Source organism: Falsihalocynthiibacter sp. BN13B15 (assembly GCF_041205415.1).
Classification (GTDB): domain Bacteria; phylum Pseudomonadota; class Alphaproteobacteria; order Rhodobacterales; family Rhodobacteraceae; genus Falsihalocynthiibacter; species Falsihalocynthiibacter arcticus.
The window spans coordinates 339,944-436,563 of sequence record NZ_JBGFCE010000004.1 but is presented as its reverse complement, the minus strand read 5'-3'; the positions used below and the strand labels follow the sequence as shown (position 1 = coordinate 436,563).

Sequence of the window (96,620 nt, the reverse complement as noted above, 5' to 3'; positions counted from 1 at the left end):
GCCAAACTCAGCGCTATTGCCAGACAGTTGAACGAACGACCCCGCAAGACCTTGCAATATCAAACCCCAGCTGAGAAGTTCGCCCAGTGTGTTGCGTCGATCAGTTGATCCCGCCGCGCATAGTGACCAATGCTGCACCTGAACATGCAATCTGCTTCCGTCCCATATACGCTTGATTGGATTGAAACTCGGGATGATCAGTTGAGGCATTGGAAGCTGCATATGTCATCCTCAGCCATGGTCATCCAGAAAACATGGATCAAGTGCAACGTTTCATCCACGATTATCTCGTGTATCTTCGCACCAAAATCGGAGAGCATATAGACGAAAGCGGCGATTTGACCTACGCTTTTTATATTGACCAATCGCCCTACACGCGCCTTGATACATTTGAAGAACCCGCGACCAAGAACGCGGGTTGAGTTTATGAGAAGATGGAGTTTGAGTAATCGAGCAACAAGTTTAGCAAAGGAAAAATACTATGGAACTTACAAAAAACGTTGGATCAACAGATCGCATGATAAGACTAGCCGTCGGCGCAATTCTCGTAGTCCTCACGCTCATGGGGACGATTGGTGTCTGGGGCTGGTTGGGTCTAATTTTAATTGGAACGGCATTTCTTAACTTCTGCCCACTTTACAGAATTCTTGGCAAGAGTACCTGTAAGATGAAATAAGCTTATCAAGCTGAGATCGTGGGACTGTCGGCGAATTTAGAAAAAAGAAGATTTGCCGACATCGGCCCAGCCACATACAAAGCACTGCGCTCCTGACAGCAGCCGAACTGAGGCTAAGAGACCCCCCTTACGACAATCTGGTGATCTGTCGGGATTTTTTCGGAGATATTCATCTTGATTCATACTTTCTATATAGGGAGAAAGCCGATAAGATTGATCTGTCAGGATCATCGTCTCTTTGCTTTCTCGTATGAGTTCGCTTTGATGCGATATTTTTGAAGCCATCATGCTATCTTTTAACGAAATTAGCGCTTGAGCATTGTCTGGGTTCAGGATGTAATTTCTGTTGTAATACGACTTACCCACAACTTCTGATATCACGCAAGCCATTATTATTATTGAATAAAAGTAAAACATGTGTGGTTTACTTTATCAAAATATCTACTTGTAGAAAAAGCGTTTACTTACAAATAGTAAAATAGTCATTTCTGAGAAGTGACCTACGAGAGTTTTACTTTTAGCCGGTTCAGAAAACTAATTATTCGAAAGCCGCTAGCACCAAGCCAAAAAAAGAAAAGTATGTATTTCCAAAGTTTGAGGCAAATTGAAGCGAATCACTGACAGCGGTGTCGCCGAACTGGGGAAGAGAAAATCCTCAACGGAATTCAAACGAAAGTTGTACCGCCCACAAAGGCGTTTCAGTATCGTCGACTCAATTGTTACGAAGTAACGACAACAGAAACGGAAGCAGGACGGATGGCTTTTCTGATTAAAAGACTAAGAAAGTCCGGAAAATGCTGGAAGATGCACTGGGGCGTCAAAGACCAAAAGACAGGCAAGACGAAGATAAAAACCAAGATGTTCGACGGCACTGATAAGAAAGCCGCACTCCTAGAGGCTCGGCGCATCGAAGCCGAAATGTCCCAAGCTGGGGATTATGGTGACGGGGCACAACCGCTGGCGGCATTCCTCAAGGTTTGGATGCCTTACGCCTCCGAAGGCCTGAGCAATTCCACTCTTATGCAATACGCTTGGCAGGAACGCGTCTTAATCGAATGGTTTGGGGACTTACCCCTCAATAAAATAAACGCCCTGACCTTCGTATCCTTGGGCCGTAAGGCGAAGGAAAGAGGCTTTCAGCCCTACACCATTCAACTCTTCACGAAAATTCTAAAGCGAATCGTGCGGGATGCCATGGCATGGGATATTTTACCTCCGACGCTAGGGCCGATGTTGTCGACCGTAAAAATGGTGAAGAACCCACGAAAGCAACCGCCCATCCGTTCGATAGAGGAAACAGAACTTCTAGCAAGCAGGGTACGGGCCGCTAACCCAACCGCAGCGGACATGCTGTTGGTCGCGGCCTTTACAGGCGTTCGTTGGGGCGAAATAGCGGCTCTAACGCCAGCCGATATCGACCTCGATACAAAGCGCCTCCATATTGCTAAAACGGTTGCTTACGAGAAAGGGGGCGTGACAGTTCAAAACGCCCCCAAATCGAAAGCGGGCAACCGATACCTGCCCTTAAGCGAAGAACTGATCCGCGTTTTTACACCACGTGTTAATACCACAGCAGAACACAATCTTCTCTTTCCTGCATTTAGAGGCGGCCCATTATCGCACAGCGTTTGTAGTAAGGTGATTAGCGGTCCAGCCGAGGAGTTGGGAGTGGCGACGGGTTGGCATGCGTCGCGTCACTATTTCGCGTCGCATCTTTTGCGAAATGGCGTTCCCCTTCCGGCGGTATCAAAGATGATGGGGCATTCCTCCCCCCAAATTACAGCGTCGCTCTATAGCTGGGTTCTCGATAATTTCGAAGCGGAGGCACAGGTGTTGGACGCCTTGCGGTATAGGGTGGCGAAGCCGAAGCTGCGGGTGGCTAAGTAGTTTTTAATTAAACAAAAATGGCAGAGATGAGACCAGAGGCGACATCGGTCAGGAGTGCAGTGTTTGGTGCTATGGGCGGGAAGGCGACAATCGCTACAGGTGAGAACTCTGATAGACTTTGCGCCAAAGAGGACCTTCGATGCGTGATCACTCCAAAAGGGCCGTCGTTGACATTTAGGGCGGAAACCTACTATTCGTTGTGATGGCTAATTCCATACGACGACGGTAAATTTATTCTTAGACAAGTTGACAATCTTGCCCAAAATAGTTTTTGAAACGACCTTGGAGCGATTGGCGAGTATTTGACAGCGAAGCGGCAGTATTTTCGGAGAAATCTCGATAAATTATAATTGCGGCAAATAAATTTTGACGCGTTGCTGCAATAATTCGACCGCTACCAGAAGGTGAGATTTGCTCGATTCTTTGTCACTCTCGGAAATCATCGCCGACATATAGGGGATCGTAATTGCTGCGATTACAACGTCTCCTTGCCCACCCATGACGGGGGCGGAAAGCTCTGTAATTCCTGGAAATTCTGGGTTAGGGGCCTCAGTTAATTTCGACAAAGAATGTGTCGCATCCGTGTTTTGGGATGCCGTTAAGATGCAGACTCTTGCCGAACTATCGGCCACCTTGCTGCGGTGCCCGACTTGGACAGAAATGGAGTAGCCTTTGGTCGCCTCGGCCTGCGCGACAACAAGGACCGCATCGTCGTCCAGAACGGACAAATGACAGGAAAGCGAGACTTGTTCGGACAGTTCCGCCAACACTGGCATGGCAACTTCAGCGATCCGATTATTTATGGAACGATTGGAACCAAGTACAGAAAGGCGATCAGTAAGAACATAGTGATCATCAGCAGCACGGGAGATGAATTGCCGCTCTTCGAGAACAATCATCATGCGGAAAATCTCGTTTTTGGAACGCCCGACACCTGCTGCAATTTGCGACAACGACAGTTCCTTGTCTGACAGTGAGAGCAACTCAAGAATATCGAGGCCTTTTTCCAGCGCTGGCGCTGAATACTTCTGAAGCTTCGTGAGATTGCTGGACGCCATGACTCGTTTTCTGCATTTCCGGTTAGCGCGGGATGATTATTTCACTATTGCGAACTAGCACCAGAGAAAATTTGGCGCAAGGGAGCCATTTACCCCTTGCGCCTTGGATCATAGTTGACGGGAGTTTGTCAATTTTGATCCGTTTTTATACGCCTTATTTCAACCCGTTGCGCACAAGGATCTCATCGGCATTCGCACTTGTGATTGCCTCGGTTCCCATCACAACTGATTTTTCAACTTGCTCGCCGTCAAGGTAACGAAGGGCTTGGCGCAATCCTTCAGCACCTGGAGTTGGGTAAAGGAAAGTTGCGGCAAGTTCGCCATTGGCAACCCAAGTCACACCTTCACCCGGTAAGCCATCGACGCCAACAAAGATGATGTCTTTGTCACGTCCCGCGTCTTTTGCAGCGAGGTATGCTCCATAGGCCATTGGGTCGTTGTGGCCGTAGACAAGGGTGATATCTTCGTAGTTGCGCAGGGCAGTTGCCATGATGTCATAGGCTTGGTCTTGCTTCCAGTCGCCCGATTGGCGATCAAGAAGGAAGGTTACACCTGCCTCATCGGCAACGGCTGCGTGAACAGGGTCCGAACGATCAAAAGTAGCCTGAATTCCGAGGCCACCATAGATTTCAACAATGGTGCCTTGTGCATTGCCAGCACCACCGAGAGCCTCGAGGATGAACTCGCCAGCCGCTTCGCCGATAAGGACGTTGTCGCCGCCGACCCACTGTACGAATTTGTCGGTATCAACATTGCGATCTAGAACAAAAACAGGAATGCCTGCATCGGTTGCTTTTTCAACAACACCAGTAAGACCCGCCGCTTCTTTGGGAGAAATCAAGATGGCGTCAACACCCTGCTGAATGAAGTTTTCAACTTGGGCAACCTGCTCTTCAGTGCGGTCATTTGCGTCGGCCCAAAGGAGGTTCACGTTCTCATGCAATTCCGCTTCGGCCCGCAGGTCCTTATTAAACTGCACGCGCCAAGGCTCGACAGTCGTGACCTGCGAAAAACCAATTGTATAATCTTTGTCCTGCGCCATCGCACTCATGGGCAAACCGACCACAAATGCGGCCGACAGGAGGGATAACCCCTTGCTAAACTCACGTCTTTTCATAACAGTCTCCTTGTTCAATGGACGGCACTCTTGTGCCCTTTTTTGTTCGCTCTAGCTTCGCGTATTTTCCACAATCCGAAGCTAGAGCATTTACTTTTCGGGCTCAGTTTCGCTTGAGTTTCGAAAAGATCTGGGTCAACTGACCTTCCTGAATGAGCACGGCGGCCACAATAATGACGCCCTTCAGGACCAGTTGAGTATTGCTGTCGATGTTGTTGAGTTGCAGAATATTGCCGAGAAAACCAAAGATCAGCACGCCGACCATAGTGCCTGCGACGGTGCCTCTGCCGCCCATCAGGCTAGTGCCGCCGATGACAACGGCCGCAATGGCATCCAACTCTAAGCCCATTCCTGCGTCGGGTTTTCCCTGCCGAAATTGTGCAACATAAAGGATGCCCGCGAGTCCAGCCAGCGCGCTTGATATGGCATAGGTCACGATTTTGGTGCGATTGACGTTTAGCCCCGCGAGGCGGGAGGCCTGCTCGTTACCGCCAATGGCCAAAAGATAGGCACCATAGGTCGTGAACCGTGTCAGGATGAAAAATACGACTAGGACGAACAGGAAAATCAGCCCCGGTGCGGGAACGACTCCCCAAAGCAAAGTGCGAAGAATCTCAAAGTTTTCGGTCGCGTTGGTGCCAGTGTAAACGGGATAGACGGCTGTATCTTGACCCGCAATCAACCGCGCCATTCCCAGAGCGCCCACCATCATCGCGAGGGTGACAATAAAGGGTTGCAGGCGGCCATAGACAATCAAGGCCCCATTCATGGCCCCAAACACCGCACAGACACTCGGAACCGCAATCAAAACAGCCAGTACACCAAATTTTGTTGGGACTTGCCCGATCAGCCAGATCATTAAGCCCAGCGAAACAGCGCCGCTGATCAAAGCAGTCATAGTGAGGGTCTTGGGGCTTGTTTGCGCTTCGCGTGCTGTGCCGCCACTATTGGTGATGCCGCGCAAAACACTGATGGCGGCCCAGCAAAGGATGAAAACCACGGCCCCGACCGCAGGTACACCAATGTAACTCGCGGTCGTCCAGCCTTCTTGGGTGAGCAGCATAGCGCAAATGACGGTGCCCAAAGCGAGGATGGAACCAACAGAGAGATCAATCCCCGCAATGAGAATAACGAGCGTCATACCAACGGCAACAATCCCCGTCACGGAAACTTGGCGAAGAACATCGGTCATATTGCCAAGAGATGTGAAAATGTTTACGCCCTTAGAGGTTACAGGGGAGGATAAGGCCCCGAAAACCAACAGAAAACCTAAACCCCAGTACAGTTTTGTTTGCATGATCATTTGAAGCCCTTTGGCCCGCAACGATCTGGTTTTGTCAATTTCTGCGACCGATTTTTGCTTCGCTGTCATGTCATTTCCCAAGCTCATGTTTTCACGCTTCCCCGTCACTCGAACTGCATGGCGAGTTGTTTGATCGTATCAAGGTTCATTTCGTCTGGACCTAAAATGCCCGAAATCCGCCCTTCGCATAGCACCATCACCCGGTCACAAATGGCCAGAAGTTCGGGTATTTCGGAGCTGGCGAGCAGGACGGAAATTCCTGAATCGGCCAACTCGCCAATCAGGTCATAGATTTCGTCTTTTGCGCCGATATCGATGCCACGGGTTGGTTCATCGAGCAGCAGGATCTGCGGCTCCATCCCCAACCATTTTCCGAGGACTACTTTCTGCTGGTTGCCCCCACTCAGATTGCCAACCACGTGATCAACGCCCCTTGCGGCAATGCGCAACCGTTTGATCGCAGTGAGCGCCTGTTGGGTTTGGAATGGCCCCATGCCAATGCCAAACTGATCAAGCCCATGCAATTGCGGCAAGATAATATTGTCAGAAATAGAGTGGTTGAGGATGAGTCCCGTTGATTTGCGGTCTTCGGTAATCAGGGCCAAGCCGTGTTCGATACCGCCCGCCGGATTATGTAAATTGACGGGATGCCCGTCGATCTGAACTTCGCCTTCCATCACGGGACCACGCGCCCCAAATATGGTTTCAAGGAGTTCGGTCCGCCCCGCCCCAAGTAAGCCCCCAACCCCCAGAATTTCGCCACGCCGCAGCCCAAAGCTTACATTGCTCAGAACACGACGGCCTTGCGCCTCGGCATTTAAGCCGGACACTTGGAGCGCCAATTCGTCCGATGGTTTGGTTTTGCGTCTGATTTTCTCGACCTCAATCCGACGACCCACCATCATCTCCACCAGATCTGCGGGCGTAGCATCTCTGGCCATCGTCGTGCCGATCATCAAACCATCACGCAAAACGGTAATGCGGTCGGAAATCTCGAAAACTTCGTCCATGCGGTGGGAAATATATAGAATGGCCACACCCTGCGCCGCGAGGTCGCGAATGACTTCCATTAGGATATCCGCTTCGATCTGCGATAGGGCGGAGGTCGGCTCATCCATGATAAGAAGGCGCGCATCCATCAAAAGTGCGCGGGTAATTTCAACTAGTTGTTGCTCGCCCACCCTAAGATCTTTGACCTTAGTGTCGACATCCAAGGTGAAACCAAACCGCGACAGGGCGTCTTGGGCGATCGTGCGTGCTTTCTTTTGGTCAAGGAACAACCCGCCCTTCATCGGCTCGCGCCCCAAGACGACGTTCTGTGCAACTGACATCTCTGGGATCAGGCTAAGTTCCTGATGCATGATGATAACGCCTTGCTCCTCCGCCTCGCGCGGATTGCGAAAAGAAACGGGTTTGCCATCGATTGTCATCGTGCCAAAACTGGGCTCAATTACACCACTGATGATCTTGACCAGAGTTGATTTCCCTGCGCCATTCTCGCCCATAAGGGTATGAATCTCACCGCCGTGAATCGCCAGTTTTACATCTGAGAGAACAGGAATTCCTGAATAGGTTTTTCCGATGCTGTCGAGTTCAAACACGAAGTCCGACTCAGACCGTGTTGACGCACTTGGGGTTCCCAATACCTGCACTTGCGTTTCCCCTCCCAAAGATCTGCAATTATGTTCTTCAGGTTTCATATATGAAGAGCACTTCACTTGTCAACGCTGCTCTCAGATTGGGATCGACGGATCTTCTCCAAGTAGTCTCATCGAAGTAAGCAATGCACTAGAGCTATTGAGAAAAGCTCGATTGGATGGTTGTCGGACACTAGCGCCACGAAACCTCGATCCTGCCATTAGCCTCCTTCAGAAGATGCAAATGCGAACGTTCGCTTGCCGCCTTTTGTTCATAACCGAACAAGAATGGGTAGCGTAATAGGTAGCCATTTATAGCGAAAAACTGCGAAATAGCCCAAAATAGCGAATATACCCCTGAACAGCCCAATATCCACAAAAAGACAGAAGCCGTTGTCATATGTCCGTAACACCCTGAATATACATATTTTACAAACGCAGCCTTTGACTCTGAAGCTGCATTTGGTCAATCTATCGCTCTAGAACAATAATAGGGAGTATTAATATGTTCGCCCGTCTTTTCACATCCGCGGCCGTTTTGGCCCTCACGGCAGGTGCTGCTGCCGCTGACTATTCACTCACAGTTTTGCACACGAACGATTTCCATGCACGGTTTGAGCCCATCAGCAAATATGACGCTGGCTGTAGCGCCGAAGACAACGCCGCTGGCGAATGCTTTGGTGGCTCTGCACGTTTGGTGACGGCCGTTGCCGACGCCCGTGCGCGTTCAAATAACTCAATTTTGGTGGATGGCGGAGACCAGTTCCAAGGCACGCTGTTTTATACTTACTACAAGGGTAAACTCGCCGCCGAAATGATGAACAAGCTCGGCTACGACGGCATGACCGTTGGCAATCACGAGTTTGACGACGGCCCAGAAGTTCTCGCAGGCTTCATGGATACGATCAACTTTCCTATTCTGATGTCCAACGCGGACGTGTCCCAAGAGCCTGCTTTGGCTGGTAAACTTGCTAAATCCGCGATCATCGAACGGGGTGGCGAGAAAATCGGCCTAATCGGATTGACGCCACAAGATACCGATGAATTGGCCAGCCCCGGTGACTTGGTGATTTTTACCGATCCTGTTGGTGCCGTGCAAGGTGAGGTCGACAAACTGACCGCCGAGGGCGTGAATAAAATTATCGTTTTGTCGCACTCGGGCTATAGCGTTGACCAAAAAGTTGCCGCCGAAACCACGGGTGTAGACGTGATCGTTGGTGGCCATACCAACACATTGTTGTCCAACACCAACGAGCGTGCCGAAGGCCCATACCCAACAATGGTTGGCTCAACGGCCATCGTTTCGGCCTATGCTTATGGTAAATTCCTTGGCGAATTGAACGTCACGTTTAACGACGCTGGCGAAGTCATCTCTGCCACTGGCGAGCCTATCATCACGGACGCCTCGGTTGCTGAGGATGCCGCGACGGTTGCACGTATTGCAGAAGCCGCAGCCCCCCTCGAAGAAATTCGCAGCAAAATTGTGGCGACCACTGGGGCAGCGATTGATGGATCGCGTGACAATTGCCGCGCCAAAGAATGCGAAATGGGGAACCTTGTTGCCGATGCGATGCTTGCGCGCGTCAAAGATCAAGGCATCCAAGTCGCGTTGGCAAATGGCGGCGGACTTCGTGCAGGTTTAGAAGCTGGCGAAGTTACGATGGGTGATGTTTACACGGTTCTTCCGTTCCAAAACACGCTGGCAACGTTCCAAGTGAATGGGGCAACGCTTAAGGACGCGCTCGAAAACGCGGTGCTGCAATATGACGATGAGACCAAAAACGGTCGCTTCGCGCAGGTTGCGGGGATGACGTTCACCATCACGGGTTCCGAGGCCTTTGGCAATCGTATTTCCGAGGTTATGATTGATACGGGCGCGGGCTATGAAGCGCTTGATCCAGCCAAAGTTTACGGCGTTGTTTCGAACAACTACGTGCGTGGCGGCGGCGATGGCTACAGCATGTTCCGCGACGCGATGAATGCCTATGATTTCGGCCCTGATCTTGCGGATGTTGTCTCTGAATACCTTGCGGCAGCAGGCAGCTACGAGCCCTACCTTGATGGCCGCATCACCGTGAAATAAGTTTGGTTTACGCTGACTGAACCTAAGGCGCGCCAGCCACGGCGCGCCTTTTTTGTAACAAGGTGTTGGCGAGGAGCGAGAGAATGTGCGGACGATTTGCGATCACTTTGCCCGTGGAGGCCATGGCCCAGCTTTTTGCGGCGGCCCCCGCCAATGATTTACCGAACGTTCCGAATTATAACGTTTGTCCGACGACCCAAATCCACGCAATTATGGCCACAGATCATGGCCGCCAATTACGGGCCATGCGGTGGGGTTTTATTCCCAATTGGTACAAAAAGCCCAATGACGGCCCGCTTTTGATCAACGCGCGGGCGGAAACGATTGCGCAGAAACCCGCGTTTGCTAAAGCGTGTCGGGAACGGCGGTGCCTCATCCCTGTGTGTGGCTTCTATGAATGGACCAAAACGCCTGAGGGCGTGCGCCTACCGTGGTATATCACGCCGCGCCATGAAGAGGTCGGGGTGCTCGCAGGTATTTGGCAGGATTGGGAGTACGACGGGGTGCGCACGAGAACAGCCGCTATTGTGACAGTTGCGGCAAACAAAACGATGTCGAAAATCCACAAACGGATGCCCGTTTCCCTTGCGCCGGATCAATGGGCTAGTTGGCTTGGGGAGCAGGGGAAGGGGGCTGCACGATTGATGCAACCCGCGCCCGAAGATCGCTTTGCCGCGTGGCGTGTTTCCCCCGAGGTCAATTCCAATCGGGCCTCAGGGGCGCAGCTAATCCGTTCCTTGGATGCTGATAATTCTGGGTACTAACCGCCTAAGAAGGCTGTTCTGGAAGCCATTCCCATGGGATTGTGAAGGCCCCAAGAACTTGGGTGATTTCAATCGTGCTCACGACTTCGGACATCTCAATTTGCGCAACGAGTCCGCGCCGTCTGCTTTCGATCACCGAACACACGCTCACCTGCAAGCCCGCTTTTTCCAAGGCCGCATTGTACACCCGCGTAATGGCGCGTTTGCGCAAGTCGGGTTTGAAGACTTTGCCCACTGCTGTTTTCGGCAACTCGTCCAAAATTTCGATGTATTTGGGATGGGCCGCGCGCTCTGGGATTCCCTTTTTACAAAACTCCATAAGCTCTTGGACCGTCACTTCGGCATCTTGTACTAGCTCGACATAGGCGCAGGGAATTTCGCCTGAGTGTGCATCCGGTTGGCCAATCGCACCCGCAAATCCAACTGCGGGATGCCCCGCCAAAACTTCTTCGATTTCCGCGGGGTCGATGTTGTGACCGCCACGGATAATCAAGTCCTTGGCGCGCCCTGTAATCCAAAGATATCCGTCCGTGTCGACGCGCCCTAAGTCGCCCGTGCGAAGGTAGATGTAGTGGTGGAAAAGATCGTGGTTTTTGTCGACCTCGGTATAGGTTGATCCGGGAATGACTCCCGGATTATCGATACAGATTTCTCCGACTTCATCGACGGGGGCCTCGACAGGGCCATCAGGTGTTTGGCGCAGGATTTTTACGTCGGTATGGGGAAAGGGCACACCAACGGAGCCCTTTTTTTTCTTGCCGCTCGTGGGATTGCACGACACGAGGCACGTCGCCTCGGTTAGGCCGTAGCCCTCGGTAATCGTGACGCCCGTGGCTTCTTCGAAGCGACGGAAAAGCTCAATCGGAAGGGGGGCGGATCCAGACATCGCCGTGCGAAGCGACGATACATCTGCGTCAACTGGCCGCTGCATCAGCGCAGAAATGGCGGTCGGAACGGTGATCATAAACGTCACGTTCCAACGCTCGATAAGTTTCCAGAAGTTATCCAGCACACCTTCGCCACGGTAACCCGCAGGCGTCGGAAAGACGACATGCGCACCCGAAGCAATCATCGACATCATTATCGGGTGACAGGCGAACACGTGGAACAGGGGCAGGGGGCAAATCACCACGTCATCGTGGCTAAAAAGCAAGCGATGCCCAAGCCAGCCGTTGTAAATCATGCCGGAGTATTTGTGCTGGGCCACCTTGGGCATACCCGTTGTTCCGCCGGTGTGAAAATATGCCCCAACTCGGTCGCCAGCAGAATCTGAAAAGTCGAGTTTTTCGCTCGAATGCTTGGCAATTTCGGCGTTGAAATTCAGCACGCGCGCCTTGTGGGTGACGGGGTTTTTCGGACGGATAAGCGGAACAATCCAACTCTTTGGCGGGGAAAGATACCGCAGCAAATCAACCTCAACAACCGTCTCGATACTCGGCACCATCGCAACCGCTTCGGCAGCTTTTTGTGCGACATCCGACTTGGGGAAGGCGCGCAAAGTCACGAGTACTTTGGCGCCTGTTTCGCGCAGGATTGATGCGATTTGGCTCGCTTCAAGGAGGGGGTTTATCGGGCTGACGATCCCTGCAATTGACCCACCAAGAAGTGTTAGGACGGTTTCGTTTGCATTGGGCAAAAGGTAGGCAACAACGTCTGTTTCCCCAATGCCCAGAGAGCGGAAGAAATTGGCGGTTTGCGTTGTTTTTCCGAACAACTCATTCCAAGTGAGAGTTTCGGCACGATCTTTGGGGCCGGACGTGATCTGAAACGAAATGGCGGGGCGTTCCCCGTATTTTTCCGCAGTGGCGGCGACAAATTCATACATAGTTTTGGGAAGATCACGATCCTCCCATCGCGCTTCTGCTTCAATAGCATTGCGGTCGTCAATTGATGAAAATTTGTTCATCACACTCTCTCCCATTGGGCACGTCCCCACGTGCTCTTCTCCCCAAGGAGGATGATTGCAAACGACTATTTTCGCAAGGGAAAGTCCAAACGACGGAACGTAAGGAGAAAGTTACGCTACGCCATTTCCGTCCGTAAACTGCAACCGCGCCAGACGCGCATAGAGGCCGTCCTCGGCGACAAGGGATTCATGTGTGCCGTCGGCAATGATTTTTCCGCCATCAAACACAAGGATGCGATCGGCTTTTTTCACGGTTGCCAAACGGTGGGCCACAATCAGGGTCGTGCGCCCTTGGGCCATTTCATCGACCGCGTTTTGAACCGCACGTTCGCTTTCGGCGTCTAAAGCACTTGTCGCTTCATCGAGCAAAAGGATAGGCGCGTCGCGCAAAATGGCACGGGCAATGGCGATACGTTGCTTTTGCCCGCCTGAGAGCATAACACCGCGCTCGCCAACTTGGCTTTCGTATTTCTCGGGTAACGCCATGAGGAAATCATGTGCGGCAGCAGCTTTTGCGGCCTCAAAGACCTCGGCATCCGTGGCGTCGGGGCGGCCGAAACGAATGTTCTCAAGAGCGGTGGTCGCAAAAATAATCGGGTCTTGGGGCACAAGCGCGATCTGTTCTCGAAAATCGGTTCGGGTCAAGTCGCGCAGGTTGAGCCCATCAATGGAAACGACGCCGCTGGTGGGATCGTAAAAACGCTGGAGTAACTGAATGACGGTCGATTTTCCTGCGCCAGATGGCCCCACAAGCGCAACCGTTTCGCCCGGTTTGATCGAAAGATTGGTGCCAGAAAGCGCAGCAATTTCAGGCCGCGCAGGATAGTGGAAGGTGACGTTGTCAAAGACGATTTCGCCGCGCACGGGTTTCGCGAGCGTTTTCGGATTAGCAGGATTTTTGATCGCATCTTCGGTGTTGAGCAGTTCGACAAGGCGCTCGGTTGCGCCAGCTGCGCGTTGAAGTTCACCCCAAATCTCGGAGAGGGCGGCAACCGACCCCGCGACCATAACCGCATAAATCACGAATTGAACGAGGGCACCGATGCTCAGACTGCCTTGGTTGACGTCATGTGCGCCCATCCAAAGAACACCCACAACACCCGAGAAAATAAGGAAAATAACAACCACAGTCATCAGGGCGCGTGTGGTTATCCGTTTCATTGCGACGACATAGGATTGCTCCGTTACATCGGCGAAATTCTTGGAGGAAAGGGCTTCGTGTGTGAAGGCTTGAACGGTTTGCACCGAGGAAAGGTCTTCGCTTGCGCTGCCGGAGGATTTTGCGATCCAGTCTTGGTTTTCGCGACTCAAAATCCGCAAACGGCGACCAAGAACAATAATGGGAACGATAACGGCAGGAACGATAAACAACACCATCGCGGCCAGTTTTGCGCTGGTCAAAAGCATGAGAGCCATGCCGCCAACGAAAATCAGCGCATTGCGCAAAGCGATTGAAACGGAGGAGCCGATGACCGACAGGATAAGCGTCGTATCGGTGGTGATCCGACTTAGAACTTCTCCGGTCATGATTTTCTCATAAAACGCGGGGCTCATGCGAATGACGCGATCAAAAACAGCTTTGCGAATGTCTGTGACAATACGCTCGCCAAGGCGGGTCACGAGATAGTAGCGCAAGCCCGTTCCAAGTGCGAGAATCGCTGCAATCGCGAGGGCCGCACCAAAGTAGCTGTCGATGAGCGCTCCGTTGGAGGCCGTAAAGCCGTCCACAACACGGCGCACCGCAATAGGCAGAATGAGCGAGGTTGCCGCCGTTAGAACCAGCGCGAGACAGGCGGCGAGGACAAGCCCGCCATAGGGACGCACAAAAGGAACAAGTCCGCGCAAAGCGCCCATTTGTTTGGATTTTTCGCGGTCTTCATCTAATTGGGCCATGGAGCCCCCCGTTTGTTTGCGTCCCAACCCACATAATGGCCTGTATCAGAAGCAACAAGCGCTCAAACGCCGCAGAATGGCTTTTGGAAGCTATTTCGGCAAATTGGGGGAATGTGGAGCGGGTAGAGGGAATCGAACCCTCGCCTTAAGTTTGGAAAACTCGTATGATACCATTTCACCATACCCGCGTCGTTTGAGAGTAGTATTTCAGCTGTATTGGAGCGTCAAGACGTGAAATCCGCAAAGCGCGGAATTTGACAGGAAAATTTGCCTGCGTGAAGGTACGCCTGTTTGCGCTAATCCCCGAGTTTTCGTGTGCAAGCCCAGCTCAGAAGGATCATTCCCGCGGCCGTTCCAAGGCAGAGAGCGAGCCCTCCGATTTGGTAGGATACCCCCGAGAGGAGTGTCCCTGTTAGGCGGCCAACTGCGTTCGCCATATAGTAAAACCCCACGTCCATGGTGACCCGTTTTTCATCCGTCAACGCTAAGATGAGGTAGGAGTGAAGCGAAGAGTTTACCGCAAAAATGGCCCCGAAGATCAGCAGGCCCGCGACAATTGTTCCAGTGAGCATCGGAGATGTGCTGGGTGCTAGAAGGAGGATTGCGGTTAGGGCAACAGGAACCACTGCGAGGCCGAGTGCCCATTTCTGTGCCAAAACAGCGTATTCATGTTCGCCGCGTTGGTGCGCGCGCAAGAGCTTTGGTGCGCTGGCTTGCATCATCCCATAGAGAATCGTCCAAACCGCCATAAAACTCCCGATCAAAAAGAACGCGGCGCGATTGGATTCCTCCGAGCCATCCGAGAGGACGGCGTAAAAATAAATGGGAATCCCCACCACAAACCAAACATCACGCCCCCCGAATAGAAAAACACGCGCAGCGCTGAGCCAGTTGATATTACGGTTTTTAGAGAAAACTTCTTTGAACTTGGCGTCTTTTCGCCCTGTGGGAAGGCCCGTCGGCATGCCCACAAGCACAGCAATCAACACAAGCCCCAATACGCCCGCCATCGCCAAGACTGCAGGCACAAAACCAAGGGTCGCCAAAAGCACGGCACCAAGCAAAAAGCCCAATCCTTTGACCGCATTCTTGGAGCCAGTCAAAATCGCGACCCATTTAAATAGGCCGCCTTTGGCCTTGGGGGCTAGGATTTTAACCGCACTTTTTGAACTCATTTTTGCGAGGTCTTTGGCGATGCCAGATGCGCCTTGCACAAGCATGACGAACACGACCGAGGCCCCGATGCTCCAGTTTGGGTCCAGTAATGAGAGCGCCAGCAAAGCCGCGACTTGAAGCGCCAGCCCAGCATACAGCGTGGACGTCAGTCCAAAGCGCGCGGCAATCCAGCCCGCCGAAAGATTGGTCACAATCCCCGCCACCTCATAGAGCACGAAGAGATAGGCGAGTTGAACCGGTGAAAATCCGAGCGTATGAAAATGCAAAAGCACCAACATGCGCAGCGCGCCGTCCGTCAGCATGAAGGCCCAATAGGCGGCCGTTACAGCGATATAGGCCGAGAATCCCCGCGTTTGTGTCACAGGGAATCGCCAACCATAAAGGCCACGTCGACCAGTCGGTTTGTATAGCCCCATTCGTTGTCGTACCACGCGTAAACCTTGAGTTGGGTTCCGTTCACGACCATGGTTGAAAGCGCGTCTATGATGCAACTGCGAGGGTCATTTGTGTAATCCGAGGACACAAGCGGCCGTGTTTCATAACCCAAGATGCCCTTGAGGGAACCAACGGAGGCCACGCGGAAAAGCTCGTTCACTTCTTCAACACTCGTCTCGCGTTCCATTTCAAAAACGCAATCCGTGAGCGAGCCGTTGAGCAAGGGAACGCGCACGGCGTGGCCGTTAAGTTTGCCTTTTAACTCTGGATAGATGAGCGTGATTGCCGTGGCCGACCCCGTTGTCGTGGGGATCAAATTGGTCAGGGCCGAGCGTGCGCGCCGCAAATCAGAGGCGGGGCGGTCGACGATTGTTTGGGTGTTAGTGACGTCGTGGATAGTGGTGATTGAGCCATGGCGAATGCCGATCCCTTCGAGCAGAACTTTGACCACCGGCGCGAGGCAATTGGTCGTGCAACTTGCGGCGGTGATGATTTTGTGGGTTTCGGGATCATAAATATAGTCGTTGACGCCATAGACAATATTGGCGGTTGGGCCGCCCTTTACGGGGGCCGATACGACGATTTTTTTGACGCCTGCTGCAAAATAGGGGGCCAGTTTAGTTTCGGTTTTGAACGCTCCTGTACAGTCGATCACAACGTCGACTCCTTCGAGCGGCAACTCATCGAGATTGCGCGTGGAGGTCACAGGAATATGCGTTCCGTCGATTGTGATGCTGTTGTTGTCGGCCTCGAAGTTCGCGGGCCAACGCCCGTGAATCGAGTCAAACTCCAGCAAATGCGCGTGCATTTTGGGGTCTCCCACAGCATCATTAATAAAGGCGATTTTTGCGCCGCGCTCTAGGAGGGGACGCAGGGCGAGTTTTCCGATGCGGCCAAGGCCATTGATGGCAAATGTTGTCATGTCAAAAGGCTTTCTGATTAATTACGCGCGATATCGTCGACCGATTTTTGGAGGTCGGCACGGCTGGCTGTTTCAAAAGGGAGGGTGGCAAAACGCGAGATGCGTGTGTTTAGCATTTCATAGGTGTTTTCAAAGCGGTCTCGGGATGCTTTGTCCAAGGAGTTGGCTGCTGGGACGGGGTCTTCGATGCCCCAATGGCTGGCGATGGGGGTGCCATGAAGCGCGCCGCTGTCTTGGTTTGCTGCGTTGTCACAAACGGTGAATACGAAATCGAAGTCGGATGTCGTTTCGCCCAAAACGGTGGTGATGTTTTTGGAGTGCAGGTTTTGAATGTTGTGGCCTTTGGATAGCAAAACATCGCGGGCTATGGCGTGGACGCCTGCGCGCGGTTTTGTCCCTGCGGACGCCACAGTGAAAGTGCGACCTTGCCAATCGCGCAGGATCGTTTCGGCCATAATTGAGCGCGCCGAGTTTCCAGTACATAGGAACAAGACGCTGGGTTGTGTCGCTGGTTTTGAAAGGTCGGTTGGAAGGCATAAATCAGCGCGTCCGCCACAACAATTGCTAAACAATCCCGAAACGATTTCCTGTGAGGCCGCAATATTCGCACTATAAAGGAGGCTTGTGCCAAGGCGGCGTTGGTGTACAAGTCCAGCCGATTTTAACGTCGAGAGATAGACCGACGCCGTGCTTGGTTTGAGATCTAGAACGGTAAGGATTTCAGCAACAGGCAGCGCGTCCGGATACCGCCGGATCAGCAGTCGGAAAATAGCCATCCGCTGTGGGTGACTGAGAGTGGCGAGGCGGTCTAGAAGTTTAAATTCCATAATTCGTGAATTAAGGAATTGTGAGGCAAGGCGCAACTGTTTTCTACCAGAAACAAAAGTAATCGCATTTGCACCTTTCGTATTTTTTTGCAAAATGTACAATAACGCCTAACCCCCCTCGTTTTCGCAATGGAAATCCTATGTCAAAAACCGTCCGCCTTGCCCCGAATGATAATGTCGTTAGCGCGATTGAAACCCTCAATCCCGATGAGGACGTCAATGGAATATCGCCAAAACAGCAAATTCCGCGCGGGCATAAAATGGCTACGCAAGCGATTGAGAAGGGGGCGGCGGTATTGAAATACGCGCAGGTCATCGGCTATGCGAAGGAAGATATTGCCGCGGGGGATCATGTGCACACGCACAATCTTGAGTTTCGGGCTGTCGATCAAACCTATGAATTCTCAACCGATATTCGGCCCGTTGCCCCCGCCACGACTGTGGATACCTTTATGGGGTACCGGCGTGAAAACGGCAAAGTCGGCACACGCAATTATGTTGCGGTTTTGACGTCAGTGAATTGCTCGGCAACGGCGGCGCGGATGATTGCAAACCACTTTACGCCAGAGGTTATGGCGAAATATGAAAACGTCGATGGAGTTGTTGCTTTCGTGCATGGCACGGGCTGTGGCATGGCGGGGGATGGCGACGGTTTTGAGGCGCTTCAACGGGTAATGTGGGGCTATGCGGCGCACCCAAATGTTGCAGCTGTTTTGATGGTGGGCTTGGGCTGCGAGATCAATCAGATTGATTGGTTGGTCGAGGCATGGGGTCTTAAGCCGGGGCCAAAGTTTCAGGCGATGAATATTCAAGACGTGGCTGGCCTGCGGAAAACGATCGAGATTGGCATTCAAAAGGTCGAAGCCATGCTGCCATTGGCCAATGAAGCACGCCGCGAAGCTTGTCCCGCCTCGGAGTTGATGGTCGGTTTGCAATGTGGTGGATCGGATGCGTGGTCTGGTGTGACGGCCAATCCCGCGTTGGGTTTCGCCTGTGATTTGTTGGTCGCGCAAGGAGGCACGGGCGTATTGGCCGAGACGCCAGAAATTTATGGTGCGGAGCATTTGTTGACGCGCCGCGCAGCAACGCCAGAGGTGGGTGAAAAACTCATCGGCCTCATCAAATGGTGGGAAGAATACGCCGCCCGCAACAAGGGGTCGATGGACAATAACCCGTCTCCGGGGAACAAAAAAGGCGGGCTTACAACCATCCTTGAAAAATCACTCGGGGCTGCGGCCAAAGGGGGAACTTCGCCCCTAACGGGCGTTTTCAAATACGGTGAAACAATCCGCAGCAAAGGGTTCGTCTTCATGGACAGCCCCGGATATGACCCCGCGTCTGTGACAGGGCAAATCGCCAGTGGATGCAATTTGATCGCCTTTACCACGGGGCGCGGGTCCGCCTTTGGGGCCAAGCCAACGCCGTCGATAAAAATTGCGACGAACACCCAGATGTTCACGCGGATGGAAGAAGATATGGATTTGAACGCGGGGTCGATTCTCACAGATGGCGAAACGATTGAGGCGGCGGGGCAGCGGATTTACCAGATGTTCTTGGACGTGGCCTCTGGAACCCCTTCGAAATCCGAAGCGCAAGGGCTTGGCGATTATGAATTCGTTCCATGGCAAATCGGCGCGGTAATGTAACTCTTGGGTCGTTGAATGTTAGAAAATCCAGTGCTGGGGGATTAGCCCACCGGGGAAACCAAAGGGCGGCCCTCTTTGGCGCGAAGCAAGTTTTGCACCACTAGGTCGCCCATCGCGATGCGTGTTTTCTCGGTGGCGCTACCTTGGTGTGGCGACAGCACAACGTTCGGCAGCTTCCAAAGATCCGGTGACATTTTCGGCTCTTGATCAAACACATCGAGCGCCGCGCCGCCCAAGGCTCCAGACTGCAACATTTCGACCATAACAGGTTCATCAATGAGTGTTCCTCGCCCCAAATTCACGATCGCTCCCTTTGGGCCCAATGCCGTAAGAACTTTGCAATCCACCAACTTTCGCGTGGCTACATTGTCGGGAACAACGGCCACAATCCAATCGGATGCCGCCGCCATTTCCTCAAGCGAGGCATAGTACGGAAAGGGTTCATAGGCCTGTGGGTTGCGGCCATGATAAACCACCTGCATTTTGAAGGCTTGTGCGCGGCGGGCAATTTCTTTGCCGATCCGTCCTAGCCCCAATATTCCAACCGTTGCCCCCGTAAGTTCGCCCGTCAGCGGATACCCGCCTTCGAGCCATTTGCCCTGCCGCGTGAAGGAATCCGCATCGACGATTCTGCGGCAAAGAGACAGCATCAATCCAAGCGCAAGTTCCGCGACGGCATCGCTTAAAACGTCGGGTGTGTTGGTGACGGAAATACCCCGTTTGCGCGCGGCAGTGACGTCGATACCATCATAGCCAACGCCAAAACTTGAGATGACTTTGAGGTTGGGAAAGGCGTCCATCATTGCGTCGTCACAGCCAACATGACCGTTCGTCGCCATGAATTTCACATGCGCGCAGTTGCTCAGAAACGTTTTTTTATCAACGACTTCCCAGTATTTCAGGATGGTGAAGGACTCCGAGAGGTCCGCCATGACTTTAGGGGGCATGGGGGCGATCATGATTAGGTCATTCACTTGGAGTCTCCTTGGGCGTTTTGTTTTTTTGCGAGTGTACCCTATTTCACGGCGCGGCCAAGAGGCCACAAATTGGCCGGTGGTTACCCATGCTCTTGGGGGAAGACTTTAGGGCACTTTCTTTCCAGAAAGAGGGAGCCGGTGAAGTGCGTGAAAACGTCCGTCCCCCGCTTCGCCAGCCAGAATTAACGAACAGAATGGCATGGGGCGCCCCAAGTTATGGGCGAAGTGTGTACGGGCCAAAGCTTCTAAATGTTCCAAGTCTTTGGGCGGCAAATGACCACTCAAAGTGATGTGAAATTTGAACGCGTCCAAAACATACGGATACCCCCAATTTTTCAAGTTGGTTTCCTGCAGGGGCGTTAGGTTGGCCTTGCGGCGTCCGGCCAATTCCGTCTCGCTGAGAGGGGCGCGAAAACGGTCCAGTTTTTGCAGAACGGCGGCGGCGAGACTGGCAAGATGGTCGATGTTCCCTTCCGGAGTAAGCGCCAAAGTCGACTTATCTATTGTGAGGCTTAGGGCTTCAATTTCAACAGGAGCATGGACAGCACAAAGCGCCTTGGTTTGAGACAAAAGACTCTCATATGTTGTGCCTTTTGCAAGGTGAAAGGGAGGTTTGATTGTTCCATGAAAGCCGTATTTCCTTGGAGCTTGGGTTGCAATACGCAGGGCGGTTTCGGAGGCTTTTGGGTGTGGCACGGCGCAACCCTTTTCCAAATCCCACCCAAGCCAAGCAGCGCCAGAATCGGCAAACATACCCGCCTCAGGTGTCATGAAAATGCTGTATCGATTAAACAACAATGGGGAGGCTCCTTTGGGATTTTTCAAATATGACACCTCCATTGATACGCGAACTTGTGCAGATTATCCTGCCTAAATGAGCGGATTTGCGGCCTTTTTGCAAAAAAATATGCGATTATATTGCCCACAATGTCGCCCGTTGCGCGCTGCGGTCGGGTATTCCCATTGTGCGTGGGGTGTGGTTTGAGGGGCGCAAAGGTTTCAAGCGGGCGGGCAGGTCTAGGTCGGTCATAAAATGGGATATAACATGAGTTTACGCGGCGCGATTTTCGATATGGACGGCCTCCTTTTGGACACGGAGCGCCTCACCATCCTGTGCTATCAACGCGCTGCCGATGACGTTGGCTTGATTGATTTCGAGCCGGTTCTGTTGGGTCTCATCGGGGTTCGGCGCAAGGAATCAGAAGACATTTTGCGCGCAAGAATCGACGATTTGGCGATCTTTGAGGCGTTTCTAGAGAAAAGTACCGCCAATTCCGCGGCGATTAAAATTGAGGACATTCCCATTAAGGCGGGAGTCGTCGAATTGCTCAAGGCCCTGAAAGAAAAGGGACTTCCTTGTGCTGTCGCCACCTCAACCCAAACGGAAAAAGCGCGTCACCATCTTGAAGTCTCTGGCCTTCTTGGTTTTTTTGAAACAGTGACGGGCGGAGATCAGGTGGTTTCCCCTAAACCTGCACCCGACATCTATCTGCGTGCTGCAAAATCGCTTGGTCTGAAGGCGACGGATTGCGCTGCCTTTGAGGATTCCGATCCCGGAACCCGCGCGGCAGTTGCCTCTGGAGCACGGGTGGTGCAGGTTCCAGATATTTTGCAACCATCCCCAGAAGTTCGCGCTCTTGGTCACGTAATCGCGCCGACTCTCCTACTTGGGGCAACGCAAATCGGGTTGATTTAGGAGGCGGACAACCAAAGCTTTTCGCGGATATAAAACTACGGGAGAAGTGAAGCGCCTAACGAGAGAGAACTCGAACTCTCTTTTCAAAGCGCTAGAGCAATGGGAGCGATCATGGCGAAACTAATTAATAATTTCAATATGTTAGCAAAAGGCGCGCTCTGAGAAGCTGAAGCCTTTCTCGCGGCGGCGCAGCTTTGATGAGCGGGGAAGTCTCGTACACGGTGCTTATACCCGTGATCGCCGGTTCGGTGATGACGGCACACTCCGCGCGAAAAATTTCCAGTTAAGACTAGTCTGATCGTTCGGAAACTGATGAGCGGTAAGTTCTGCAATACGACATTCGAGAACAGTGGCGGCGGTAACAAGCCTAAAATAGAGGGAAGTGTCCCAAAAATTGGTACGCATAGCCGATAATTTGACAATTGCGCGTCCCAAGAATTGGTACTTATATACATCTAGACATAGGCTGTAGGTTTTAGAGTGCAAGAGAAACACTCCAAGCCTAGGCAGTTGCTAGAAACATTCACCAACTAAACCCGAAGTCTACCCTATGCAAAGTTGGTCCAGCAACTTTAGCTGTGGCGCTTTATGGGTAATTCCTATGCTTGGTGGAGGTGGTTCTTGGAAAAGACATAGCCCGCCCAAAAAAGGACGGGCCATATTTTATTTCAAGAAAAGGATTTGAGTTACCTTAGTTTCAGTCGTTGCCGCTGCCATTATCATTGTCAGGGTTCGGTGCGCCGCCGAAAGCTTCCTTAAGGGACTGTACCTGTTCTCCAACTTTGTAATCCGGATCAACGTTTTCTCTGTACTCCTTGATCACTTGTCCGAGGTTAGTTCCGTTAGCCTTGTGGGTCTTGGGTGCTTCGGAGACAATTCCGCCGTGCGCACCAGGATCGTCAGGCTGCCCAGCAAGTGCTGCTGACCCAACTAAAAGTGCGGATACCGCGGAAAGTGAAATTATACGGTTCATCATTTTTAACTCCCTACTCCAAAAAACGCAAAAGAGCCTGACTAGAGGTTGAAGCTTCAAGAAGACAGGCATTCAAAGCATAACTTGAGGAAGCTATCCAAAATTGATCTATGTCATTTGATGCGGGATACACGGAGTTGCAATTTACCGACGTGCGTTTCGATCGATGAGCACACACGCTCTTTTCCGCAATTTGCATCGCCACAATTGTCATCATCTGGTTTAATCAATGTGTCCTGCCCCTAGCACACCTAGTTTGGGACCGGAGTGGGTAAACATTTTGTTAAGCGGTCCAAACGAAAAAAATGCATCCAGCGCACTCACTCGCTTCGTCAAAAATGTTTTAACCACAGGGAGCAAATTCGGACCATAAGCAACGTACAACCAACCGCTATACAGTGCATTTTCCAGCGGGCCAGCTTCCTCCGGTTAACTCATTTTGGTCACTGACCATGTATGACCTACCCGCAAGCTTGCTCGTCGAAAATCCAATCAATCGCTACCTTCTGAAACCACCGATGCTACCGCAGTCAGTTAAGGAAGCCGATAGTGGAATAATTTTCTACATTCAGAACGAGTCGCCAGAGAAGGACAAGGAAGCTAACTGGCGGCTTGCGCCAAGGGTCTTTTCTGGTCAATCTTACGTGTTTATTGCCCCATTTGTTATCTATAAAAAGAATGACTTAAGCCCCGAATGAGGCTTCATTTCGGGTTACTCAATGCGATCCCATCAAACGTCGTCACGATTGAAGTGGCGTTTCCAGATTTCAGTTCGGATTCTATCTCGCGCTTCATAGTCGTCAATTGCTTTTTCAAGGTCGCCGACTTCGTCTGTCTCTTTGTCGGTAGCGATTTCGGTTAGGCGCATGGTGTACCAGGCCGTTATCCCGCCTTCCGGTGCATCTGTGAACCTTGGGAAAATTGGTTCAGGCATTTGGCCTGCCGACCAAAGATTGGGGAGGGTTGGTTCAAGGACCAACGCACGGGCTAGGCCAATTACATCGACTGCACCGCTCAAAACGGCTTCTTCCGCTTGCGCTCGCGTTTTGAAGCCGCCTGTTAACATCAAGGGCTTGGATGTCACCGTTCGGGCGCGTTTGGCAAATGCAATGAAGTAGGGCCCACGTCCCGCGCCGTCAGAAGCGGACTTAGCGCCTGGGAAATACGTCCCTCCGCTAATGTCGATAATGTCCACGGATGACTTGTCCAAAGCAGCCACAACCTGAAGTGCGTCGTCTTCGTTAAATCCACCTTCTAGCTGATCTGAGGAATTGAGTTTCACAGCAATAGGGAAGTTGGAACCGACGGTCGCGCGTGTAGCCTTAATGGATTCAAGTAATAATTTCATACGGTTGGCGATAGGCCCACCATACGCATCGCTGCGCTTGTTGAACAACGGTGACAGAAACTGACTCAGCAAAAATCCGTGTGCTGCATGTATCTGTACCCCGCCAAAACCAGCCTGCTGTGCCAACTTAGCCGTCTTTGCGAACTCCAAGGGGACCTGCTGGATTTCATCGAGGGTCATTCCCTCACAACGAAGGCCGGGAAAATCAAGCGCGCTTGGCCCCTTGGGTGTGCTAATGGGCGCATAGGCAAGCGCACCCGCGTTACCGAGTTGCAACCAGAGCTGGGTCCCGTTTTCCCCACCATGTGCGGCAAGATCACGAAACTTATCCACGTCAGAACTTCTATTGAGCACCAGATTGCCCGGCTTTTCAGCATAATTAGGCATGGATTGCACTTCGCCGATAATCGATACGGCCAACCCACCTTCTGCCCAGCGCTGATACAGCCTGTTTTGCGCGGGCGTTGGATGGCCCGCGCCATCACCCAATGAGTCCGACATTGCCGATTTTGCGATGCGGTTTTTCAAGACCGCGCCACAGGGCAATTCAAGCGGTTGAAACAGAACCTCATGGTGTTGCATATGAAAATCTCCTGTTAAATTCCCGCGTTAGATAACTTGTTTGTAAAAAAAATCGACGCAACAACCCTAATATAGTTGAAGGCCCGTTTCAGACTTTACGAAATGGGTGAGCTTGGTGACGGTCGAAGTCAAGGTAGGTAGCCGAGGGAGAAAAGACAAACGTAAGAGTGTTACGTTCATTTCTTCGGCTTAGCTCAAAGCAATTAACCGCTGCCATAGGTTCTCTAGAATTAAGCTAGGCTGGCTGTCTGTTTTTGCCGAGATAGCGCACATGTATAAAACATGGTGCTGCTGGGGGGCATTGAACGGTCATTCCGAGATATTCCCATGCGCCCCAGCATCATATAAATATCAAACGTTTTCAAAGAATTAGTAATAAGCTGCTATTCCCTCTTGTTCCTCTATGGTCCCGTATATACCATATGTTGTAATGGGGCTGAGAGTGGGGCTAGAAAATGAGAGAGTTGAACAAGCTAAGCGCGGCATTGGTCAGAACAGCCCCTTTGGGCAAGTATGGCGACGGCGGTGGCCTGTGGCTTCATAAGGCGGGGCAGGAAGGTGGCAAATGGATTCTACTTGTCACAATCCACGGTAAGCGCCGCGAGATGGGTCTAGGCGCGTTTCCTGAAACGTCCCTCAAAGAAGCACGCTCAGAGGCCGAAAAATGGCGGGCGGTAGTGAGAGGGGGCAAAGACCCTATCAAGGAGCGAGAGCGCCTAGCCCGCGCCGCCCAGCGCAATTTGAATATTCTCTCCGATGTAGCGCTAGACGCATTTGAAAGCCGAAAGGCTGAACTCAAAGGCGATGGAAAAGCGGGCCGATGGTTTAGCCCCTTAGAAATTCACGTTTTGCCGCGCCTTGGAAAAGTGCCCGTTTCCGAGATTGACCAAATCGACATTCGCGACACCCTTGCTCCCATCTGGCACACAAAAGCCATGACCGCTCGCAAGGCGATGAACCGTCTAAGCATCTGCATGAAGCATGCCGCCGCGCTGGGCTATGATGTGGACATACAAGCCACTGAGAAGGCCCGCGCTCTTTTGGGTACTCAACGCCATGAAATAAAGCACATCCCCGCCGTGCATTGGCAGGACGTGCCTGCGTTCTATTCCAGTTTAGAAGAAAACACGACAACGCACCTTGCCTTGCGCCTTCTTATCCTTACCGCCGTTCGCTCGAAATCCATTCGCTTCATGCATGTTGACCAAATCGAAGGCGACGTTTGGACCATTGAAGGCGAGGCATTGAAAGGCCGCAAAGGAAAAACCACTGATTTTCGAGTGCCCCTGTCGCTGCCAGCACTGGCAATTATCGAACAGGCCCGCGCTGGTGCCCGTGACGGGTTCCTATTCCCTAGCGCTCGCAAGGGTGTGATTAGCGATGCGACTATGTCCCGCCTCATGGAGCGTAGAAGCATGGTAGAGCGCCCACACGGGTTTAGGTCTAGCTTTCGGGATTGGGTGGCCGAAAAAACAAACACGCCACACGATGTGGCGGAAACAGCCTTAGGGCATATTGTCGGCGGTGCGGTAGAGCGGGCCTACAAGCGCACAGACCACTTTGAGCAACGCCAAGTGCTCATGCAGCGCTGGGCTGATTACGTGACTGCAAAGCAAGCCACAATCGTGAGGATTTGCTGAAAACTTTTCCCAGCTTTAATCGAGAATGCTTTAGGGGCGCTACAGTTGCGCTCGCTACCGCTGTAGAAGCTGCCTACCTCCGTCGCAAAAAAGATTGCAGGTGTTCAAGTGACTCGATGCCGACGCATAGCTTTACTAGATGTAGGGTCATGTTTGCAACGAACCCCAATACGTGGACGAATTATGATGGCCAATGCCAACTCGACTTCGTATGTTGCCTCTACGTTCTTAAACATCAGGAGAGTGCCTAGTGATACAAAGACATTACCGAAGAACTGAAGTCGAAAAGATAACAGGCCTAAGTAGGTCGCTGATTTATTCGATGATGGACGAAGGCGAGTTTCCCCGTCCAATGCGCATGGGAAAGAAAGCCGTAGCGTGGCAAGAAAGCGCAATTGTGGATTGGTTGAACAGTCGCCTATCCACTTAGTACAACGCCTACGCAGTAACGAAACTGGCGCAGGCGTTGAGATAGTCCATACAACTAACTCCTACCGCACCGCGCCTCTAATCGCAAAGAGGTTTTTCTCTATGAGAATCAAAGTAACGCTCAATTTGAGCGAACAATCCCGCACGTTTGAACTCAAGGGCAGATTGGGTTGGACAATGGTCCATCTGGTTAGGGCTGGTGCCAAGGGTTTAACGACCCTTGAGCATCCCGCCCTCCGTATGTCGGCTTATATTTTTAGCCTGAGAGAAATGGGCATTCCTATTGAAACGCAAATGGTGCCGCATAAGGGCAGTTATCCTGGCATGCATGCGCTCTACGTCCTGTCCTGTGACGCTCATATGCAACTGCTGGAAGCTGAGGTGCAGGCATGAAAGTTGACCGCGCCACAGCACCGCGATTTGCAACCACTCCGTTTGAAAGGCACCTAATGCACAAACATAGTTTGCCTAGCCACCTAGCCCGAACCTTGGCGGAAATTCGGGGGATGCATCGCTAATGGGTAAAAGCAATCGCAAAGACAGTGAAGGGCAATACGTTGCTCTGTCCTATGCGCACCTCAAGTCAGAAGCATGGCGGTCCCTTTCGGGGGCCGCTGTCAAAGTCTGGTTTGAACTGCACACGCGATTTAACGGCGGCAACAACGGCAACGTGCGACTGTCGCTAAATGAAGCGGTGAAAGCGCTGGGCATTTCAAAAGGCACCGCCCAACGCGCATTTTTGGATCTTGAGGAAAAGGGTTTCATAGCGCTGCACAATCAAGGCAACTGGTATCACCGCCGCGCCCATGAATGGCGATTAACCACCAAACGCATGCAATCTCCAAAAGGGGTTCAGGTGGCAACAAATGATTGGGTACACTGGCGGGCAAAAACAAAAGGCGGACCACCAGAGTACCCGTCGCCTTCGCCAATGGGACCACCTCGAAACCCAAAGCCTCTTTCTGGGTCCACCAGAGAACCCGTCAGGGCAGATTCCAAGCCGCGCTTGGGTACTCATGTGGGACACTAATACTAACCACTCTCAGGGAAGGAACGCCCCATGACAGGGACCACCCCAAAGACAACGGCAAAACCAAATCAAAAACGCACCTACCCTAAGATTGAGGATGGGAAGAAAGGAAGTGTGAATATCACCTGTGATGACGGGTTTTCGTTTTCTCAGCTTATGGGGATGAAAACAGAAGATGCTGCCAAGGGTGTATTGCTGTCAGCGATAAACGCGCTGGGCGCAAACGGTGCCGCCTATCGAACTTTCGCCAGCGCTCTTTTTGCGGAACTCGAACCACGCGACGCCGCCGAAGCCATGCTCATAGCACAGATGACTGCCACTCACACACTTATGACCGTATTGGCTGGGCGCGTTATCGACCAAAACAATGTTCAAACTAGGGAATCGCAAGAACGATCTATGACGCGCCTCAGTCGCACCTACCTTGCCCAGATGGACGCCTTAAAGAAGTATCGCGCCAAGGCCCAACAGACAGTCAGGGTCGAGCGTGTGACGGTTCACGATGGTGGACAAGCCATTGTAGGGGATGTGACCCACGGGGGGAGGTGTGAGTATGAAAAGTGACGTTAACCCCATGAACCCTATTGAACGCCTGAGAAACGCGCCCCGATGTACAGCAACCGCTAAAGGCACAGGCAAGCGCTGCAAATGCCCTTCTAAGCAAAATTGGAACGTTTGCCGCTTGCATGGCGCTGGCGGTGGAGCGCCGCGCGGTGCTGCCCATCCGAACTTCAAGCATGGATTGCGAACCGTAGAGATGGAGAAAATACGGTGTCTAGTAGCGCTACTGAGTGCAAGCTAGTAAGCATAACATAAAACCTCGCTTAGCCACCGGACGCTTACCCCGCAACTCCGTGCATCCTACATCAATTGACATAGATCAATTTTGGAGAGCTTCCTCAAGTTATGCTTTAAATGCCTGTCTTCTTGTAGCTCCATCTTCGAGTCAGGCTTTATTGCGTTTTTTGGAGTAGGGAGTTTAAAATGATGCACCGTTTAATTTCACTTTCCGCGATATCCGCCCTTTTGATTGGGTCCGCAGCTCTTGCTGGGCAGCCTGACGATCCTGGTGCGCACGGAGGAATTGTCTCCGAAGCACCCAAGACCCACAAGGATAACGGAACTAACCTCGGACAGGCGATCAAGGATTACAGAGAAAACGTTGATCCGGATTACAAAGTTGGAGAACAGGTACAGTCCCTTAAGGAAACTTACGGCGGCGCACCGAACCCTGACAATGATAATGGCAGCGGCAACGACTGAAACTAAGGTAACTCAAATCCTTTTCTTGAAATAAAATATGGCCCGTCCTTTTTTGGGCGGGCTACGTCTTTTCCAAGAACGACCTCCACCAAGCATAGCAATTACCCATAAAGCACCGCAGCTAAAGTTGCTGGACCAACTTTGCATAGGGTAGACTTTGGGTTTAGTTGGTGAATGTTTCTAGCAACTGCCTAGGCTTGCGATTTTTTACCAGTTTCCTCAAGTGCATTTTTCTGGCAGCGGCTGTCCCAAATGCGCGCAAATGAGCCAGATGTTCACCCAATCCGAATTCGTTGAGAAGTCAATAGCGGTTCACGGCGACCGTTACGATTACTGCGCAGCCGTTAACCCTACGGGGGGGAGTGTGATTCCTTGAAGATATTATCTGGGGACCGAAGGCGGGAAGCCCTTTTCACGCATCCACAAAATGGAGTTTTCGGACGCCGTAAAGGATTCGGACGCCGTAAAGGATATTGCCTCGTGCGCGTGCGCGTATTGGTGACGAAACTACACTTCTGGATGTGACGGGCGCATTTATTACCCGTACCTATCAAAAGCGTTTAGTGGGTCTAAAGGTGGGGCTGAAAATAGTTCGGCCAATTTAAGTAGCTGAATATTAACAGTTTTATCGCCTTTTATGGTGCTGCTGGGGAGAATTGAACTCCCGACCTCGTCATTACCAATGACGCGCTCTACCACTGAGCTACAGCAGCCCGTTTGCACGAGGCTTGGCGGCTGATTAGACGCAATTCGGACGCGAGGCAAGGGTCTTTTCGCCCAATTACGGGTGACCATATCCGGTGTGCGGAAAATCCGGCTGTTTTTTACCATGTAGGCTCAAATCTCGCGGAATAGATTTGGATGGGGTCTCGGTTACTGGACGGCCTCCCTTTGCTAGGGTAGACAGTCAAATATGAGCAAAGAACCAGTGAATAAAAGTGCAAAGGCTGCAGGAACCCAAGAGGGGGCAAAGCCGGCACAAAAAACGGGAAAAACCCGTGACGACCGACTCAAGTCGGCGTTGAAGGCAAATATGGCCAAACGTAAATCCCAAGCACGCGCACGCAGTGTCGTGAATGATCAAGAAAATTAGGCAGAGTAGGGCAGAGAATGGATTCAATTGTTGTTAAGGGAAATGGCCCGCTCAAAGGGCAAATTCCGATTGCTGGGGCGAAAAACGCCTGCCTGACACTGATGCCTGCGACGTTATTGTCAGAAGAGCCGCTGACGCTAACCAATGCGCCGCGCTTGTCTGACATCCAAACGATGACAGCTCTTTTGGAGTCGTTGGGGGCGGAAGTTTCGAGCCTTCAGGACGGAAAAGTCTTGGCGCTGTCTTCACATAATATCGACAACCATGTGGCCGATTACGAAATCGTGCGTAAAATGCGGGCATCGAACTTGGTGCTTGGTCCGATGTTGGCCCGTTTGGGGCATGCGATTGTTTCGCTTCCTGGAGGATGCGCAATTGGCGCCCGTCCGATGGACCTCCATATTGCGGCGCTTGAGGCAATGGGGGCGGAGATCGAACTCAAAGAGGGCTATTTGCACGCGATAGCACGCGGCGGATTAAAAGGCGCGGTGCATGAGTTGCGGTTTGCATCCGTTGGGGCCACGGAAAACACCGTGATGGCCGCGACTTTGGCCAAGGGAACGACCGTGCTCAAGAACGCGGCGCGCGAGCCCGAGATCGTCGATTTGGTGCATTGTCTGCGCAAAATGGGCGCACAAATCGAAGGTGAAGGCACCTCGACGATTACCATTCAGGGCGTTGACCGATTGAACGGCGCGACCCATCCCGTTGTGACTGATCGCATTGAATTGGGCAGCTATATGCTCGCCCCTGCGATCGCTGGCGGCGAAGTTGAATTGCTTGGTGGGCGGATCAATTTGCTAGCCGCTTTCTGTGAGAAACTGGATGCCGCTGGCGTAAGTGTCACTGAGACCGAAAAAGGCCTGATGGTTGCACGCAAAGGCGACTTAATTCATTCGGTGGATGTGGTTACCGAAGTTTATCCTGGGTTCCCGACAGACCTCCAAGCCCAAATGATGGCGCTTATGTGTACGGCTGATGGCACCAGCGTTTTGGAAGAGAAAATCTTTGAAAACAGGTTTATGCACGCGCCGGAGCTTATCCGTATGGGGGCGAATATTGACGTTCAGGGCGGTGTTGCAACCGTTAAAGGCGTGAAGCGTCTCAAGGGTGCGCGCGTTATGGCGACCGATTTGAGGGCCTCTGTGTCGCTCATTTTGGCTGGCCTTGCCGCTGAGGGTGAAACCGTCGTTTCGCGGGTATACCATGTGGATCGCGGTTATGAACATGTGGTCGCCAAATTTGCCGGAATCGGCGCACAAATTGAACGGGTGAAAGAATGACACAGGACGCCAGCTTTGAAGACGGAGCAGAGAAGCCAATCCAATTGGTGGCCGTTGATGCGACCGATCTAGGGGTCATCTCGGGCCTTGTGCAGGACGCTGTTTTCCTTGGCTCGGAAATGACATGGCTTCCCGCGCAACGCCGTTTTGCGATTTTGTGCAATCGGTTCCGTTGGGAAGATGTTGCGCAAGCCAAGGCACGCAACCGCCCTGTCGAGCGCGTGCGGTCAATCCTTGCCTTTGAGGACGTAACCAAGGTCTTGAGCCAAGGTATCGATCCGCAGCAAAAAGACACGGTTCTGTCTGTCCTGACGGTGCATTTTGAGCCGACTGAGGATGGCGCGGGACGCCTTGTTTTGACCCTTGCGGGGGACGGGGCCATTGGGCTTGATGTGGAATGTATTAATGTCTCATTGCAGGATGTGACGCGACCTTATATTGCTCCATCAAAACACATTCCTCACCATCCGGAGTAAATAGATGCCTCTTTTCCTGAACGCCCAAGACGCCAATTTCGAGGCGGATTTCGCAGCGTTCCTTGGGACAAAGCGCGAAGACAGCCCTGATGTAGATGCGGTCGTGGCTGAAATTATTGCCGACGTGCGGGCGCGGGGCGACGAGGCTGTGATTGAGTTGACGCGCAAGTTTGATCGGTTTGAGGTTACGGCAGAAACGATCGCCTTTTCGAAAAGCGAAATCGATGCGGAGTGTGCGAAAGTAAGCGTCGAGGACGCCGCAGCACTTGAGATGGCGGCGGAGCGTATTCGGGCCTATCACCTGCGCCAAATGCCCGAAGATGCCAGCTTTACAGATGATGTTGGTGCCACACTTGGTTGGCGTTGGAGTGCGGTCTCTGCGGCGGGACTTTATGTTCCCGGAGGCCTTGCCAGCTACCCAAGTTCAGTACTGATGAACGCGGTTCCAGCCAAGGTGGCAGGGGTTGAGCGCTTGGCAATTTGCGTGCCGACACCTGATGGCGTTTGCAACCCACTCGTGCTTTTTGCGGCGCGGCTTGCGGGCGTTGATACAGTTTATCGGATTGGCGGGGCGCAAGCGATTGCAGCCCTTGCATATGGGACGGCGAGTATCGCCCCCGTTGATAAAATTACCGGACCGGGCAACGCGTTTGTGGCGGCGGCGAAGCGGCGTGTTTTTGGCAAAGTCGGTATTGATATGATCGCGGGACCCAGTGAAATTCTGGTGATCGCGGATAAGCACAACAATCCAGATTGGATTGCCGTGGATTTATTGAGCCAAGCCGAGCATGACGAAAGTGCCCAAAGCATCCTCATCACCGATGATGCTGATTTTGGCCTTCAAGTTGTTCAAGCCGTTGAAAAGCGCTTAGAAACGCTTGAGCGGGCGAAGATCGCGGGGCCAAGTTGGCGCGATTTCGGAGCGGTCATTACGGTCGCGACCCTCGATGATGCCGTAACGCTGTCTGATCGAATTGCCCCCGAGCACCTCGAAATTTGCGTTCAGGATGCCGATGCAATGGCCGCAAAAATCAAACACGCAGGTGCGATCTTCATTGGCGCATTTACGCCCGAAGCCATTGGCGATTATATCGGCGGCCCAAATCACGTATTGCCGACCGCACGTTCAGCGCGTTTTTCTTCTGGCCTCTCAGTCATGGATTTTCTCAAGCGCACCACCCTCTCAAAAATGACGCCAGAGGCCCTGCGCGCAATCGGCCCGTCAGCAGAGCGATTGGCCAAATCCGAGAGCCTTGAGGCCCACGGCCTGTCTATCCGCTTGCGGCTCGACAGCTTAAACGAGTAGCATTTTATATGACCACCGATCGAATTGCAGAAATTGATATTGATGATGGTGGGCTTGCACCTCCGACTCCGCAAATTGAACAAGAACGCCGCGTGGCGATTTTTGATCTGTTGGAGGAGAACAGTTTCGCCCTTCCTCCGCGCGATGATCGAGTACCCCCCGTTGGCCCATATCACCTGAAGCTTGCCATTCGTGAGCGGCGTTTGGTGTTTGAAATATCTGACCTTAAAGAGGGGCTTGCGGCAGAATTTCATCTGGCGCTGGGCCCGTTCCGTCAGGTTGTGCGCGATTATTTCCAAATTTGTGAAAGCTACTTCGCAGCGGTTAAAAACCTGCCACCCGGACAAATCGAAGCGATTGATATGGCGCGGCGCGGTATTCACGACGAAGGCGCACGCGTCCTTCAGGAACGTCTTGAGGGCAAAGCCACGTTGGATCACGCAACATCCCGTCGGCTTTTTACCCTTATTTGCGTTCTGCATTTCGGAGGGTAGATGGCGAAGTCGCGTCCGACGTCAGTTCTGTTTTGTTGCGATCATAACGCCGTGCGTTCGCCAATGGCGGAGGGCATTATGAAGGCGCTCTACGGAACATCCATTTATATCCAGTCGGCGGGTGTTAAAAACGATCTGGAGATTGATGGGTTCGCAATTGCGGTTTGCAAGGAAATCGGGGTCGAACTTTCACGGCACCGAAGTCGTTCGTTTGACGAAATGCAAGAGTGGGGCGACGACCTTTCGAGCTATGATTTGGTCGTCGCATTGTCACCCGCAAGCCAACGTCGGGTACTGGATTTGACCCGCATATATCATATCGAGATTGAATATTGGCCGATTCTAGATCCGACTGGCCTTGGCGAAGGGCGCGAGGATCGCCTGCTAAGTTATCGCCAAACACGGGATCAAATCCGCGATCAGTTGCTAGAACGTTTCGGAATACCCGAAAATTCTCTCTAAATCGGAAATTACCCCGCAATTTGGTGAAGTAGTTCTTGAAAGTCCGCCCAAGGACGCGCATTTAGTACACGCTCGCGGAGATACCGCGGCAAGCAACCAATTGGAGAAAACATGGCCAAAGAAGAAGAGCTCGAATTTCCGGGCGTCGTTAGAGAGCTTTTGCCAAATGCGACGTTTCGAGTCGAGCTGGAAAACGGCCATGAGATCATCGCACATATGGCAGGAAAAATGCGCAAGAACCGCATTCGTGTCCTTGCTGGAGACAAAGTTCAAGTCGCGATGACCCCGTACGACCTTACCAAAGGTCGCATTAACTATCGCTTTAAGTAAGCTATGCTGCTCGTTTTAGGCTCCGCAAGCCCACGTCGCGCTGAACTTTTGGCGCAGATTGGCGTGGAGCCTTTTGCCGTGCGCCCTGCCGATATTGACGAGACGCCAAAAAGCGGCGAATACCCTCGCCCCTATTGCCAACGTCTTGCCCGTGAAAAAGCGCTAGCCGTTGAAGCCGCTGACGATGAGATCGTTCTGGCGGCGGATACGATTGTGGCGATTGGTCGCCGCATTCTTGGAAAGCCCGCGCATGCGGATGAAGCCCGCGAATTCTTGCGGCGTCTATCTGGCCGGCGGCACCGTGTGGTCACGGCGGTCGCTCTGCGCCAAGGCGATAAAATTACGGAAAAAGAAACCGTTACCATTCTGCGGATGAAGCTCCTCACTGACAAAGATATCGAAGCCTATATTGCGACGAATGAATGGCAGGGCAAGGCGGGGGGCTATGGCATCCAAGGCTATGCCGCACGATTTATTCCTTGGATTAATGGTTCATATACGGGCGTCGTTGGCCTTCCGTTGACGGAAACGGCACAATTGCTTGAAAGCGCGGGTTACCCGCTGGAGGTCTCATGAAGGGTCGCACTGTAGTCTTGGATACCTATAAAGGACGTGCTGCCGCAGCACTCCTTGATAATGGGAAACTCTCCGATTTTTTGATCGACCCCGCCGATAAGAATGTTCCCATTCCTGGGGCTATTTACCGTGCATTTTGTGACCGGCCTATGAAGGGGCAGGGCGGAATGATGGTACGTCTTCCTGGCGTGACTGGATTTTTGCGTGAGGGACGGGGACTTGCTCCCGGTCAACCCATTCTGGTGCAAGTGACCGGCTTTGCGGAAGAGGGAAAGGCCGTGCCTGTTACGGCAAAAATCCTGTTCAAAAGTCGCTACGCAATTGTCACCCCCAATGCGCCAGGTTTCAACATCAGTCGCGGTATTCGGGATGACGATAAACGCGACGAATTGTTGGGAATTGCTCATTCTGTAATGGGGGAAAGCAAATTTGGCCTCATTTTCCGTTCGATTTGTGAAACATCAGATCCAGAAGAAATTGCTGAGGATGTCGCCCATATGCTGGGTGAGGCCGAGGGCGTTTTGGGGGCCGAAGGGAATGCGCCCGAGTTGCTGCTTGATGGCCCTAACGCTCACCTTCTTGCGTGGCGAGATTGGCCAACACCAGACACAATGTCGGACGAAGCAGGGGCCTTTGTGACCTTCGAAGTCGATGAGTTGATTGATCAGGCCTTGTCGTCTTTTGTGCCTCTCTCGGGAGGGGCGAGTATGTATGTTGAACCAACGCGTGCACTCGTTGCGGTCGATGTGAACACAGGCGGCGATACCTCTCCTGCGGCTGGCCTCAAAGCCAATATTGCTGCGGTACGAGACCTGCCGCGACAATTACGCGTGCGAGGCCTTGGCGGGCAAATCACATTGGATCTGGCGCCCATGCCCAAGAAAGACCGTCAAACCCTCGAAAGCATTATTCGTATTGCCTTCAAAAGTGACTCTATAGACACCTCTATGGCTGGGTGGACGCCGCTTGGCCATTTTGAATTGCAGCGCAAACGCGAGCGTCTGCCCTTAAAGGATGGTCTCTAAATGTCGTGCCCGATCTGTAATGGTAAAAGCGATCCTAAGTACCGCCCCTTTTGCTGCAAAAAATGCGCGGATATTGATTTAGGGCGTTGGTTTAACGGCACATATACCACTCCAGCCGAGGAAATTGAGGACCTTGCGGATGCTCAGTCGGAGTTGGAAAAGCCTAATTCGCACCTGCATTAGTTTTTTCGCACTTTGCCCCTAGACACCATGCCTCACCGCGTCTAGAACACCGCAACCCGAACGTTTATTCGTTCCCCGTGCCCGGGTAGCTCAGGGGTAGAGCAGTGGATTGAAAATCCTCGTGTCGGTGGTTCGATTCCGCCCCTGGGCACCATTTTTACAAACAAATACAATGCCATAACTATAGCACAGTTTTTACTTCCTGCGTTGCACACTCATCGCACAGTTTTTCGTGTGTTGGTGCGTGATTTGATGGGCTGATTTACTGTGTTGAACACAGTGTTTTGAATCGCTGTGTTAACAGAGTCTTTGCAACACAGTGTTTGCCCAGAGTAACTGAACTTACTCTTGGAACACACTAACTCATCACAGTCTTCCAACACACTAACGCGACACAGTCTTCGACCAAAGTGTTTCAAGTTGTTGCCAAGGACACTGCTTTCCACATCAATAGCGTTGCGAACTTGATCGCAGCTTCAGGACTGACTGTATTCGTTGTTTGCTACCGAACTTTGAACTGGATCAAGCGACGAGCCCCAATGCCTTGTCGCTTGTAGTCCCCGCATACTTGTCTCGTGGAGGCCAGGGTCGGTCTTCCCAAGGTGGTGTGAACGCAAAACTCGAAACAGAGCGCCCTTCGACGAGAGCACCGTTTCCGGCACCAAACGCATAATCATAGTAAAGCTTCACGATCTCTTCCTCGGTTACCTGATCCGTCGCCGGATGGGTCATGCAGGCATCGCGCCAGCCACGCACACGGTCGTATTTTTCCCCGTCCGGCAACTGAAACTCTTCATAGTAGTCCAAAAACCAGAACCGTTTGAACATTGGTGCGAAAACGGCTTCGGCAAGGCCAAAATCACCAAAGAGCCACGGACCCTCACTGTTCTGATCCACCAGGAAACTGTTGATATCACGATACAGGGATAGCAGTTTTTCGTTGAATTCACTTCTGCGGTCGTGATCCTGGTTCATGACGAAGAGATAACCTGCCATGGTGAACGGGCCCTCTTTCGCGATCAGCATCGACTCGATCGCGTGTTCAACCGGATCGCTGCGTCGAAGCATCGGACCTTCCAACGCTTCGTCAAGGTAGCGCAGTATCACTAGGCTCTCTTTCAATATCGTGCCGTCGGGGATTTCGAGGACTGGAAGTGCAGTTGTGCCCTGGGTCTTGGCAAGCAGTTCCGGGTCCCGCGACTTAGTAATGTCGACGACCCGGAATTCGACTGCGTCCTGTTGTCCCCGCAATGCCAGCAATATCTCGAGGCGTTGGGAAAATGGACAGACAGGAATGTGATAGACGATGTGCTTTGCAGTCATGGGCTCAATCCAGAGGTTGTCCAGTGAAAGTAAGGTTGTGACGTCGGTCAGAGTAACTTCAACACAGTGTTTGCATCATAGCTTTCAAACACAGCGTTTCAGGTTGCTATCAAAACACTGCATTCTAGGTCAGTGGCGTTGCGAACTTGATCGCAGCTTCAGGACTGACTGCAACGACCTCAAGTACCCGCGCAGAGATTCAGTGCGCGTTTTGTAGCACGTTCCAACCGAATGCGAGAACGCCCAGAAGAACCAAGAACTCAGAAATTGGTGCAATCGGCACCATCGCGGCTTCGGTGATAATTTGAGCGAGCATTAAGAAGACCAGCAAGTTAACCATCACTGCACCGACGAGGTGTAGCCAAAAATGAACACTTGCGAGACGCCCTTCAGCCATCGCTGGATAAGCCTTGTAGGTCAGCGCGAAGATCACGGAGAGCACAAAGCCAAGCAGGTTAATATGTGCATGACTTAACGCCAGCGAGTGATCTCCAGACCCACCCATGTACATTCCCATCACGATGCCCACGATCAGAAATGCTGAACCCAGCAACAGAAAATTTCTAGATACATTCATTTAACTGTCCCCTTTTATTTTCCTCGCATCTCGGCTCCTATCACAAAAGCGTGATTCGGAAAACGGCGACGTATGCGACTTGGAAAGTACAATGTCAGTTACGCCTTTCAGTAAACTGGGTTGTCGCGACCATTGACGGATAAGGTCGGCCCTTCAAAACAACTTGGTCTCAATCGGCAAGCTGCGCGCCTGAGCCGCCAAGTTCCGCCGGCAGGTCGGCGAATTTAGGCAGGCCATCGGGAATGGACAACGACTTTTCGCCATAGTGGACATGTAGCCCAGGCTTGAAATCGAGTTCAGGAAGCATAGCCGAAAAGACATCCACCAAACCCATATTGGGGTGAACAGTCATGAGGTGCCCTCCGCAATTCGTGCAGAATTTACGATAGCTGTTCTCGGTCTTGTGATACGTCCCGACGTGGTCCTCGCCATCAGTGATCTCAAGATGTTTTGGGTCCCAAAGTGTAAAGCCGTTCACCGGAGATGCTGACCAAGAGCGGCAGCTTTCACAGTGGCAATACCCCATTCCTTCGGGTGTTCCCGAAACCTTGAATTTAACAGTCCCGCAGAAACATTGGCCGTTGTAGGTTGAATTGGTCATGGTCTTTCTCCTTGCTCTTTTGTTTCTAGTCTACAAACACGACGGGTTGCATCGGTGCACGGTTAACCGAAAGTTTGAAAACATCCGGGCGGGCGTAGTGGCCGCTCGCGTCGAATTTCCGTCGTGAAGCACGCGCTGCATCGACGTCGATCTCCGCCATTAGCAAGCCTTTTTCACAATGCATCGGCCCGGCAGAGATGCCGCCAAAGGGTTTGTAGATCACTGCATCACCCGGATTGACCCATTCGTCCTTATTCGGGAACAGTTCGTCATAGTACGGAATGTCGTTGGGGATGTCGGACACCTCCAGTGAAGTTGCACATCCTAATACCCAGCAGCCGCCTTCACGTGCTATATGCTGCATGGTGGCCAACCATGTTTCACCGCTGTCCCAAGTAGGAGCGACATAGATATCAATGTTTTGGGCATACAGCGCTGCTCGCGCCATCGGCATGTAGTTCTCCCAGCAGATCAGTGCGCCAACGCGACCAACTGCTGTGTCAACTACGTTCAACCCTGAACCATCGCCAAAACCCCAGACCATACGTTCTGGATTGGTCGGCATAAGCTTGCGGTGATTATTTTGAATGCTTCCGTCAGCGTCGATAATGATGCAAGAATTGTAAAGCGTTGAACCGGATACTTTACCGTCGAGTTCCTGATAGCCTGCAACAATAACCATGTCGTTTTCACGGGCGGCCTCCTGCAAAGGAGCGAACCCGTTCTTACTCAGATCAACTGAGTTGGCCTGCAATTTGGCAAACAGTTCGTCAGTCTTACCCATGCCTGCGCCCGGAGACAGACGCCAGACAAAGGTAGGGTAACCAGGAAACCACGCCTCTGGAAAAACCAATAGACTGGCACCGTCACGCGCCGCTTTTTCGACAAGCTCTACGGCGCGGTCCATGGTGGCAGCGATGTTCAGGTAGACTGGTGGTTCTTGGACGATTGCAACTTTTGTCATGGGGAAGTTCCTTTGTTTTATGCTACGCGAAGACACGCTAATTGGTGTTTGGAGTGCTCACGGCTGTTTGATCGCCGTGACCACTTGATTCTTGAGGTCACTTTTGACCAGCAACGACAATCAACTCACAGGGGCCAGAAAAGCCTGTCTCGCTCTCGAATGCTTGCAGCGCGGTCTCGATTTCAGCCCAGACCCTAGATTGCTCGTCAACGCCGAGCCCTTTGAGCATTTCGTGAAGTGCGCCAAAACTTTCACGCTCGAAGCGAACGCAGTCTGTAGCACTTGGCAGTACCAAAGGGGCTGATAGGGTTTTTTCACATACATTCCGAAAGCCTGCGTCGTGAAGTAGATCGACCAGAACACCGGGTTGGCTCAGACTGAACGGTCCAGGTTGGCCTTTGGCCGGGGGTGGCAGCTGTGCCGCCTTGCGGATGATGCCAACTGGAATAGAGAAAAAACCGTTATTTTCTGGTGTGGAATAGACAATCGCGGAAAACCAACCGTCGGGCTTCAAAGTCTTTAGGATGCCTTTCAGGGCCTTCATCTGGTCAGGGAAGTAAATAAGACCTACACGGGAAACAACGGCATCAAACTGTTCTGGTGCGGCGGTTAAATCTTCACCATCCATCACTTTAAAATCGATTTGGCTGTAGCCTTTGGACTGGGCATTTGCAGCGGCATAGTCCAGAATATTTGACGAAATGTCTGTGGCTAGAACGAAGCCTTCAGGACCTACTCGGTCAGCAATCTGCATGGATTGATCACCAGCACCAGCCGCGACGTCCAATACTTTGGCGCTCTTGGTTATGCACGCGAGGTCGATCATTGTATCGGTAGCGGGCCCTAGCCATTCCCGCAGCACATTGCCCCATTCGCTCCAGGATTTTGCGGCACTTTGCCATTGCTGCGTCGTTGCTGTCTTATAGGCATTAGGATCAAATTTCGCTGGGGTCATGTTCGTGCTCCTATATGCGGGTTTAAAACCGGCTTGATTGCTTGTTGATGAGAACACCATGGCAGCCGATCGTGTGAACCAGCGTTTGAAGAAAGTGGAAACTTGTCGCTAAGAGAAGAAAGTTCTTCTTCATCGCCTTTGAGTGCCGAACTTTTTGGGCATATGCGCGTCGCGTTTAACGGCCAGCCAGTCGAACTTCCCGCATCGAAGAAGACCCGGGGCTTGTTGGGGTATTTGCTTTCCAGCACACATCCACGTTCGCGCAACGAGCTGTGCGATTTGCTTTGGGCAGAGGCTGAGGACCCACGCGGAGCATTGCGATGGTCTCTCAGCAAATTGCGCACGAGCCTTGGGCCAGACAAAATTCTGGCAAACAGAAACACAGTGGAATTAAACAAGGCCGCGATCGACGTGGACGCTGCAATCATCAACGCTGCATCCGGAAACGTTGAAAGCAATACAACCGAGGCTCTGCTTGCCATCGAGAAATTGTTTCGGGGTGAATTTCTGAATGGGCTGGAGCTATCCTCTTGCTACGGCTTCTATGAATGGTGTCAGTCGGAAAGGTCGAGATATGGCAGGCTCCATGCACAAGTTTTGGAAACGCTCATTTCCCGCCATGGCGACCAGCCCGGCGCGGCACTGGAATTTGCGCACAAGCTAGTCGGTATGGATCCTTTCCAAGAGAGTTCTCACATCAGGGTCATCGAGTTACTTTTGGCGCTTGGCCGGCCAGAGGATGCGGCCGTTCAGGCAGCACATTGCCGCAAGATTTTTGAACTTGAGCTTGGTGTTGAACCTTCTCAGGCACTCGATTTGGCCTGTCGAACGGTCCCGATTCCAGCGACCAGCCTCCAAATGCCCCTCGAACGGCGCCCGGCGAACAGCGGCTCTTCCAGTTCCAGCGTACGATCTCGAGCACCCTTCGTCGGACGTGACGCTGAGTATCAACTTGTCCGGAGTGCCTTCGACGGTTCAGGCCCTGCCGTCGCTTTAATCGTTGGCCCTCCCGGTATCGGAAAATCCACCCTTCTAGATAAAATAGGCAACGACTACGGACCACGTCGCCTATCGGCGCGCGCGGTCGAAGTTGAACGCTCGCGCCCTTTTGGTATTTGGCTGGATGCACTGGAAGGCATGGTCGAAACAGAGGTCGTTTCAGATATTAGGCACAAGTTGCGGGAAGGGCTTATTGTCAGGTCAACTGGCTCAGAAACCCTAACGGTAGAGCAATTATTCGAGGATTTTCGGCTCCTCCTTTTGAAGCTGTCTCAGGTTCACCCTGTCCTGATTGCGCTGGATGACGCGCAATGGATGGAACGATCTTCCTGCGCATTGTTGAGCTACCTTATTCGCCACCTCGATTCTAGGCAGGTCCATTTCTGTATTGCTGCGCGCGCTGGTGAGATCGACGACAACGAGGGCGTTCAGTCCCTGCTTTCGGGGCTTGGAAATGATGTCCAAAGGATTGCTCTGACCGGATTGTCAGAAACTGATGCCAGCTCGTTGGTAAAAGAGCTTCGTCCTACTGCAAATGTCCAGGAGGTAGTCAGGAAAGCGCAGGGAAACCCGCTATATCTTATGGAATTGTCCCGCACAGGTGGCCAAGGCTCGATGTCCACCACACTACTGGATGTCCTGGCTAACAGACTTGAACGACTTTCTCAGCCTGCCATCGCCTTTGCGTCTTGGGCCTCCATTTTCGGACGGACCACGCCAATGAACACGGCAATCAAAGCATCCGGATTAGATCTTTCGTTCGTCTTGAGCGCGATTGAGGAACTTGAAAACTACGAGATCATCAGGCCGAACAATGCAGGTAATATAGAATTCACCCATGATCTCGTCCGAGATAGCGCCTACGAACGCATGTCCAACATAAGGCGTCGGCTCATGCATGGCAGGGTCGCGGAAATGCTGGCGCTTGAAATGACTCAAAACCCCAGTATCGCAGTGAGTGTCCTGCACCACTGCGTAATGGCCGATAATCATAGCGTTGCCGCAGAGGCTTCCGCCATAGCCGGTCAACACGCATTGAAAGCCTATGCGAATTCTGATGCCGCAGAATTGGCACGAAGAGGCTTGTTCCATGTTGAAAAATTGAATGTGGACAGCGAGCAGATTAGACTAACTATGGCATTACTTGGGATACAAGTGTTGGCAGTGTCAGGTATTTCCAGCAGCCGAACGCCTGAATTTATCGCGGCCCTTCAAGCTCAGATCACAAAAGCCAACCAGCACATGATGGCGGACGAAGTCGCGCAAGGTGAATACCTTTTATCTGTACTCTTTCAGGAGCTCGGAGACTTGCAAGAAGCAAGCTTCGCCACGGCGCGTGCAGCAGATGCGTCAAGGCAAATGGATGCGCAGAAAAAAGTCCGGCAGCTTGCCAATTCTGCTCGCTGTCTGCTGGAGTTGGGCAGAGATATCCCCAAGGCAACTATTCTTAGCCGAGATGCCGATCAGTTGGCTGAGGAAGAAGGCGTTGCCGATAGCGAAGTCTTCTGGAGCAGAGGGCTGTTGGCCTATTGGAACGGGGACTCGGATCGTGCTGCAGACGAAATCGCGAAGGCGCTGGAGCTTGCTGAAGAAAACGAAGATCGTTGGCGGCAATGTAAATGCCTGACTTGGGCAACGATGATTGCACTCGAACAAAACCACTCCGAAACTGCGATCAGCCACGCCACATGCCTAGGAGAGCTTGCCGCAAAGATCGGTGAAGGAGCGATGGCCCCTTTGGCCCGGACTTTCATTGCCATGGCTCAGCGTGATGACGACGAACTTGATGATGCGTTGGAAGCTCTAGAAATCGCCGATGACAAAGCTCACCTAGCTTATGTTCTGAACCTGGCCGCCGATCATCACCGGACGACAGGCGACACTGGCCGCGCACTGACCTTCGCACGGAAAGCATTTGGGACTGCAAGTGAGATTGGAAACGAAAACGAAAAGGTTTTTGCACGATCACTTGCTATGATGTTGGGTGACGACATGGGAGCCCCCATCTCAGAGACGGAACTAGATAAATGGTCGAAATCATATACACTCAACGCTCGGGTCCGACAGTTCGCTCGGTCTGCACAGCAAGAAAGAAAGACATTCTAGGAAAGGACCTTACATGCCCAAATTTATCGTTGAACGCAGTTTTAATCCGCCGCTTACTAAAGAGGACCTCGCCGCCACGGAAGAGCGAATGGCCCCATGCCTTGATCTATATGATGTGACGTGGCTCAGAAGTTATTGGAGCACGGATCGCAAAAGAATGGTCTGTGAGTATGAAGCCCCAGATTCGGAATCTGTTCGTAACGTCCAGCGCGAAGCTGGTGCTAAATTTGAGCGCGTGTGGACTGCCGACCTTCTGGAGTGAATGCTGGCCAGCTACTAATGTACGAATGAATCTGCCGGACGGATCCAAGCTAAAAAATCGCATGGATTGAAAATCCTCGTGTCGGTGGTTCGATTCCGCCCCTGGGCACCATTTTAGCCAAGTAAGTCAATAACTTAGCCATCACACACTTTTTAGTTCCTGCGTTGCACACTCATCGCACAGTTTTTCGTGTGTTGGTGTGGGATTTGTTGATGGATTTACTGTGTTGAACACAGTGTTTTAAATCGCTCTTGCAACACAGCAAATGCAACACAGTGTTTGCCCCAGAGTAAACCCAACACAGTGTTTGCCCCACACTAACTCAACACAGTAAATGAACATACTCTTGGAACACACCAACTCGACACATTCTTCCAACACAGTGTTTCACGTTGCGTGCGCAAACAGGGCTTGCTTGATTTGAGTGCGATCGAAATGCGCATTCCGAATGGCCTTGATAATGAGCACAACCGAGTCCTAGTGTTGCAGGACTAGTATTTTGAGGAAAGATCAATGCTCGCCAACCTGCTCGATTTCTATAATCGATACCCCGACATTTTGCTTAATTTGAAGAGTATTGATCGGGCTTCACTAGCCCCTGATCTTCTTGAGTCTCTTGATTTTCACGGGCAGCGACAACGTGAAATTTTCGATATTGCGCAGGTATTCCAGATTGACGAGCACGCGGAGATGATGCTGCGCAACCTCTCTGCCCAAATGCAAAGGGACGGATTAGATAGCATGTTCAGCAACGTTCGCTTGCCGTTCCCGGCCATGTTGTTGACGTTACCGGAACCAAATGTTGGCGAATGGCCTGCCGCGCTGATTACCCAGGATGACGATGCGCTCTACACCCAGATTTATCTTGCGAACAAGCATGGCCTATTCCCAAACCTACTCATCTTCAAATCACAAGGAGCTTCGGTAGATATTTTGCATTCACCGACGTTCGATTTGTCACAGGCTATCGGAGAAAATGTCACCGAAGATGCAGCCCTCAAGCAGGAAAAGTCTCTTTGTTTTGGCTTCTTGGCAATGGCCGTTGGCATGTCGATTTTGTTCGAACACAAGGCCATGCTGGAAAAAGAGGAAGTGTCTGCCTACCCGCGAGCCGAAAGACGAAGAGCTCAAAAATCCGGACGAGCACTGCCTAATAAATCCATAATTAAGGTCAAACTGGGCGAATTAGGCAGGCATCAGGTTGAAGCAACTAGCGTTAAGAGCAAGGCAATCGAAGAAATCGCATCCAAGCGCAGAGCTCATTGGGTACAGGGCCATTTTATGCGCAATCGGGCCGGTGGCATTAGCTGGAGGAATCCGCATATTCGAGGTGCTGGCTCCCTTCTTGAGCAAGAGCGACATATCTCTTCTTATGAGGAATGATGGGAACAAATCATCCGAAAATAATATGATGTTCGATGCCTGCGACCAACACTGGTAATTGGCCACCAATTCGTCTTGCAGCACTGTGGCTATTAATTCAGAACATTCTTGTATCGTGCAGCATTTACTCGTGCCGATGACTGCTCTGCGGGACAAAAGTAATCATTGTAGGAAGCTACGTTCTAATTGACGAAAGAAGTTCTGAGTGGCCTCGTTAAACAACTAAGTCGGCGATTTACTGGGGGAGCCAACGCCCACAAGTCAAGTGTTTCTCGTTTCTAGAGTGATAGTGACACTTCCCATGATCACGACAGCCATTTTGTTGATCACTTAAGAAATCGGGGTTCGCAATAAGATCGCGACAAATGCCAATGTCGACATTTTCTGGAAGGTAGATCCCTTTTCGCATAACCTTGCCAGAGACAATAAACTTTCGTGTGGGATAGCGCGAAGCAATGGCACGACTTTCCTTGTGTCGTGACGAAACTATCTCGGGGCGCGACGGGTAGATTAGTCTTTTATCTATGTTGTAGTATCCAGACGATAGATCGACGAAATCATATGGAAGTTCAACGATTCCTCTAATATTTTCGTCATTTCCGGCCTTATCGAATTCATCATCGCCGGTTCGAATTGAGCACCGGATGGATGTTTCAATGTCTTGTGAACCAAGAAACTGTGCCAAGTCCGCCAACTTGTCTCTTGTACGGTAGGCATTGCTGTTAATTCGACTATCAACCAACAGACTTAGCAAATAACCATGTGCTGCGTGTATCTGTACGTGTCGAAATCCGTGGTCAACAGCGAGGGAAGCACCTTCATGAAATGCGTTAAGAATACTGTCAACAACCTCAAGCTCTAAAGAGAGCACCAATTGTCGCGCATGTTCAATAAACTCACTTGGTTTCCGAGCCACAAACTTTCTTTGGCCGAGGTAGCCTGACCAAGCAGATGCAAGTTGGATACCTGGTTTTGAACCCTTGCTATCTATCGCGTTAGCAACGCGTTTCCAACTTGGGTCACTGTCAAGCATCGGAGTACTGTCGTTGCTGCCAAAACCACCAGGCACAACGACATTGCCAACGATGGCGCAATGTAATTTTGGCGAACTTCTTTGCTGATAGAAATCGATAAACCGCGAGTCTGGCAAGCCGTTTGTTGTAAAGCCTGTATTAACACCGAGAAAGAATACGAGACTATCCCTCAAGGTATCCGTATCTCTTATCATTTTTTTCCATCTTTTCCAGAATATCATTTTCCAAGACGCCACCCAGAATTGTTGACAACCTAATGATGTAAATTACCGCATCCGCAAGTTCTTCGCGAAGTTCACTCGATGCCTCAGACAAGCTCGGTCCTTCGTACCCCTCTGTTGTGAGCGTTAAGCTTACCTTCTTTAAAAGGTTAGCAAATTCGCCAACTTCTCCAATCAGTCCGACGGTTTCCCTGTTCAATTGTTCTTCTCGTTCATGGTCGGACGCGAACTCAACTTTAAACCCACGTTTCTTGTCACTTTCGATCTGCATTCTTATAAGTTCAGAAATTTCCACTATTTTATCCTCCTGAAGTAGTTGATCAAAAGAGCCCCAACAGCGGCAATCCCGGTTGCCACAAGACTTCCTACTACAGCATACAGGTGATCTAGAAGTGAGCTCCCATTCTTGATTAGAACGAGAGTAACAGCGTTGCTTCCGATAGCGATGACCAGAGCAAAAACAGTCCAAAGCAATGTGCTTTCTAGACGTCGAATAATTATCCTAGTAGCGTTTGGCAGCAGAGCAAGCGCTTCTTCCGACTCCGAAAAAACACGAACGTCGTTTTTCACGTCTTTGTGAGTTCTTTGGAGATGCGTTTTGATTGGCCACATACCTGTTTGGAAGCCATGTTGTCCGATGTAGGGCTTCGTCGTGGTGCTGTTAAGGAGATTGAATTCTACTTTTGCAATCGGCTCTCCTTGGGGAAGTTCTACGTATTTGTCACTCAGGTTTTGAGTAACAATACCCAGGTTGCCGTTGAAACCTGGATCCGCGTAAGTAGCGACCGGGCTTAGGCCTATGCTAAACAGAGATCCTTTGCTGACAACGCGAGCAACCAGGTTCTGAGGAATAATGAGCTCCTCAGCTGTAATCAGCACAACTCTGTGACCCGGTTTAATGAGTATCTTTTCGCCTGCTGATAGCTCAAATCGCTTACCACCTTCGGATAGGTCGTAGTACACATGCCCCATCCTCAACTGATAGCTGGCTCCCTCAACCATTGCGCCGTCTGTTCCTGAGAGCAATTGGTCCGATGCAATCGCTGACTCAATTTCGATATTACTATAAGTGGACATTTGGCCTCTTTGAACTTTGGCAGTCTTGCGATCCTGCCTCCTGAATTTCAGCCTGCACCGCTATCAAGTGGGCAGCGCACGGACATCTCCTTGATATAACAGGAAAACATTTGCAATTCCACCAATGGTTGCAGTATGTGCATTTTCACTTAGAGTATATAGTAGGTTATTCACTGTCGCTCTCGAATGCCTGATGTCAAAATTCAAGCGCAAGTTGGTCCACCCGCAGCGACTGCAAGCTCCCCGCTTTCGGTGCCGACCGCCTACCACCCTCAGCATCACCCTTACCCTTACCCTAAAACTAGCACCGCCCTGCGCTTTCCGAATGACATCTCCAACACACAAACTTAGTGTGTGATGAACGCAGTCGAGGAGCGCGGATGGCCAAGCTGAACGACGATACGCATGTGCTGCTGGATGGCGCTGCCAAAGTGTACAAGCGCGGCAACAGCAAGCGGTGGCAAGCCACGTTTCAGATTGACGGGCACTGGGTGCGTATCAGCACCGGCAAGCGCGATCTGGAAGAGGCCAAGACCGTCGCGCGTGAGCAGTATCTCGACTATAAATTCCGCTCCAAGCACGATCTCCCCGTTGTCACCAAGAGGTTTGAAGACGTGGCACAGCTGGCCGTAGCTGATATGCAGCGGCAGCTGGATGCAGGGGCAGGGCGCAAGGTCTTCAAAGACTACATCAAGGCCATCGACAACTACTTCATCCCATTCTTCGGCAAGACCTTCATCACCAGCATCGACCACGACAAAATCTTGGCTTTTAACGCATGGCGGGTCGAGCAGATCGGTCGTGAGCCAAAAGCGTCCACGCTGAACACGCATAACTCAGCCATGAACAAGGTCTACGCGGAGGCAGTTGCTCGCGGTTTCATCTCACAAGGCAAAGTGCCCATTCTCGCCAACAAGGGCGAAGGGGCAAAGCGGCGTCCCGACTTCAGCTTGGAAGACTACCGCACGATGATCCGTAAGCTGCCCAGCTGGATCACCAAGGGCAAGCAGGGTAAGTCGCAGAACATGCGGGCTTTGCTGCGCGACTATGTGTTGATTATGGCGAACACCGGCATGCGGCACGGCACAGAGGCGCAGAACCTGCGTTGGAAGCATGTGACCGTGTTTACAGAGAACAGCTTGGACTACGTCGAGTTCTACTTGCACGGCAAGACCGCGCCGCACGAAGCAATCGGTCGATCTGGCACCATCGATTACCTCAAACGCATCCATTCAGGCACGGACGCAATCAAGAACATGCCGTTCGATGTAATGCTTAAGAAGAAGTTAGACCTGCCCGTGTTTTGCTTGCCGGATGGATCGGTGACAGAACACCTACGCCAGACCTTCAAGGCGTTCCTCACAGAAGCTGGTCTGCTCAAGTGTCCAAAGACCGGGCAGGACCGCACGCTGTACAGCTTGCGACATACATACGCGACGTTCGCTCTGGTCAATGACGGTATGGATATCCACGCACTGGCCAAGCAGATGGGCACGTCCATCGGTATGATCGAGCGGCACTACAGTCACCTAACGCCGCGCATGAAGAAGGATATGTTCACCGGCAAGCGGTACGAGCTGTCAGCAGAAGAATATGCGGAAAAACCGGGTGGTGGTGATCGCGCCTAAACCTCCTTTCGTAGAAGGCGGTCAAAATGCGGCGCTAGAGTAATCGCTTCAGTTGCCTCGGCCCCTCCTTCGAACGGCTAGCCAAAGCTTGCTATCGCATTCAACGCTTGCGACAATCAGGTCAGCTCAGAAAAAGGCATATGTCTATGAAAGATAGCTTTAGTTATATCTCTTTTGGAAACTGGGATCACGTCCAGGGGGATATAGACAGCATTTCAATGATCCGCGGGCGAATGTTTGAGTATACGCCTACTGATCTAGAAAAAAGGCTTGAGAATCTGGGGGCCGAGGCAACCGCTTTCCTTGAAAAGTTGCCGACCTTTCTTTGCAGCGAAATTGAAAGCTCTCGAACAGACAATTGGCGGATGTTGGTAAAGTTTGGCAGAATAAATGGAACTACTGTCACGCAGAGTAAAGTTGCTAGTAGATTTGAAACACTTGTTGATTTTGGTGAGGTCGAATTTGAAGACCACGACGCTGCCAAGGAAGTCTTTGGCGCTGATGAATTTCAACTGTATCGCACACATTGGGCTGTCCGGGCAGGAAGCGCGATTGAAATACTAAGAAAACTTCAGGAATTGAAGCCTGAAGTTTCAGGTGCCATAGACAGCATACCCGGAGAATTTCAACTGGCTCTTGAAGTTGAACCGCCAGCTCGCAAGAAGAACATTATTGGTGAAGCGGATAGCGTCGAAACATTTCTCGAAGCTCTCTATAAACATCCTTCAGATGGGCCAACTGAGAGTTTCTTCCGTGGGCACGGAGATGAAAAATACGAGCTTATTCCATCTCTACTTCGAAGGTGGAAGGATGGATCGTGGAAGCACCTGCCCGATGAAGATCGCCTTTGTAAGGAACTATTGATTGCACATTATGATGAGTTTCAAGGAGATCAATACTCCTTTGATCGTCTCGTGCGTATGCAGCATTATGGCCTACCAACGCGACTGCTTGATATTTCCGGAAACCCACTGGTTGCCTTGTTTTTTGCGTGTAATGCTAAGGAAGAAACGCCTTCCGTCGACGGTGAAGTTATCGTATTTCGGGTGCCCTTGGAAAAAATCAAATACTATGATTCTGATACTGTTAGTTGCCTGTCAAACCTCTCTAATCTGACGTTTGAGCAAAAGGGTGATGTTGACCTCAGCCTTGAAACTCCTGAATTCAATGCAACTAAAGTTGGTAAGAAGCTTTTACATCACATTATGTCAGAGAAAGGTTTCTTTGAGGGACGCATCATCCCCCAAGACCTCGGCTCTTTAGTCTGTGTGAAGGCTAAACAAACGAATAGTCGGATTAGATCGCAGTCAGGTGCATTCTTGTTATTCGGCCATGACGCTACGCTGCCAGATTCAGGAGGCAACGGAATAGAGATTTCGAGAATAACAGTACGGAATAAAGAGCACATTCTTTCTCAGCTAGACAGCATCAATATCAATGCGACAACGGTCTATCCAAGTATTGACCAAACAGCAGTACATTTGCGTGACCGCTATCTCAGAAAAGTCGATTCGACTGACGTAGAACAGTGATCACGTATCTTTTGTTGTGCCAGTTAGAGCAGCTCCACAGCATTTGCTAACTGCTCAGCGTTAACGTCAATGTAGCGCTGCGTTGTTGAGATATGACTGTGCCCAGCTAGCTCGGCCAACAAGCGCACTCCAACGCCCTTGTTTGCAAGCCGCGTGATGTAGGTCCTGCGCCCACTGTGGCTGCTGGCGTCCTTGAGCCCACAGGCTTTGTATATCTCCAGAAACAGCTGGCACATGGTGTTTGCTGAGAAGTGCCCGCCCTTTTGGCTTTCAAACAGCGGACGAGTTGGGTCGTTCAAGCGGATAGTGTTGCCATACTCGCCGAGCGACCGCCGCAGTCGCTGGCTCAAGTATACAGTGCGCGTTTTGCCGCCTTTGCTCTGTGCTGCCGACAAGATGAACTGTTCACGCACTGCGCCCTCTTCGTCAAACACGTCGCCACGTAGCAGTGCAGCGATCTCTTTGGCCCTCAGCCCTGCGTAGAAGCTGACCATGATGATGGTCTGGTCTCTTGTTGGATGACGACGGCTGCGGGAGTAGTGTAAAACACGACGCAGTTGGGCCTCGTTCAATGTCTGTGCTTGGCGCATTCAAAATTCCCCTAAAACCTAACGTTTTCATATGCTTGATTATAAACGATGAGGTTTCGGTTGGACGACCGAATTCAGGACCATGCCCTTCTCTATTCTTTTCAATGACTTAAGCGAAAATCTCATCTAATGCTACTTCTATGAGATTTTGTGCTGTGTGGCGCAGCGCATTGATATCCACGCTGCTCATGTCGCATCAGTGCAGCTGATTGCTTATGGCCACCCGTAAGCTGGAAAGGCATCTGGAAATTTAATGGCCAGTTGATCCACGCTTTGCGCAACGGAACAAAGAAGCAGGACTTTATCTATGGACTTGATATCCCAATCAGGAAAACTCTCTAATACAAAAGCCGCCGCTTGCCGGATGAGCGCCACCTTCCGTTTAGACTGCCCATCTTTTAAAAAGCAACTGTACAAGAACGTGCACCACTGCCCAAGCAAATCAAAATCTTTCAGCAGTTGTTCTTCTGAAAAGCAGAGCTGTTGTGATAGTACATTATCCATCTCGAAACTCACGTTCATTGGCGCAAGAGGCAATGTATCGTGGTCATCGTAGTCAATCTGAACCTTGAGCGTGCCACGCACAAATTCGGTACACGTTTTCCACAGATCATTGTGACGATATTCGTTGAGGACAGCCTGCAACTGAAGCAATCCAGCTAACTCAACATCGATGCTAAGCAAAACTTTGCGTTCGTCCAAATGAATTGCAGTGGCTGTCTCATCTTGCGATGTGACCCGCATCGCAGGGTAATCGCCTTTAGAATTATCGTGGAAGGAAATTTGATAGACTTTGAGAGGTTCGCCTAACTCGTTTTCAACCATTTGATCCTCGTTGAAGCCGAGGAATACATCCTGCGCAAGGATCAGCAGTTTAGTCGCATGGGTAAGGGCAGTATTCAGGGATGACATTAGGAAATTACTTCATTTCATGCAGTTAGGTGTGATCTTATAGGCACCAAACCATAATGTAACATGGCCATTGTTTGCGCAATGGCACCTACATGCCACCCCCATCCATCGCCCTCTCTTCGAGCCGTAGCTTCTGGGCTGGGGCCTTCTTCTTTTACAAGGGCCAGTGCCTGTCTCGTTGTCTATGTTTCTGTTTACCTAATGTGTTTGAGCTGATTAGTTTTGTTTCTGCTGTGGGTGATGATGTTTGTTTAATATCAATTCATAACAAGGACTTGCTGCGGTTTTCCGCAACAATTAAATGATCCTAAGTTTCTCCGGTTTCGACTTACTAATAGGTGGCTTTGCCACTCTCGTTTTAGTCGCGGAGTGCAAGGCGACGTAGTGTTTCTGCCTTGTGCTTTACGAGGGCTATTCTTGCAGCCCTATCTTCATTTGATGACATTGCCCTTGCTGTACGCAGCTCTTGCGCTGTGCGGCGTTCATCGTTCAGTTCGAAGGGAACATGCTGCTCAAAACTGAGTTCAGCATCAAAACTGCCGCCCCCAAGTTTCCAGACTTCTTTTGTGAGGTAATTCGCAACGCGATCACGATGGAGCGCTGGCGTTATCCAATTGCTGTTTATGCCGCAGGTAATGCGATCCTGTTTGGTCCACAGCGTGTTGCTGAGACAACAAAATAGATCAGGATCAATTGGTGCCTTGGCGACAAAGTGCACATGGTAGTTGTCATTGTGGCTGCCTTCATGCGCAAGGCACCAGCGTCCAACGCGAACACCCTTTCCCGCAGCGTTGCCATAGATCACGCGATCCAACTTATTCCAGTATCGCTTTAGGACTTTGTGACAATGTTGACCGCCGGCAAGACGAATAGGCTGGAATTTGAGCGTGCCAAACACGTCCCACTCTCTGCTCAACATCCAATCATATAATTGTTTTTGTTCACTTTTTGACGAAACCACACGAACTCTCCTATGTTCGTGTATTTATCAATGTGTGCAGAAACTGGGCTCAAACGCGGTTCAATATTCGTCAGCAAGCAGCACAGTCAGCACACGCGCTGTGACAGTTGGATCGCTTGGGTCAGGTGAATGCATTGATAGGTCCACGTCGTAGTAGTCGATCTTCCAGAAAATCACGTGCTCACTAATCTCGATCTTGCCGAAGTCATGTTCCTCGTAGGGATCATTGTCTGGGGTAAAACTGTCGAACTGCTGCACGGCCAATAGGATTGCCCGCAGCATCTCATCGCCAAGTGCTTGAATGCCGGGAGTGATGCACACACGACAGTCTGTGAAGGTCTGTCGCGCGTGATCGTTGAGCTCTGCAATTCGAGCTGCGTCGGGGAGAACCATTGCGCCTTGCCCTACTGCGACTTTGTTTTGCGCTGGCTTGCGGCCTCAAGCACCGGATCAAGCTCACCAGCCTCAGCTGCTTTGCCAAGTGCCACGAAGATCGCGTCCAGGTCTGCAAGTTTAACTGCTTGGATTGCATTGCTTTTGCCATCCAGCAGCATCACCCGTGCGCCGTAACGTGGTTGCAGGAACCAGCTGTCGCCCTGCTGGAAGAACCAAACGCGCAGTGGGCGTTCTACTTTGGTGACAGTGCCATCTTTGGCTTTGCGTTCGATCGTTTGGGTGAGCCGTTCGCCTTTGACGGCTTTAGCCAAATAACCGCGTTGCTCTTCTACAGCGCCCATGAACTTCGCACGCCGCGCCGCAATCGGATCGCGCTCAGCGACCCGCTGCACGTTGCGCAAATTTAGTTTTTCTAGAAGGGACATCTCTTACTCCTGTGTTGCTTTACACATTGAGCGTATGGTCTGAACGCCAAGGCGGACGACCGGAAACAGGTCGGGCAAACCTGATTTCTGCACGACCGTTAGTAGTGCGTGACTAGTTCTCGTCGGGACTTGAGCCAGCTTCGAACACTGAAGAAATATTAAACGGTTCAGTGTTGAATGCGGCGTCCAATATCAAAGACGACCGTTCATATGAGGAGAGATTTCTCCACTGTGATAGAGCGTCTCCAATCTTTAGTTCATGGGCAAATTCTTTGCCGATTGCTGCACTTACGCAGTCGTTGCAGTGCTCAACGAGTTTGCGGGTTACAGGATTTGACAAAATACCGTCCGGGCCATCGACATAGATGTTGTTTATGATGGTAGAAAGCTCCCGAAATGGCTGGATAAGACCGTCGGGGATTTCGATGGTATAGCCGGGATATTGCACGGTTGTAGTGTTCATTGTGTAGTTCCTTGTTTTGTATGGGGAATGATTGAAGGGTGAAGCCCGTAATCCGGGCTCCACAATTTCGTGTAAGCGCAGTGCTTATTGCTGAGACTTGCCGTCGCTGCTTGGTGTTGCAGCTTTTGGCGTCGCACCGTTAGACAACCTGATGCCTTTAGACTCGAAAATGGGCCTCGTATTTGTGATCACGCTGAGACACTTGCTGGTAGCCTCTGCATTACTTTGTGCTGCTGCACGCGCTCGCAACAAACCGAGATGGACATTTTCCACCTCATCGATGAAGTCGCGTGCGTGACCGGAGAAGTTCGCCATAAAGCGCTGTACTTGCGTCAGAGTGACGGCATGGCCTTCAGCTTGCAAAATCTGCATTGCACGCAAGTGCCAGTCATTCGGCGCAGGCACTGAGACATTCACAACCAAGAAGCGACTGCGAAACTCACGTTCCAGCTTGTTCACAAAGTTCGTTGTGCAAATCAGTGTACCGAAGCTCTTTCCGTCAATGAACTTGCGGATTTCGCGACGACCATTGGCATCGGCAAAGTCAACTTCATCAATAACGCTGTATGCAGAATCATACATCATCTGAATGTTCCAATCACCTTCAATTGTCTTGATTGTGCGATGATCAAAACCTTGGCCGTGGAAAATGGATGTATAGCTGTTGCCAAGGTTAGCTGAGAGGCGCTCCTTCAAAATCATGCTGGCTGCGATGCTTTTGCCGGAGCTTGTGGGACCTTCAAGCAACAAGTGCTTATCGCGAAGCCCTGCACCATAGTCAGCGATAATTTGAGCTACGCGCGGGTCTTGAAAAACCAAATCATTGATCGTGTTCGGTTCGTGTTTCTTTGCAAATTCCATTCTTTTTCTCTTTCAAAATAGGGGGAAGTGCGGACAGCGCTGCATGCACTGTCCGACTGTGTGTGAAGCGTGATGATGATTACGCTGAGGTTTCAGCTGCTTCTGCTGCTGGTGCAGGCAAGGTCACTGCGACTACAGTTGCTGAGCTGTTGTTTGGATAAACTTCGCCAGCGATCGCATCGTAATCAGCTTGCTTTTGCTGCTGAAGCTCTTGCGCCTTTTGACGACTACGCTCTTCTTGCTCATCCGCATCAATTTTGCGCCCAGCAAGGCCGAGAACTGCAGACACAAGAGAAGTACTATTCGTCCCAAAGACAATGCTACCGGTACCGTCCGCCTCCTTGCGCACAAGCGCGATGCTGAAGTGTTGATCATCTGCAGGCTCCAGGTCTTCAGTTACTGGGATACCCGTCGCAATTGCAGTGAAGTCTGAGCTGTTCAGCGTGAGATCTGCATGCTCTTTCTGCAGTTTGATCTCGTCCGTTTTTTTCTCAGCATTTGAGTCGTGACGACGAATTTCGTCGATACCACCCTTTTCTGTGATGAAATCTGCAATCCCATCGCCTTTGACACCCTCGCCATGTGCAACGACAAGAACACGCGCATAACTATAGATGCGATTTTTGTACTTGTTCGCATCTGAGGGATCACCAAACACTGCGCGCAGCAGTTTAACTTCGATGCTTGTTCCCGCAGTGAACTTGAAGCCGCGCTTCTCAAGCAGGCCATTTAAGCCGCGTGCAAGCTCGGTGAAGCGCTTGAGCTTATACATCACATCGAGACAGTGCCCAAGCAACGCATAGAGCTCTGTGTTACTTGCAGCGTATGCGCCAGCCTCCCAGACTTCGCGCTGTGTGATAAGCGAGCCAAATGCTGTATTGAGCTGAGCGACCGTATTGATTTGCTTGGTTTCAGTTTTTGTTTCGTTAGTAGTCATTTTAGTTTCCTTTGTTTATGCGGCTTCCCGCGTTGAGAAATGTCGAATGAACGACAAAGTTTGACCGGTGACGCGACATGCGACACCGAATGAATGCCGCGTAGTGCGGCGGTTGCTTTGAATGTTGCTGGCGCTTGACAGCACGTGACCGTGCGACGTAAAGTAATAACAACGATGAATGTCTGCGACTGCTGACTGATTGGATGTTGGACAGCAGAGCGAGACAAATAATTCCTAGCTCATATTTCAATATTCGTTGACGAAACCTTTGCGCCTGCAAGGCTGGCATCAAGTGATCTATTGAAAAATAAAGAAAAAAATCTGACTCAGCCCTATTTTGTCTATGCGCCGCCGGACTTTGGGGATGTGCCGTATCACTATCGTGCACCTAAGCCGCCTTATGCCGGCGCTGAGAGCTGGAAGTGCTCGGTCTACTATTACTGGTGGCTCTATCTTAAGCGGAATGACGATTATCGCCTCACCTGCGAAGAAGGTGGGAATGGCGCTTGCGCTGAACTGTATCGCAAATTCGGCGACATCCATGAAGGCGACTTTAAAACTTGGTGGAACAAACACTGGGAGCTTTTTGCCGAACCCGTCGCAGTTGTTGCGCACACCGACCAGCGCCAGGGATTTGACAGCGCAATTACCCTCAGAATTGATCTGAAGGCCAAGCGCAACCGTGTGTTGGACGACATACGCTTCATACTCGCTGACATACAGGCTGATTTAGATCAGGAGCGTGTAACGAGTGATGCTCACTACCCGGTCGAGACAAATCCTATGCTTTCTTCCATTCACCAGCATCTTGTCGTCTGGGATATGAAAAAGATCAATGAATGGGTCGACGACGCCGTTCTGGCTGACATCGCTGATATACGCGTCAACCATGTTGTGGACGGCTCAACGGCAGAGCAAGCTCGGGTCCGTTTGAATGACCGTGAAGCGGCCCGGATCACATCCGAAGTGAAACGTCGCAAGGTACAAGCTGCCCAACGCCACCTGCGGGTTGCAGAACAATACATCCAAAATGCCGGACTTGGACGGTTCCCATATCGTTCGGGCCGCTAGTAACTCTCGTTCGTGTGGGAACACAGTAACTGTCCCAGAGTAACTGTCCCAGAGTAAACCCAACACAGTAACTGCCCCAGAGTAAATAAAGTTCACCCAGAACCAGACTAAATGAACTTAGGTCAAAACCATACAAATGTGCCGCCCTTGATAAATACACTGACTGGCTCAATGCCAGGTCAGCCATTCAAGGAGACCCCATGTCGATACGAGTATTAGAAAATGTGTGTGCCGAGCTGAAAGAGTGCAACGCCATTACCTCAAACCGTGAATTTTGTGTGAGCTGGCTGGCAAAGGACGAAAGCTATCTGCGCGTATTGCGCCACCACCAAACACAGCCTAGCGCTGATGCATTGGCCAATTGTGCGTCCAAGCTTGCTTACTACTCGCATCATCTCGGCAAGAGTGAAAAACCGGAACACCAAGAATGGGTAAAGCGCTTTAAAGAGCTGCGCGACCAGTGCCTGCATGCGATGGATCAGCAAGCCAAGATCAAGTGGATGACACCAGAGCGTATGGGGCTATGAGAGGGGCCCCTGTGTCCAAAAAATCTGCGCTGCAAAATCTGGGTGGGAAGTACTTACAGTTTCACCCCGGTGATTTTGACACCCCATACCATGGGAGCACTAACTATGTTGGTTTGTGAGGTGGTGTTGGTCAGTCCTAAGCCTCGCCCACAACTCCGTGTTAAACCCAAGCGTAAACGACCACGTCATCCTGACGCACAGCCCAAATCGAAAAAACCAGTGCCTTTTAATACACCAAAGACTGATGAGCTGAGTTGACATATCTGGCTCGATGCTTTCGGCTGTGACTAATTGAATTCAAAAAACTTTTGGAGCGTTAAGAATGGCAGGGGTGACGAGAGAAGAATTCTACGAGAGGCTGTCCGATGCACCGTTTGCAGCCAAGGGCTTTTTTGAAACGATCGAAGAGCGTTTTAAAGGGCGAAACACTGCCTTTGTACACTTCACCGGCACGAAGGGTGGCGACATGCGCATAGCCATACCAAAAGAGCTTACGAACACAGGTAAGCTGCGCAACTTCGCAACACTCTACTGGCAAGTAAAAGATAAGGCTATCTTTTCGCGCATCCTTCTGACGCCCGAGGAACTGGCCAATCTAGGATTTCCTGGCGCAAACGTGCCTGCTAGCCCCAAAGAGCCCTTGGATGCGGATTTGCATCTCACCGAGGACTTCTGGCGCTATAAGGCCGAAGACTTTGGCCACTACCTCGAAGCAGCGCATATCAAAATGTTGGCACAAAACTAACGGACTGGCGTCATGCAGCGTCTATGCTGCGGCTGCAGTACTCGACTACGCCCTGTCTGCACCCAGTGTAGCGATTAGCGTGTGTTGGCAATGTACGCGCAATTTTGAGCCGTTATGCTGCGAAAAGTGCCGTGACAAAGTACTGCAAAATTCCGTTGACCGTCAGACCAAGAGGCATAGTTAAAAACGAGCAGGTTAGGCATCAACTTGAATGGTATATATATCCGGGAATGTTTTTGCCACCTTATTCACTTCTGAAATATAGCGTGATCGACTTCCTTAATTTGGTTACACTTTTGTAAAGTCACTATAGTTTTGAAATTAAAAGGTCCTCTCAAGATGCCACCAATTTTTTCCAAATTTCATTCAAAATATTATGCTTCAGTGTTGCAACTTGCAGGATCTCAGGAAAACTCTTTGACGCGAACGTTGACTTCGGCGCGAGTGGAAATGAACCCACACCAAGTAAATGCAGCACTCTTCGCACTCAAGTCACCTTTCTCCAAAGGCGCATTGCTGGCCGACGAGGTAGGGCTGGGGAAAACAATAGAGGCAGGCCTCGTAATTTCCCAGCGCATCGCTGAAGGAAAAAAGCGCATTCTTTTAATTGTTCCGGCATCGTTGCGGAAGCAATGGCAACAGGAACTTCAAGAAAAATTCTCGGTCCCAACACATATCTTAGATGCTGCAGTCGTTCGACAAGCCCGCAAACGCGGGGACTATGACATCTTTAAAAATACAAAAATGCCCTTGATAATGTCATACGAGTACGCAGCCCGTATTGCGGATGAGCTACGTCTCGCTCAGAAGTGGGACCTTATCGTCTTCGACGAAGCCCACCGACTTCGAAATGTTTACAAGAACGAGCAAAAAAAGGGTACTTCCAAACGTGCGCAGGCCCTTGCAGACGCATTTCGCGATATTCCAAAGATACTGCTGACCGCAACGCCATTGCAGAATTCTCTGTTAGAGCTGTACGGATTGATTTCAGTTATCGACGACTCTCATTTTGGTGGTTTGGACTCGTTTAGAACTCAGTACGTTCGTGGAAGGCCAGACCCTGAAAGCCTTGCCGCTCTGCAGAAGAGAATTGAGCCCGTCTGCCAGAGAACTCTTCGAAGGCAAGTTCAAGAGGCAGGGCACATCAACTTCCGGAAGCGAACAGCACTGACGTTCGACTTCGATCCGTTCGACAACGAAACCGTACTTTATGAACATGTTTCAGACTTTCTGCAAAGAAAGGACACTGTTTCATATGGCGATCGAGCCAATGCGTTGGTGTTGCTGCAAGTTCGAAAAATACTTGGATCTTCGACATTTGCCGTGGCCCGATATCTCGAAAATTTGATAGGTCGATTAAAGGACAAGCAAAAAGCATCGGTTCAAATGACGGATGACTTAGATGGCTTTGACGTCATTTTGGAGGAAGAGGATTCAGAAGATGACGTGGAAGAAATGGAAGTCATCGATCCCCAACTGCTTGCAAATGAAATCGTTGAAATTGAAGAAATGCTCTTCCTTGCCAACTCGATACAAATAAACGGGAAGGGTGAAGCTCTAGTCGGAAAATTGCCACTTATATTGGAGCAAATTGTAAAAAAAGGTGGAAAAAATAAAGCAGTAATTTTCACTGAGAGCGTTCGGACACAAAAGTATCTTGACCAGCTTTTGAGCAATCATGGCTACTCAGGAAAACTAGTCCTTCTAAATGGCAGCAATGCAGACCCTGAGAGTCGGCGGATATACAACTCCTGGAAAGATCGCCACGCTGGAACTGACAAGGTCTCGGGTTCAAGGTCTGCAGACATGAAGGCAGCCCTAGTTGAGGCCTTCAAGTCAGATGAGAAAACGATCTTAATTTCGACTGAAAGTGGCGCTGAAGGCATTAACCTTCAATTTTGCTCAGTGTTAATAAACTATGATCTTCCATGGAACCCGCAAAGAATCGAGCAGCGGATTGGCCGCATTCATCGTTATGGCCAACTCATAGATGTCACCGTCGTGAATTTGCTGAATAGAAAAAACCATACTGAGGCTCGCATTCACCAACTTTTGAGTGAGAAGTTCAAACTGTTTGACGGCGTTTTTGGTTCGAGTGACGAAGTGCTAGGCAGCATTTCATCAGGCCTCGACTTTGAGAAGGAAGTATTGGGAATCGTTCAACGCTGTAGAACAAGAGAACAAGCAGACGCTGAATTTGACGAACTGCAGACCCGGATCAAAGACGACATTGATGCTGACATCGCAGAGACCCGCGCTTGTGTGTTGGAGGCGCTGGATGGGGACGTAGTTGCAAAGCTTCATTCACGCCAGAAATCACTTGTCGAAAAGGTACCAGAGTACCAGCAAAAATTGCTAAATTTGGCCCGTGGGGAGCTCAAAGACATCGATTTTACGATTGGTGACGAATACGCTTTTTCTTACGATGGTCTAGTTTACACAACAAAATGGCCGACAGCAGACGACAACGATTGGCAATTTTTCCGAGTGAACGACGGGCTTGGCAAGCGTCTTATTTCAGAAGCGTCTGCTCGTGATTTGTCGACAGAGATATTAGAATTGACCTTCGTTCCGGACGAGGCTCCATTTCATGGGCGTGTTGCACGCATTGATGCGCTCAAAGGTGACGTTGGCTGGTTGCGGGTCTACAAAGCCACCATGCCGACCGGAGACGCTCTGCGCGAAGAAATATTATGCGCCGTTATAACCGATGATGGCAGACAGCGCGGATCAGACATTGTCGAAAAGCTGATGCAAGTTCCCACACGAGCACCCCAACCAACCTCTCTCGCTGTTCCAGAAAATGATCTTAATGAGGCGGGGGAAGCAGCGTTTGATGATTTTTCAAGTAGGGTTCAAGAAGAGAATATGGCTTGGCTCGACGAAGAGGAATTACGGCTTGATAGATATGCTGCTGATATTGAAATCGAGATAGATGCGCAAATTGATACTTTGGAAGTCGAAGTAAAGGATTTTCAAAGACAACGAAGGGATCCAAAGCTGTCCATGGAAGATAAGCTGTCCATGGGGCGAAAGATTAAGAAGCTTGAGGGCGAAGTGGACGATCTAAAGCTCTCGAAATTCGAACGCAGGAAAGCAATCAGAAAGCAGGTTTCAGATAAGCTGGATGAGTTTGCAGAAATGCTGAACCAACAACCGTCGCTGGAGATGTTGTTCACTCTCCGCTGGAAAGTTTCTTAGGGTGCATTGATTGTCGCTTGGCTCAGAAATCCTCTGGGGGGACGCCCCTGCGTACGTCGAATTCGACCTTGATCAATTCGAAGGTCCGCGCTGGCTTGCTTGGAAGTTTGTCAATGCTTCTGGGTGGCTGCAAGTCATCGAAGTCACAATGGCGACCCCGAGTGGTTGGCAGTCTCGGACCTATGCCATTGGTTGCAATGACGAAGGGGTCACGCTGCCTAGTTGGGAATCGGACTTTTTACTTGGCCTTCCTACCAAGCACCCAATGCCGACCCAGCACTATCCGCCTGATGAGTTAAGTGCGATTGCTGAGATGTCGCGGTATGACTTCATAGGAGAATGCGACGGGTTATCTCTTGAAGCTCTAGAAGGGTTGGAAGATGAAACTAGATCAAAGCTGCAGCACCTCGAACTTCGGTTCAATCAGGTTCTCAAGTTGGCTGCTGATCATTTGGCTGCCTTACGGTCTGAGCTGAGGTCGTTCTCGTTAGCGGCTGACCGTCGTATCTGGATCAATGGAGAGATCGAGCGCCTTGAGAATGAGGAAATGAGGGCCGGAAGAGTTTTTGTCGAGGAGCGCCAGCGGATCAGGCAAGTGGCGGAGGCCCGCGAAACGGCGTTGATCGAAAGCCTGACATATGAGGCCGATGTCGAAGTTCTCTATACCGTCCAGTTCGAGGCGCGGATGCGGGGGCGAGAGAAGCAGATCGCTTGGCCTTTGATTGAGGAAGAGACTTTTAGTCCGAACTGGTCGCAAGAGCGCGCGCAGCAGGCATTGAAAGACCATCTTGAAGACGCCAAAACACGCCGAACGGAGGAAGCCTATCAACGTGCACAAGATGCGGCTGATGAAGCTGAGAGGCTTGCCAATGCAAAAAGGAAGAAGGCTGAAGCTGCAGAGCAGCCTTCAGCGCTCGTCAAACGCAGGCCCAACCCTACGCCTAAAAAGGTGATTACATTCAAGCAAAAGCCACAGCCGAAAGTCGCGCCCAAGCCTGCTGAAAAACCCGTCATCCAAAAGCCACTGACGGATGCTGAGGAACGTGCACAAGATGTGGCAGATAACGCCGAGTGGATTGCCAATGCAAAGCGGAAGAAGCTTGAGGCTGCAGCAAAACAGAAGAAGGCCTATGCTGCAGCAAAGCAGAAGAAGGCTGAGGTGGAAGAGCAGCCACCAGCGTATGCAAAACGCAAGCCGAACCTAACGCCTAAAGAGGTGATTACATTCAAGCAAAAGCCACGGCCGCCAGTCGCGCCCGAGCCCGCTGAAAAACCCGGCATCCAAAAGCCACTGACGGATGCTGAGGAACATATGGCTTTGCGGGCTGAGGTCGCCAGCCTCTCGGATATCTTGCGGCACAGCGGCCGCAGCACTTTTGAGACGAAGCAGGGCCTTTGGCGTGTCACGAAGCGCAAGCAGCCGCAAGGGGATGAACTTCAGGCAATCTACCACGCAATCGGACAGATAGACGGTGCAGTTGAGAGGTTTCCAAGGATTCTGGGGTTCCTTGCCCCTGCACCTGCGCCGGTAGCGGTCGTTAAAGAAATCGAGCAACCCGCCGAAAGCAGCACATCAGCATGGGCGCGGCGGGCGGAGCAGCTTGAGCGGATTGCCAAGACACGGCGCATATTATCTCCGAAGTCTAAAATTGCGCTTGGAAAGCTGAAATCGGGGCAGACGGCCCTGACCGAGACTGATAGAAACGCGATGAAGCATTTGATTGTACAATTGAAAAAGACGGGCTTTGACGTGGATGGCTTTCTGGCTGTCAAGTGAACAGATCAAAGACCGACCGCTACAACGCGATTGCGGCTAAAAACAGAAACGGGGGCCGTGATGGCAAAAAAGGGTAAGCTGGAACTGACATGGGTGGGCAAGGATGACCGCCCGCGCCTTGAACCTCGTATTTTGATTGAAGACCCTGAGAAGAGTTATCATGCCAATGAACGCAGGTCTGAGAGCGACATATTTGATAACGTGTTGATCAAAGGTGACAATCTACTGGCCTTGAAAGCCCTCGAGCAAGACTATGCAGGTGACGTAAAGTGCATATTCATCGATCCGCCGTATAATACGGGTTCAGCTTTTGAGCACTATGAGGATGGGTTGGAGCATTCGATTTGGCTGGGATTAATGCGGGACCGCCTTGAGTTGTTGAAAAGGCTTCTTTCCGACAGCGGATCTATTTGGTTAACCATTGATGATAATGAAGCTCACTATATCAAGGTGCTTCTAGACGAAATTTTTGGTCGATCGAACTTTATTGCCAACGTAATATGGCAGAAGAAGTTTGCAGGTAAAGCCGACTCTGGCTTTTTTTCTGAATTCCACGATCATGTGCTTGTTTACGCAAAAAAGAAATCAGAGCTATCAATAAACGGAATGCCTCGCACTGCTGAGCAAGATGCTCGGTACAAGAATGTTGACAATGATCCTCGGGGTGTCTGGGCGTCTGACAATCTCCTTCGAACAGAGTATCGAGAGTATGCATATTATCCTGTGATGACACCGGCGGGTAAAGAATACTATCCACCGAAGGGCTCAAGCTGGCGTTTTACGAAAGAGAGAATGCAAGAGCTTGTCGAGGACAACCGGATTTGGTTTGGGGCCAATGGCGGAAATATGCCTCGCTTAAAGAGATTCCTTTCGGATGTAGCGCAGAGCCTGCCGCCATCGACATGGTGGCCACATTCCGAAGTGGGTCACAATTCGGAAGCCAAAAAAGAACTAAACGCAGTCTTGAGCGAGGTAGATGACATTTTTGCGACTCCTAAACCTGAGCGATTGATTAGCCGTATCTTGGCGATTGGGTCCAATCCAGGAGACCTAGTTCTTGATTCTTTTGCAGGCTCGGGAACAACTGGTGCAGTTGCGCAAAAAATGGGCCGCCGCTGGATTATGGTCGAGTTGGGAAAACACTGTGATACACACATTATTCCTCGTCTACATAAGGTCGTGGATGGAGATGACGGCGGTGGAATAACAAAATCAGTTGATTGGAAAGGTGGCGGAGGCTTCCGCTATTACACTCTTGCTCCATCCCTTATCGAAACTGACCGTTTCGGCATGTCGATCATCTCCAAGGAATATAACGCGGCGATGCTGGCAGAGGCGATGTGTAAGCACATGGGCTTTACCTATGCGCCTAGCGAAACCGATTACTGGAACCACGGCTTTTCGACCGAGACTGATTTCATCTATGTCACCACCCAAAGCCTGACCCATGACACGTTGCGTAAGATCAGTGCTGATGTGGGCAATGGCCGGACGCTGCTTGTTTGTTGCAAAGCCTATAGTGGCGGTGAAAACATCGACAATCTGACGATCCACAAGATCCCTTCAATCGTGTTGGATAAGTGCGAATGGGGACGTGACGATTACTCCCTCAACGTCGCAAACCTGCCAATGGCCGAAGAAGAGGATCCAGACGCCGATCTGCCCTTGTTTGCCGAGGGAGTATCCGACAATGAGTGACGCCAAGCTTCTCCGCCAGATTACCCAACGCCTGTCCCTGCGCGTGCCGCAAGAAGAAGCCCTGACGATCCTTGCTGATGTGCTCGATCAGATGGATTTCAGCGAAGAGACAGACATGGCGCGCCTTTTGGGCGTGATCAAAGACACATATCCATCTGTTGAGGATTTTGAGCGCGAGTTTCCAACGCTTTGCTTCTCTCTCGCGACCGGCGTCGGCAAAACCCGCCTCATGGGCGCTTTCATCAGCTATCTGTACATCAGTGGAAAATCGAAAAATTTCTTTGTGCTGGCCCCAAACACAACGATCTACCAAAAGCTGGTTGAAGATTTTTCGCGCCAATCGTCGCCAAAGTACGTGTTCCGTGGCATATCTCAATTCGCTCAAACCCCACCGATCATTGTCACCGGTGACACATGGGAGGAGGGGCGCGGTATCCGGGGCGCCGACTTGTTCGGTGGCGAGGCCATCATCAATATCTTCAACGTCGATAAAATCAACAAAGAGAAGGGCCGCATTCGCGGATTCAGAGAAACGCTTGGCGAGAGCTACTTTGATTATCTAGCCGGCCATTCCGATCTTGTGATGCTGATGGACGAAGCGCACCGTTACCGCGCTAAGGCCGCCGCGAAGTCGATCTATGAGCTACAGCCGCGACTTGGCATCGAACTGACAGCAACGCCGAAAACGGTAGGCGCATCGCCAAAGCCGTTCAGGAACGTGGTCTACAACTACGGCCTCGGTAACGCGATGAATGACGGCTACGTAAAAGAGCCCGCCGTGGCGACCAGAACCGATTTTGATCCGAAAAAGTACGACCGAGCGCAACTTGAAGATATCATGCTGAAAGACGGTGTTTTCTATCATGAATATGTGCGGACTGAACTTGAGCTATACGCCAAACAGAACGGTAGGGAACGGGTCAACCCATTTATGCTGGTAGTCGCTCAAGACACGACCCACGCACGGGCGCTGAGAGAACAGATTGAGAGCGACCGGTTTTATGAGGGTGCTTACAGAGGCAAAGTTGCTGAAGTTCACTCTAAGCAATCTGGGGAAGAAAGCGATGAGGCTATGCAGCGCCTTGTGCGACTGGAAACCTCTTCAGATACCGAAATCGTCATTCACGTAAACAAGCTGAAGGAAGGTTGGGATGTCACTAACCTTTATACCATTGTTCCGCTAAGAGCCTCTGCATCGGAAATTCTGACAGAGCAGACACTTGGCCGAGGATTGCGGCTGCCATATGGGCGCAGAACGGGCCATCCTACGGTGGATACCCTGACGGTGATTGCTCATGATCGTTTTGACGATGTGATCGCAAAGGCAAGAGAGGACGGATCCGTAGTCCAAATGAAGACAATTACGCTTGGTAATGGTGGCGATGTTTCGGACGAAAAGCGTAAAGTGGTTACCGTTGCTCCAGCATTTGAAGAGACTCTGACGGGCCAAAGCGATGAACAAGACAGTGGCGATACGCCAGTAGTCTCAACACATCAAAGCGAAGCCGAGAGGAAAATTGCAGCTCGCACATTTGAGCTCGTACGCGATCGCTATCAAGCCAAGGTAAAAACATCGATTAACGAGCTAGCTGACGACGAAACCATTGCAAGCATTGTTCGTGATATTGAAGCTGACGATCAAATTAGTCAAACAGATATGGATCTAGGAGAAGCTAGGCCAGACACCGCAAGTGTGGTCAGGCGCGTTACTGAAGCCATTATTAAGAACACGATAGAGATCCCCGAAATTATAGTCATTCCAGATAGAGAAGTTCACTTCTGGTTTGATGATTTCAACTTGGAGCGGCTAAGCGAGATCAAGAACAGACCCGTCGATGGGGACATACTTGTTCAAACTCTCGGAAGCGACGTCCGTAAGCGTATTGAACGTGTGGAGGGCGCTGCGCAGGAAGATCGCTTAGAGAATTATCTTGTTAGGCGAATTATAGCTGAACCTGAAATAGACTACGACAGTACTGCTGAGCTGTTATTCAAGCTTGCGGGCCAAATGGTAACGCATCTTCGATCCTATCTGAGCTCAGACAGCGAAGTAGAAAATGTTCTTCTGTCTCAGGGCGACCAGTTGACAATGTTTATTATGCAGCAAATGCGACAGAATATTGGAAAAACGGATACGGTGTTTCGAGTCAAAATGAACCATGCGTTCGTTTCGCTGGCTCCACAACAGATTGTTGAAATTGAGGGTAAAGTGATCCCTCTGACACTGCCTGCTACTCCGCTTTCTTTGACGAGGTCTTTCGTGTTTGTCGGAGGAGAGAAGTCTCCCTTCAAGAAGCATAAGTTCGATAGTGATCCTGAGCGACGTTTTGCGTGCTTGATTGACCGTAGTGATGAGACCGACGTTATCTCATGGCTCAAGCCTGCACTGGGGCAGTTTCAAATCGAATATGCCAGCAGCAAAAACTATAATCCTGACTTTGTTGTCGAAACCTCAAAGGAACTACTTATCTTTGAAATCAAGGCAGACAACGACCTTGACGCTGCAGAAGTCATCGCGAAGGCGGCCGCAGCTAAAGTTTGGGTTGAGAATGCAAATACCCTGCTATCTCCCCTTGGGAAAAAGCAATGGCGCTATATCTTAGTTCCTGCTTCAAAGATTTCTGAAAACGCTACCTTTGAGGGACTATCGATTTGAGGGAATTATGCGCTATTCCAGTATTTTGAGGAAAGATGCGCCGCAAATACTTTTCACGCTGAATACGCATAAGACGGCCTAAACTTCTTTGGAGATTCGAATGCCTAATGACGAAAAACTAAAGGTCTGGGGCCTACACATGGGCGAGCATGTTGGCAGCAAACCAGTTGACCAGGGTTAGGGGGCAATCGGTTGGCAAGAGCTCGGGGATTTGCGCGAGTATGCAGACCGTGAGGCGTACAAAGCAGCTATTGCAGAAAAGATACCAGGCGCAAAGCAAGGAGCACATCCGGTGTATGCTGGTACGCAATTGGGCTGCTCGTTGCTTTCTTCAATACACTACGTTACTGTGTTGAACACAGTGTTTGCCCTGTACGCAGCTTAAAGTGCTATCACACAGTTTTTCGCACACCTCATTTTTGCACTTAATTACCGTTTACTTTCAATAACTTATTTAAAACACAAGTCTTGAAAATCCTCGTGTCGGTGGTTCGATTCCGCCCCTGGGCACCATTCGGAAAAATACATTTATAAATTTTCGCGAATGCCGCACTTCAGTCCTTGCTGCACAGTGCCGCGAAGGCCCTTTTGCTCGCGACACGAATGGCCCTAAGGCTAATCATGCACTAACTTTCAACTTGGACCACCCAAGTGAGGCTGCTCAGGATCAACACACGGTTTGGCTAGTTACTTCCACCACCCTTAATGAAGGCTCCCCCATGGCCACCAAAACTAAGTTGCACCCCCGTAATCAACACAGAGAAGGTTACGATTTTGTGCGTTTAGTCGCGCATTCACCTGAACTTGAGGCATTCACGATCCGCAACCCTGTCGGTCAGGCGACTATCGATTTTCAAGACGTGTCGGCGGTCCGTATGCTTAATCGCGCGTTGCTAAAGACTTATTACAGTATCAATTTTTGGGATATCCCAGCCAATTACCTATGCCCTCCGATTCCCGGTCGTGTTGACTACATCCACTATCTGGCGGACTTGCTTGCTTGCAGCAACAATCAAGAAATTCCGCGTGGGCGGAATGTCAAAGCGTTGGACATAGGCACTGGTGCTAGCTTGGTGTACCCCCTTACTGGCCAGAGTGAATACGGCTGGCACTTCACTGGCGTCGATATAGACCCCGCCGCTATCAAGTCGGCACAGCAGATATGCCATTTCAACAATCTGAAAGTAGACCTCAGACAACAAAATAGACCTGAGAATATCTTTAGAGGCGTGATTGAACCCCATGATGCTTTTCACATCACCATGTGCAACCCGCCTTTCCATGCGTCCATAGAACAAGCTAATAAAGGCACCCAGCGTAAGTGGCGTAACCTTGGCAAAGGGCATTCCAACAAACTCAATTTTGGCGGTCAAAACGCTGAACTTTGGTGTCCGGGTGGCGAGATAAAATTTATCGCCCGCATGGTTGAACAGAGCATGGAGTTCGCCGAGCAGTGCCTGTGGTTTAGCTCATTGGTGTCGAAAAAAGATAACCTCCAGCCACTCTACAAAATTTTAGGAAAAGCTAAGGTTGCTGATTTCAAAGTAGTCGAAATGGCACAGGGGAAAAAAACAAGTCGTTTTATTGCTTGGACTTACATCAAAAAAAGTCAGCGATCTTTGTATGTGAATGAAGCTCGTAAATAGAACGGATGGCACCCCACCAGACCGGACATTGCATCGCCTCGCGGCCGGTAATCAACCAAGGCGCGTGTCTTTTTTCCCTAGAGGGGGATGATCACTGAGATCGTAACGTTCGAGATTTAACATGCGAAGAATCAACAGCGCGTCGTCGCGCTCTTTGAGGGCAACGCCAAAATTTGGCGAGCGCACCCAAATGCGTATTGGCTTATCACTTCGGCTCGGCAGCGAACGAATTCGATAAGTATAGGCGTTAGAATTTGATCAGCGGTTGACGGGTGATAGCAAGCCGATTGAGCCAGCAGTCAGCCAAGTCGAATTTTCCATGGCATGCCGCGCTAAGATGTCTCCCAGTCGTTTAATGTTAAAGTCATCGCAACTTTCAAAGACCTCCCCGCCTTGAAAACGGTTCTTCACCAATTGGGAGGCATGGAATGAAAAGAAACGCCCAGACGTTTCTGTCTGAGCGCTTCGTCTTAATTGATTATCTACGACTTAAGCGTTTCCAGCACCCGTTCCGTACCAATCCCCTTGGTCTACTTTTATTGCACTATCTAGAAGTTTGGCGAATTCTTTTGGATCTTGTGTGCCGCCGTCACTTCCACGGTAATGATAAGGAATGACAACAGATGGTTTGAACTCTGCTACAGCGCTTGCAGCAGCATTAATATCCATTGTGAATGGTAAATTCATACACAACAGCGCTACGTCGATATTTTGAAGCGCCCTCATTTCGGGGATGTCTTCAGTATCTGAGGAAAGGTACACGCGCGTGCCGCCGATATTCAAAACGTACCCGTTGTCGCGCCCCTTGGGATGGTATTTCATACGGTCTTCTGTGGTATTGTAAGCCGCAATTGCTTCAATCCCGATATCACCAAAGGCTGTTGTCTCTGCATTCCCAATCACCTCAGCGCGTGCAGCCAACTCTTCAGTCATTTGCTCTTGAGCGCCTTTGTTTGAAATGAGGGTAGTGTTTTCCCCCATGACGCCTGCGAGCGTATCGTTGTTTAGATGATCGCCGTGCTGATGAGTTACCATAACGAGATCCGCGGCGGGCATACCTTCATACAGGGCTAAATCTCCAACTGGATCAGCATAAATCACACCCATCGGTGTCTCAATAATGAGAGAAGCATGTGCGATTGGAATAATTTTAACGGCTCCATTCCCGAAAATCATACCATGGCCATTAGCAAAAGCGAGTTGTGGTAGAACGGAAATTGACCCGGCGGCGGCCGCGGCGGAGCCAATGAAATTTCTTCTCGAAAGCATGTGTTTCTCCCTGTTGTTAAATTTCACCCAAATGGCGTTTAATAACTAAATATACGTAGCTCGCCTCACATTGGATCAACTCTATTTCCGTTTCACAAAATACATTTTACATTTATTGCTGCCGAGCAAGGTCTGTCACGCATATTTGACCAACGTCTTGACACTTCACGGAGAGGCGCGATTGCCGTTTCCACCTTTCCACCTTTCCACCTTTTCACACCGAACCTGTTTTGTGCCTTTGTATCTCGATGCTTTAGAGCGGTATCCATGGGAGTCTTGCTTAAGAAACTTCCTTTTCGAAGGTTTGCCAATTGGGCGCGGTACAACCCGTTGTTTTGGGAAAATGAGCGGTTGTTGAGAAGTTGGCCCCTAAGATTTTAGGCGCTTTTCTTATTTTTGTCCAAAGATCTTCACCTTTTTATACTTCCATCGAGCGGATCAGAAAATGGGAATCTAATCATGATTAGATTGTTAGGGCATTCTGGGCTGGTGGTCTGCCTGCCAATTCTTTCGAATACCACTGCGATGGCCTGTGGTCGGCCGACGCTCGCGGGGACGAATAAGGCGATTCCGTCTTCCGGAATAAACAGCCAATCGTTGCTCAACAATGCGATACTCATCGAAGTGAAACACGAGCGCTAAATTTAAAATGGGTTTAGAAAGCATTAGCGCATGAATCGCTACCAACTGACCGGGAGTCAGATTTACGTAAAGGATCGTGCGACATGCAGTTTTGCTGACAACAAGGGACGGCAAATACTACCCCACAATGCCTGACGTCAGCGCCATTGGATCCAAATAGGGTGGTTTGATAAGAGATAGTTTTTGGCTCATCGTAAGCACTGAGGAGTGGGACATGAGACAAACAAATGGAACACGAAAAAGTCCTGGCGAGAAAATCGTCAAGGATATCAAGCGGGCCACCCGCAAACAGTATTCCTCTGAGGAGAAGATCAAGATCGTTTTGGACGGGCTACGCGATGAAGACAATGAGACCTTGTCCGCCATTGGTCCGAGGACAGTGGTCGAATGCCGTACTGTGCCGTCCATTGTCCGGCAGTTGATACGCAATATCAACGAGAGGGGCTGACGAGGTGCGGCGGAAAGTTGTCAAGCTCGCCTTGAAGGAGACAGAACTGTCCCCGCGAGAACTGGCCGTGACTTTCACAGACAAGGAAAGTTACTTTGTATCCGAGGCTTCAGTCTACCGTGTCCTAAAAGCGCACGACCAAATCACCAGTCCGGCCTTCATCTCACGCCATTGATTGCAAATCGATCGTGCCTATAAAAGCCGCCAAAGAGTTCAAAGACAAAACCACGGCGATCAACCCGCTTTGGCAAAGGGACTCCACTTACCGCAATGTTCTGGGCTAGAGGTGGTTCTATCTCAGCACTATTTTGGACGATTACAGCCGCTACATTATCTCGTGGAAGCTCTGTACAAACAGGCGGACAGAAGACGTGACCGATACGTTGGATTTGGCCTTGGAAACCTCTGGCTGTGACCACGTCCACATTGTTCACAAACCACGACTACTAAGCCTCTCTGATTGATACTGCGTATCAACTGCCGAGCAATGTATAACGGCTCCAGCTAGGTCTCTGGAGAGTTGGCCGAGCGGTTGCAGGACAAAGGCATGAAGCACTCACGCGGAGCGCCGTATCACCCTCAGACCCAAGGCAAGATCCCTCTCATCACTGCAAGCGGCGACTGCCGGGCAGTGGAGCGTTGGCACCAAGCCCTGAAGAACCGGATATTGCTGGAACACTATTTCCTGCCATGCGATCTCGAAGCCCAAATCGAAGCTTTCGTCAATCATAACAACCATCAGCGCTATCACGAGAGCCTCAACAACGTCACGCCCGCCGACGCCTACTTCGGGCGCGACAAAGCCATTCTACGACAACGAGAAAGGATCAAATGCAAGACACCGGAAACGTGCCGCTTGCATCACAGGCAACGCGCCGCATAATACAACCAACCAGATGAGCCAACCTCTCGCTCAAATTAAGTAGCTCTTGGCCCCATAAACACTGACGACGCACAAATTAGGTCTCGAAAAACTGTCACATTAAGCGCGTGTAGGCAGCCTGACAATATTGGCACAAAAATGGCCAAGAGTAGCGTAATAAAACGTTGCGACATTAGAGGACAACCCTTTGTTTGGAGGCACCGCGGATGTCAGATTCTGCTATCGCTGAGCAGTCCGTCGTCAGGGTTTTTGGCACCAATGGCGCGATTAGGTGCTTTTGCTAGGAAGATGTTGTAGACATATCAAAAAAAGGAAAACGACGATGCTCACTCCCTTCCACCTGGCGTACAATGTGACGGACCTTGATAAAGCGCGCGCTTTTTATGGCGATGTGCTTGGCTGCATTGAAGGGCGCTCGACGGAGACGTGGGTAGACTATTCATTCTTCGGCCACCAAATATCGCTGCATTTGGGAGCGCCATTTGAAACGCGTTCGACGGGGAAAGTTGGCGAACATATGGTTCCCATGCCGCATTTGGGGGTTGTCCTTCTGATTGAGGATTGGAAGGTGCTTGCGGAACGCTTGAAAGAGAAACGTGTCGATTTTTTGATCGCGCCTAGCCTGCGTTTTGAGGGTGAACCCGGCGAGCAGGCAACGATGTTTTTTCGGGATCCGTCTGAAAACCCTATTGAGGTGAAAGGCTTTGCAGATTTGAGTAAGGTGTTTGCGTCCTGATCAAAGGAGCCTATTCAGCCAAGTTCTTTCGGATTTGGTTGGCTGTCCCTTAAAGCCGTTTCTGTCAAAATAAGACAGTTGACACACCGCGCATAGATTTTACTTCCGTCTTTTCAGGCTGGCTTTATCAAGCGTGCCCATATCTCTTTACTTTCGAACGGTACTAACCCCGACGTGGATGGCGGTCTTCATGTTTGGGAATTAGATGCCCCCAATCACTTTCATTTGGGCGGAAGCGTGCGTTGTCGAAAATTCGTCGGACCATCTCATAGTCAATCATATGACGCGGTTTTGATCTAGAACGACCATTGCCACTGGTTTTCTAGCTGTTCGCTGCTGCGAGTGCCTAAGTCCTTTCCGCGGGGTTAATCGGTCCTTCTTAAAACTTTCAATTCAGCCTCAAAGACTTTCCTGCCCGCTTGGCCCATCTCCCTTGAATTTACACCGCATGAAATATTCAGGAGGAGCTGGTCTTGTGACGGTTCATTTCCTGTCTCTCAGCTCGTTTTTGCGGCCCTTCGTTCAGATGCCAAGGGGCTTTTGCCTCCCCGCGATGAATGTCGGCGGCGTAGATTGCAAAATCCATTGATGTACTGGAATGTTGCGCCTTCAGCCTGCCGCCGCGTCTCCCATCGGTTTCTCCAAATTAATTCTGCCGTGATGGATTTGAAAAATGTTTCCATCATGGAATTGTCCATTGCCCGGCAGAGCTATACGCAGCGTGATCCCGAGAGGAGGAGCAATTCCCTTTGCCGCTCATGGATACTTTGAAGCCGCGTTTTATCAGGCATTTCTGGTAATCATGCGATCAGAATTGCGAGCCACGATCCGTATGGTAAACGGGGTAGCCGCCGTAATGCCACGGTCATAGCCCACGCGCGTATTGCCAGATTTCGCTTCATGCGATTGCTACCCGCTGCCTTCTCCTCGCGAAGCAGAAAAACTTCCTTCCGAAGGCGCTGTTCTCTTTCTCGATATCTTGATGAGGCCCAGACATAAGGTCAACCTACTTGTGTGCTTCTGAACCCACTTGTTCAGTGTCGACAAACCCACGCCTAAATCTGATGCAACCTGTAGCCGCGCCAGGCCGCTAGTGGTTGCGATGCGGACCGCATCACGCGTGTATTTGGTTGCCATTGACAACGCATCCTCTTGCCCACGGGACTAGTTATTTATGGAAAAAGCCACTAAAGTTCGTTGCGGGCCGAAGCTACGTGAAAACTTTTGTCACTGTTTGTGGCGATTCAGTTAGGTTCAGCAATGTACCCTGTAGACATTTTGCTCGTTGCTTGCTAAAGGACCATGTCCTGCAATTTTTTGCAAATTTTAAACTTAGGAAGGTGGTGAAAACCACATGCAGGTATCTGTTCGTGATAACAACGTCGATCAAGCTCTTCGTGCGCTGAAAAAGAAACTTCAGCGTGAGGGTGTTTTTCGTGAAATGAAGCTCAAGCAACATTTCGAGAAACCCTCTGAGAAGAAAGCTCGTGAGAAAGCCGAAGGCATTAGTCGTTCGCGTAAATTGGCTCGCAAGAGTCGGGAACGTGAGAACGGCCTTTAGGCACTCCTTTCTAATCGATTTCATGAAATTGGCGGGGTAACCCGTTTCTTAAAACCCCCGCGCCTCGTCGACGGGGGTTTTGTTTTTTCTAAATCAGTAGTTTAGCGGAAATACGCAGCCCGGATTTTAATCGCTTGGCCATATTCCCATCCCTTCTCAAGGCAACGGAATATTCAATTATGGGGTGTTTCGACACGGTAGAAGAAGATGTCCAAAGGGCAGGACGCCATTATCACTGCATGGCGTATCTGTGATCAATTTTTGAAAGTGGCTTGTTCTGGTAATGATGAATATTAGTTGTCACCTTTGTCTGATCTCGAGGGTGTAATTCCAGCCAAAGCACCAAGTGCCGCGGCATCGCGGACGTTGATGCCTTCATTCTGAAAGACTACCGTGATGGCGGCTGTGTTGCTTTGAAATGCACCTTGCGGAGCTGCTAGATTCTGGCATTGGGCCAATTCATTTCTATAGTTAGGCCCAACTGGCTCTAATTACAGGTTAATAATAAGAGCCAGAGTTCGCACAGGCTGCAATCAATGCAAGAAGTGGAACGGCTTTTGAAAAACTGAAGGTGGTCATTGAAAGACCTTTTGGAACTGAAGTACTGTTGTATTATGCGATCGGGAAAAATTAAAATTCGAGGACTGAGCTGTATTAAGTAGGAAAATTTCCTTTTTGCACCGACAGCCCAAGTTTGATTGAGTAGGAACGTAAAAGTCAAATTAGTTCCAGAGCGCGTGATTTGTTGGGGCAATTTCAGTATTATCAGGTTTTTGAAGCTAACACTTGAGGTGCGGAAAGTAGAACCATGCTTCCGACCTCGGTTCTCATTAATTTGGGTGTGGAAAGGTCTTGGTCGTTGGCTGATGCCTCTTCGAGAACGAGTCGAACTATGCTGTTAATTGACGTTCGGAGGTGAGTTCTAACTGTATTCCTCAATTTGGTATCGGGGACCGCAGAAAGATGTGAAAAACTATGAACCGAAGCGCGTTGTCACCTGCCTCGACCAATGACCATTCACAAGGTATTTGACGGTTGATTTGAATGCTCGCGTCTTTGCTCGCACGGTCAAAAGGCCGTCGAAACAACTTTGACGACTTGCAAAAAATATTGGAATTACCCGGACCTGCATCGCCGTGTTTAGGGTCTCCCTGTTTGTATTCCATTTTTTTCCGCAGGCCTGCGGGGGATGCACGTTTCGAAAGGTTTTCAACCTTACCTTGGGGCCTCTTTGAGTTTCGCATCCTGACTCGTTGGTCATTTTCTACACCGAGAAGTAACGTGTGGATCGATGTCACTCGATTGGAAATGTAAATACGATCATTCGCTGGAAATCCAATGAATCGCCCTCTAAAACCTGGGGGCCTAGACAGTTAATTATAGATGTCGGACAGGGGAAACCGAATTGGTCTTCAAAGACGTCTTGAGAGGATTATTCAGGCGTTTCAGCGCCTCCTTCGATTATTCTCTATTTCCTATTCAGCCAATCTTACGGCCAATCCTCTCATTGGGCTGGCTAATTTGGGAAAACCGATGCAGTGTCGGGATATGTTGACTAAAGAGAGCTTTTTAATTTCGGATATCCGCGTTCCAGCCAAGCGCAAAAAGACACTTGATCTCGGCAAATTGCAGGCGATTGCGGAGGATATGCTTGAAAATGGTCAGACGACCCCAATCAGACTGCGGACTGGAAAAACAGGTTTCGTTTTGATCGAGGGGTATCATCGCCTAGAGGCGCTGAGGGCACTAGGTGAGGATAAGGTCGAAGGCTATCTGGTACGCGCGCAGTTGCACTAGAAACAGCAAGGCCGCAACCTGCTGTATTCGTTCATTTGTTAGGCGGCCACTGCGAGGAAATGCATGCAATAAGGCAGTATGACCAACGATGCGCCCGTCCTCATTGCATCGAAGTAAACATGAAAATGCACCAATCATTAAATAATTGATCGCGGACAGTAGATTGCTACTTAGGTAGCTTGTCAGTCCTTCGTTTGGCATCGAGATGGCGCGTGCCGTATGTCGGCATTCTGCGCCACCCCATGCTCCTTAATCCGGCCGTAATCTCGCTTAGGTCATTCCGCGTTTATGTATTGGCGCCAATTGTGCTGCTCTTTAAATCCTAGCACTTCTCGGATCTTTAAGTTCGAGAACAATGCTTCGTTGTCCGCCAGTTCTCTGCTGAGTTGCACTCCTGGAAAGAAGCGCTCAAGAATTTCGGAGTTTGGAATATTAACCGAATTGGTGTCATTTCCCGCATTGAAGATCTGATAGCCGAGGCCGTTCTTCTTGAGGCAAAGGTCCACAATTTGACCAAGGTCACGCGCGTCAATATAGCAAAAAATATTGCGGCGGCGAACGCCAGGGTCCGCGAAAAACGCAGGGAAATTTTCGTACTCGTCGGGTTCAATAACATTGCCGATCCGAAGCCCGTAAATGTCTATGCCAGAACGTCTTTGAAAGGCGCGGCCTGTTTTTTCATTGACGACTTTGCTCAAACCGTAGCTGTCCATCGGGTCGACATCATAGTCTTCATCGACGGGTAAATAATGTGGATTGACAGTACCATCTGAGAAGCAAATCCCATAGGTGGTTTCTGAAGAGGCAAATATAACCTTGGGAATTCCCAGCTTTACTGCGGCTTCGATCACGTTGTAGGTGCCCACAGTATTGATCCGAAACGTCTCGTGATCTGGCTTGATCAGAATGCGGGGGACGGCGGCGAAATGCACGACGGCATCGAACTTTGGAACGCCTGTTCCCGCTTCCATTTCGTCAAAATTTGCATAGCTTGTCATCACGTTGAACATGGAGCCTGAGTCGGTGATGTCGGCTAGGAGGTTGTCGATACCCGCTTCGTTTAGGGGCGTAAGATCGACGTTGACCACCCGATGCCCTTGATCGCGCAAATATCTGCACACATGCCGACCAGCCTTACCTGCCCCCCCTGTAAATAGAATACGCATTTTCTGTTCCCCACTTCATTGGTCAAAATTTGGCCTGCGCCTAGGGTCGGTTCCCAGAGCGTCTCTTTCGGGAAGTTGTATTCTATTCAAACAGGATCACAAGGGCGGTATCCGCGGTTGATTGCCTGAAAGGCGTTTTGGAATGTTTCCGATTGAGCCACAGTAGGTTCGCGTTTAACACACAGAGGCGCGGTAGTATTCTCTGCTGGATCTGAGTGAGAATTTATTTCTCAAGGACATTTCGGAAGGACCCTCGAATGAACATGACACGCAGATGGATTGTGAACGCGGGTTTGGCCGCGTTTTTGGCGGGCTGCTCATCGGGCGGTGGGCGTCGCGACGTTGGCGGCCTTGTTGAGGATCCGGGGCTGCGTCCTCAGGCCAACGCAGGGTACGACGCATGGGTCGCTTCCTTTCGCTCGCGGGCACAGGCGCAGGGAATCTCGCAAGCTACTCTCAACGGTGCGTTTCGCAATGCAGGCTTCCTGCCTGGGGTGGTTGAACGGGATGGAAACCAAACGGAATTTTCCCGCTCACTCGAAGATTATTTGGCCATTGTTGCCTCCAATGACAAAGTCATAGAGGGGCGCTCCAAGCTTCAGCAGCGTGCAAAGCTCTTCTCGGAAATTGAAGCGCGCTACGGCGTGCCCGGACAAACTACGGACGCGATTTGGGGAATGGAAAGTAACTATGGCGCGCGCCGTGGCGACATTTCGGTCGTCTCGGCAACGTCGACCTTGGCCTATGACGGTCGCAGGGGTGTCTTTTTTGAGAAGCAACTTATCGCGGCTTTGCAAATCCTTCAGCGCGGCGATGTCGCCCCCGATAATCTGGTCGGAAGCTGGGCGGGCGCGATGGGGCACACACAATTTATCCCCACAACATTCGCCGCCTATGCTGTAGATTTTGAAGGCGACGGACGGCGCGGCATTTGGTCTGATGACCCCACCGATGCCCTTGCTTCTGCGGCGGCATATCTTTCGGCATCTGGTTGGAAACGGGGGCAAATCTGGGGCCTTGAGGTCATTTTGCCATCAGGTTTCAATACGTCCCTCGCAGGGCGTGGAAAGCGGAAATCAGCGGCGGAATGGGGTGCGCTTGGCGTCAAAGCTGCGCGTGGATCGATCCCAAATCACGGCGGGGCCGCGCTCTTGCTGCCCGCAGGGACCACGGGACCAGCCTTTCTAGTGTTCCAAAACTTCGATGTCATCCTACGCTATAATAACTCGGTGAATTATGGCATCGGCGTTGGGTATTTGTCGGATCGGATTGCCGGCGCAGGCCCGTTGGTGACAAGCTTCCCGCCTGACAGCAACGGCATGACGATTGATGATCGTCGCAAACTACAGGAACGCTTGACCGCACGGGGGTTTGACACCGGCGGAAGTGATGGCGTCATTGGTCCCAAATCCCGCGATGCCATTCGGGATTATCAACGCAGCGTCGGCCTGTCGATGACGGGCGAACCGTCGCTAGATCTCCTCCGACGGCTCGGATAAAACTATGGCTAGCCGCTCCTACCACTATCGGGGCGGCAGAGCGCCCAAAAGCCAGTCGCGCACTGCAACGCTCGCAGTTTTCTGCGCGGCGTCTTTTGGCCACACGAGGTAAAACCCAACGTTATCGCTGGCGGGGAGGGACCACAGCACTTGCTGGGCTTTGTCTGTCAAGTTGAAGAAAATATGCGGGATAAGCGCAATCCCTTGGCCGTTTTGAGCGGCATCCATCGCGAGTGCTGTCTGGTTGAATTGAAGAAAACGGCGCTCTGGTACGATTTCTTCGGCATTAATCAGGGCATCCCAGTGTTTGTGGCTATCCTGAATGAGGGTGTAGCGGGCGAAGTCTGATACGCTGGTAATCGGCAGATCATGGTGCCCTATTGCGACAAGGTTTAGGGGGGCAAAAAGGGCCCAGTCGAGATTTTCGGCAAAGGGCGGCGCGCCTTGACGGATCGCCAAATCAATTCCGTCGTTCTTAAAATCAGCGAGGCCTTCCTCGGCGCGAATTTGCAGCTCTATTTCTGGGTGCGCCCGCTCAAAATCAGGCAGGCGAGGCACCAACCATTTTGTCGCAAACGATGGCGGAACACTCAGGGTTATGCGTCGCCCGTCTGGTTTGAAAACGGCCGTAGCTTTGGTAATGATCGCCAGCGCTTGGTGGATTGATCTGTGATAGGTTTGGCCTTGTTTGGTGAGTTTTAAACCGCGCGGCAAGCGTTCAAAAAGCGGTTGCCCCAGATCCGTTTCCAATTGCCGAATCCGTTGTGCGACGGCCCCTTGCGTCAGATTTAACTCTTCAGCTGCAAGGCGGAAGTTCTGATGGCGCGCAGCGGCGTCAAACATTTGAAGGGTGTTGAGGTTGATGTTTCGCACTGTAGCTCCGGCATACGCAGTAGATTTCCTACAGTCTGGCGCGACAAGACATGATTGGTCAAGGGGTGTTTCTCGCGCGATACTCGGTCCAAACCAACAAATAGGACTTACCCCATGACACACTCAAAAGTAGCCTTGATCACAGCAGGCGGCAGCGGCATCGGAGCAGGCGCCGCGCGCCATTTGTCCCAACAGGGATTTCACGTCGGCATCCTGTCCTCCTCGGGAAAAGGCGAAGCCTTGGCGAATGAACTCGGCGGAGTCGGTGTCACAGGCTCCAATCTTGACGGCGATGCGCTTCAATCCTTAGTGGATCAAGCGATGGCTAAATGGGACCGCATCGATGTGCTCATTAATTCCGCGGGGCACGGCCCAAAGGGACCTATTTTGGATATCAGCGACGATGAATGGCACCTCGGGATGGAGGCGTATTTGATGAATGTGATCCGTCCAACACGTCTTGTGACGCCGATCATGCAGTCCCAGAAAACTGGCTCAATCATTAATATCTCAACCTACGCGGCGTTCGAACCCGATCCGCTTTTCCCGACCTCTGGGGTTTTTCGTGCGGGCCTCGCGGCCTTCACCAAGTTATTTTCCGACAAATATGCGGGCGATCAGGTTCGGATGAATAATGTACTTCCAGGCTTCATCGACAGCCTTCCCGAAACCCAAGATCGCCGCGCGCGCATCCCAATGGGTCGCTATGGTTCGGTCAAGGAAGTCTCGGCCCTCATCGCCTATCTTGCGTCCGACGACTCTGCCTATACGACTGGACAAAATTTCCGGATTGATGGTGGGCTCACACGTTCAGTCTAAAGAAAATTCCCTTTGGGCGGATAATTTTCCTGCCCAAGGGTGGATATCGCTTTGAAACTGTCATTGAATGGGCGACAACGTTGAAAAACCCCCAGTATTTTGGGGAGTAGTAAGGTTGTAGTGACGCATGACGGAGATTTTTGAAGGGTTGAAGGCGGCTTTGCTTTTGCTCATCACCTTTGACAAAGACCTAGTCGATATCACTCTGCGCTCGCTTCAAGTTTCGCTTAGCGCGACGCTTATTGCCTCCCTTATTGCCTTGCCTTTTGGCACGTGGCTTGCAATTCGTCGGTTTCGATTGCGGCGCACGGCGATCGCAATGTTGAACGCGCTTATGGGGCTCCCGCCCGTCGTGGTCGGCCTGTTTGTCTACTTGCTGTTCTCACGTTCGGGGCCGCTTGGGGTGCTCGGATTGCTCTTTACGCCCACGGTGATGATCATCGCCCAAGTGATTATCATCGCGCCCCTTATTGCCTCCATTGCGCATCAAAGCATGCGCGAACTCTGGGCGGAATATCACGATCTTCTGATCTCGATGAACACATCCCCACGCCAGCGCATAGCGACACTTTTGTGGGATGGCCGGCGCGCCTTGTTGACGGCCTCTCTTGCCGGATTTGGGCGTGCCATTGGCGAAGTCGGTGCGATCATCATTGTTGGCGGGAATATCGACCACGTCACGCGGGTTCTCACGACGGCAATTGCTTTGGAAACGGGGAAAGGCGATTTTGCGCTCGCAATGGGGCTTGGATTTGTTTTGATCGGATTGGCTGTGGTGGTAAACCTTGCCATCCACGGGCTGACCCGCACCGAAAGGGAGGGGCGATGGTGACGTCTATTTTACCGTTAAACCTTAACGAGGCCGTGGTTTCGCGTAAGGGAAAACGCCTCATTGGTCCCGTGACACATGAAGTTTCTGGCCATGGGATCACGATAGTATTGGGGCCAAATGGCGCTGGAAAAACGACGTTTTTGCGCTTGATGCATGGCGTTGAGCGCGTATCACAGGGGAGCGTGAATTGGGCGCAACCTGTGGAGATCGCTGAAAATTCCCAGTCCTTCGTCTTCCAAAGCCCGATCATGCTGCGTCGCAGTGTTGAGCAGAATCTTATGTATCCTCTCGATCTGTGCAAAACTCCGAAAACGGAGGCCAAGGAGCGCGCACGAGAATGGGCCTCGCGCATTGGATTACTCGCGAAACTGGATCAACAGGCGCCGCGCCTATCTGGCGGGGAAAAACAAAAGCTGGCCCTTGCCCGTGCGCTTATTCGGCGTCCAGAAGTGCTCTTTTTGGATGAACCCTGTGCCAGCCTAGATGGGCATGCGACACGCGAAATTGAAAAAATCCTTCTGGACACGGCCGCATCCGGCACGCGTATTCTGATGGCGACCCATGACTTGGGACAGTCACGCCGTCTAGCAACGGATGTTGTATTCATGTTGTCGGGGCGGATTCACGAAACAGGCCCAGCCGCGCAGTTTTATGCGACACCAAAACACACTGAAACCAAAATGTTTTTAAACGGAGATATTGTAGAATGAAACCCATCGTTTCTTCGGGACTTGTCCTCTTACTGACAACCAGCGCCGCATTTTCAGACAGCATGAAGATGGCTGTTACGACGTCATTTCACAACTCCGGCCTGTCCGATATTTTGCTGCCAGCGATCAAAGAAGACCTTGGCTTTGACGTAGAATTACTCGTGGTTGGAACAGGGCAAGCCTTGCGTTTGGCCGAGGCGGGAGACGTGGATGCGATCCTTGTGCACTCCCGCAGTGCCGAGGAGAAATTCCTTGAGCAAGGCTATGGCACACACCGCCGCGAAATCATGTACAACGACTTCGTTTTTATTGGTCCCAAGGCAGACCCTGCCAAAATTGCAGAAGCAAAAGACGCAACCTCAGTTCTCGAAAATATTGCGACATCTGAGGACATTTTTGTGAGCCGAGGCGACGACAGTGGTACCCATAAAAAGGAACAATCCCTGTGGGAGAGTGCGGGTGTCGACCTAAAGGCTGGCGGCGATTGGTACCGCGAGCTTGGGTCTGGCATGGGGGCCACGCTAAATACTGCGGCGGGAATGGACGCCTATGTTATGTCAGATCGCGCGAGCTGGTTGAATTTTGGCAACAAAGCGGATCTTGAACTTCTGTTCGCGGGCGACCCCGCTTTATTCAATCAATACGCCTATATCCCTGTGAACCCCGAATTGCATCCGCACGTTAAATCCGACATGGTGGAAACATTGGAAGGGTGGCTCACGGGGGGGCATGCAAAAATGTTGATCGATGGCTACACCATCAATGGCGAGACATTGTTTACCTTCAATGCCTCCCCAATGTGATCGCTTCTCTCTAGACGATACCGCCTCCTGCACCACTCACTTGTGGACGTATTGCCGAGACTTGCGCGCGGTAGTTTGAGGCGCGGTAGGCGGCAACGGGATCGATTGCGCCTCCGGCTTCAAGACGGGCCATTGCAAGAATTGGCTCTACGTCGGTGCGGAAACCATGCTTAAGAGTTGTGGTTGCCATCAGCGCGTCATTGCTTTCTTGGAAGCCCTCAAGCGCCGCCCGATCCACCAAGAGCGCCTGCGCATAGGCGCGCTGAACTTCGGTGGCAGAAACCATAAGGCTTTCAATTGGGTCCGTCACATTATGGCTTTGATCGAGCATATGCATCGGGTTGAAGTCGGGATTGTTTTCCGCTTCGACCAACTCGTTGAACACAAGGAACAAACGGTAAGGATCAATGCTTCCCGTATCGAGATCGTCATCGCCGTATTTGCTGTCGTTGAAGTGAAAGCCGCCAAGTTTGTCAAATTGCGTCAACCGCGCGACAATCATTTCGATGTTCACGTTCGGCGCGTGGTGGCCAAGATCAACGAGGCATTTTGCTTTGTCGCCCATCTGTTGCGCGATCAAAAGGTTCGTGCCCCAATCCTGTACCACCGTCGAGTAAAACGCGGGTTCGTACATTTTATGCTCGGTCAGCAAGGTCCAGTCTTCGGGCAGCGCGTTATAGACCTGACGTGTGGCCTCAAGGTAGCGCTCAAATTGACGGGTGAAATTCGTCTGGCCGGGGAAGTTTGAACCATCGCCAACCCAGATCGTCAGGGCTTTGGACCCGATTTCACGTCCCAAGGCGATACAGGCGATGTTATGGTCAACGGCTTGTTGACGGGTGGCAGCATCGGTGTGCGAAAGCGAACCAAACTTATAGCTATGCTCTTGGTTTTCCTGATCCTGAAAGGTGTTGGAATTCATTGCGTCAAACGTCAGGCCAACTTCCTCAGCCTTGCTATTGAGGTCCGCCGCAGGCTGCGCATCCCACGGGAAATGCAGCGAGACAGAAGGGGTGGCGCGGGTAAGTTGGTGGATGACGCCACAATCATCAAGCTTGTCGAAAATATCGCGTGGCTCGCCCGTTCCAGGAAAGCGCGCAAAGCGAGTGCCGCCGGTGCCAACGCCCCAGCTCGGGACGGCCACGCCGTATTTCGCAACCTTGGATTTGATCGCTGCGATGACAATTCCGCGCCGATCAAGGGCTTCGCCAAGGGCGTCGTAATCTGCCTTGAGTTTTTCGTTTGCAGCATCGTTTGCTTGGGCGATGATATCAGATTTGATCATAAATTTGCTCCTTTAGCGGGTGAAGGCTTGGACATTGCCAGCATCCACATTGATGATATTGCCCGTCGATTTGGACGAAAGGTCGGAGGCAAGGAAATACGCGGCTTCGGCGATATCCTCAGGCAATACTGAGCGTTTGAGCATGGAACGCTCGCGATACATTTCCTCAAGCCCGCTTTTGTCGGTGCCGTAAGTGTCTGCGCGTTGATCGAGCCAATCGCCTTGCCAGATTTTGGACCCTTTCAGAACCGCGTCTGGATTGACAACATTTACTCGAATGCCGCTTGGCGCGCCTTCCAGTGCCAAGCAGCGGGCGAGGTGAATTTCGGACGCTTTGGCGGTGCAATAGGCCGAGGCATTGGGCGAAGCGGCCAAGCCGTTCTTGGAGGCGACAAAGACAATCGCGCCCCCCATTTTCTGCACGTTGAACACGTTGAACGCTTCACGGCTCACAAGGAAATACCCCGTCGAAAGGATCGACATGTTCTTGTTCCAAAGCTCGAGCGTGGTTTCCTCAATTGGGGCCGAACTTGCGATTCCCGCGTTTGACACCAGAATATCCACGCCGCCAAATTCTGCCGTAATCGTGGAATAGGCGTCAATCACTGCGGCCTCGTCGGTCACGTTCATATTGACCGTGCGCACGACATCTTTTGAGTATCGCTCTGTGAGGATCTCGGCGGTTTCCGCTAAGGCTGCGTCGTCGATATCCGCCAGCATCACGCAAGCGCCTTCGCGCAAATACCGCTCCGCCGTGGCTGATCCGATGCCCCCCGCGCCACCCGTTACAAGGGCGACCCGTCCTGCCAGCGATTTCGGTGTAGGCATGCGTTGTAGTTTGGCTTCTTCGAGCAGCCAATACTCGATGTCGAAGGCCTCTTGCTCGGGTAGGCCTTGGTACTCAGAAACCGCGTCCGCGCCGCGCATTACGTTGATTGCATTGACGTAGAATTCGCCAGAAATCCGCGCCGTTGCTTTGTCTTTGGCGAAGGTGATCATGCCAACGCCGGGCACAAGATAGACCACGGCATTTGGATCGCGCAGATCAGGGCTGTTGTCGTGTTTGCACCGTTCGTAATAGGCTTTGTAACCCTCGCGGTATTCTGTCACGGCAGCTTCCAAGCCAGCCAATGTTCTGTTGATATCGGGATTTGCTGGATCAAAGTTGACCACAAGCGGGCAGATTTTTGTGCGCAAGAAATGGTCGGGGCAGGAGGTTCCAAGGGCGGCCAAACGCTCCATATCGATGGCGTTTACAAATTCCAAAACCGCATCATTATCGGTGAAATGGCCGACCATATGCTGCTGGCCCGATACCATGCCGCGAATGGCTGGCATCAAACGCGCCGCTGTTGCGCGGCGTTGATCCGCCTTGAGGCTCCGGTGTTTTTCGCCCCCAAAGGCTGCCTTGCCCGCGGTTTCCTTGGCGAACCAATCCATCGCGGCTTGAATGATCTCAAGAGTTAGATCGTAGCAATCCCGAGCGTCATCCGCCCATGTGAACAGCCCGTGACTCTCTAGAATCACGCCCTTTGCGTCAGGGTTTTTGGCGCAGAAATCCGAGAGCCAAAGGCCCAATTCATACCCAGGTTTTTTCCATGGCAACCAGCCGATGCTATCCCCAAAAACCTTCTGTGTCAGTGCTTTGCTGTCTTTGGCCGCGGCAATCGCGATGATTGCATCGGGGTGCATGTGATCGACGTGTTTAGCTGGGACATACGCATGCAACGGTGTGTCGATGCTGGCCGCGCGCGGGTTCAGGTTGAACGTGCAATGGGGTAGGAGGCCGACCATTTCATCCTCAAACTCCACGCCGCGATAGATACCACGCAATGCATTCAGCTTTTCCATATAGAGGGTCGAAAACCCATCCATCTTGATTGAGCCAACATCGCCCCCAGAGCCCTTGACCCAAAGCACCTCGGCCATATCGCCTGTGAGCGGATCTTTTTGCATAACTTTCGCGGAAGTATTGCCGCCACCGTAATTGGTGATTCGTTTGTCCGACCCCAAAAGATTGGAGCGATAGAGCAGTTTTTCTGGCTCGGTCATCTTTGCGGAACGCTCCGCATCCCATTTGTTTTCAAGGCGTTGAAGGTCGGTGCTTTTGGTCATTGTTGTCTCCATGGACGACAGGAAAAGAGTTGATTAACTGAGGGTAATCTGACGGGAAGAAGCACTTAGGTCAATCACTTTCAGTCATAATCAATCATGCTGCAGTGCAGAATGATTGATTATGATAATTAATGATTGACAATTAGTCGCGACTCGCCGAACGTTAGAGCAACCCAAAGGGGAAGAAGTATGCACGAGAAAGACCGTCACCGCGTTATCCTATCCGCCGTTCAAGATCGGTCATTGCTGACCGTTGTTGATCTGTGCGCCTTGACGGGAGCCTCTGAGGCAACCGTGCGTCGGGACATCAATACACTCGATGAACAAAAGCGTTTGCGCCGTGTACGGGGCGGGGCCGAAGCTCTAACGGCGGCTCCCTTTGTGGGCCTTTCCGGTCGCCCCTATTCCGTGAATGAAACGATGAACAACGCGGCCAAACAAGCAATCGCGGCAGCGGCGGTGGACCTTTGCGAAGACGGAGAGCCGATCATCATTAACGGGGGAACAACCACGTTTCAGATGGTGCATCCGTTAGCGTCACGGCGGATGCAGGTCTTTACTAACTCCTTCTCCATTGCGGAACATTTGCTAAAGAATTCGCGCAATACGGTGATGCTTTCGGGGGGAATAATCTACCGTGAGCAAAATATCGTTTTGTCGCCTTTTGACAACGACGTGACACGTAATTTTTATGCGCGCCGTATGTTTATGGGGGCGCAGGGCATCGGCCCACTCGGTTTGATGGAGCAAGACCCCTTGCTTATCCAAGCTGAACAAAAACTGATCGGACAGGCGGACGAATTGATCGTTCTGGTCGATAGTTCCAAATTCGCAAACCGTTCCAGCCTTGTGCTTTGCCCGCTGAAACGGATCGATACTCTCATCACAGACGACGGCATCGACGACCGCACGGCGGCGATGTTGGAGGCGGCGGATGTGACACTAATCGTCGTGCCCTCGGGGACGGCGCAAAAAGAAGGGGTGGCTTCATAGCTTGCCCAATTTAACCACTCTTAAGGGAGGAAACCATGAGTGTACTTAAGAAACTAGCTGCTTCGGCGGTTATTGTCTCAGCAATGTTCGCAAGCCCCGTAATGGCTGCGGAAAATGTTCGAATCGCACTGGTCGTCAAGGCGCTCGGTATCGGCTTTTTCGAAGCTGCCGCAGAAGGCGCTCAAGAGGCCGCCGACGAGCTTGGCAATGTCGAGATCATCTATACGGGCCCAACAGACACAACAGCCGAAGGCCAAATTGAGGTCATTAATGCGTTGATCGCGCAGAATGTCGACGCGATTGCAATCTCCGCGAATGATACCGACGCCCTTGTGCCTGCATTAAAGCGCGCCATGGACCGTGGAATCACCGTCATCAGCTGGGATTCCGGCGTGGCAGCAGAGGGGCGTCAATTGCACCTCAACCCATCCTCGAACCCTTTGATCGGCAATATGATCATCAAGCTAGCTGCAGATCACTTGCCTGATGGCGGTGAAGTTGCACTGCTTTCGGCTACGACAACATCGACCAACCAAAATATCTGGATGGAAGAGATGAACAAAGTTATGGGCGACTATACGGGCATCGAAGTTGTTGCTACGGTTTACGGCGATGACCTTGCTGATAAATCCTACCGCGAGGCCACAGGCCTTATGCAATCCTATCCTGACCTCGACGCAATCATTGCGCCAACATCTGTTGGCATCGTTGCAGCCGCACAAGCTGTGGTTGACGCAGGAAAAGTTGGCCAAGTGAACGTAACCGGCCTTGGCTTGCCGTCGGAAATGGCCGGAGCCATCGAAAGCGGCGCGTCGCAATCCTTCGCGATTTGGAACCCAATCGATCTGGGCTATTCCGCAACAATGTTGGCCTATGAGTTGAGCCAAAATGGCGTTGTCGCTGCTCCCGGCGCGGAAATCCCCATGGGCCGCATGGGCAATTTGACACTTGATGACGCCAACGAAGGCGCGATGGCTGATCCGTTTGTTTACGACGCCAGCAACATCGAAGCCTTCAAGTCGATCTTCTAAGATTGCTTGCATAATCTGGTCTGGTGCGGGTGTCCTGCGCCAGACCCTTTCAAAAACCCCCTTCATTTCCGAAAGAGTGCCGACATGACAGAGCGTGCAGCACCAGCCAATACGCCCGTTGTCTCAATGGATGCCATCACCAAAACCTTTCCGGGCGTGAAAGCATTGGATCAGGTCACCCTTGATCTTTATCCGGGTCAAGTGACGGCTCTTGTTGGGGAAAACGGCGCTGGGAAGTCCACGACCGTCAAGATTCTGACAGGCATTTACCAACCGGATGGCGGCACAATCCGCATCAACGGCGAACCGATTACCTTCAGCAGCCCAAATGCGGCGTCCGACGCTGGCATTACGGCGATCCACCAAGAAACTGTATTGTTTGATGAGTTGTCGGTGGCTGAAAACATCTTCATCGGCCACGCACCGCGCACAAAATTTGGCCTAATCGACAAGGCCGAAATGCAACGTGCGGCGCAAATACTCCTCGACGAAATCGGCGCACCTTTCAGCACCAATGCACAGCTCCGCGACCTCGGAATTGCGAGCAAACACCTCGTTGCGATTGCCCGCGCTCTTTCTGTTGACGCGCGTGTTGTGATTATGGACGAACCTACAGCGGCCCTCTCTCATAAAGAGATTGAGGAGTTGTATGAGCTGGTTGAAACGCTCAAATCCCAAGGCAAAGCGATCCTGTTTATCAGCCACAAATTCGATGAAATTTTCCGCATTGCCGACCGCTACACCGTATTTCGCGACGGGACGTTTGTAGGCGACGGACTGATCTCTGACATCGACGAAAACGCGCTGGTCAAAATGATGGTTGGTCGCCCTGTGGAACAGATTTTTCCTGACCGCAAACACGATATCGGCGAGGAAGTTTTGCAGGTGGTCGGATATGCGCATCCAACGGAATTTGACGATATCGGTTTCTCCCTCAAGCGTGGCGAAATTCTTGGGTTCTACGGGCTTGTGGGGGCAGGGCGCTCGGAGTTTATGCAGTCGCTTTTTGGCATCACCAAGCCCACTAAGGGTGTGTGCAAAATCAATGGCAAAATTCGCGTCATCTGCTCGCCTGCGGATGCGGTCGCCAACGGGATCGTTTACGTGCCCGAAGATCGCGGCAAACAGGGCGCGGTGATCGGCCTGCCGATTTTCCAAAACATCACGTTGCCTTCGCTCAAACGCACCTCACGAAATGGCTTTTTGCAACTCGCCGAAGAATTCAAACTTGCGCGTGAATATGCAGAACGGCTCGATCTGCGGGCGGCCTCACTGGATCAGGACGTGGGCAATCTTTCTGGCGGGAACCAACAAAAGGTGGTCATTGCGAAATGGCTCGCCACTCAGCCACAGGTCATCATCCTTGATGAACCCACCAAAGGTATCGACATCGGGTCAAAAGCGGCGGTGCATGAATTCATGGCGGAATTGGCCTCGCAGGGACTTTCCGTTATTTTGGTCAGTTCCGAAATCCCAGAAGTGATTGGCATGTCCGACCGTGTGATCGTAATGCGTGACGGGCTGATTGCGACGGAACTTTCTGGTGATGATTTGCGCCCTGAAACCCTCGTACGTCATGCCGCTGGCATCTCTACGGCACCCCAAAATCAGGAGGCATAGGGCTATGCTATCTCGTAAAATTCCCGTGCGCGAAACTATCCTAGCGGGTGCCATTGGCCTCTTGCTTATCTTGGCCGCATCGCGATTTAGTGGCTTTGTCGCCCCTGCGAATCTTGCCAATGTCTTCAATGACACCGCCCCGTTGATTATACTGGCCTTGGGCCAAATGGTCGTTATCTTGACCCGTTGCATTGACCTCTCTGTCGCGGCAAATCTTGCGCTTACTGGTATGGCTGTGGCGATGATCAACGTGGCGTTTCCCGATTTACCCATTCCCGTTATCATCGCGTTAGCTATTTTTCTTGGCGCGCTCATGGGGGCGATCAACGGTATTTTGGTTTGGAAACTTTCGATTCCTCCGATCGTTGTGACCCTTGGCACAATGACGATCTTTCGCGGTACAATTTTTTTGATCTCAGATGGAAAATGGGTCAACTCCCACGAGATGAGCGCCACCTTTACCGGCTTTCCCCGCGCTGAATTCCTTGGACTACCGATCTTGTCGTGGGCAGCGATTTTGACGGTCGTAATCTTTGCCGTAATGATGGCGCGCACACCTTTAGGGCGGTCTATCTATGCCGTTGGCGGCAACCCCCATGCGGCGGTTTACACGGGCATCAATGTCGGCAAAACACAGTTCTTTGCCTTTGTGATCTCCGGCGCACTGGCTGGCCTCACTGGGTATCTTTGGGTGGCGCGTTATGCCGTGGCCTATGTGGATATCGCCGGTGGGTTTGAACTCGAAGTTGTGGCCGCTTGCGTGATCGGCGGCATTTCGATTGCGGGTGGGATTGGCTCGGTCGGCGGTGCCGTTTTGGGAGCCCTCTTTTTGGGGGTCGTGAAAAACGCGCTTCCTGTCGTCAATATCTCTCCGTTCTGGCAGTTGGCCATTTCCGGTAGCGCCATCCTGATCGCCGTGGCCTTCAACGCCAGTGCGGGCCGCACCAAAGGCCGCATCATCCTCAAATCAGCGGAGAAATCCACATGAGTGATACGTTAGCGCCCCTGCGCAATATCCCCGACCGCCTGAACAGCCGCGCTTTTCGCACGTTCCGGAGTTGGGAAAGCCTCCTGCTTGCCGTTGCAGTAGCCATTTTTGTGGTCAACAGCTTTACCTCGCCCTATTTTCTAAACGCTTGGAACCTGAGCGATGCAACGTTCAATTTCACCGAAAAGGCGATGATCGCTTTTGCAATGGCCCTGTTGATTATCGCAGGGGAGATTGATCTTTCGGTGGCCTCCATCATTGCCCTTGCAAGTACGGCAATGGGCTTGGCGGTTCAACACGGGGCTGGAACGCCTGAACTGGTGGCGATTGGCTTGACGGTCGGGCTTTTGTGCGGGGCGTTCAACGCGGTTTTTGTTACCGTTTTAGGCCTCCCGTCGATTGTTGTGACCATCGGCACTATGAGCCTGTTTCGCGGGATCAGCTATATTATTTTGGGCGACGACGCCTTTCGGGGCTACCCAACAAGCTTCGCATGGTTTGGGCAGGGCTATATTTATTGGGTCTTCACGGTCGAGATGCTTTTCTTCGTTATCATTGCGGTGATCTATGGCGTGTTGCTGCATAAAACCAGCTTTGGTCGCTCGGTTTATGCCATTGGTAACAATCCCACTGGCGCACTCTTTAGCGGCATTCGCGTGCAACGGGTGAAGTTCATCCTGTTCCTGCTTACGGGATTGATGTCGGGCGTGGCCGCGATTTGCCTCACGTCCCGCCTTGGGTCTACCCGCCCAAGTATCGCGCAGGGGATGGAGCTTGAGGTGGTCACCATGGTTGTTCTTGGCGGTGTCAATATCCTTGGTGGGTCTGGCTCCATTCCCGGTGTTGTTATCGCGGCTTTCGTCATGGGGCTTGTCACCTTTGGGCTGGGCCTGTTGAATGTGCCAGGCATCGTCATGTCGATATTCATCGGCCTGCTTCTGATCGGTGTAATTGCATTGCCGCGGCTATGGACTATGGCCGCAAGGGCGAAGAAACGATGAGCGAACGGTATGTTTTTCGGATGCGTCTAAACGTGGGAATGGCGAACGAGTATCAGCGCCGCCACGATGCCATTTGGCCCGAGCTTGTCGCGCTTTTGCACGAGGCAGGGGTGAGCGACTATAGCATCCATTTTGATGCGGAAACCAACCTGTTGATTGGAATACTCCTTCGCTCCGACGGGCATGGAATGGGCGCGCTTGCGGACCATCCCGTGATGCAAAAATGGTGGGCGCATATGGCGGATATAATGGAGACAGAGCAGGGCGGCGCACCAGTTGCCACGCCCCTCCCAATGTTGTTTCACATGCAATGACGAAACCGCGCCACATAGCCGTTATCGATATTGGCAAGACCAACGCGAAACTGGCGCTTGTTGATCTTTCGACCCTAAAAGAAATTGCTGTTGTCACCCGCCCCAATACCGTTCTGGCGGGGCCGCCTTGGGCGCATTTTGATACCGAAGGGCATTGGGAATTCCTGCTGGCCGCGCTCAAGTCGTTTCATCGTGAACACGGTGTGGGCGCGATTTCGGTCACAACCCACGGGGCGTGTGCCGCATTGCTCGATGCTCAGGGCGCCTTGGCAGCACCCATTCTTGATTACGAACATCCGATCCCCGCGGAAATTTCGGCGCGGTATGATGCCTTGCGCCCCCCCTTCTCGCAAACTGGATCGCCGCGCTTGGCTCACGGGCTGAACGTTGGCGCGCAACTCCTTTATCAGTTTTCTCAGGACCTAGATTTAAACGCGCGTACGGCGCATATCGTTGGGTATCCACAATATTGGGGACATCGGCTTACTGGTGTCGTGGCGAACGATGCGACGTCCATCGGTTGCCATACGGACCTATGGAACCCCCATAAATCCCAGTTTTCTGACCTTGCACAGCGACTTGGTATAGAACAAAAAATCGCACCTGTGCATAAATCCAACGATATCCTGGGCACGCTCTTGCCTGAAATCTCTATGGTCACCGGCCTACCAGCCAGCACCCCCGTGGTCTGTGGCATTCACGATTCAAATGCTTCTTTGTATCCGCATTTACTAACGCAAAAGACTCCATTTTCGGTTGTTTCAACGGGCACATGGGTGATTGCGATGTCCGTCGGTGGGGGGAGTTTTGCCAATGATCCCAGCCGCGACACCCTGATCAATGTGAATGCTCTCGGAGATATGGTGCCTTCTGCGCGCTTCATGGGGGGGCGAGAATTTGAGCGAATTCAGAACGGGCACCCCTTCGAGGCGTCCGAAAGCGACGAGCAAGCCGTGTTGTCAGGCGGAATCAAGTTGCTGCCGTCCGTCGAAAACGAAAGCGGGCCATATCAAGGGCACGAAATGCAGTGGCATGGCGGTGAACCCGCCGAAGGTTCAGGGGTGCGGGCGATTGCATTGTCCTATTATCTAGCCCTCATGACGCAAACCTGCCTTGACCTCACGGGGGCCAAAGGGCCAACCATCGTTGAGGGCCCCTTCGCGCGAAACGCGTATTTCCTCGACATGCTGGGGGCTGCGACGGGTCGCCCGATCTTTCGAAGTCTTTCAGCAACAGGCACGAGCTTCGGGGCCGCGCTTTTGTGTGGATCCTCAAGTGCGATACCTTCGCCGGATGTAGTCGCGGCGTCAAAACAAGTGGATAGCCTCACAGCATACGCGCAAGCATGGCAGCGTTTGACCTGAACACTGTCGATCAAGATCAGAAAATCTAGGCCAACACATCACAGTCGGTGGCTACGTCTTTATCATCGATATCCATCCTTTGGGATGATCTCTTCAAGTCCGGAAAAGATACTGGAAATACAACACTTAAAGTCAGTGGAAGTGAAGGTGCACTTGCGGTAAAAGGGGCGACAACGCCCTTTCCTTCAAATCTAGGAATATACATGTTCAATATTTCGACCGACGTACCCTATACGCGCTTTTTGGCTCGTCTGCATCAAAGCATGACATTTGAATGGTACATGGAGGTCGGGTGTCGAACTGGTCGAAGTTTTGCCGCGGTACGGGGCAAAACGATCGCCGTTGACCCATTTTTTAGAATAAAAAATGATGTAATTTCAGAAAAACCGGCCCTGCTCCTGCTTCAGAAAAAAAGTGACGATTTTTTTGCTAGCGGACTATTGGAATCCATTGGCGTGAAGCTAAGTTTTAGTTTTCTCGACGGGATGCATTTGATGGAATTTCTCCTGCGGGATTTCATGAACACAGAAAAAAACTCATTGCCGGGTGGCGTTATTGCACTTCATGATTGCTGTCCGTTCTCATTTGAAATGACAACGAGAGATGTCGAGAATGCACCACGAGATGCATGGACTGGGGATGTTTGGAAACTTATTCCGATCCTCAAAAAGCATAGACCTGACCTCAAAATTACCGTGCTGGGATGCAAACCAACCGGCCTCGTTTTTGTGCATAATCTGAACCCAGAATCCAAAGTATTGCATTCAAAATATGATGAAATCGTTTCGGAGTGGCAGGATCTTACTCTGGAAGAATATGGCGTCTCCAAATTCAATGAAACCTTCTCATACACACCATGTGAAAGCTTTGTCGACGGCGGGTACGGGATATTTGATAAGGTGCGACTTTCTGTAGATTCGGTCGCCAAACCAGAATTTGTATCGCCCTAAGCTTTTTTTCGATTTCGTCGAATTTCTGCAAGAAACTCGGAACGTTCGTCAGCGTTTAGCATTTTTTGGTCCGGTAAAACTCCGGCACGTAACGATCGCTCCTGTTCCTCCTGTGAGGGGGAAGCCCATGCGATTTTCGGATCAATGAGGGCTTCTGCCACCAGTCTTTCGTGAAGCGTGTTAAAATCCAACAGGGACACAGACAAATGGTCAGACCGGATTGGGGGCCAATAAATATCCGATATGGAGTTGATGATCGAGATTCTAGGGCCGGGGCGGGAGTAAAGTTGGTTGCTTATCAAATCAGGTAATTTCTCGCGTCTGTTGATGATCGCAACCTGTTGAAACCTTCTGCATATCAGCGAGTACAAATGCAGCGACGAAGATTCTGCAAAGATTAATTTCTCTGCACTTTGAAAGGTTTGTACCTGCTTAGTTATGCTGTGTTGTTCAGGTGCAAAAACTTCATACCCCTGTGCTTGGAGTAGTTTTTCAAGGTGCTCTTCACAAGCAAAGCGTCCGTATTTCGGGCCGAAATTAGAGCGGGTTACATAGATTTTTCGACCCTTGATCACAGGCCCTTTTGTCGGAAACTTTTGATCGATCCATTCAAAGAAGTGTTTCGTGCCATACCCGCTAAACCGCTCTCCAAACAAATCCGCAGATGTATAGATCTCCTCGAAGAAAAAGGGGCCCTTTGAGATGATAAATTCGTTTTTTATGCCAAAGGCGTCCAAGATAGGTTGGATATGTGGGTAGAGTTTTCGATTGGATTTCCTTTTGGGGAGAAAAACAATCCTGGTATTTTCAGGCAAATTACTAAGGGCCCAAAGTCGCCCTATCGAATTAAGTAAAATATGACCAAATTGTTCGGTAATAAGGCCAGCAAATAGGACC

The 96,620-nt window shown here is 51.3% G+C and carries 89 protein-coding genes, 3 tRNA genes and 4 pseudogenes (1 of these 96 cut by a window edge); 58 read left to right on the top strand and 38 right to left on the bottom strand.

Features of this window, described 5'->3' with window-relative positions; genetic code table 11:
• The 4 genes and pseudogenes from AB9F26_RS09795 to AB9F26_RS09780 form a co-directional block, all read left to right on the top strand.
• Window positions 1-108, top strand: a pseudogene (locus AB9F26_RS09795) (IS30 family transposase); the annotation flags it as partial.
• Between the two features lie 101 nt (window positions 109-209).
• Window positions 210-422 carry a hypothetical protein gene (locus AB9F26_RS09790; protein ID WP_369767923.1) on the top strand — a complete coding sequence of 71 codons (213 nt, stop codon included), beginning with the start codon at window positions 210-212 and terminating at the stop codon, window positions 420-422.
• A gap of 59 nt (window positions 423-481) precedes the next feature.
• Window positions 482-676: a DUF2892 domain-containing protein gene (locus tag AB9F26_RS09785; protein ID WP_335586350.1), complete on the top strand. Its 195-nt coding sequence runs from the start codon at window positions 482-484 to the stop codon at window positions 674-676.
• Between the two features lie 756 nt (window positions 677-1,432).
• Window positions 1,433-2,563 carry a tyrosine-type recombinase/integrase gene (locus tag AB9F26_RS09780; protein ID WP_369767922.1) on the top strand — a complete coding sequence of 377 codons (1,131 nt, stop codon included), beginning with the start codon at window positions 1,433-1,435 and terminating at the stop codon, window positions 2,561-2,563.
• 344 nt (window positions 2,564-2,907) lie between these two features.
• On the opposite strand, the gene AB9F26_RS09775 is transcribed toward AB9F26_RS09780, so the two are convergent.
• The 4 genes from AB9F26_RS09775 to AB9F26_RS09760 all read right to left on the bottom strand — a co-directional run bounded on the left by AB9F26_RS09775 (window position 2,908) and on the right by AB9F26_RS09760 (window position 7,693).
• A complete protein-coding gene (locus AB9F26_RS09775) occupies window positions 2,908-3,621 on the bottom strand; it encodes a helix-turn-helix domain-containing protein (RefSeq protein ID WP_335586348.1) in 714 nt (237 codons plus the stop codon).
• A gap of 154 nt (window positions 3,622-3,775) precedes the next feature.
• Window positions 3,776-4,738 carry a substrate-binding domain-containing protein gene (locus AB9F26_RS09770; protein WP_335586347.1) on the bottom strand — a complete coding sequence of 321 codons (963 nt, stop codon included), beginning with the start codon at window positions 4,736-4,738 and terminating at the stop codon, window positions 3,776-3,778.
• A 103-nt stretch (window positions 4,739-4,841) separates the two neighbouring features.
• Window positions 4,842-6,110 carry an ABC transporter permease gene (locus AB9F26_RS09765; protein WP_335586346.1) on the bottom strand — a complete coding sequence of 423 codons (1,269 nt, stop codon included), beginning with the start codon at window positions 6,108-6,110 and terminating at the stop codon, window positions 4,842-4,844.
• A 35-nt stretch (window positions 6,111-6,145) separates the two neighbouring features.
• Entirely contained in the window at window positions 6,146-7,693 is a 1,548-nt protein-coding gene (locus AB9F26_RS09760; protein WP_335586345.1) for a sugar ABC transporter ATP-binding protein, read from the bottom strand.
• A gap of 490 nt (window positions 7,694-8,183) precedes the next feature.
• Between AB9F26_RS09760 and AB9F26_RS09755 the strand changes: the two genes are divergently transcribed.
• Window positions 8,184-9,761, top strand: a complete 1,578-nt coding sequence (locus AB9F26_RS09755) for a bifunctional metallophosphatase/5'-nucleotidase (RefSeq protein ID WP_335586344.1) — start codon at window positions 8,184-8,186, stop codon at window positions 9,759-9,761.
• 83 nt (window positions 9,762-9,844) lie between these two features.
• Window positions 9,845-10,525: an SOS response-associated peptidase gene (locus AB9F26_RS09750; RefSeq protein ID WP_369767921.1), complete on the top strand. Its 681-nt coding sequence runs from the start codon at window positions 9,845-9,847 to the stop codon at window positions 10,523-10,525.
• 4 nt (window positions 10,526-10,529) lie between these two features.
• Here AB9F26_RS09750 and AB9F26_RS09745 read toward each other — a convergent pair whose 3' ends face one another.
• From AB9F26_RS09745 to AB9F26_RS09720, 6 genes are all read right to left on the bottom strand, one after another.
• The gene (locus AB9F26_RS09745) at window positions 10,530-12,431 is read right to left on the bottom strand and encodes an acyl-CoA synthetase (protein ID WP_369767920.1); all 1,902 of its coding nucleotides are present in this window, start codon (window positions 12,429-12,431) and stop codon (window positions 10,530-10,532) included.
• Between the two features lie 111 nt (window positions 12,432-12,542).
• Complete coding sequence (locus tag AB9F26_RS09740) at window positions 12,543-14,324, bottom strand: ABC transporter transmembrane domain-containing protein (protein WP_369754167.1); 1,782 nt, start codon at window positions 14,322-14,324, stop codon at window positions 12,543-12,545.
• A 114-nt stretch (window positions 14,325-14,438) separates the two neighbouring features.
• A tRNA-Gly gene (locus AB9F26_RS09735) sits at window positions 14,439-14,512 on the bottom strand.
• 108 nt (window positions 14,513-14,620) lie between these two features.
• Window positions 14,621-15,862 carry an organoarsenical effux MFS transporter ArsJ gene (gene arsJ / locus AB9F26_RS09730; protein WP_369767919.1) on the bottom strand — a complete coding sequence of 414 codons (1,242 nt, stop codon included), beginning with the start codon at window positions 15,860-15,862 and terminating at the stop codon, window positions 14,621-14,623.
• On the bottom strand, window positions 15,859-16,857 hold the full coding sequence (locus AB9F26_RS09725) for an ArsJ-associated glyceraldehyde-3-phosphate dehydrogenase (protein ID WP_335586339.1): 999 nt from the start codon (window positions 16,855-16,857) through the stop codon (window positions 15,859-15,861). The genes arsJ and AB9F26_RS09725 overlap by 4 nt, the downstream gene beginning before the upstream one ends.
• Before the next feature lie 17 nt (window positions 16,858-16,874).
• Complete coding sequence (locus AB9F26_RS09720) at window positions 16,875-17,684, bottom strand: helix-turn-helix domain-containing protein (RefSeq protein ID WP_369767918.1); 810 nt, start codon at window positions 17,682-17,684, stop codon at window positions 16,875-16,877.
• Between the two features lie 140 nt (window positions 17,685-17,824).
• On the opposite strand from AB9F26_RS09720, the gene AB9F26_RS09715 reads away from it, so the two are divergent.
• Window positions 17,825-19,330, top strand: coding sequence for a UxaA family hydrolase (locus tag AB9F26_RS09715; protein ID WP_369754171.1), 1,506 nt, complete (start codon window positions 17,825-17,827; stop codon window positions 19,328-19,330).
• Between the two features lie 41 nt (window positions 19,331-19,371).
• Here the strand turns inward: AB9F26_RS09715 and AB9F26_RS09710 are convergent, their stop codons facing one another.
• Window positions 19,372-20,304: a 2-hydroxyacid dehydrogenase gene (locus tag AB9F26_RS09710; protein WP_369767917.1), complete on the bottom strand. Its 933-nt coding sequence runs from the start codon at window positions 20,302-20,304 to the stop codon at window positions 19,372-19,374.
• 108 nt (window positions 20,305-20,412) lie between these two features.
• The gene (locus AB9F26_RS09705) at window positions 20,413-21,105 is read right to left on the bottom strand and encodes a DUF1045 domain-containing protein (protein WP_335586335.1); all 693 of its coding nucleotides are present in this window, start codon (window positions 21,103-21,105) and stop codon (window positions 20,413-20,415) included.
• A gap of 247 nt (window positions 21,106-21,352) precedes the next feature.
• Here AB9F26_RS09705 and AB9F26_RS09700 point away from each other — a divergent pair, with 247 nt between their 5' ends.
• Window positions 21,353-22,003 (top strand): HAD family hydrolase, encoded by a 651-nt coding sequence (locus AB9F26_RS09700; protein WP_369767916.1) that lies wholly within the window; start codon window positions 21,353-21,355, stop codon window positions 22,001-22,003.
• A gap of 697 nt (window positions 22,004-22,700) precedes the next feature.
• On the opposite strand, the gene AB9F26_RS09695 is transcribed toward AB9F26_RS09700, so the two are convergent.
• Window positions 22,701-22,979, bottom strand: coding sequence for a hypothetical protein (locus AB9F26_RS09695; RefSeq protein ID WP_369754175.1), 279 nt, complete (start codon window positions 22,977-22,979; stop codon window positions 22,701-22,703).
• A gap of 374 nt (window positions 22,980-23,353) precedes the next feature.
• On the opposite strand from AB9F26_RS09695, the pseudogene AB9F26_RS09690 reads away from it, so the two are divergent.
• A pseudogene (locus AB9F26_RS09690) lies at window positions 23,354-23,674 on the top strand (DUF1214 domain-containing protein); the annotation flags it as partial.
• Window positions 23,675-23,706: 32 nt separating this feature from the next.
• Here the strand turns inward: AB9F26_RS09690 and AB9F26_RS09685 are convergent.
• Window positions 23,707-24,906: an NADH:flavin oxidoreductase/NADH oxidase family protein gene (locus tag AB9F26_RS09685; protein WP_369758026.1), complete on the bottom strand. Its 1,200-nt coding sequence runs from the start codon at window positions 24,904-24,906 to the stop codon at window positions 23,707-23,709.
• A 455-nt stretch (window positions 24,907-25,361) separates the two neighbouring features.
• On the opposite strand from AB9F26_RS09685, the gene AB9F26_RS09680 reads away from it, so the two are divergent.
• The 6 genes from AB9F26_RS09680 to AB9F26_RS09655 all read left to right on the top strand — a co-directional run bounded on the left by AB9F26_RS09680 (window position 25,362) and on the right by AB9F26_RS09655 (window position 29,268).
• On the top strand, window positions 25,362-26,546 hold the full coding sequence (locus AB9F26_RS09680; protein WP_369767915.1) for a tyrosine-type recombinase/integrase: 1,185 nt from the start codon (window positions 25,362-25,364) through the stop codon (window positions 26,544-26,546).
• A gap of 250 nt (window positions 26,547-26,796) precedes the next feature.
• Window positions 26,797-26,976: a helix-turn-helix transcriptional regulator gene (locus AB9F26_RS09675; RefSeq protein WP_369767914.1), complete on the top strand. Its 180-nt coding sequence runs from the start codon at window positions 26,797-26,799 to the stop codon at window positions 26,974-26,976.
• A 101-nt stretch (window positions 26,977-27,077) separates the two neighbouring features.
• Window positions 27,078-27,368, top strand: coding sequence for a hypothetical protein (locus AB9F26_RS09670; protein WP_369767913.1), 291 nt, complete (start codon window positions 27,078-27,080; stop codon window positions 27,366-27,368).
• Window positions 27,369-27,492: 124 nt separating this feature from the next.
• Window positions 27,493-28,005 (top strand): helix-turn-helix domain-containing protein, encoded by a 513-nt coding sequence (locus tag AB9F26_RS09665; RefSeq protein WP_369767912.1) that lies wholly within the window; start codon window positions 27,493-27,495, stop codon window positions 28,003-28,005.
• A 30-nt stretch (window positions 28,006-28,035) separates the two neighbouring features.
• Window positions 28,036-28,569 carry a hypothetical protein gene (locus tag AB9F26_RS09660; RefSeq protein WP_369767911.1) on the top strand — a complete coding sequence of 178 codons (534 nt, stop codon included), beginning with the start codon at window positions 28,036-28,038 and terminating at the stop codon, window positions 28,567-28,569.
• 420 nt (window positions 28,570-28,989) lie between these two features.
• Complete coding sequence (locus AB9F26_RS09655; RefSeq protein WP_335586333.1) at window positions 28,990-29,268, top strand: hypothetical protein; 279 nt, start codon at window positions 28,990-28,992, stop codon at window positions 29,266-29,268.
• A gap of 638 nt (window positions 29,269-29,906) precedes the next feature.
• Here AB9F26_RS09655 and AB9F26_RS09650 read toward each other — a convergent pair.
• Window positions 29,907-29,981: transfer RNA gene (locus tag AB9F26_RS09650), tRNA-Thr, on the bottom strand.
• Window positions 29,982-30,181: 200 nt separating this feature from the next.
• Between AB9F26_RS09650 and AB9F26_RS09645 the strand changes: the two genes are divergently transcribed.
• The 11 genes from AB9F26_RS09645 to AB9F26_RS09595 all read left to right on the top strand — a co-directional run bounded on the left by AB9F26_RS09645 (window position 30,182) and on the right by AB9F26_RS09595 (window position 36,650).
• Complete coding sequence (locus AB9F26_RS09645; RefSeq protein WP_369767910.1) at window positions 30,182-30,361, top strand: hypothetical protein; 180 nt, start codon at window positions 30,182-30,184, stop codon at window positions 30,359-30,361.
• Window positions 30,362-30,378: 17 nt separating this feature from the next.
• Window positions 30,379-31,644, top strand: coding sequence for a UDP-N-acetylglucosamine 1-carboxyvinyltransferase (murA, locus tag AB9F26_RS09640; RefSeq protein ID WP_369754211.1), 1,266 nt, complete (start codon window positions 30,379-30,381; stop codon window positions 31,642-31,644).
• Window positions 31,641-32,120 carry a DUF2948 family protein gene (locus AB9F26_RS09635; RefSeq protein ID WP_335586330.1) on the top strand — a complete coding sequence of 160 codons (480 nt, stop codon included), beginning with the start codon at window positions 31,641-31,643 and terminating at the stop codon, window positions 32,118-32,120. Before murA ends, AB9F26_RS09635 begins: the two co-directional genes overlap by 4 nt.
• A gap of 4 nt (window positions 32,121-32,124) precedes the next feature.
• Complete coding sequence (gene hisD / locus AB9F26_RS09630) at window positions 32,125-33,426, top strand: histidinol dehydrogenase (RefSeq protein ID WP_335586329.1); 1,302 nt, start codon at window positions 32,125-32,127, stop codon at window positions 33,424-33,426.
• A gap of 8 nt (window positions 33,427-33,434) precedes the next feature.
• On the top strand, window positions 33,435-33,920 hold the full coding sequence (locus tag AB9F26_RS09625; RefSeq protein ID WP_335586327.1) for a UPF0262 family protein: 486 nt from the start codon (window positions 33,435-33,437) through the stop codon (window positions 33,918-33,920).
• Window positions 33,921-34,382, top strand: coding sequence for a low molecular weight phosphatase family protein (locus AB9F26_RS09620; protein WP_335586326.1), 462 nt, complete (start codon window positions 33,921-33,923; stop codon window positions 34,380-34,382).
• A 111-nt stretch (window positions 34,383-34,493) separates the two neighbouring features.
• A complete protein-coding gene (gene infA, locus AB9F26_RS09615; RefSeq protein WP_039004513.1) occupies window positions 34,494-34,712 on the top strand; it encodes a translation initiation factor IF-1 in 219 nt (72 codons plus the stop codon).
• Between the two features lie 3 nt (window positions 34,713-34,715).
• Window positions 34,716-35,288, top strand: coding sequence for a Maf family protein (locus AB9F26_RS09610; RefSeq protein WP_335586325.1), 573 nt, complete (start codon window positions 34,716-34,718; stop codon window positions 35,286-35,288).
• The gene (locus tag AB9F26_RS09605) at window positions 35,285-36,313 is read left to right on the top strand and encodes a ribonuclease E/G (RefSeq protein ID WP_369767909.1); all 1,029 of its coding nucleotides are present in this window, start codon (window positions 35,285-35,287) and stop codon (window positions 36,311-36,313) included. Before AB9F26_RS09610 ends, AB9F26_RS09605 begins: the two co-directional genes overlap by 4 nt.
• The gene (locus AB9F26_RS09600) at window positions 36,314-36,496 is read left to right on the top strand and encodes a DNA gyrase inhibitor YacG (protein WP_082802157.1); all 183 of its coding nucleotides are present in this window, start codon (window positions 36,314-36,316) and stop codon (window positions 36,494-36,496) included. It begins immediately after the preceding gene.
• Between the two features lie 79 nt (window positions 36,497-36,575).
• Window positions 36,576-36,650 (top strand) — tRNA-Phe (locus AB9F26_RS09595).
• A gap of 368 nt (window positions 36,651-37,018) precedes the next feature.
• On the opposite strand, the gene AB9F26_RS09590 is transcribed toward AB9F26_RS09595, so the two are convergent.
• The 5 genes from AB9F26_RS09590 to AB9F26_RS09570 form a co-directional block, all read right to left on the bottom strand.
• A complete protein-coding gene (locus AB9F26_RS09590) occupies window positions 37,019-37,819 on the bottom strand; it encodes a glutathione S-transferase family protein (protein WP_369767908.1) in 801 nt (266 codons plus the stop codon).
• 199 nt (window positions 37,820-38,018) lie between these two features.
• A complete protein-coding gene (locus AB9F26_RS09585; RefSeq protein WP_369767907.1) occupies window positions 38,019-38,396 on the bottom strand; it encodes a hypothetical protein in 378 nt (125 codons plus the stop codon).
• A 169-nt stretch (window positions 38,397-38,565) separates the two neighbouring features.
• Complete coding sequence (locus tag AB9F26_RS09580; RefSeq protein ID WP_369767906.1) at window positions 38,566-38,997, bottom strand: GFA family protein; 432 nt, start codon at window positions 38,995-38,997, stop codon at window positions 38,566-38,568.
• A gap of 25 nt (window positions 38,998-39,022) precedes the next feature.
• Entirely contained in the window at window positions 39,023-39,961 is a 939-nt protein-coding gene (locus AB9F26_RS09575; protein WP_369767905.1) for a carbon-nitrogen hydrolase family protein, read from the bottom strand.
• A 97-nt stretch (window positions 39,962-40,058) separates the two neighbouring features.
• Window positions 40,059-40,916, bottom strand: a complete 858-nt coding sequence (locus AB9F26_RS09570) for a class I SAM-dependent methyltransferase (RefSeq protein WP_369767904.1) — start codon at window positions 40,914-40,916, stop codon at window positions 40,059-40,061.
• Between the two features lie 384 nt (window positions 40,917-41,300).
• On the opposite strand from AB9F26_RS09570, the gene AB9F26_RS09565 reads away from it, so the two are divergent.
• The 3 genes from AB9F26_RS09565 to AB9F26_RS09555 all read left to right on the top strand — a co-directional run bounded on the left by AB9F26_RS09565 (window position 41,301) and on the right by AB9F26_RS09555 (window position 45,666).
• Window positions 41,301-44,021 carry an AAA family ATPase gene (locus AB9F26_RS09565; protein ID WP_369767903.1) on the top strand — a complete coding sequence of 907 codons (2,721 nt, stop codon included), beginning with the start codon at window positions 41,301-41,303 and terminating at the stop codon, window positions 44,019-44,021.
• A gap of 13 nt (window positions 44,022-44,034) precedes the next feature.
• Window positions 44,035-44,283, top strand: coding sequence for a DUF4242 domain-containing protein (locus AB9F26_RS09560; RefSeq protein ID WP_369767902.1), 249 nt, complete (start codon window positions 44,035-44,037; stop codon window positions 44,281-44,283).
• Window positions 44,284-44,796: 513 nt separating this feature from the next.
• Window positions 44,797-45,666 (top strand): hypothetical protein, encoded by an 870-nt coding sequence (locus AB9F26_RS09555; RefSeq protein WP_369767901.1) that lies wholly within the window; start codon window positions 44,797-44,799, stop codon window positions 45,664-45,666.
• Window positions 45,667-45,901: 235 nt separating this feature from the next.
• Here the strand turns inward: AB9F26_RS09555 and AB9F26_RS09550 are convergent, their stop codons facing one another.
• Genes AB9F26_RS09550 through AB9F26_RS09540 form a run of 3 tightly spaced genes read right to left on the bottom strand, consistent with a single transcriptional unit; the run spans window position 45,902 to window position 47,998 of the window.
• Window positions 45,902-46,894 (bottom strand): hypothetical protein, encoded by a 993-nt coding sequence (locus tag AB9F26_RS09550; RefSeq protein ID WP_369767900.1) that lies wholly within the window; start codon window positions 46,892-46,894, stop codon window positions 45,902-45,904.
• Entirely contained in the window at window positions 46,863-47,216 is a 354-nt protein-coding gene (locus tag AB9F26_RS09545; RefSeq protein WP_369767899.1) for a hypothetical protein, read from the bottom strand. Before AB9F26_RS09545 ends, AB9F26_RS09550 begins: the two co-directional genes overlap by 32 nt.
• A complete protein-coding gene (locus AB9F26_RS09540; RefSeq protein ID WP_369767898.1) occupies window positions 47,216-47,998 on the bottom strand; it encodes a hypothetical protein in 783 nt (260 codons plus the stop codon). Before AB9F26_RS09540 ends, AB9F26_RS09545 begins: the two co-directional genes overlap by 1 nt.
• A 380-nt stretch (window positions 47,999-48,378) precedes the next feature.
• Here AB9F26_RS09540 and AB9F26_RS09535 point away from each other — a divergent pair, with 380 nt between their 5' ends.
• Both AB9F26_RS09535 and AB9F26_RS09530 read left to right on the top strand, forming a co-directional pair.
• The gene (locus AB9F26_RS09535) at window positions 48,379-49,626 is read left to right on the top strand and encodes a tyrosine-type recombinase/integrase (protein WP_369767897.1); all 1,248 of its coding nucleotides are present in this window, start codon (window positions 48,379-48,381) and stop codon (window positions 49,624-49,626) included.
• Window positions 49,627-49,766: 140 nt separating this feature from the next.
• The gene (locus AB9F26_RS09530) at window positions 49,767-51,158 is read left to right on the top strand and encodes an FRG domain-containing protein (RefSeq protein WP_369767896.1); all 1,392 of its coding nucleotides are present in this window, start codon (window positions 49,767-49,769) and stop codon (window positions 51,156-51,158) included.
• A gap of 23 nt (window positions 51,159-51,181) precedes the next feature.
• Here the strand turns inward: AB9F26_RS09530 and AB9F26_RS09525 are convergent, their stop codons facing one another.
• From AB9F26_RS09525 to AB9F26_RS09490, 8 genes are all read right to left on the bottom strand, one after another.
• Window positions 51,182-51,748, bottom strand: a complete 567-nt coding sequence (locus tag AB9F26_RS09525) for a tyrosine-type recombinase/integrase (RefSeq protein WP_369767895.1) — start codon at window positions 51,746-51,748, stop codon at window positions 51,182-51,184.
• Between the two features lie 213 nt (window positions 51,749-51,961).
• Complete coding sequence (locus tag AB9F26_RS09520; RefSeq protein ID WP_369767894.1) at window positions 51,962-52,660, bottom strand: hypothetical protein; 699 nt, start codon at window positions 52,658-52,660, stop codon at window positions 51,962-51,964.
• A gap of 358 nt (window positions 52,661-53,018) precedes the next feature.
• Entirely contained in the window at window positions 53,019-53,621 is a 603-nt protein-coding gene (locus AB9F26_RS09515; RefSeq protein WP_369767893.1) for a hypothetical protein, read from the bottom strand.
• A 60-nt stretch (window positions 53,622-53,681) separates the two neighbouring features.
• On the bottom strand, window positions 53,682-54,014 hold the full coding sequence (locus tag AB9F26_RS09510) for a DUF3768 domain-containing protein (protein WP_369767892.1): 333 nt from the start codon (window positions 54,012-54,014) through the stop codon (window positions 53,682-53,684).
• A gap of 11 nt (window positions 54,015-54,025) precedes the next feature.
• Window positions 54,026-54,442, bottom strand: coding sequence for a hypothetical protein (locus AB9F26_RS09505; protein ID WP_369767891.1), 417 nt, complete (start codon window positions 54,440-54,442; stop codon window positions 54,026-54,028).
• A gap of 112 nt (window positions 54,443-54,554) precedes the next feature.
• On the bottom strand, window positions 54,555-54,905 hold the full coding sequence (locus tag AB9F26_RS09500) for a hypothetical protein (protein ID WP_369767890.1): 351 nt from the start codon (window positions 54,903-54,905) through the stop codon (window positions 54,555-54,557).
• An 84-nt stretch (window positions 54,906-54,989) separates the two neighbouring features.
• The gene (locus tag AB9F26_RS09495; RefSeq protein WP_369767889.1) at window positions 54,990-55,766 is read right to left on the bottom strand and encodes a hypothetical protein; all 777 of its coding nucleotides are present in this window, start codon (window positions 55,764-55,766) and stop codon (window positions 54,990-54,992) included.
• A gap of 79 nt (window positions 55,767-55,845) precedes the next feature.
• A complete protein-coding gene (locus tag AB9F26_RS09490; RefSeq protein WP_369767888.1) occupies window positions 55,846-56,703 on the bottom strand; it encodes a hypothetical protein in 858 nt (285 codons plus the stop codon).
• A gap of 300 nt (window positions 56,704-57,003) precedes the next feature.
• On the opposite strand from AB9F26_RS09490, the gene AB9F26_RS09485 reads away from it, so the two are divergent.
• From AB9F26_RS09485 to rlmF, 8 genes are all read left to right on the top strand, one after another.
• Window positions 57,004-57,774, top strand: a complete 771-nt coding sequence (locus tag AB9F26_RS09485; protein ID WP_369767887.1) for a hypothetical protein — start codon at window positions 57,004-57,006, stop codon at window positions 57,772-57,774.
• Between the two features lie 200 nt (window positions 57,775-57,974).
• On the top strand, window positions 57,975-58,301 hold the full coding sequence (locus AB9F26_RS09480; RefSeq protein WP_369767886.1) for a DUF6626 family protein: 327 nt from the start codon (window positions 57,975-57,977) through the stop codon (window positions 58,299-58,301).
• Window positions 58,302-58,623: 322 nt separating this feature from the next.
• Window positions 58,624-59,046: a hypothetical protein gene (locus AB9F26_RS09475; RefSeq protein ID WP_369767885.1), complete on the top strand. Its 423-nt coding sequence runs from the start codon at window positions 58,624-58,626 to the stop codon at window positions 59,044-59,046.
• A gap of 315 nt (window positions 59,047-59,361) precedes the next feature.
• Entirely contained in the window at window positions 59,362-62,247 is a 2,886-nt protein-coding gene (locus tag AB9F26_RS09470) for an SNF2-related protein (RefSeq protein ID WP_369767884.1), read from the top strand.
• A 10-nt stretch (window positions 62,248-62,257) separates the two neighbouring features.
• Complete coding sequence (locus tag AB9F26_RS09465) at window positions 62,258-64,024, top strand: hypothetical protein (protein WP_369767883.1); 1,767 nt, start codon at window positions 62,258-62,260, stop codon at window positions 64,022-64,024.
• Between the two features lie 60 nt (window positions 64,025-64,084).
• Window positions 64,085-65,722 (top strand): site-specific DNA-methyltransferase, encoded by a 1,638-nt coding sequence (locus tag AB9F26_RS09460; RefSeq protein WP_369767882.1) that lies wholly within the window; start codon window positions 64,085-64,087, stop codon window positions 65,720-65,722.
• Window positions 65,715-68,378: a DEAD/DEAH box helicase family protein gene (locus AB9F26_RS09455; RefSeq protein ID WP_369767881.1), complete on the top strand. Its 2,664-nt coding sequence runs from the start codon at window positions 65,715-65,717 to the stop codon at window positions 68,376-68,378. Before AB9F26_RS09460 ends, AB9F26_RS09455 begins: the two co-directional genes overlap by 8 nt.
• 719 nt (window positions 68,379-69,097) lie before the next feature.
• On the top strand, window positions 69,098-70,024 hold the full coding sequence (gene rlmF / locus AB9F26_RS09450) for a 23S rRNA (adenine(1618)-N(6))-methyltransferase RlmF (protein WP_369767880.1): 927 nt from the start codon (window positions 69,098-69,100) through the stop codon (window positions 70,022-70,024).
• Window positions 70,025-70,513: 489 nt separating this feature from the next.
• Here rlmF and AB9F26_RS09445 read toward each other — a convergent pair whose 3' ends face one another.
• Entirely contained in the window at window positions 70,514-71,320 is an 807-nt protein-coding gene (locus AB9F26_RS09445) for an MBL fold metallo-hydrolase (protein ID WP_335586322.1), read from the bottom strand.
• 432 nt (window positions 71,321-71,752) lie between these two features.
• Between AB9F26_RS09445 and AB9F26_RS09440 the strand changes: the two genes are divergently transcribed.
• The 4 genes and pseudogenes from AB9F26_RS09440 to AB9F26_RS09425 all read left to right on the top strand — a co-directional run bounded on the left by AB9F26_RS09440 (window position 71,753) and on the right by AB9F26_RS09425 (window position 74,002).
• A complete protein-coding gene (locus tag AB9F26_RS09440; protein ID WP_335586321.1) occupies window positions 71,753-71,935 on the top strand; it encodes a hypothetical protein in 183 nt (60 codons plus the stop codon).
• 214 nt (window positions 71,936-72,149) lie between these two features.
• Window positions 72,150-72,383 carry a hypothetical protein gene (locus tag AB9F26_RS09435; protein ID WP_369758028.1) on the top strand — a complete coding sequence of 78 codons (234 nt, stop codon included), beginning with the start codon at window positions 72,150-72,152 and terminating at the stop codon, window positions 72,381-72,383.
• Window positions 72,382-73,266, top strand: a pseudogene (locus AB9F26_RS09430) (transposase); the annotation flags it as partial. The gene AB9F26_RS09435 and the pseudogene AB9F26_RS09430, both read left to right, overlap by 2 nt.
• Window positions 73,267-73,588: 322 nt before the next feature.
• On the top strand, window positions 73,589-74,002 hold the full coding sequence (locus AB9F26_RS09425; RefSeq protein WP_335586320.1) for a VOC family protein: 414 nt from the start codon (window positions 73,589-73,591) through the stop codon (window positions 74,000-74,002).
• Window positions 74,003-74,499: 497 nt separating this feature from the next.
• Here the strand turns inward: AB9F26_RS09425 and AB9F26_RS09420 are convergent.
• Window positions 74,500-75,000, bottom strand: a pseudogene (locus tag AB9F26_RS09420) (DDE-type integrase/transposase/recombinase); the annotation flags it as partial.
• 356 nt (window positions 75,001-75,356) lie between these two features.
• Here AB9F26_RS09420 and rpsU point away from each other — a divergent pair.
• Window positions 75,357-75,563 (top strand): 30S ribosomal protein S21, encoded by a 207-nt coding sequence (gene rpsU / locus AB9F26_RS09415; RefSeq protein WP_082802156.1) that lies wholly within the window; start codon window positions 75,357-75,359, stop codon window positions 75,561-75,563.
• A 1,548-nt stretch (window positions 75,564-77,111) separates the two neighbouring features.
• Window positions 77,112-77,360, top strand: coding sequence for a ParB N-terminal domain-containing protein (locus AB9F26_RS09410; protein ID WP_369754216.1), 249 nt, complete (start codon window positions 77,112-77,114; stop codon window positions 77,358-77,360).
• 275 nt (window positions 77,361-77,635) lie between these two features.
• Here AB9F26_RS09410 and AB9F26_RS09405 read toward each other — a convergent pair whose 3' ends face one another.
• Entirely contained in the window at window positions 77,636-78,526 is an 891-nt protein-coding gene (locus AB9F26_RS09405; protein ID WP_369767879.1) for an NAD-dependent epimerase/dehydratase family protein, read from the bottom strand.
• A 257-nt stretch (window positions 78,527-78,783) separates the two neighbouring features.
• On the opposite strand from AB9F26_RS09405, the gene AB9F26_RS09400 reads away from it, so the two are divergent.
• Complete coding sequence (locus tag AB9F26_RS09400) at window positions 78,784-80,025, top strand: lytic murein transglycosylase (protein WP_369767878.1); 1,242 nt, start codon at window positions 78,784-78,786, stop codon at window positions 80,023-80,025.
• Between the two features lie 24 nt (window positions 80,026-80,049).
• Here the strand turns inward: AB9F26_RS09400 and AB9F26_RS09395 are convergent, their stop codons facing one another.
• Complete coding sequence (locus AB9F26_RS09395) at window positions 80,050-80,898, bottom strand: LysR substrate-binding domain-containing protein (protein WP_369767877.1); 849 nt, start codon at window positions 80,896-80,898, stop codon at window positions 80,050-80,052.
• 114 nt (window positions 80,899-81,012) lie between these two features.
• On the opposite strand from AB9F26_RS09395, the gene AB9F26_RS09390 reads away from it, so the two are divergent.
• From AB9F26_RS09390 to AB9F26_RS09375, 4 genes are all read left to right on the top strand, one after another.
• Window positions 81,013-81,717: an SDR family oxidoreductase gene (locus AB9F26_RS09390; RefSeq protein ID WP_335586509.1), complete on the top strand. Its 705-nt coding sequence runs from the start codon at window positions 81,013-81,015 to the stop codon at window positions 81,715-81,717.
• 127 nt (window positions 81,718-81,844) lie between these two features.
• Entirely contained in the window at window positions 81,845-82,549 is a 705-nt protein-coding gene (locus AB9F26_RS09385) for an ABC transporter permease (protein ID WP_369758029.1), read from the top strand.
• Entirely contained in the window at window positions 82,543-83,259 is a 717-nt protein-coding gene (locus AB9F26_RS09380; protein WP_335586507.1) for an ATP-binding cassette domain-containing protein, read from the top strand. The genes AB9F26_RS09385 and AB9F26_RS09380 overlap by 7 nt, the downstream gene beginning before the upstream one ends.
• The gene (locus tag AB9F26_RS09375) at window positions 83,256-84,062 is read left to right on the top strand and encodes a substrate-binding domain-containing protein (protein WP_369767876.1); all 807 of its coding nucleotides are present in this window, start codon (window positions 83,256-83,258) and stop codon (window positions 84,060-84,062) included. Before AB9F26_RS09380 ends, AB9F26_RS09375 begins: the two co-directional genes overlap by 4 nt.
• 10 nt (window positions 84,063-84,072) lie before the next feature.
• On the opposite strand, the gene rhaI is transcribed toward AB9F26_RS09375, so the two are convergent.
• Together rhaI and AB9F26_RS09365 are read right to left on the bottom strand one after the other, a co-directional pair.
• Window positions 84,073-85,347 carry an L-rhamnose catabolism isomerase gene (rhaI, locus tag AB9F26_RS09370; protein WP_369767875.1) on the bottom strand — a complete coding sequence of 425 codons (1,275 nt, stop codon included), beginning with the start codon at window positions 85,345-85,347 and terminating at the stop codon, window positions 84,073-84,075.
• Window positions 85,348-85,359: 12 nt separating this feature from the next.
• A complete protein-coding gene (locus tag AB9F26_RS09365) occupies window positions 85,360-87,462 on the bottom strand; it encodes a bifunctional rhamnulose-1-phosphate aldolase/short-chain dehydrogenase (protein ID WP_369767874.1) in 2,103 nt (700 codons plus the stop codon).
• Between the two features lie 189 nt (window positions 87,463-87,651).
• Here AB9F26_RS09365 and AB9F26_RS09360 point away from each other — a divergent pair, with 189 nt between their 5' ends.
• From AB9F26_RS09360 to AB9F26_RS09325, 8 genes are all read left to right on the top strand, one after another.
• Complete coding sequence (locus tag AB9F26_RS09360) at window positions 87,652-88,455, top strand: DeoR/GlpR family DNA-binding transcription regulator (RefSeq protein ID WP_335586503.1); 804 nt, start codon at window positions 87,652-87,654, stop codon at window positions 88,453-88,455.
• Between the two features lie 35 nt (window positions 88,456-88,490).
• Complete coding sequence (gene rhaS, locus AB9F26_RS09355; RefSeq protein WP_335586502.1) at window positions 88,491-89,486, top strand: rhamnose ABC transporter substrate-binding protein; 996 nt, start codon at window positions 88,491-88,493, stop codon at window positions 89,484-89,486.
• An 84-nt stretch (window positions 89,487-89,570) separates the two neighbouring features.
• Window positions 89,571-91,106 (top strand): sugar ABC transporter ATP-binding protein, encoded by a 1,536-nt coding sequence (locus AB9F26_RS09350; RefSeq protein WP_369767873.1) that lies wholly within the window; start codon window positions 89,571-89,573, stop codon window positions 91,104-91,106.
• Between the two features lie 4 nt (window positions 91,107-91,110).
• Window positions 91,111-92,094, top strand: a complete 984-nt coding sequence (locus AB9F26_RS09345; RefSeq protein WP_369767872.1) for an ABC transporter permease — start codon at window positions 91,111-91,113, stop codon at window positions 92,092-92,094.
• Window positions 92,091-93,095 carry an ABC transporter permease gene (locus tag AB9F26_RS09340; RefSeq protein ID WP_039004490.1) on the top strand — a complete coding sequence of 335 codons (1,005 nt, stop codon included), beginning with the start codon at window positions 92,091-92,093 and terminating at the stop codon, window positions 93,093-93,095. Before AB9F26_RS09345 ends, AB9F26_RS09340 begins: the two co-directional genes overlap by 4 nt.
• Window positions 93,092-93,409, top strand: a complete 318-nt coding sequence (locus AB9F26_RS09335) for an L-rhamnose mutarotase (RefSeq protein ID WP_335586500.1) — start codon at window positions 93,092-93,094, stop codon at window positions 93,407-93,409. Before AB9F26_RS09340 ends, AB9F26_RS09335 begins: the two co-directional genes overlap by 4 nt.
• Complete coding sequence (locus tag AB9F26_RS09330) at window positions 93,406-94,773, top strand: FGGY-family carbohydrate kinase (protein WP_369767871.1); 1,368 nt, start codon at window positions 93,406-93,408, stop codon at window positions 94,771-94,773. The genes AB9F26_RS09335 and AB9F26_RS09330 overlap by 4 nt, the downstream gene beginning before the upstream one ends.
• Before the next feature lie 47 nt (window positions 94,774-94,820).
• The gene (locus AB9F26_RS09325) at window positions 94,821-95,723 is read left to right on the top strand and encodes a hypothetical protein (protein ID WP_369767870.1); all 903 of its coding nucleotides are present in this window, start codon (window positions 94,821-94,823) and stop codon (window positions 95,721-95,723) included.
• On the opposite strand, the gene AB9F26_RS09320 is transcribed toward AB9F26_RS09325, so the two are convergent.
• On the bottom strand, window positions 95,720-96,620 hold the 3' portion of the coding sequence (locus AB9F26_RS09320; RefSeq protein ID WP_369767869.1) for a glycosyltransferase 61 family protein. It continues 239 nt past the right edge of the window; only the last 901 of its 1,140 coding nucleotides appear in the window; its start codon lies off the right edge, out of view — the gene reads right to left on this strand; its stop codon occupies window positions 95,720-95,722. The genes AB9F26_RS09325 and AB9F26_RS09320 overlap by 4 nt on opposite strands.

Excerpts from the sequence above, each read along its gene's own strand:
- AB9F26_RS09785 (WP_335586350.1), top strand. The coding sequence starts at position 482 with ATGGAACTTACAAAAAACGTTGGATCAACAGATCGCATGATAAGACTA.
- AB9F26_RS09780 (WP_369767922.1), top strand. The coding sequence starts at position 1,433 with ATGGCTTTTCTGATTAAAAGACTAAGAAAGTCCGGAAAATGCTGGAAG.
- AB9F26_RS09775 (WP_335586348.1), bottom strand. The coding sequence starts at position 3,621 with ATGGCGTCCAGCAATCTCACGAAGCTTCAGAAGTATTCAGCGCCAGCG.
- AB9F26_RS09770 (WP_335586347.1), bottom strand. The coding sequence starts at position 4,738 with ATGAAAAGACGTGAGTTTAGCAAGGGGTTATCCCTCCTGTCGGCCGCA.
- AB9F26_RS09765 (WP_335586346.1), bottom strand. The coding sequence starts at position 6,110 with ATGACAGCGAAGCAAAAATCGGTCGCAGAAATTGACAAAACCAGATCG.
- AB9F26_RS09755 (WP_335586344.1), top strand. The coding sequence starts at position 8,184 with ATGTTCGCCCGTCTTTTCACATCCGCGGCCGTTTTGGCCCTCACGGCA.
- AB9F26_RS09750 (WP_369767921.1), top strand. The coding sequence starts at position 9,845 with ATGTGCGGACGATTTGCGATCACTTTGCCCGTGGAGGCCATGGCCCAG.
- AB9F26_RS09745 (WP_369767920.1), bottom strand. The coding sequence starts at position 12,431 with ATGAACAAATTTTCATCAATTGACGACCGCAATGCTATTGAAGCAGAA.
- AB9F26_RS09740 (WP_369754167.1), bottom strand. The coding sequence starts at position 14,324 with ATGGCCCAATTAGATGAAGACCGCGAAAAATCCAAACAAATGGGCGCT.
- AB9F26_RS09725 (WP_335586339.1), bottom strand. The coding sequence starts at position 16,857 with ATGACAACATTTGCCATCAATGGCCTTGGCCGCATCGGAAAACTCGCC.
- AB9F26_RS09720 (WP_369767918.1), bottom strand. The coding sequence starts at position 17,684 with ATGGAATTTAAACTTCTAGACCGCCTCGCCACTCTCAGTCACCCACAG.
- AB9F26_RS09715 (WP_369754171.1), top strand. The coding sequence starts at position 17,825 with ATGTCAAAAACCGTCCGCCTTGCCCCGAATGATAATGTCGTTAGCGCG.
- AB9F26_RS09700 (WP_369767916.1), top strand. The coding sequence starts at position 21,353 with ATGAGTTTACGCGGCGCGATTTTCGATATGGACGGCCTCCTTTTGGAC.
- AB9F26_RS09695 (WP_369754175.1), bottom strand. The coding sequence starts at position 22,979 with ATGATGAACCGTATAATTTCACTTTCCGCGGTATCCGCACTTTTAGTT.
- AB9F26_RS09685 (WP_369758026.1), bottom strand. The coding sequence starts at position 24,906 with ATGCAACACCATGAGGTTCTGTTTCAACCGCTTGAATTGCCCTGTGGC.
- AB9F26_RS09680 (WP_369767915.1), top strand. The coding sequence starts at position 25,362 with ATGAGAGAGTTGAACAAGCTAAGCGCGGCATTGGTCAGAACAGCCCCT.
- AB9F26_RS09670 (WP_369767913.1), top strand. The coding sequence starts at position 27,078 with ATGAGAATCAAAGTAACGCTCAATTTGAGCGAACAATCCCGCACGTTT.
- AB9F26_RS09665 (WP_369767912.1), top strand. The coding sequence starts at position 27,493 with ATGGGTAAAAGCAATCGCAAAGACAGTGAAGGGCAATACGTTGCTCTG.
- AB9F26_RS09660 (WP_369767911.1), top strand. The coding sequence starts at position 28,036 with ATGACAGGGACCACCCCAAAGACAACGGCAAAACCAAATCAAAAACGC.
- AB9F26_RS09655 (WP_335586333.1), top strand. The coding sequence starts at position 28,990 with ATGATGCACCGTTTAATTTCACTTTCCGCGATATCCGCCCTTTTGATT.
- AB9F26_RS09645 (WP_369767910.1), top strand. The coding sequence starts at position 30,182 with ATGAGCAAAGAACCAGTGAATAAAAGTGCAAAGGCTGCAGGAACCCAA.
- murA (WP_369754211.1), top strand. The coding sequence starts at position 30,379 with ATGGATTCAATTGTTGTTAAGGGAAATGGCCCGCTCAAAGGGCAAATT.
- AB9F26_RS09635 (WP_335586330.1), top strand. The coding sequence starts at position 31,641 with ATGACACAGGACGCCAGCTTTGAAGACGGAGCAGAGAAGCCAATCCAA.
- hisD (WP_335586329.1), top strand. The coding sequence starts at position 32,125 with ATGCCTCTTTTCCTGAACGCCCAAGACGCCAATTTCGAGGCGGATTTC.
- AB9F26_RS09625 (WP_335586327.1), top strand. The coding sequence starts at position 33,435 with ATGACCACCGATCGAATTGCAGAAATTGATATTGATGATGGTGGGCTT.
- AB9F26_RS09620 (WP_335586326.1), top strand. The coding sequence starts at position 33,921 with ATGGCGAAGTCGCGTCCGACGTCAGTTCTGTTTTGTTGCGATCATAAC.
- infA (WP_039004513.1), top strand. The coding sequence starts at position 34,494 with ATGGCCAAAGAAGAAGAGCTCGAATTTCCGGGCGTCGTTAGAGAGCTT.
- AB9F26_RS09610 (WP_335586325.1), top strand. The coding sequence starts at position 34,716 with ATGCTGCTCGTTTTAGGCTCCGCAAGCCCACGTCGCGCTGAACTTTTG.
- AB9F26_RS09605 (WP_369767909.1), top strand. The coding sequence starts at position 35,285 with ATGAAGGGTCGCACTGTAGTCTTGGATACCTATAAAGGACGTGCTGCC.
- AB9F26_RS09600 (WP_082802157.1), top strand. The coding sequence starts at position 36,314 with ATGTCGTGCCCGATCTGTAATGGTAAAAGCGATCCTAAGTACCGCCCC.
- AB9F26_RS09590 (WP_369767908.1), bottom strand. The coding sequence starts at position 37,819 with ATGACTGCAAAGCACATCGTCTATCACATTCCTGTCTGTCCATTTTCC.
- AB9F26_RS09585 (WP_369767907.1), bottom strand. The coding sequence starts at position 38,396 with ATGAATGTATCTAGAAATTTTCTGTTGCTGGGTTCAGCATTTCTGATC.
- AB9F26_RS09580 (WP_369767906.1), bottom strand. The coding sequence starts at position 38,997 with ATGACCAATTCAACCTACAACGGCCAATGTTTCTGCGGGACTGTTAAA.
- AB9F26_RS09575 (WP_369767905.1), bottom strand. The coding sequence starts at position 39,961 with ATGACAAAAGTTGCAATCGTCCAAGAACCACCAGTCTACCTGAACATC.
- AB9F26_RS09570 (WP_369767904.1), bottom strand. The coding sequence starts at position 40,916 with ATGACCCCAGCGAAATTTGATCCTAATGCCTATAAGACAGCAACGACG.
- AB9F26_RS09560 (WP_369767902.1), top strand. The coding sequence starts at position 44,035 with ATGCCCAAATTTATCGTTGAACGCAGTTTTAATCCGCCGCTTACTAAA.
- AB9F26_RS09555 (WP_369767901.1), top strand. The coding sequence starts at position 44,797 with ATGCTCGCCAACCTGCTCGATTTCTATAATCGATACCCCGACATTTTG.
- AB9F26_RS09550 (WP_369767900.1), bottom strand. The coding sequence starts at position 46,894 with ATGATAAGAGATACGGATACCTTGAGGGATAGTCTCGTATTCTTTCTC.
- AB9F26_RS09540 (WP_369767898.1), bottom strand. The coding sequence starts at position 47,998 with ATGTCCACTTATAGTAATATCGAAATTGAGTCAGCGATTGCATCGGAC.
- AB9F26_RS09535 (WP_369767897.1), top strand. The coding sequence starts at position 48,379 with ATGGCCAAGCTGAACGACGATACGCATGTGCTGCTGGATGGCGCTGCC.
- AB9F26_RS09530 (WP_369767896.1), top strand. The coding sequence starts at position 49,767 with ATGTCTATGAAAGATAGCTTTAGTTATATCTCTTTTGGAAACTGGGAT.
- AB9F26_RS09525 (WP_369767895.1), bottom strand. The coding sequence starts at position 51,748 with ATGCGCCAAGCACAGACATTGAACGAGGCCCAACTGCGTCGTGTTTTA.
- AB9F26_RS09520 (WP_369767894.1), bottom strand. The coding sequence starts at position 52,660 with ATGTCATCCCTGAATACTGCCCTTACCCATGCGACTAAACTGCTGATC.
- AB9F26_RS09510 (WP_369767892.1), bottom strand. The coding sequence starts at position 54,014 with ATGGTTCTCCCCGACGCAGCTCGAATTGCAGAGCTCAACGATCACGCG.
- AB9F26_RS09505 (WP_369767891.1), bottom strand. The coding sequence starts at position 54,442 with ATGTCCCTTCTAGAAAAACTAAATTTGCGCAACGTGCAGCGGGTCGCT.
- AB9F26_RS09500 (WP_369767890.1), bottom strand. The coding sequence starts at position 54,905 with ATGAACACTACAACCGTGCAATATCCCGGCTATACCATCGAAATCCCC.
- AB9F26_RS09495 (WP_369767889.1), bottom strand. The coding sequence starts at position 55,766 with ATGGAATTTGCAAAGAAACACGAACCGAACACGATCAATGATTTGGTT.
- AB9F26_RS09490 (WP_369767888.1), bottom strand. The coding sequence starts at position 56,703 with ATGACTACTAACGAAACAAAAACTGAAACCAAGCAAATCAATACGGTC.
- AB9F26_RS09480 (WP_369767886.1), top strand. The coding sequence starts at position 57,975 with ATGTCGATACGAGTATTAGAAAATGTGTGTGCCGAGCTGAAAGAGTGC.
- AB9F26_RS09475 (WP_369767885.1), top strand. The coding sequence starts at position 58,624 with ATGGCAGGGGTGACGAGAGAAGAATTCTACGAGAGGCTGTCCGATGCA.
- AB9F26_RS09460 (WP_369767882.1), top strand. The coding sequence starts at position 64,085 with ATGGCAAAAAAGGGTAAGCTGGAACTGACATGGGTGGGCAAGGATGAC.
- AB9F26_RS09455 (WP_369767881.1), top strand. The coding sequence starts at position 65,715 with ATGAGTGACGCCAAGCTTCTCCGCCAGATTACCCAACGCCTGTCCCTG.
- rlmF (WP_369767880.1), top strand. The coding sequence starts at position 69,098 with ATGGCCACCAAAACTAAGTTGCACCCCCGTAATCAACACAGAGAAGGT.
- AB9F26_RS09440 (WP_335586321.1), top strand. The coding sequence starts at position 71,753 with ATGATTAGATTGTTAGGGCATTCTGGGCTGGTGGTCTGCCTGCCAATT.
- AB9F26_RS09435 (WP_369758028.1), top strand. The coding sequence starts at position 72,150 with ATGAGACAAACAAATGGAACACGAAAAAGTCCTGGCGAGAAAATCGTC.
- AB9F26_RS09425 (WP_335586320.1), top strand. The coding sequence starts at position 73,589 with ATGCTCACTCCCTTCCACCTGGCGTACAATGTGACGGACCTTGATAAA.
- rpsU (WP_082802156.1), top strand. The coding sequence starts at position 75,357 with ATGCAGGTATCTGTTCGTGATAACAACGTCGATCAAGCTCTTCGTGCG.
- AB9F26_RS09410 (WP_369754216.1), top strand. The coding sequence starts at position 77,112 with ATGTTGACTAAAGAGAGCTTTTTAATTTCGGATATCCGCGTTCCAGCC.
- AB9F26_RS09405 (WP_369767879.1), bottom strand. The coding sequence starts at position 78,526 with ATGCGTATTCTATTTACAGGGGGGGCAGGTAAGGCTGGTCGGCATGTG.
- AB9F26_RS09400 (WP_369767878.1), top strand. The coding sequence starts at position 78,784 with ATGAACATGACACGCAGATGGATTGTGAACGCGGGTTTGGCCGCGTTT.
- AB9F26_RS09390 (WP_335586509.1), top strand. The coding sequence starts at position 81,013 with ATGACACACTCAAAAGTAGCCTTGATCACAGCAGGCGGCAGCGGCATC.
- AB9F26_RS09385 (WP_369758029.1), top strand. The coding sequence starts at position 81,845 with ATGACGGAGATTTTTGAAGGGTTGAAGGCGGCTTTGCTTTTGCTCATC.
- AB9F26_RS09380 (WP_335586507.1), top strand. The coding sequence starts at position 82,543 with ATGGTGACGTCTATTTTACCGTTAAACCTTAACGAGGCCGTGGTTTCG.
- AB9F26_RS09375 (WP_369767876.1), top strand. The coding sequence starts at position 83,256 with ATGAAACCCATCGTTTCTTCGGGACTTGTCCTCTTACTGACAACCAGC.
- rhaI (WP_369767875.1), bottom strand. The coding sequence starts at position 85,347 with ATGATCAAATCTGATATCATCGCCCAAGCAAACGATGCTGCAAACGAA.
- AB9F26_RS09365 (WP_369767874.1), bottom strand. The coding sequence starts at position 87,462 with ATGACCAAAAGCACCGACCTTCAACGCCTTGAAAACAAATGGGATGCG.
- AB9F26_RS09360 (WP_335586503.1), top strand. The coding sequence starts at position 87,652 with ATGCACGAGAAAGACCGTCACCGCGTTATCCTATCCGCCGTTCAAGAT.
- rhaS (WP_335586502.1), top strand. The coding sequence starts at position 88,491 with ATGAGTGTACTTAAGAAACTAGCTGCTTCGGCGGTTATTGTCTCAGCA.
- AB9F26_RS09350 (WP_369767873.1), top strand. The coding sequence starts at position 89,571 with ATGACAGAGCGTGCAGCACCAGCCAATACGCCCGTTGTCTCAATGGAT.
- AB9F26_RS09345 (WP_369767872.1), top strand. The coding sequence starts at position 91,111 with ATGCTATCTCGTAAAATTCCCGTGCGCGAAACTATCCTAGCGGGTGCC.
- AB9F26_RS09340 (WP_039004490.1), top strand. The coding sequence starts at position 92,091 with ATGAGTGATACGTTAGCGCCCCTGCGCAATATCCCCGACCGCCTGAAC.
- AB9F26_RS09335 (WP_335586500.1), top strand. The coding sequence starts at position 93,092 with ATGAGCGAACGGTATGTTTTTCGGATGCGTCTAAACGTGGGAATGGCG.
- AB9F26_RS09330 (WP_369767871.1), top strand. The coding sequence starts at position 93,406 with ATGACGAAACCGCGCCACATAGCCGTTATCGATATTGGCAAGACCAAC.